Below are 115343 nucleotides of genomic sequence, written 5' to 3' on the forward strand. Positions count from 1 at the left end.
GAAGTTGAGGTGCTTTTAGCTGCTTAGATGGAAGGCGCACTTCGGTTCGAGGTTCGTTTGGATATTGATTTGACCAAAAGCCCAACGTCCGCCGTTATCTTTGCGCTCTGTCTTCTTCGCCTTTTGCTGTTTCTATGCACTTCTTTCGCGTACGGGCCGCTGGCCTGGGTCTGCTTTTTGCCGTTGCGTTAGCGCCTGCTTGTCAGCGTGCTACGTACTCAGCCAAGCCAGCATTAGCTCCTGCAACTGCCCAGCCCGTAGGCCAGGCAGTTGCTCCAGATCCTAAGATAGCGGCCCTTATCGAGCCCTATCAGCAGAAGGTAACTCAGCAAATGACGGAGGTAATAGGGACAGCACCCGTTGCCTTAACTAAAAACTCAGGCGAGTCGCCCTTGGCAAATTTTGTGTCTGATATTCAGCGGCAACGAGCCAGCGCCGCTATGGGCAAAGCCGTCGACGTAGGCGTGATAACCAATGGTGGTCTGCGTTCTAACCTGCCTGCTGGCTCTATCACTCTGGGGAATATTTTTGAGCTGATGCCCTTCGAGAATGAGCTTGTCGTACTCGACACGCCGGGCCCCATGATGCAGCAGCTCTTTGATTATTCAGCTCGCCTCAAAATGGCCATTTCAGGGGCTACTTATACTGTAGGGCCAGATGGCAAGCCGATCAATATACTAATCGGTGGCCGGCCCTTTAACCCAACGCAGACCTACACTGTTGCCATTTCCGACTATCTGGCCGGCGGCGGTGATAATATGGTGTTTTTCAAGACCATTAAGCCCCGCGGTACTGGTATTCTGCTGCGCACTTCCATTGCCGACCACGTTCGCCAGCTTACAAAAGCAGGCAAACCCGTGGAAGCCAAAGTTGAAGGCCGAGTGCGGTGATGCTAGACTCTGCACCTAGTCAGCTTTGTATTTGTTAGCTCCTCAACTCATCAGTCTGCCAAAAGCATGAATCGTCGCGACTTTCTTAAAAACTCAACATTAGGAGCTGCCAGCTTGAGCTTGCTTGGAGTGCCTGCGCTGGCTCGCGACACCAAAAGCACGCGCCTCACCATTCTGCACACCAACGATATGCACTCGCGCATCGAGCCGTTTCCGGCTGATGTGGGGCAATTTGCTGGCATGGGCGGTATGGCGCGGCGGGCTACGCTGATTCAGCAGATTCGGGCCCAAGAGCCCAACGTGCTGCTGCTCGACTCAGGTGATGTATTTCAGGGCACGCCGTACTTCAACTTTTTTGAAGGTGAGTTGGAGTTTAAGCTTATGTCGCAGATGAACTACGACGCCTGTACCCTCGGCAATCATGACTTCGACAATGGCTTGGAAGGCTTAGCCAAGCAGTTGCCCCACGCCAACTTCCCTTTCCTGATTGCCAACTATGACTTCTCGCAGACTATGCTTGCGGGACGTTTTCAGCCTTACAAAGTATTCACCAAGGCGGGTCACCGTATTGGGGTTTTCGGGCTGGGAATTGAGATGGCCGGCTTGGTCGCCGATAAAAATTTTGGCAAAACTCAGTACCTCGACCCCGTGGCCACGGCCCGCGCTACGGTGGCGCGTCTGCGCGACACCGAGCGGTGTGACTTGGTCATTTGCCTCTCCCACTTAGGTTATCAATATAAAAATGAAAAAATTGATGACTTAAAGCTGGCGGCGCAAGTGAGTGGAATCGACCTGATTCTGGGCGGACACACCCATACTTTCCTCGATGCGCCCGTGCCCGTTGATGGCCCGAACGGCCATCGGACGCTTATAAACCAAGTCGGTTGGTCAGGAATCAACCTCGGCCGTATCGACTATGAGTTTGCCCGCCAGACGCGGCGACCTTCCGTGGCAGCAGCTTCGGTAGTACCCGTGCGAACGGCCTGACAAATGCAAGCGGTTAGGCGTTTTTTTGTGTCCTGACTTTTCCACATTTTTGTCTCCCTCTAAAAAATCGAGCGCGCCCAAATCGTGCTTCGACCGTTCTACCTAACCCTGCACCCGTTGCTTTTGCCCTGTTTATTTGATGTTGAAGGATTGCCAAACCGTATGGGCCAACTGTCTTCGCATCATCAAGGCAAACATTGGTGAGCAGAGCTTCCGCACATGGTTCGAACCCATTGTGCCGGTGCAGCTTCACCATAATGTTCTGATTATTCAGGTACCCAGCCAGTTCTTTTATGAGTGGCTGGAGGAGCATTATGTGGATGTGCTGAAGAAGAGCATTTATCAGGAGCTAGGTCACGAAGGCCGCTTAGAGTACAGCATCGTCGTTGATCAGGGCAATGGGCAGTCGAAGCCTCGGACGGTGAATATTCCAACGGCTCGTAAGGCCGCGTACCCGGCTCCCGGGAATAATAGCGCCACGCAAGTAGCAGCTAGTGCCCAAACGGCTTCGGCCCGCAACGTGGCTGCCGCTGCCAACGCCCCTTCCAACCCGGATACCCTTCGCAACCCTTTCGAAGCGGCCAAGGGCATCGACAGAAACTACCTCAAGTCGCAGCTTAACCACACGTATTCTTTCGAGAACTACATTGAAGGCGACTGCAACCGTTTGGCCCGTTCGGCGGGCTTGGCGGTGGCTAACAAGCCGGGTACTACCAGTTTCAACCCGCTCATGATTTACGGCGGCGTGGGCTTGGGCAAAACGCACTTGGTGCAAGCCATCGGCAACCATATCAAGGCCACTACGCCTGATAAGTTCGTGCTATATGTGTCGGCGGAGAAGTTTACGAATCAGTTTATCGAAAGCCTGCGCAATAATGGCGTGCAGGACTTCGCCAACTTTTACCTGTTGGTGGATACGCTGATTCTGGACGACGTGCAATTCTTGTCAGGTAAGGACAAGACCCAGGAAATGTTCTTCCACATTTTCAATCACTTGCACCAGGCCGGCCGGCAGATCGTAATGACCTCCGACCGGCCCCCGCGTGACTTGAATGGGTTGGAAGACCGCTTGTTGTCCCGTTTTAAGTGGGGCCTGACCGCCGACTTGCAAAGCCCGGACTTTGAGACGCGCATGGCCATCATTCAGAATAAAATGCAGCAGGATGGCATTGACATTCCGCCGCAGGTAGTGGAGTATCTGGCGCACTCGGTGAATACCAACGTGCGCGAGCTGGAAGGCGTGCTGATTTCGCTGGTAGCCCAAAGTAGCCTCAATCGTCGCGAGATCGACTTGGAGATGGCCAAGCAGGCTTTGCGGCACATTATTGAGGAGGTAGAAGCCGAGGTAAACCTGGACTTCATTCAGAAAACCGTAGCTGAGTATTTCAGCATTCCAGTCGATTTACTGAAGGCAAAAACTCGCAAGAAAGAAGTGGTGACGGCGCGGCAGGTAGCTATGTACTTCGCTAAGGAGCACACTAGCCATTCACTTAAAAGCATCGGTCACAACTTTGGCGGCCGTGACCATAGCACTGTCATCCACTCTGTTCAAACGGTATCAGACTTGATTGATAGCGACAAAAGCTTCCGCGGCACCATTGCGGAATTACGCAAGAAATTCGCTGGTAAGTGACGAAGCGTAATATAGTAAAATGCCCCCCAGACCTGGTCTGGGGGGCATTTTACTATTATAACTTATGTATTGGGCTGGGTATCCTGTAAGGGTACTTGGTGCTGCTGAGCAAAGGCACGAACTTGGTCGCGTAGGGTGCGTTTGCGGCGGGTGCCCCTTACCTCGCGTAAGCTGAGATTATACTGATCGCCGGCCTTCAGCTTGATGCGGAGCTGCTGGGCCACAAACCCCAAGCTGGCGATGTCCTCGGCTGCGAAAGCCTGCTTGGCCCGGAATAAGCCACCCTTGTGCACGATATAGCCCGGAGTAAACTCTAAGTAGCTCTGAGTGCCAAATACCGGGGCATTATGCACCAGCACGTAGCCGAGATAAAAGAAGCTAAATACTAGGAAGACCCAGTGCAGGAAGTGCAAATCGTTTAAGCCATCATCCGAAAACATGGAAAAGATGGTGTAAGCAATCCAGAAGCAGGCAATCATAACCTGCCCCCAGAAGGGAACGCGCGAGGTATTAGCTGGTTGGAGACGAATGCGGGTAGAGGTAGTGGGCATACAGCGAGCGGGTAAGTCAGCAAAAAGCAAAGTAAACGAAAAACCGACAAGGCTAGAGCCTTTGCCGGTTTTTGCGGTTCTAATACTAGTGTAACGGAGGCCGACTAACGAGCTAGAAGGGTGGAATGCTTACTTCAGGCTTGCCGTCAGCGTCATTTCGGGTACGGCTTGGAGCAGCTGTGAAATTGGGCAGTTAAGCTTTGCGTCCTCGGCGTGCTTTTGAAAGTCTTCCGCCGAAATGCCAGTTACCTGGGCCTCGGTCGTAACGTGAATCTTAGTGACTTTGGGTTTGCCCTCTACCGTGTCCATAGTCACCTTCGACTCGGTATTAAGCTCTTGCACTTGCGCGCCCGCTTTGCTGAGTTGAATAGCCAGATACATGGTGTAGCAGCCTGCGTGAGCGGCTCCAACCAACTCCTCAGGATTGGTGCCTTGTTTACCCTCAAAACGGCTGCCTACGGAATAGGGGGCATTTAGAGCACCACTTTGGGTGGTAAGAGTGCCACTGCCTTTTTGGTCGCCGTGCCAAACGGCCTTGCCTGCATGATCTGCCATGATAAGAAAAAGTAAGGGGTAAAGGATGAACGCCTTGGTAACAACCTGGAATCGATGAGTTGGGTTATGGAAGCTGAAGGCTAGCCGTTGTACGCAGATTTGGCGTTAACAGCTTTGATTAGCGGCCTCCGAGTAATAGCTCAGCTTCAAAGGGTAAATTAATCTGGTAATTTGCCCCCAGACCAACTATGTGCCCCCTAAAATGCGTACGTATTTGTTGGTACAACGTGCCATCCTCGTTTGCGGGGTTGTTTAGCCAACTTTATATCACGTCTATGGCCCTTAAGGCCGCTTTTAGCCGTCCGCTTGCGGCAATCCTCAACCATCGGTATCAGCAGTGGTTGCGCCGTCCCGTCGCGACTCAGCAGCGCGTGCTGGAAACATTGGTTCATACAGCTCAACGTACGGCTTTTGGCCGCGACCATGACTTCAGCAGCATTAATACCGCTTCCGACTTAGCCAACCAAGTGCCCGTACGTGACTACGAGGCGCTATCGCCGTATTTTCAACGAGTGCAGGAAGGCGAGGAAGATGTGCTGTGGCCCGGCCGGCCGCTGTATCTGGCCAAAACCAGCGGTACTACTTCCGGCACCAAGTATATTCCTCTGACTAGCGACAGTATTCCCAACCACATCAACGGAGCCCGCGACGCCCTGCTTACGTATGTGCACCGCACGGCTAAAGCCCAGTTTCTGGATGGGCGCCTAATGTTTCTGTCGGGCAGTCCGGAGTTGAGCATTATCAACGGTATCCACACGGGGCGCTTATCGGGCATCGTCAACCACCACGTGCCGGCATATTTGCGGCGGAGCCAACTGCCCAGTTACACTACCAATTGCATCGAGGATTGGGAGCAGAAGCTCGACCGTATTGTGGACGAAACCATCGAGCAGCCGATGTCCCTTATTTCGGGAATTCCACCCTGGGTGCAGATGTACTTCGACCGCCTCGTGCAGCGCACCGGCCGACCTATCAAGGATATTTTTCCGCAATTTGACCTCTTCGTGTACGGAGGCGTCAACTTCGAGCCTTACCGCGCTAAGCTCTTCGAAACTATTGGCCGCCCTGTGGATAGCATCGAGCTTTTCCCCGCTTCCGAGGGCTTTCTGGCTTTTCAAGATGAGCCTGGCAATCCTGGTTTGCTGCTCTTGCTTAATGCCGGTATCTTCTTCGAGTTCATTCCCGCCGAACGCTTCTTCGAGCCTAATCCGCCCCGCCTGACCATTGCCGATGTAGAGCTAGATAAGCAGTATGCGCTGGTGCTCAACTCCAACGCCGGCCTCTGGGGCTATAGTATCGGCGATACGGTGCGTTTTGTGAGCCTTTCGCCCCACCGCGTGGTGGTAAGTGGGCGCATCAAACACTTTCTATCGGCCTTCGGCGAGCATGTTATTGGTGAGGAAGTAGAACAGACCCTCCGCGAAGTCATGACGCAGTTCCCGGAAGTAGAAGTGGTGGAGTTCACCGTCGCGCCCCGCGTGAGCACCACGCCCGATGAGCCCTCCCAGCACGAGTGGCTCATGGAATTTGCGCGCCCACCCCAAGATGCTGCCGCCTTCGCCGCCGCCCTGGATGCTGGCCTGCGCCGTCGCAATGTATACTACGACGACTTACTGGGGGGCAATATTTTGGCTTCACTTCGGCTCACGAGCTTGCCGCAGGGGGCATTTCAGCGGTATATGAAAAGCCTAGGTAAGCTTGGGGGGCAAAATAAGGTGCCACGCCTGAGCAATGACAGAACGGTGGCGGATGGGTTGACCGGGAATTGAAAAGCTTTGGGTTAAGATACTATTGTCAATGAACAAAGACTCTATTCAGATCTCTGCTAGTATTGATCATGACTATGATTGCACGTTTGATATAACTGTTTCCACGGGGTTTATTCGACAGTCACTAAGCTTTTTTGGGTATACAGATGCGTTCAAAGAATTTGGTTGGGCATTGAAGGGCTTCCCGATGAATACTACACATGAAGTGATGTTTCAACAGGGTACAGATGACGGCTACGGTCCAGGGTATTTAATGATTAAAGCTTATTGCTATGATCATCAAGGCCATACTGCTCTGCACATAATTATTGATAATAAAGAGCGCTTGCCACAAAAGTGCCGAGTCGAGTTTTCGATTTTAGCTGAAGCGGCTTCAATAAATAAATTAGGGCTTAAGCTATTTAGTTGGGAGTTTGAGCAGCAAGATACTATTGAATGGAAAGCCCAGATAAGCTAACAAAACCCCAACTTCACGTCGCCTGCCTCGCCTACGTCCAGGAGCGCATTGCCGCTGCTACCCAAGCCATGCAAGCCGCCCAAGAATCAGCCAACTCTGAAACCAAAAGCAGCGCCGGCGACAAGTACGAGACCGGCCGCGCCATGGCCCAGGAGGAGCGCAACCGCAACGCCGTACAAATCCGCGAAGCCCAGAATCTGCAAGCCGAGTTGGCACGTATCAACCCCGAGCAAGCCTGCGACACCGTGCGACCCGGCGCGCTGGTGGAAACCAGTATGGGGGACTTTTTTATTAGTATCAGCGCCGGTAAGCTCACCGTGGGGGGCAAAGATTACTTTGCCGTATCGGCGGCGGCGCCGGTGGCGGCGGCGCTGAGTGGGAAGCGGGCAGGGGAGGAAGCGGTATTTAACGGGAAAACGGTGCGGGTGCTGAGTGTCCAATAAGCAGTTATAGTAAACAGGCGGTCAGGCAAAGCACATGGCAGCATGACCGCTTATTTACTATAACTGTAGCTTACCTTTGCCGACGCACGTTACAGTTCAGCATGTCCCTCCCACCCAAACGTCTTACCCTACTCGGCTCCACGGGCTCCATTGGCACCCAGGCGCTGGACGTGGTCCGCAGCCAGCCGGGCCGGTTTCAGATTGCCGCGCTTTCAGCCCACTCCAATTCCGAGTTACTGATTCAGCAAGCTCTGGAGTTTCGGCCAGCCGCTGTGGTTATCGGCGATGAGAAGCAGTATCAAACCGTTAAAGATGCTCTGGCAGGGCAACCTATTGAAGTGCTGGCTGGCACTGCCGCCCTGGCTGACATAGCCGGCCGCGACGATACTGACATTGTGCTCACCGCTATGGTGGGCTATGCGGGCCTGCTGCCTACGGTGCGGGCTATCAAGGCTGGCAAGACCATAGCGCTGGCCAACAAGGAAACGTTAGTAGTAGCGGGCCAACTCATTACGGGCTTAGTCAAAAAGCACGGCGTGGGGTTATACCCCGTCGATTCAGAGCACTCGGCTATTTTTCAGTGCCTAGTAGGAGAGGAGCAAAACCCGATCGAAAAAATTATTCTGACAGCCTCTGGGGGGCCCTTTCGGGGGCGCACAATGCAGGAGCTAGCCAGTGTCACGAAGGCGCAGGCGCTGAAGCATCCCAACTGGGATATGGGGGCCAAAATTACCATCGATTCGGCGTCTTTGATGAACAAAGGCTTGGAGGTGATTGAAGCCAAATGGCTGTTTGGCCTGCGCGACGACCAAATTGAGGTAGTGGTGCATCCGCAGAGCATTATTCACTCCCTAGTGCAGTTTGAAGATGGGTCTCTGAAGGCCCAGCTTGGCCTGCCCGATATGAAGCTGCCAATTCAGTACGCGTTGGGCTACCCCGAGCGCCTGCCGAGCAAGTACCCGCGGTTTTCCTTTCTGGATTATCCGCAGCTAACCTTCGAGCAGCCCGATCAAAGCACCTTCCGCAACTTGCCGCTGGCCTTCGAAGCCATGCGCCGCGGCGGAAATGCCCCCTGCGTGCTCAATGCGGCCAACGAAGTTGCCGTAGCCGCTTTTCTGCGCGATGGCATCGGTTTTCTGCAAATGCCGGACCTCGTGGAAAACTGCCTATCGAAGGTTTCGTACCTTGCCGAGCCGGCGCTGGACGACTACGTGCAAACCGACCAGGAAACGCGGCGCGTGGCGCAGGAATTTTTAAAACATTAACCCAAAACTGAGTGTCATTCTTAGTATAGCGCCGCGGAACGAAGCACCTCATGCACTTCGTTGCAAGTAGCATTGAATACTTGGCCGCGTAGCAATACTGGACTTGCGCTTTTCTTCGTTCCGCCAAGCGGCTACGCTTCAGCGCAAGCCAACCGATTTTCTAAACTCTGTAACTAAATAAAGCATTGGATATTCTAATAATGGCCGGGCAGCTCATCCTGGGGCTAACAATTCTGGTGGGCGTGCACGAAATGGGGCACATGCTGTCGGCCAAGTGGTTTGGGATGCGGGTGGAGAAATTCGCCATCGGCTTCCCGCCGAAATTGTTCGGCAAAAAAATCGGCGAAACTGAATACATGATTGGCGCCGTGCCCCTGGGGGGCTTTGTCAAGATCACCGGGATGATTGACGAGTCGCTGGATACGGAAACGATGAGTCAGGAGCCGCAGCCATATGAGTTTCGGGCTAAGCCAGCTTGGCAGCGCCTGATCGTGATGCTGGGGGGCATTATTGTGAACGTGCTAACCGGTATCCTCATTTTTACTATTCTCACCACCAAGTATGGTCAGAGCTACTTGCCGGCCTCCGAAGTGCGCTACGGCATAGTACCTAGCAAGCTAGGCGAAGAAATAGGCTTCCGCAAAGGCGACAAAATCGTGAAAATCAACGGCCGCCCCTTCGAGCAGTTCGACGACGTGTACAATCCCGATGTGGTAATGGGCAACCAGAGCTACTATACCGTGGAGCGCAACGGTCAGCTGCTCGATATTAAGCTGCCCGCCGACTTCATGGACCGCCTCGCTGACAATCAGAAAGATCCAGCCCGCTTTGTGGAACCGCTGAACCCTTTTGAGGTAAGCGAAGTAGTGGCCGGCCGCGCCGCCGCCAAAGCTGGCCTGCTGCCTGGCGACCGTATTTTGCGAGTTGGCAATCAGGAAATCAACTTCTTTCCCGAACTCCAGCAAGCCCTTCGCGATAACGCCGGCAAGGCTACCGCTCTGCTGGTGCAGCGCAACGGACAGCCTATTACACTCACGGCTAATGTTGAAGAGGAAGGAACGCTCGGTTTTTTGCCTAAGTCGTTGCTGCAATACTCAACGAAGAACTATAGCTTTCTGGAAGCCATTCCCGCCGGCACCAGCCAGGCGTTTGGTATTGTGAGCAATCAGGTGCAGGCGTTTGGTAAGATTTTCCGGGGTGAGGCAAGCGCAAGTAAGTCGTTGGGCGGGCCCATGGCCATTGCCCAGACGTACGGCGGCACCTTCAACTGGATCAAGTTCTGGACCCTGACCGGCATGCTCTCAATGGTGTTGGCCTTCATGAATCTGCTGCCCATCCCGGCCCTCGACGGCGGCCACGTGATGTTCTTGACCTATGAGATGGTATCCGGTCGTAAGCCTTCCGACAAATTCCTGGAGAACTCCCAGAAAGTAGGCATGGCCTTACTGCTGAGCTTGATGGTGTTTGTTATCTTCAACGACTTGTTCAAGACGCTGTTCTAGAACTTATTTGTCTTTAGCATACCTATAAAAGAGAACGAAGTACTGCTTCGTTCTCTTTTTGTTTGAGCTTTTCAATTATATGCGTCATCTGCTGACCCTGTGTGCTTTATGCCTATTTAGCCTCGCTGCTATGGCTCATGCCTACCATGCCAGCATCATGGACGTGCAGTACAATGCACAAAAGCAGCAGTTGGAGGTAGCGCTGAAAGTCTTTACGGATGATTTTGAGAAAGCACTAAGCGTGGGGCTGCCGGTAGCTGTTGCCTTCGATAAGCTTTCTCCAGCACAGGTAAATATACTAACCACGGCACTGCTTCAACGCTCCGTGGCCTTTGGTACCAAGCCCGGCGAAGCTCTGCCACTCCGTTTTGTGGGCGTTGAAAAAGATAAAGACGCGCACTGGGTATATTTCTCTGTAAAAATGCCCCCCAAGCCTGCTAGCGCCATCTATCTGCGCCACCGCCTGCTGCTGGATACTTTCCAGGATCAGATGAACATCGTGAACCTGGAGGGCGGCGGCAAAAAGCAAAGCGCCCTGTTTCGCGCCGGCAACGATGAGCAGAAGCTAAGTTTTTAGTCTGGGTTATTTGATTGATCTAGCATAGAAGCAGTCCTGCGCTCCCTAGTTTTCGGTAGTGAATAGCTCAGCTAGTTATTTGCTACTTTCACCGCCTATGCGGTCTTTCCTAACTCTGATTCTATTAAGTGCCGGGCTTTTGGCCATTGCTGTTGGTTGTGATGCTTTGTCTGGCTCCAAAAGCGGCCGTGCCAATGCAGGGTCTGTGCAGGTATGGCTGACCAATCCGGCCCAGGTAGAGCGATTTGCCCCCCAGCCGCAATTACAGGCTAGCACAACGCTTCCGACTGATGTTCCTGTCATTTCTATCGACGAGCAGCAGCGCTTCCAAACCATGGAGGGGTTCGGCTACACGCTCACGGGCGGTAGCGCGATGTTGCTGCACAAAATGGCCCCCGCGGCCCGCGCTAAGCTTTTGCGCGAGTTGTTCGGGACCGAAGACAACGGTATTGGCATCAGCTACCTGCGCCTGAGCATCGGTGCCTCCGACCTCGATGACCGAGTATTTTCCTACAATGATTTGCCCTCCGGCGAAACCGATCCGACCTTAGCTCGCTTTAGTTTAGCCCCCGATCAGAAGCACCTGATTCCGGTGCTTAAAGAGATTCTGGCCATCAGTCCGGCTATTAAGCTGCTCGGCTCGCCCTGGTCGCCGCCCACCTGGATGAAAACCAATGGCGCCTCCAAGGGCGGCAGTCTCAAACCCGAGTGGTATAGTGCCTACGCCCGCTATTTGGTGAAGTACGTGCAAGGTTACGCGGCCGAAGGCATTCGCATTGATGCTATTACTATACAAAATGAGCCTTTACACCCTGGCAACAATCCGAGTCTGCTGATGCTGCCCGAACAGCAGGCCAGCTTCATTAAGAATAACCTGGGGCCGACCTTCAAAGCGGCAAAGCTCGATACCAAAATTATCATCTACGACCACAACGCCGACAAGCCCGAGTACCCGCTTACCGTGCTCAACGACCCAGAAGCGCGTGCTTACATTGATGGCTCGGCCTTTCACTTGTATGGGGGGCAAATTGAGGCGCTAAGCAAAGTACATGATGCTTACCCTGACAAACACCTCTACTTCACCGAGCAATGGGTAGGCTCAAAAACCAAGTTCGCCGATAACTTCGGCTGGCACATCAAGCACCTCGTTATTGGTGCCCCGCGCAATTGGGCGCGCACAGTGCTGGAGTGGAATTTGGCCGCCGACTCTGATCAAAACCCGCACACGCCCGGCGGCTGCACGGAGTGCCGGGGAGCAATTACAATCGATGGTGACTTAGTGAAGCGCGAAGACGCGTATTATATCATTGCCCACGCTAGCAAATTCGTGAGCCCTGGCTCTGTGCGCGTGGCTTCCACTGAAGTAACGAATTTGCCAAACGTGGCTTTTCGCACACCAGCCGGCAAACTGGTCGTCATTGTTTTGAACGAGGGTGCTAAGTCAAAAACATTTGGTATCCGTCGCGGCCAGGAGGTTATAAGCGCTACCCTGCCTCCTAGTGCAGCCGCAACATATGTGTGGTAACGCAGGGAAGAGTCGCTAGTAAGTAGCTACCAGCCTGCGCCCGCATCCTTGTTCTCCTCAGGTTTAATTAAACGGAACTCCACGCGTCGGTTGAATCTACTGTCTTCCTCCGTTCTTTCCTCGCGCAGGGGCTGCGTACTACCGTAGCCCATATTCTCAATGCGGTTGGGTTTGAGCTTGCCTTTTTGCTCAATGTAATTGCGAATAGCCTCCGCCCGATCCTGCGACAGCGCCATATTCACGTCGGGGTCTCCGCTGGCATCGGTGTGGCCCGAAATGCTGAGCCGGAACGTCGGATGGTCGACCATGAACAACGTAATCTGATCCAGCGTCTTGTGCATAGAAGGCCGGATTGACGACTTACCCTGATCAAACTCAATGTTGCGGAAGATGAGCGGTAAGCGGTAATCGATGGAGTTGGTCAGCAAACGCATTACCGTATCGCCTTTCAACTCAAACTGCTTTTCCACGCTGAAAAAGTCGGGGCTCTGAATCAGCATCACATAGTGTGAACCTTCAATCAAGTCGAAGTCAAATGAGCCATCGGGCCGTAGGTATTTGCTGGCTACCTCAATGCCATTATCGGTGTCAATAATGCTCACAATGCCCCCTAACGGCTTTTTGCTGACCGAATCAGCGAGCGTTCCTTCCACGTGGGTGGTGGCCAACGGCTGGGCCTCCATAGGTAGCGGAAACGAGTAGAGGTCAAGGTTCTTAAGGTCTTTCACCTCAGAGCGAGCATAGTATAAATTTTTTGATTCCCCGTCGATGGTGAAGTAGTATTCTGAGCCCTTGCCGTTTACCAGCGGCCCAATATTGCGGGGTTCCTGCCAGCGGCCCTGCACCCGGTAGCTCTTATAAATATCGAAGTCACCGTAGTTCAATAATTGCCCCCTAGAGCTGAAATACAGCACATTGTACAAAGGGTGAAAAAATGGGCTAACCTCACTTTCGCGGGTATTTACTACCGGACCGAGGTTCTGCGCTTTGTCCCATTGCCCGTTCTTTTGCTTGGCCGTATACCAGATATCCGATAGGCCAAAACCGCCCAAACGGTCGGAAGCGAAGTACAAAGTGTCTTCGCCCCGCGACAAAGTCGGCTGCGAGTCCCAAGCCGGAGAGTTTACATTAGAGCCCAAATTCTTCGGCACCGACCACTGCCCGTCCTTAAACGTAGACTGAAATAAATCGCAATTGCCGTGGCAATTTGGACACTCACAGCGAGCAAAATAAATAGTGCGTCCATCCTTGGTTATGCAGGCCGAACCCTCATTATAAGGCGAGTTGATAGGTTTGGGCAGCGGCTCAGCGTCGGTCCAATAATCTCCTTCCTTGCGCGACGTGTATAGATCTTCGTCTACCACGGGACTGGTAATACCTCGGGTTTTGCGCTTTGAGGAAAATATAAACAAACCTGCCTCGGAGTTCAGTGTCGGGCCGTAGTCTTCGGCGGGGGAGTTGATACCATCACCCATGCTCGTGTACACGCCCTTCGGTGGGTGAAACGTGACAATGTTCTTGCGATACTCCACCAAGTCGTAGTAAGTCTTGAGAGGCACGTACAAGTCTTGGGTTTTCTGCTCCAGCGAATCGTAGTAGAGTTGAATCTTAGTGATGTCGTGGCGGTGGTGCTTCAGCGCCAAGCGGTAATATGCTTTGGCGCGGGCCTCGTCGCCGGTGCGCTCACACAGCTGCGCTAAGCGCCACAGCATGGGTGTATCCTTAGCAAAATTCTCGATGCCAAACTGGTGTACATAGCTCTCCAGCAGCCGACGGGCCTGGGTCCAGTTGCGGCGCTTCTCAGCCCGGTGAATCTCCCTTAACTCCTTTTTGTTCTGATAGTATGCTATCCGATTTACGTTCGGAAAACTAGGCGTGGCATCGGGCCGTAGGCGTAGTTGAGGGGCTTTTTTTCCGCTCAGCGGCCGTACTTGTACCGGTGCGATAGCCGGCTCTTGGGCATATGCAGCCGTCGCGGCCAGAAACCAAAGCAGTAGAGCTAGACGAAACAAGCGAAGCATACGAGTTATTGAACACCAAGTGCTGCTACAATTGCCGCGCCAGACACCAAAAATAGAAGATTTTCAATGTAACTGCTAGCCTATTTCTCTGCCGGATTGGCTAGCTGCTAAACAAGGGTTGTGCCGCCTTGGCTGAACGACGCTTGCCAGTGTTAGTGGCATAGCACTTGCCAAAGCCGTACCTTCGGAGTACTGCTAGCCCTGGGGAGCTACAGCGCGCCGCTTTTCTGCCATTCTGGCACCGCTAGCCTTTCCCCAATTGAATTAATATGAGTGAAAACCGCAATTCGCGTCATTCCAAATCGTCCCTTTTGTTAATGGCCGAAGATCCTGCCGAGATGGTCTCCATCATTGCCACCGATCCTGAGCAGCCCCTTTCCGGACAAGACGCCCCCGACGTTTTGCCCCTGCTCCCGGTGCGCAATACGGTGCTGTTTCCGGGAGTGGTGTTGCCCGTTACCGTCACGCGCAAAAAGAGCATCCGCTTGGTGCGGAAAGCATACCGAGGTAATAAAATTGTGGGCGTTCTGGCCCAAAAGAATACGCAAAGCGACGACCCGGCACTGTCGGACCTGTATGAAGTGGGCACTATGGCCCGCATTCTGAAGCTGTTGGTATTGCCCGATGGCAATACGACCATCATTATTCAAGGCCAAAGCCGTTTCAAAGTTGAAGAAGAGCAGCAGGATAGCCCTTATCTGACCGCTCGTGTCAGCTACTTCCCAGAAACATTCCCTAACAAAACTTCCAAAGAAGTAAAAGGGTTGGTATCGTCGCTTAAGGATGCGGCGGCTAAAATGCTCAAGCTCAACCCTGAGATTCCGCAGGAAGCGCAGGTAGCCCTTGATAACATTGAATCCCCAGCTTTTCTAACCCATTTTCTCTCCTCGAATATCAACGTGGAAGTGGGCCTCAAGCAGAAATTGCTTGAAATAAATGACGGGGTAGAGCGAGGTACGCGACTGCTGGAAATGATGCTGAAGGAGATTCAGCTACTTGAGATTAAGCACGAAATTCAGAACAAGGTCCACACCGACATCGACCAGCAGCAGCGCGACTATTTCCTGCGCCAGCAGATTAAAGTGCTGCAAGATGAGCTTGGCTTCGATGGTCCCGACCAGGAAGTTGAAAAGCTGCGGGCACGTGCTAAGGACAAAAAATGGCCCCCAGCCGTAGCCAAGCACTTCAATAAGGAAGTGGACAAGCTCAGTCGCGTAAATCCGGCTGCGGCCGAGTACCCAATGAGCGTAAACTACGTGGAGTTTCTGCTCGATTTGCCCTGGGCTGAGTACACTAAGGATAACTTCAACTTGGGCCGCACTCGCAAAATCCTGGATCAGGATCATTATGGTCTGGAGAAAGTGAAGGACCGCATCATTGAGTACTTGGCGGTGCTTAAATTAAAGCAGGACATGAAAGCCCCGATTCTTTGCCTATACGGCCCGCCCGGCGTAGGAAAAACGTCGCTGGGACGTTCGGTGGCCAAGGCTTTGGGCCGCAAGTACGTACGCATGAGTCTAGGTGGCGTCCGCGACGAAGCCGAAATTCGGGGGCACCGCAAAACCTATGTGGGTGCCATGCCTGGCCGATTGATCACGCAGATTAAGAAGGCGGGCGCTTCCAATCCGGTTATTATTCTGGATGAAATTGACAAGGTAGGTTCCGACTTCCGCGGCGACCCACAGGCAGCGTTGCTGGAGGTGTTGGACCCGGAGCAGAACTCAACCTTCACCGACAATTACCTGGAGGTAGAGTACGACCTTTCCAAGGTGCTGTTCATTGCCACGGCCAACTCACTGGATACCATTCATCCAGCTCTGCGCGACCGGATGGAAATCATTGACCTGACGGGTTACACGCTGGAGGAGAAAACGCAGATTGCTAAAAAGCACCTCTGGCCCAAAATGCTTCTCGAAAACGGCTTGACTCCCAAAGATGTAAGCATCACGGTGCCAGCCTTGCAGCGCGTGGTTGACGATTACACCCGCGAGTCCGGTGTGCGTAGCCTGGAGCGTAAGCTGGGCGCCGTAGCTCGTAATATCGCTAAGAGTAAGGCTTTAAAAGAGAAGCACGTGGCTGTATTGGAGCCCAAAGACGTAAGTCGAATTCTTGGTGCCGCCATTTTTGACCGCGACCAGTATCAGGATAACGAAACGGCTGGCGTAGTGACGGGTTTGGCCTGGACTTCGGTGGGCGGTGATATTCTATTTATCGAGAGCTTGCTGAGCCGCGGTAGGGGCAAAGTCACGTTGTCGGGCCAGCTGGGCGATGTGATGAAGGAGTCGGCGGTTACGGCTTTGTCGTATCTGCGCAGCCGCGCCGACTCGCTCGGCATCGATTACCGCCTGTTTGACCAATACGATCTACATATTCACTTTCCCGAAGGTGCGGTGCCCAAAGATGGGCCAAGCGCGGGTATTGCCATTTTCACAAGCATTGCTTCGGTCTTTACTCAGCGCAAAATCCGCTCGCACCTTGCCATGACGGGCGAAATTACCCTGCGCGGCAAAGTGCTGCCCGTGGGGGGCATTAAAGAGAAGATCTTGGCCGCCAAGCGTGCCGGTATCCGCGACGTTATTCTCTGCGACAAGAACCGCAAGGACATTCAGGAAATATCGGCCGAGTATCTCAAGGACCTCACTATTCATTACGCTGCGCGCGTCGATGATGTACTAAACGTGGCCTTGTTAGATGAGTTGGTTGCGAATCCAATCAAGCTCATTGTGCGCGACGAGCCAGCACCAGTATTGGTAGGGCCAAGCGTAGAAGTTTCTTAGCAAAGTACGCCGGTTGATATTCTGGCTGGCCCCTAAATACGCCCTGTAGCCCATGTGTTGCTATACCTGTTGGAATATATCCCAGCATGTAAGCATCGACAGATGAGCTACGGGGCGTCTCGTTTATGCAGGGGGCTTTTCTAGATTCTAGCTGTAAATAGAAGCCGAAACGCTGTATCTTGGAACGATGATTTGTCAGGTACCTTACCGCTCACTGCTTGCTTTTATTGGTCTGGTGCTGGGTGGTTTGCTGCTCAGCCAGCCAGCCGCCGCGCAAATCGGGGGACAGCAGGCTTTTAGCTTTTTGAATTTGCCCCCCAGCGCCAAGCTGGCGGGACTAGGCGGCGTCAACGTCAGCTCACGTGATGCCGACCCGACTATGCTTTATGGCAATCCCGCTCTGCTCAATGCGGAAATGGATGGCCGCCTCGCCCTCGGCTACGTCGATTATCTCTCTGATATCAAGCAGAGCACTGCCACATATGTCTTCAATACGAAGAAGGCAGGACGCTTAGGCGTTGGTCTTACTTACCTGAACTATGGCAAGTTTGAGCAGTTCGATGCGGCTGGCACGAGCCTAGGTGAGTTCTCCGTAAATGAGTACGCGCTGGGCGTGTCGGATGCGTATACTAGCGGCAACTTTACCCTGGCCGGCACGCTCAAACTAGCGGTGTCGGGTATAGGCGGCAATCACTCTGTGGCCGCTTTGGCCGATGTTGGGGGGCTTTTTAAGCATCCCACGCAGGACTTTACAGTTGGCCTTACTGTTCGTAATGTAGGCTACCAACTGCGCCCCTACGTGGGGGCCGACCGGGAGCCGATGCCTTTAGATGTCCAAATTGGCGCTTCCTTCAAGCCTGAATATATGCCCGTGCGCCTGTCGCTGACGGCGCACCACCTCCAGCGGCTCGATATTGTGTACCTCGATCCTAATCAGCGAGGTCAGCTCAATGATGCAGGCGAGGAAATCAAACCGAAAAAGACCCTAGGCGATAAGATTGCCCGTCACTTTGTGGTGGGGGGCGAATTTATATTCAGCAAGAACTTTCAACTGCGAGCGGGCTACAACCACTTACAGCGTCGGGAACTGCGGCTGGAAAACACCTCGGCTGGCGCGGGCATGAGCTTCGGGGCGGTGCTCCGTATCAGCGAATTTCAGCTTGACTATACCCGTGCCTATTATCACGCCTCGGGCGCAGCCAATTATATTACTATAGCCCGCAACCTGGATTCTCTATTTAAGAAAAACACTAGCAACTAGCGTTCAGATAGCTTGTATTCTATATTGGTTAACGCCTACCAGCAACATTTCACTACCAATAAGTAGTAGCGGCTAACAGGTTTCCCGCTGATAATCCGTTTACTACGCGAAAAAAGGGTGCCTTAATTTTTTACTCCCTCCTTCTTTCTATGATGCCGTATACTAGTCTCGTTTACGGTTTTCGTTCTGCTTCTGTGCTCACTTCTCCACCCGTGGGTTTCACACCGACCCACCCTTAGTTTATTCCATGATCGAATCAACTTCCTTCCTGACTCCGGCCCAGATTGTGGCCGAACTTGATAAGTATATTATTGGTCAGCACGATGCCAAACGGCATGTGGCTATTGCCTTGCGTAACCGCTGGCGACGCTTACATGCTCCCATCGATATGCAGCGTGAGATAGTACCCAACAATATTCTAATGATTGGCTCTACGGGCGTAGGCAAAACTGAAATAGCCCGTCGTCTGGCCAGTATTGCCGATGCTCCTTTCACCAAAGTAGAGGCTTCTAAATTTACCGAAGTAGGCTACGTAGGCCGCGACGTGGAAAGCATGGTGCGCGACTTAGTAGAGCAATCCGTGAACATGGTTCGCATACGCCGCAAAGAAGAAGTGAAGGTGCAAGCCGCTCAGATGGTGGAGGACATTATCCTCGATGCTCTAATTCCGCCCGTTACTGGTGGGTCCAATATGTCGGTCAAGCCAGCAGCAGGTTTTGGAACCGACAGCAATGCCATGCCCGACAGTGACCACGAACTAAATGAGCGCACGCGGGAGAAATTCCGTCAGAAGATCCGGGCAGGCGAACTCGATGATCGTAAGATTGATATCAAGGTTCAGCAGAATAATACGCCCGGTATAGGAGTTGTGGGCGGACCCGGCGGCATGGATGAAGCCTCGCTGGCCGGATTGCAAGATATGCTAGGGAGCATGATGCCCAAGAAAACCCGCAAGCGCCGTGTTACGATTGCCGAGGCCCGCAAGATCCTCCTCGATGAAGAAGCCGCCAAACTCATCGATATGGATGAGGTGAAGGACGAAGCAATTCGCAACGCGGAGAATGCGGGCATCATCTTCATCGACGAAATTGACAAGGTAGCTAGTCGCAGCGGCAAGGGTGGGGGAGGCCCCGACGTAAGCCGTGAAGGCGTACAGCGCGATTTGCTGCCTATCGTGGAGGGCTCGGCCGTAAGTACCAAGTATGGCGTCATCAACACCGACCACATCCTGTTTATCGCCGCCGGTGCCTTCCACGTAGCCAAGCCCAGTGACCTGATTCCGGAGCTGCAAGGGCGCTTTCCCATCCGTGTAGAGCTACAGAGCCTTACGAAAGATGACTTCTTCCGCATTCTTAAGGACCCTAAGAACGCGCTCACCAAGCAATACGAAGCACTTTTGATGGCCGAAGAGGTGGAGTTGTCCTTTGATGATGCTGCTTTGGAGCGTGTAGCTGAGATTGCTTTTGAGGTAAATGAAGAAGTTGAAAATATTGGCGCCCGCCGACTGCATACCGTTATGAGTCGGTTGCTCAATGATATTCTGTTCGACGTGCCCGACAAGATCGGCGCCAACGCACGTATTCTCATCACCCGGGAACTGGTAGAAGAGCGCCTGCGCGACATGGTTCGCAACCGTGACTTAACGCAGTATATTCTTTGAGAATAAGAATCCTGATTTAACTACGAATTCTTTTTGACGTAACGAGAAAAGGCGGCCCCACGGAGCCGCCTTTTCCTTTATACATTGGAGCCCAAGGCATTTGGCTAAGCTCCTATCCTAACCTTTTGTTGCTGCTTACTTATGCATTACTTCATTATTACGGGGGCTAGCCGCGGCTTGGGCAAAGCCCTAGCCGAAGAAGTACTGCGCCAGCCCGATACAAGGGTTCTGGGAGTGTCGCGCCACGCTACTATTGAGCACTCGCGTTATCATCATCAGCCCCTCGACTTATCCGACATTGTAGCAGTTGAGAACAACCTGCATAAGGTATTTGCCCCCCAGCCCGACGTAACTAGTATTACCCTCATCAATAACGCCGCCGTGTTAGGCGAAATTGGGTACCTGGGTGAACATGCGAATGAGCACTTCAACTTCGTGTTCGACGTAAATGTGGTGGCGCCAGCTATGCTAATGAATACTTTTTTGAGTGCTTACAATGGTTTGGCTGTTCCTCGGAGTATCCTCAATATTAGTAGCGGCGCTGCCCAGCGCGCCGTGGATGGCTGGGGGGCATATTGTGCCTCCAAAGCAGCCCTAGATGCTCTGACTCGTACTGCTCAGAAAGAGCAGGATATTCGGGGCTCTGGCATCCGTATTCGTAGCCTCTCGCCTGGGGTACTTGACACAGCAATGCAGGAACACATTCGTTCGGCAGACCAGCAGCGCTTCAGTGAAGTTGCCTCCTTCGAGCGAATGCACGCAGAAGGGCACTTAGTCGAACCACAAGAAGCGGCTAGCAAGATCGTAGCGTGGCTGCAGCGGCCTAGCAAGACAGGAGAAGAAGTCGTATTGAGAATCAATGATCTAGCCTGAAGTTTATGTATTAGAATACTTTATTCAAATAAAAAGGCCGGCTATACTAGCCGGCCTTTTTATTTGAAACTCCTTAAGCAAGTTATTGTACGATGGTTACAATACCAGAGAAAGGAGCGTTGAGGAACGTTGGATTAAATTCGACGCGTGTACCGTCCTTCAACAGTAAGGCATACGTGAAACGGAAGCCTTCTCCAGCCCGTAATGAAGCCCGCGTGAGGGCAGTACGAGAGCCCCCTTGGGTAGCGCCAGTTGCCCGTGTCAGGCCTTGTATAACTTCGTCGATGGTCAATTCAATCGTAGCTGAAGTTGGAGGAACTGTACGAAGTAATACGGTGGGGCCACCCACGCCTACTGCTGGAGTTGCAGTACCAGTAGGTACATTGAAGCCTACGAACTGACGGTACACTTGTATGGCTTCCACTTCGTTTGGGTTGCCGCCTTGCACCTGTATATCGAAGCGAGCTGTTGCATTGCCTGTGCCTTGTACTTCGGCTAATTTGAAGGCATTCTCAGGCGATACATTGGTATAGATTTGAGGGTATTCTTTAGTGTCGGGAAATGGAAAGTCCGGATCATGCTCGCAACTCGACGTTCCTAACGCCGAAATGACTACCAGCAAAGCAAAAAGAACTTTTTTCATAGTCTTAGTGAAAAATGATGACGCTTATGCCTTTTATAAAGCAAGAGCTTATTTATCCCAGAAAACCTTATCGGTCGTTACGTTCGGCTGCGCAGGAGCATTCTGGTTCGTGAGCAGGTCGTTGTTGCGATAAGTCAGACGAACCGGAAAAGCGCCCGTCTGAACAGTGCCTGTGTATGCAGGCAAGTCAGAATACGGAATGCGCGGATACCCAGTACGACGATAATCTGTGTACACATCCGTGCCCGTGCCATAGTTGGCTATGTACTTTTCCGTCATGATGACGTTGAGTTTAGCCTCATCCCCCACTGCCGCGTCGTACCGAGCCAGCGCCGCGGTAACATAGGCAGTGATAGTAGCAGCAGGAATTTGCGGAACAGTATAAGACTGAGTCGCATCCTGCGGGTTGGTCGTCGTGATGATGGAGTTGATCTTGTTGAATGAAGCTGTTACCGCTTCGCTGAAGGCCGTCCGGGCAGCAGCTTGATTACCTAACACCATCAACTGCAACTCTGCCTCGATGAACTTGCGAGCAAAGAAGGTAATGAAGCGCTGCGGAACGTTGCCCCTAGCGGAGGCACCAGTAGCCCCAGCGGCCAAACCAGCTCCATTGTCATAACGCCCCCCGATTGGGTACAAGCCCTGAAGCGTACGGACGTTCGCATTGTTCGTGTTAGCCTGGGGGCCATTACTGCCAAACTGTACCGTGATGAAACGACCATCTTGATAATCAGCTATTGCGGATGGCGTGTTCAACGTGTACTGATTGAAGAAATAGTAAGGAATCCGCGGATCTGGAGTAGTTCCCCCGGTAGTTCTCATCAAATCATAGAAGAACCGGTTGACCCCATTCTCACGGCCGCTACCCGCGTAATCCCCCTGAAAACCGGGGTGACGGTTCTCAGGGCCACTGCCCGTACCGAAGCGAAACTCGAAATCGTCATCGGCGGTAATCAAGTTCTGCGTCAGCAGGGGCGTAACCTGCGCCCGAACATCCTGCACGAGACGCACCTGATTGTACAGCTTTAGCTTCAGCGTATTGCCCAGCCGAATCCATTTGTCGCGATTACCGCCATAAATCAGGTCATCACCACCTAAGGGCCGGCTAGCATCGGTGCGCTGCAGGTTGGCGATGCCCTCATCGATCAGACGAAACAGGTCAGCATAAATTTCCGCGTCGTCATCAAAACGGGGGGCATTAAAATTGGTGGCCGATGTTTGCGCCCCACGTAGCGCTTCTGAGTAGGGAATGTCGCCCCACACATCTACCATTTGACTGAACACATGGGCCTTTTGAATCTGAGCGACGCCCACGTGAGTCCAAGCATTGGTAGCAGTGCCCTTTTCAATAATAGCCTCGTTGTTAGACAGCGCGTTGGTATACAGACCTTGCCAAGGATTATTGAAGGTTTCACCAGTAAGACCATAGGTGCCGATACGACCATTGGTAATCTGCTGCATGATAGCAGAGGTATATTGGCTTAGGCCTAATACGTTATGACCCAAGTAAATACCCATACTTGCTTGAGTAGTTGTCATGAGCAGATCGATATTGACATCTACCGGGTTAATGGGGTCCGTATTGACATCCAAAAACTTTTCGCATCCAGCTCCTCCTGCCAGCACCGCAATCAGCGCTATGGAAACAGGAATTTTAGATATTTTCATGAGGAGTAAGTTCTAAGTTGAACAAGAAGAACAATGCCTAGAACGTCACGCGTAAGTTGACCCCATAACGCCGCGAAGACGGAGCGTTCGTAAAGTCAAAACCTTGCGCGTTACCAGCACCGTAAGAGCTGGTTTCTGGGTCAAAATTCATGTACTTAGGAAGGTTAGGCGTAATATAAAATAGGTTACGGCCTGAAAAGCTGAGGTTTGCAGCACGGAAGAACTTCGTCTTATCTAGCAGCTTGCTCGGCAAATCATAGCCAAGAGTTATTTCCCGCAGACGAATGGTCGTGGCATCGAAAACGACAAACTCCGAGGCAGCAGCACTAGCGAAAGAGCCCGTACCGAAGTACAAATCGTTATAGGAGATGGCAGTCGTATTTGGGGTAGCACTGCCGTCGCTATTCAGAATGGGTTCGAAGGTGTTGGGATTACCATATACCCCGTCAATCACCACGGTCTTTTCGCGGTCCTCCGTGTCTTTGGTTACACCGCGTAAGTAGTAGCTCTGAATCGTCTGCGACCAGATGTCGCCGCCTTGGCGGTAATCAATCACCCCTTGCAACGTCAAGCCTTTATAGGTGAAAGTGTTGGTGAAGCCCAAGGTAAAGTCTGGGTTGGGGTTCCCGATAACATCAACGGTGGGCGACACAATCATGCGGCCGGTAGCTTGGTTGATGAGAACCTTGCCAGTCTGTGGGTCACGTGCGGCTACCGAACCAACTAATAATCCGTAAGGCTGGCCAGGACGATGGATTGATTGTGGATCTGAGAAAAAGGCTCCTGTCAGACCATTTAACTGCTGCTGCACTCCTTCTGCCAGTTTCTCAACAATGTTGCGGTTGCGGGTGAAAGCGCTGAATGTGCTCCAGCGGAACCCGCCTGCATCAACTGGCACTACCGTTAGGGCAACTTCAACGCCTTTATTGGAGACTTCCCCAGCATTGGTAAGGAATGAAGTGAAGCCAGTGGCAAAGGGCAGCGTCAGGTTGATGATCTGGTCAGTAGTACGACGATCGTAGTAGGTACCACTCAGAACGATGCGGTCAGAGAAGAAATTCAAGTCAGTGCCGAACTCGACTTCCTTGGTAAATTCGGGTGTCAATTTAGGGTTGCTCACCCGTCCGCCCCGTGCTGCGCCAGCCACTCCGTTGAAGGGGAATGCTATTGAGGCAGCGTTATTGCCAAAGGTTGGGTTAACTGTGAAGACATTGTTGAGTGCGTTAATGGGGGCATCGTTACCGGCTTTAGCCCAGCTGGCACGCAGCTTACCCATGTTCAATATGTTCGACTGAATACCAAAGGCTTCGGTAAAGATTAATGAGCCGCTGAAGCTCGGATAGAAGAATGTGTTGCTGCCTGGTGAGAGTGTAGATGACCAGTCATTACGACCCGTTGCATTCAGGTAGATGAAATCCTTATATCCCAACGTAACGTCACCTAGTACACCAAACAGGCGACGTCTCTGCTGAATCGTCCCATTTTGGGCTACGTTACGAGTATTGGTAATGTCGTCGATATCAAATAGAATATAATTGGTGCCGAGTACGGAAGAGTTGTTGTAGACGCGTTGGTTAACGTTATAGCCTGTAATAGCACGTAAGCTGATGTCCTCCGTAAGGTTTTTATTGAACGTCAGCAGCGCTGTGCCTTCGAGCTCGGTATTCGTAATGTAATCTTGAATAATCTGGCCCGTACCGTTGGCACCTGCCGAGCCAGGACGAATTACGGAGCGACGCTTATCGTTGTAGGTGTTAACCCCACCAGTAAAGCTGAAGCTCAACCAATCGGTGAAGTCGTAGCCCAGATTCAAATTACCCAAAACTCGGTCAACCCGCGAATTATACGTATTGTAACGCACCGACCAGTAAGGGTTGTCTGCCCCTGGTTGTCCTGTTAGCCAGCCTAATTCTGAGCCACGAGTAACTCGGTTCTCATAAGGTAGTCCCGAGAGGTCGAGGTTACGTGGCAGGAACAGCAAACGATTTAGGAAAGAAGCGTTACCAACAGCGTTGGCAGCTCCTAGGGTTGGTCCGTTCTGGTCGCTATTCACATAGGTTACGTTGGCGCCTATCGTGAGCTTATTGAACTGACCCGAGCCCCCTGTGCTGATGCTTGTGCGGTCAAACCTCGACTCCGGAATCATACCTTCTTGGTCGGAGCGCGATAACACAGCCGAAAACTTAGCATTTTCACCCGTGCCAGCAATGCTTACCGAGTTTTCAAACAGCGTACCTGTTTGAAAGAAGTCCTTTACGTTGTTATTAAACGCTTGATAAGGATAGCGCGCACCAACAAACTCCGGGAACGCTTGGTTGAGCCGTGTTACATCAAACGGATGTGGTACGTCGACAGGCGCTTGTGTGCTTCCAAATGCTGGACCCCACGAGCCGTTCGCTTGTGAGTAGACGCCATTACCGCCTGAGCCGTATTTATTTTGAAACTCAGGTAAACCCGATATCTGGTCGGCCGAGAAAGAGGCATTATAGGACACTTGCAACCCTTTATCACCACGATTGCGGCTACCAGTTTTTGTGGTGATTACGATAGCGCCGTTTGCGGCCCGCGAGCCATACAGCGCCGTAGCGGCAATACCCTTGAGCACGTTGATGGACTCGATGTTGTTGGGGTCAATATCAACGGCACGGTTGGAATAGGGAGCACTGTTGCCAAGTGAACTAACCGATTGATCTGAGCGATTGTCGAAAGGAATGCCATCGATAACGAACAGCGGCTGATTTTCATTAAGCAGCGACGAGTTACCCCGGATGGTGATACGAGTTGATGAACCAGGAGCACCGCTGGAGCCACCAATATTGACGCCCGTCACTTTCCCCTGGAGGGTTCGCAGCACGTCCGGCTCCGATTTCTGCACCACTTGTTCACTTTGGACCTCTGAAACAGCATATCCAAGCGCACGTGATTCACGCTGAATGCCCAAGGCCGTCACCACGACTTCGCTCAGTTGCTTGGTGTCTGTACCTAAGGCTACATTTATTTGATTATCCGTACCAATTGGCTGATTGACAGTGATATAGCCAATAGAGCTGAAGGTAAGAACACCACCACTAGCCGGAACGGTTAGGGTGTAGTCGCCATCGGCGTTTGTAGAAATGCCATTGGTTGTGCCCTGAAGCAAAACCGTGACTCCAGGCAGACCTTCCCCGGATTGTCGATCAGTGACCCGTCCGGAGATAGTCCGGGTTTGAGCCGTGGCTTGCTGTAGCAAGGTGAACATGAGCAAGATGCTCATGAGTAAGATTTTTTTCATGCACCAAAGTTTTTGAAAGTGAAAGTCTCTAGTGTTGACTATGACTATAATGCTAAAATAATTAAACTTTCAATGATTATTGCTAAAGTTAGACATGGCACTTTACCCATCATCTATATGGTATTTGCATTCAATAAGTTTCAATTTTTTTATCCAATACATTAGTGTTCAGCTTGTTTGACTACAAGCAATTAGAGGTGAGTGTAAATGACACATACGATTTGTTTCCCGTTGCTTGAGCTTTTTAATAATTTTAAAAAAAGTTTGGCACGATAAAAAAGGCCCCTCAGAATGCTCTGGGGGGCCTTTTTTATCGTGTATAATAGTAAGTTTTAGATTAATGCCTTATCGCTTGATTACCAAACTGTTTGATGCTAATGCTTAAGCGGCTTAAACAGTTTCATGCTTGTTAATGATGGTTTATCTACTTATACACTCAGTCAAATATTAGCCAGATGTAACTGAACAAAAAAAAGCCCTGGCTATACAGCCAGGGCTTTCTAAAAGGACCTTATCAGACTAGTAACCAGGGTTCTGGACTAGGTTAGGATTTTGCTGAACATCAACTTGAGGAATAGGCAAAACAGCTCTTTCTGCGCCATAAGCAATACGGCTGGAGTTGCGCTTGTAACGCATCAAATCGTAATAGCGGTGACCCTCAAAAGCAAGCTCCAAACGACGCTCCAATAGAATAGCTTCAATTAGTGCTGCTTTGTCAGCAAAGCTAGCTACTGTGTAAGAAGGAGTAGTATCGGGCTTTGAACGGTTGCGCACTTGATTCAATAAAGTGATTGCTTCTGCACTTACACCTGTAGCAGTTTGAGCTAGTCCTTCTGCACGGTTCAACAGCGTCTCAGCATATCGTACAATCGGCACATAGTCAGCCGAAGTTGCAGCGTACTTGCGGGTAGAGATGAGAGGAGTGCTTGTCGAAGTTGGGATAGTGGTAGGCGTCAGCAACAGCAAACGGCGACGGTCATCCGCAGGGAACAAGTTGGTCGGTATCAAGGCATAAGGGTTGACGCTTATGTCAGCGCGACGGCCATAATGCTGTCCTAGAGCGTTGTTCGTATTCGGGTTATCTGCTACGTTCATCGCCACAGAGAAAATGGACTCTGGGTTAGAGAATGTAGCTTGAGCGAATGGAACAGCGGGAGTGGCGGCTAGTGTATGGCGGGCTCCAGTTACAACCTCACCAGCTAAGCGAGCAGCATCAGCATACTGTCCCTTGTAGAGGTAAATACGCGACAACAAAGAACGGGCTGCATCCTTAGTAGCGCGCGCAGTTTTGTCGAAGTTGCTCGTATAGGTCTCTGGTAGGCCTGCAATAGCATCTGTCAAGTCAACCTCCATTTGAGCATACACTTCCTTTACTGTAGAGCGAGGCTTCAGTTGGGTCGCGTCGAATGCTGTGGAAGCATCAGGAGCCTCAAGCTGTAGCACTACGCCAGGGTGAGATGCATCAGCCGTAAAGTTGTACGGTTGTGCAAAGAGGTTTACCAAATGAAAATATATAAGAGCCCGAATAAACTTGGCTTCGCCTATATACTGTGCTTCTAACTCTGGTGATACTCTACCTGGGTTTTTGGCTATGTTCTGTAAAAAGAAGTTAGCTCCATAAAGGCTCCGATAACCACCAGTCCAAGCCAACCTGACCGTATTATCATTGGCTAGAGCATTGAAAGTGGACATGTTGCCAAAAAAAGTGGCAGGATTGGTGTCATCGCTACGTATATCACTGTATATCAGCGCTCGACCACCCAAAAATTCGGCGTTTTGCAACTGGTCGTACATTCCGGTTGCAGTTTTCTGAATACGATCGGGATTAGCGAAAGCTTCTTCAGGAGTAAGTGCATTCGGGGGTGTTTGTTCTACAACGTCTTCACAGCTGGTGACTGTGGCGAGCAGCATGGTGCAAAAGACGAGCCGCCGTAAAGTGGAATTATATGACATGATTTTGGAAGGGAGCAAAATTAGATACTCAGGTTAAGGCCGAAAGTGAAGCTCCGAGTTGGAGGTACTGAGCGGCCATCTACACCATAGGAGATATTACCAGCATTATTGGCTGCATTCACGTTGGTGTTTACTTCAGGATCAAGGCCTTTGTACTTTGTGAATGTGTACAGGTTTTGAACAAGGGTATAAACACGCACACTATTCAAGCCTAAGCGCTTTACTAAAGGAGCTGGTAAGTTATAGCCTAAGCTTGCCTGACGTATGCGCAAGAAATCACCTTTCTCTAACCAGCGTGTCGAAGCTTGAGTAGATACTGCATCGCGCAACACTAGCTTTTGAATATCAGTTTCCTGGCCAGGAGTAGTCCAACGGTCCTTTATTTCCTCCGAGTTGTTTTGGAAGTTATTGCTTAGCAAAGCTGAACGGTAACCATTATAGATGTAGTTGCCCATGCTATACTGCAAGAATATGCCTAACTCCAAGCCTTTGAAGGCAAACGTATTATCGAAACCGCCAAAAAACTTAGCATAGCCAGTTTTGCCATCCTGGTATTTGAAGTCAGCTGCACCGATAGGAGTAGTGACATCACCATTAGCATCTAACCAACGGCCAGTAGTGAAAATAGGGCTTGCTGCTGTGCCACCACGCACAGTATAAGCAGCATCATACTGCTTTATGTTGCCATCCTTATCATAGAACTGAGCATTACCATTTTCAGGATTTACACCAGCCCATTCAGGAAGGTAATAAATGCCAAGAGGCTTCCCAACGCTTGCTCTCTGCGTAGCTGATATAATATCATTGGGAGTTGCAAGCTCAGTTACACGGTTCTTTATGATCGAGCCGTTGATAGATGACGTCCAGGTAAAGCCGTTTTCTAACTGAACGTTAGTCGTGTTCAACGTCAACTCGTAACCACGATTGTACATGGAGCCGATGTTACGGTTGATAGAAGCCAAAGGAACACCGGTGGTTAGCACTACAGGGGCTGCCAATAGAAGACCGCTAATGTCGTTGTTGAAGTAGTCAAAAACGATGTTTAAGCGGTTGTTCAATAACGAAGCATCAAATCCAACATCAAGCTTTTTTGACGTCTCCCATCCAAGGTTAGGATTACCTACTTGTGTGATGGTAAACCCGTTCACATCTGCATAAAGGCCACCACCAGCTAATGTACGAGACGCAAAATTGCCTATGCCATTAGAGTTTCCTACTAAGCCATAGCTAGCACGAACTTTCAAGTCATTTATTGCAGAAATATTCTGGAGGAACCCTTCCTCCGAGATACGCCAGCCTACCGAGCCAGCAGGGAATACACCCCGGCGGTTGGCGGCTCCGAATGCAGAGGACTCATCTGCACGCAACGAGAAGTTAGCGTAATACTTATTGCTAAAGCTGTAGTTAGCGCTGCCGTAGTATGATTTGAATCCTAGTGCCGACAACTGCCCTCCACCAGGAGCCTGCGATGAGAAAACGTTATCAATGATAGACTGAAACTTTTCATCGGAGAAGCCACCAGCAACTGTATAAATACGGCGCAGCTTTGTCTCTTGGTATTCAATACCCGCAATTAACCCTACCGTGTGGTTCTCACCGAAAGTACGATCATAGTTGGCGTAGTTTTGCCAGTTATACTGGGTACGGTCAGTGTTATAATCTTGAACTAAGCCAAGCTGGCCAGGACCAAGTATATCACGGCCTAAGCCGCCGAGAATACCACTGCTGTATTGTTCTTCAAAGTTAGTGGTATAGTCAATACCATACTTTGTTGTAAGGTATAGCCCCTTGAAGGGCTCTACTGTCAGATAACCATTACCAAGTGTACGCTGCGACTCGTTATCATTTTTGTTCAACGAAAGTGTAGCAGGAATATGGTAATAAGCGTTTGGAGCAATTGAATTGTTTGGAATGGTATTATTTCCGTTACCAAGGTTACCCAGACTATTCACGTAATACGTGCCATCAGGGTTGAATACAGGAACGTTGGGTGGAGCTGTATAACCAGAAACCGTAGCGCCAGCTAGTGCATTCTCACCGTTGATGCCTTGGTTATACGTTCTCGCATAGTTAAGGCTAACACCTGACTTCAACCATTTAGTAGGAGTCAGATCAAGGTTTAACCGTCCGGAACCGCGCCGCAGGCGGTTTTTCATGATGATACCTTTCTGATCGTTCCAGTCACCTGAACCGTAGTATTTGGCAAATTCGTTGCCACCTGATAAGGCTACTTGATAGTTTTGCTGGGTACCGGTCTGGAAAATCTCATCAATCCAGTTGGTTTCATCATCAATTCCATCACCATTCACATCAACTGGCTTCGCAATGTCGATAGGATAAGTGGTATTGACTGTACCGTTTGAGCTGCCGAAACGGCTATTATTAGCTTTCTCGTTGCTAATGGTAACGAAATCAGCTCCATTCAATACGTTTGGTCGACGAACAGCCTGCTGAACACCAAAAAACGAGTTAACCGAAACTCTATTTTGGCCAGACTTACCACGCTTAGTTGTAATAACAATTACGCCGTTAGCAGCACGTGAGCCATAGATAGCAGAGGCTGAAGCATCTTTCAATACAGTAACCGACTCAATATCATTTGGGTTGATATCAGCTAATGGATTGTAGCGAGTGCTAAGCGCATTGCCTTGATCAGAAGTGTTCAGTGGAATACCGTCAATTACGTAAAGCGGCTGCGAGCTACCAGAAATAGAGTTAGCGCCCCGTATGCGTACCGCTGCTTGATCACCCAAAGTACCGCTAGTCGTATTAATGCTTACGCCTGCCATACGCCCTTGTAGGGCCTGATCAACGCTTTGTACAGGTTGTAGAAGTAGTTTTTCTTCCTTTACCTGTGCTATTGAACCCGTAATGTCTTTAACTTCCTGCGACCCACCGTAGCCGGTTACCACTACTTCGCTAAGCGCTTTAGTGTCTGCTCCTAGTCCAATGTTGATTTGGCTGTTAGTGCCAATGGGTTGCTCTGTAGTAACAAATCCAATAGAGCTAAAAGTCAGTACGCCGCCTGAAGCTGGAACTGACAGTGTGAAGGTGCCATCTGAATTGGTCGAAACACCATTGGTGGTACCTTTTAACAAGACCGTTACCCCTGGAAGCCCTTCTCCTGTTTGGCGGTCTGTAACCCGACCAGAGATGCTTCGATCTTGTGCGCTCACCTGCTGCAACAGAGTGAACATGAGCAAAAAGCCCATTAGTAAGATTTTTTTCATGCAATAGATTGATTAAAGATGTTAAAAATGAGAGACCAAGATAAGCATAATTCAAACTTCTTAACATTATAATAACAAGTGTTTGGGCACATTAAAACAATAGAAAAGCTATATTTTTCACTATATGGGGTATATTTATAATCAAACTGTTGTTATTCAAAACCTTGACCAAGAACGTTTTACAACAATTAAGTAGTTTTTTCTAAACCTGATGATTTTATAAATTAATGTATACACTCACTAATAATTAATGAAATAAAAAAGCCCCCCAGAATTTCTGGGGGGCTTTTTATGTAAGCAGTTGGTTAGTAACCAGGATTTTGCTGGTCTCTAAGTGTAGGATTGACAGACACTTCAATCGATGGAATAGGCCATAGGAAGAAAGTGTTATTATATGCCACTGGTGCAGTGCTGCCCGTTATTGTGAGCGGAGTCCGACACGCATAGTTTGCAAGCACTGCTTGCGTGTTCGCAAGCTTACGTGGGATACCATTCGTTCTGAAATCAGGGTCAACAGCCAAGCGATGAATATCATCCCAGCGGAAACCCTCTGCGACAAACTCAATACGACGCTCATTCAAAATAGCACCGATGAGAGCTGTCGTAGTAGGAAAGGAGGCAGCAGTGTAGCGCTCTGATTCTACTGTAATCGCACGATTACGAACCGCATTCAACAGAGCCAAGGCACGAGTAGTGTTGTTTGCACGTGCTTCTGCCTCCGCTTGGTTCAGTATTACCTCTGCATAGCGAACTATTGGAGCATAATCTGAGCGTGTTAAAGCATCACGGTATTTGCGCGTGAAATAACGAGTAGTCGTAGCTTGGGTAAGCTCCGTACGTCTCAAATCTGTGCACGACCAAAAGGGCGCATTATACAGAATTGGGCTTATAGCAATCAAACCACGTCCACCGATACCTGCTGGAGGCTGGGCGTCCGAACCAAACATAGCTGGCAATGATCCGTTGACTCCAGGGTTGTCATCACTACTATTTTCAATCGAGAATATATTCTCGGCTGTAGTGGTTGCACCACCAGGGAAAGCTGCTTGAGGAGTAGGTGCTAAGGCGTAGGCTCCAATTGCGCTAGTAAAGGGAGCAGCCGTAGAAATCATTTTGTTTCCTTCTCTGATCACCTCAGCGTAGTTTCCTTGGTGCAGCCGAAGACGTTGCTTCAAGGCAATAGCAGCTCCTTTGGTAGCCCTAGTTACTTTGGCAGATCCTGCTCTAGTTGCCGGCAAGTTGTCTTCAGCAAACTGAAGGTCTTCAAGCATCTTAGTGTACACATTCGCAACTGTACCACGACCCACCGATTTTGCTTCCTCTACCTTGGCGATAGAGTTAAGAGCGGTTTCTCGGTAAGGAACACCAGGGCTACTTCCTTGGCCATCCGCATAAGGTTTAGCAAAATTAATTACCAATTCATGATAAGCTAAAGCCCGCAGGAAGCGAGCTTCCCCTTCGTACACATTTGCCTGCTCAGCAGTGATAACTCCGCTTGTGCTAGCAGTGCGTACGCCTTCAATTGTAATATTAGCTTGGTTAATCAACCCATATAGAGTTGACCACATGTTTACAACGTTCGGGCTGGCTGGGGTGATTTGGTTTGAATAGACAATACCAAAGAAGCCAGCTATATCAACTACGTCTTCTCCACGGATATCACCAAGCTCTTGTGCCGCAGCCCCAAAAGGATAGCCACGTACAGCAACGGCGGTACCATTCAAAGGATCATAGAAGCCCGATTGTGCAGCATTGTACAAACCAGTAACTGCTAAGTTAATATTAGACGTGCTTGAGAATGCTGCTTCTTCAGGCAAGCTATCTTTGGGTTGAAGGTCTGTTACCTCACAAGCGCCCAAGCCAAAAGACAGAAAAGCTGTCAGAGCAAGCAAGCGAACTCGGTGAGGAAGAAATGAAGGCAAAATATTATTCTTCATAAGAAAGCGAGATTAGAAAGCTACGTTTAAGCCCACTGTGTAAACACGTTGCTGTGGGTTGCTGTTGAAATCAACACCAACTTCTGAGTTGGCAGTGGTATTAGTAGTAGAGTTACCATTCGAATCAACTTCTGGGTCAACACCACTATACTTAGATACTGTAAACGCATTCTGTACCTGACCATAAATGCGTACTCGAGACAAGGCAGCTACACCAACAACTTGCTTAGGTAGCGTGTAACCCAGAGTCACGTTCTGCAAGCGTAAGAAATCACCTTTCTCAACGAAACGAGTTACAGAAGCGTTATTCAAGTTAACGAAGTCTGAACTGAGGCTCCGCAGCTTTGGAACGTTCGTTACCTGCCCTGGAGTAGTCCAACGATCGAGAATCTCGGTACCATTATTCAAGAACTCCTGACGAAGTAACTGCTGACGCGTTACGTTCATGATTTTATTGCCTCCAGAGAAACGGAAGAAAATCGCCAGGTCTAACCCTTTGTAGCTGAACGAGTTGTTAACACCACCAAACCAAGTTGGGTTGGTATTTCCCAAGATGAAACGATCCTGAGCAGCACTCAAAGATGATGTAGGAGTATTCAGTGCAGCATTTGCGTTGCCGAATACTATGGGGCTACCTGGATTGCTTGGATCGTAAGCATAATACTGGCTGTTATCGACGTTACCCTGTACAAAGGTTCCATCACCCTTGCGATAGATAGGGTTGCCGTTAGCTGCATTTACGCCCTGATAGTCATAGCCATACAGTGCACCAATAGATTCCCCAACACGGTTGATGTTGTAAGGAAACAAAATGTCTTCGTTGTTATTAAGTTCCAGTACTTCGTTCTTGTTAGTAGCGAAGTTGATGTTAGTCGTCCAGTTGAAGTCTTCGTTGCTGATATTTTGGGTGTTAATACCGAGCTCGAAGCCCTCATTGCGCATAGCACCAATGTTATCGAAATAACGGTTATTAGGAATACCCAATGATACTGGAGTTGGCACACCTAGAATCAAGTCGTCAATATCATTCCGATAATAATCGGCTGTCAAAGTAAACCGATCATCAAGGAAGCCAAGATCAATACCTATGTCCTTTTTGTTGGATGATTCCCAACGAAGATTTTGGTTGCCCAATTGGCCGCCAATGTTGCTGCCAATGTTAGCACCATAGCCAATACCGTTTTGAGTGCCATATTTAGCAGGACCGAATAGGTTCTGATAAGGGTAGTTGCCAATCTCAACGTTACCAACCTGTGCGTAGCTGGCCCGAATCTTCAAATCAGATACAATTGCTCCAAGAGCAGATCCTTTAAAGAAAGGCTCTTGAGAAATACGCCAGCCTACCGAACCACCTGGGAAGTAACCGCGACGATTATTTTCTGGTAGAGCTGAAATGGCGTCGTTACGAACGGTAGCACTTAACAGGTAACGATCTTTGAACGAGTAGTTGATGCGACCGAAGTAGGAGTCAAACCCAGTTTCAGCGAAGCTACCACCAACTGTTGGCGTGCCAATAGTATTGTTAATAAGTCCTTCTGAGCCAAAGAAACGGTCAGCAAGGCCGGTGCCTGTAGCCGAATACGATTGAGTACGAGTTTTCTGGTATTCTACCCCTACAACGGCTCCTATCTTGTGAACGTCACTAAAGATTTTATCGTACGAAGCTGTGTTTGACCAGTTCCAACGCTGAGTTGGAGCAAATTGCTGAAATACTAAACCTCCATTACCCAATCCGTCACCGTGACGTGGGTCATTAAACTGAAAATCGTTATTTAAGAAAAGGTCAGCTCCATACTGAGTGCGCAGACGTAGACCTTCAAATGGAACTGCTTCAGCAAATACATTACCTAGAATACGGTAATTAGTAGCTTCATACTTGTTGTTTTCAATTGCAAACAACACGTTTGGATAGTTGAAAGCAATATTCTGTGTGTTGCTGCCACGACCAATCAGAGCTGGACTCGTTGTGCTGATATAAGGTGTGCCATCTGGGTTCCGAGCTGGAATATTAGGGAATACAGATAGGGCGTTAGTTACGTTACCTGAAAGACCATTACGGCCAGTATTCAAGCCTTGGTTTTCGTTACGCGTTAAACCTAGGTTCATACCTATGTTAAGCCAGCTTGCTACCTCCTGATTCAGATTCGAACGGAAGGTTGCCCGCTTCAAAGAGTTGCCAAGAATAACTGCTTCTTGATCAGTATAGCCAACGGAGAAGTAATAGTTCGTTTTCTCTGTAGCGCCTGCAACTGATACAACGTGGTTTTGCTGAAATCCTTTGCGGAAAATCAAGTCCTGCCAGTCAGTACTTGTATTCAGAACATTACTTCCTTCTGCATAAGGAAAAGCTTGGGGAGCCTGACCAGCATTAGCAAATTTTTCGTTATTGATCTCAATGAACTGATCCGCATTCAATACATCATAACGCTTCGTAGTTTCAGCTATACCAAGCCAGTTATCGTAGCTAATAGTGGCTTTGCCTAATTTGCCTTTCTTCGTTGTGATTAGGATTACACCGTTAGCAGCACGTGAGCCATAAATAGCGGTTGAAGAGCCGTCCTTCAACACTTCGTACGATTCGATGTCGGCAGGGTTGATGTCACCGAGTGGGTTGTTAGGTGTTACACCACTTTGGTTGCCTGTGATTACTGGAATGCCATCTACAACAATCAGTGGGGAAGCACCTGAGGAAATTGAGTTCGTACCACGAATACGGATACGGGGCGCTTGGCCCAAAATGCCAGAAGGGGTAGTTACTTGTACACCCGCAGCCCGACCAGCTAATTGCTGATCAAAGCTAGGAGTAGCTAGATTAGCAATTTCCTCTCCTTTAACAGAGGAAATAGATCCAGTAACATCCCGGCGCTCCTGCGTACCATAGCCTGTTACGACTACTTCACTAAGTTGCTTGGTGTCACCGGCTAATGCTACATTCACTTGGCTATTTTGACCAATCTCTCGCTCTATTTGAATGTAGCCGATTGAGCTAAATACTAATGTCCCACCCGTGCTAGGAACGGTTAGAGTAAAGGTACCATCAGAGTTAGTTGAAATGCCGTTAGTAGATCCTTTCAATAGGACTGTTACACCGGGCAATCCTTCTCCCGTCTGTCGATCAGTGACCCGACCAGAGACATTCCGGTCCTGAGCCGTGGCTTGCTGTAGCAAGGTTAACATGAGCAAGATGCTCATGAGTAAGATTTTTTTCATGCAAAAAGGGTTTGGGTAAGTAATTAAAAGTGAAAATGAATTTCGTACCGATAAAAATAGGGATGATTTGTATAAAACAAGACCTTAAGTCAGTTTTTAAGCTGATTAAATTGAAGCACTAATTGGATGTACACACATTAAAACATTTTTAATATAATATGAATCATAAATATTATTGTAAAGTTTATGTTTAGATAGTCTGGTTATTAAGGGGTCTTTATATAGATTTTATCTCATCTCCTTTTTGGTAAGGAAGAAAAATCATTATCAGATTCAGCATCTCACTTCGCGTTTCCATTAAATCCTGTGATATTATAGTCTGAGGAGGCGAAAAAGGGTTGTTTGAATTACCGCTTGTATTATCATAAGTGCCTTCAGCTCTTATGATCGAGCCTTTAGGTATTTTAATTAACTGGCGAAACTGATAAGATTCCTGCCAACGAAAATCCCATTCGGGTATACTTACTAATGGAATCTCTTTACCTTCAGGAGTAGTTGCCCATGCTTTGAATTTTTTGCCAATCAAATGCATATGAGGCCACACATATAGCAATGACAAATCGGTACTTGTTTCAAGTTGCACTCCAAACTTCTTGACGCTATCCGCTGGAATAATTAAAGGTGGATCGATCTTACCTATGCCTCCAGAGCCAAGACTAACTCCTTGAATCACACGCTCAATAGGTGATTTGGCAAAATAAAGGTTGATCTGTGACCAGTCCAATGTGTCTGCCGCAGACGGACCATAGTGGACGGTGAGTAATATGACACCCCGTCGAGGCATCGTAAAGCCTATACCTGCTGGAAACGTTTGGCGGCTGGCACCTGGAATCCAGCCACCGTAGTAAACCATCGTTTGCATGAGAGGCTTAAACTCATGCAGGTTGGTAAGAAATTGATCTGAAATTACATAGTCTTGCCCTGAGTTGATGTCAAGCTCGGGGCCAACATACTGCACGGCAAAGTTGGCGTGGTGTAGTAGACGACGATTGCCAGGTATGAATTCAACTGCCTCAATGGCCTGGTCGGCGGCAAGCTCAAACGGTATTTTGAACATAACGAAGTTCTCCATGCCGTTGCCTTTGATGGCAAACGCCTTTTTGGGGCGGTAAACCAAATCAGGTTTCCTTTGGGGGGCATTTTTCACAGCAGCCGAAGCTGCTATTGCCTTCGGGCCACGAGGTGTGCCTCTGCTGGTCCACTGCTTGATTAGCGTTATTTCCTTTTCGCTCAATCGGCGCTCATTAGCAAACGATACATAGTGCGGATCAGCTTTCCACGGAGGCATGTATCGGCTCTGCGTAACAGACTGAATTGTACGGGCCCGGCGCGCCACATCCTCGAAAGTGAGTAGAGAGAAAGGGGCTGCACCATCAGGCTTGTGACAGGGCGCACAGTTTGCCTGGATGATTGGTGCAATATGTTGCGTGTACGTTACTAGGTTTTGCCCCCCAGCACTAACTCTAGCTACTATTATCAGCAGCATAACCTGCATCGGCAGACGTAAACGGTAGCTCAGAAATTTTTTTATAGTAGTAATTAGCTGAGGGAAGAGAAGCATTGAGAACTGCGCTATAAGCGCTACAACTTACTTGTTAGAGGTATTCAAACTGAAATTTACATATTAATACTGTATGTAGGCAACCGGGCTACCTCAGGCATAGAAGCCAAGTAGTCAAAAAGTCTAGGACGCGAATTGAATACAAACAAAAAGCCCCCCAACAACAGCTGGGGGGCTTTTTCAGCAAGACTTCTTAGTCTAAAATTTATCCCACCATAGTTTAGTGGTAATTAAGTCAGCGCCTTGCCTTGCAACTGCTGCTGCACGGCTAGCAGCATTAGTTGTCTGCTCATTGGCAGGGTAGCGGAAGCGTACTGGAATTTTGCCAGCAGCAGCAGAAGCAGGGCTGGCTGCTACTTTTAGCTGAGGATAATCCAGACGACGCCATTCCGACCATGCTTCAACACCTTGGCCGTACAGGGCAATCCATTTCTGTTCGCCTATGCTCTGCTTGAAGTTGCTAGCATTGTAGGCAACGCTAGGCTGCGCGAGGTAAGCAGTTACAGCCGCACCAGTCAAACCATGTTGATTCATAGAGGCACGGATGGCATTCTGGTATTCAGTAGCGGCATTACCCGTTACAAAGCCACGAGCAATTGCCTCAGCCTTGAGAAACAGAACTTCAGAATACGTGAGTAGTACACCCGGAGCATCGGCAGCGGTAAATGCGTCGCCTACTTTAGAAGTTGTAGAAAACGGTCCTAGAGCTGCTGCATTGGCGGTGGTAAGCCCATTTGGAACACCACGGTAGAAAGCAACTGAATCGCCGGATTCGGGATGGTTGGCATATACTCCCAAGCGCGGATCGTTCAACCGGCTCAACCGTGAGGTGATAGTACGGCTAACGCGGTGGTCATCGCGAGTCAAGCGATTGAAGTAAACAGGGTTTGTATTTGATGCACTAGCCAAGAAATTAAACTGTGCATTATCATCATTGCTACTAATCAGGGGAGTATTGGCGCTTAGTAACTCCGTAACCTGAGTGCGAGTCAAAGCTGGATTAGCATCAACAATACGCATGGCTAGGCGCAGGCGTAGAGAGTTGCCAAATTTCTGCCACTTAGCCATGTCGCCCTCATACATTACATCGCCGCTTACTGCAGAGCCACCTACCTGAATTAGACTGGTAGCTGTTTTCAAATCGGCGAGCAAGCCATTGTAAACCTCTTCCTGAGAGTCATACTTAGGCACCAGAATATTCTCCGAGAGGCGTAGGGCCTCTGAGTAGGGAATATCACCGTACAAGTCTGTAAGCACAGAGAAGAAATAGCTGCGCATGATCAGGCCAACAGCCTGCAGATTTTGATTGTTGGTTTTTTTACCCTGCTCAATCAACTCATTGAAATCCTGCAAGCCGCCAGCGTAGAAGCCGTCCCAGATGCTTTGGTAAGAGGTAGCCCGAAAGGCATACCGGTCTTCTTCCGTGTACTGAACTTTCGCCCAGTGCTGAATGACAAGCAGTCCGCCATCTTGGTTCGCCGGAATATCAAAAAGCCGGTAGATATTGGACTGTTGTGCGTTTGTTAGAATATAAGCAGGATTGCCAACCGTCGCATTGTTTGGGTTGGTATTAAGTTCGTCAAAGTCTTTCTCACAAGCGCCAAGCCCTAATATTAAGGGAAGCGCTAGTGCGAGTTTGCGATATCTAGAAATCATGGGATGTTGATTAAGGAGTAAGAGAGCCGCCTAAATGGCGGCTCTGAATTACAGCGTAAAGTTGATGTTGAAGCCGTAGCTACGAACGGAAGGAATCTGAGTGGATTCCAGACCTTGCGTGTTACCGTTGTTGAAGGAAGTTTCAGGGTCAATGCCTGGAGCCTTCGAACTGATGAGCCACAGGTTACGACCTACAAACGAGAAACCAACGCCCTTGATAAACGTTCCGCTGATTACAGAGGCAGGCAACTGATAGCCAAGACGAACTTCGCGCAACTTTACGAATGAGGCGTCAAAAACGCTGTTTTCGCGAGCAGTATACGCAAGGCCTTTGTAGTAGTCCTCAGCAGCGGCACGAACATCATTGGGGCGATAGCTACCATCTGCATTCTGCTGTACACCTTCTCCAATAATTCCTTCTTCACGACCTGGGAGTGTAGAAGTCAGCGCGCCAGCATAAGTACCCCACATGTTGGTCTCACTCTGAAGTGAGCCACCTTGGCGGGTATCGATAGTGAAGCTTAAATCAAGGCCTTTAAAGCGGAACTGGTTAGTCAGGCCCCCAATCCAGTTTGGCGTATAGTACCCCAAAACACGACGAGTAGGATCAACTAGGGGAGTACCATCTTCGCCATAAACGATTTGGCCTTTATACTGACCTTCCTGTACTCGTAGGAAAGCATCACCAAACAAAGCACCATAGCGCTCACCTCTGCGAGCCTCTACGTTTACGCCAAAGCCTGAACTACCAATGACGTAGTTCTGAATCTGACCTTCTTCGTCAAATTCCTTTACGCGGTTGCGGTTAGCCGCGAAGTTAGCCGTCAAGTTCCACTGGAATGGGCTTGTGGCCTGCAAAGGCGCAACAGTCAGAATGGCTTCAACACCTCGGTTTGTGAGAGTACCAGCGTTCAATACTGAGGCAGTATATCCTGTTGAAGCCGAAGTAAGCACAGTCAGGATTTGATCGGTACTAGAGGTCTGATAAGCTGTTAAGTCCAGTCCAATCCGATTTTCTAAGAAGCGAACTTCAATACCTGCCTCACTTGAGCGCGTGCGTTCAGGCTTCAGCTCAGGGTTGTAGAGAATATTGTAAACAGTTTGAACGGGACGACTTCCGAAAGCCGTAGCACCTGTATAGATATTCTGCAAACGATAAGGATCAGTGTCGTTACCAACTTCAGCGTAGCCTGCTCTTATCTTAGCGAATGATAGGAAAGACTCTTCAATACCGAAAGCTTCGGTTAGCACCAGAGAGGCGTCGATAGAAGGGTAGAAGAAAGAGCGATTGGCGGCTGGAAGTGTAGAAGTCCAGTCGTTACGGACGGTACCACCCAAGAAAGCGAAATTCTTATAGCCAACACGAGCTGAACCGTACAAGCTGTTGATGCGGCGGTTCTGAATCGGGTTTAGAATGGCGGCATTGTTAGAATTGCTGACCCCAAAGTTATTACCAGTCACGAGGCCTCCAGAGGCATTACCCAACGCGAATAAACCAGGAACAGCTAAGTCAGGAGCGGCAATTTGGCTTCTGTCCAACTCGTTGTCACGACGGTTAGCACCTACTAGCACATCAAGGTTGATGTCTTCTGTCAGGTTACGATTAGCAGCAGCCAGAAACTCGCTGTTGCGCTCCAGAACACGAATCCGCTCTTCAGTGTAGTCATCCTGCTCAGCGTTGCTGATGGTTTCAGCTGGCACTCGACGCTGGTTGAACTGATTGTACAAGTCATTCGTGGTGCGAGCCGTCAACGTCAGCCAATCAGTCAAGGCATAGGTCAGAGTTAAATTACCAATAACCCGGTCGCGCTGGTCATCATTGGTCGCTTCGCCCAGTACGAAGTAAGGATTGTTGTGGTAGTTCGAGTTCCAGTTGGCATTGCGACCGCCATTTTCATACAGGTTTTTCAAGTCGCGCACGTCTACTTGACGACCGTACCAAGTATAAAGCTGCTGCATTACGTTCAGCTCGTCATAGCCCTGACCTGGACGACGGCCACGGGTCTCAGAGTAGTTGATATTCGTGCTGAGCTTGAATTTGCTGGTCACATCAACTCCGCCATTCACGTTCACCGTGTTGCGGCGCAGAAAAGTGTTGTACAAGATACCTTTCTGATCAAGATTTGTGTATGACACCCGAACGCCAGCCTTCTCATTACCGCCCGATAAGGCAACGTTGTTGGTTAAAGTGCGGCCGGTTTCGAAAAAGTGCTTTCTGACATTGTCTTTACCTGAGGTAACCCATGGCGTAGCCTGACGAACACCATTGACAACTGGCGAGTTGTACTGCGGTATCAGACGCCCATCCAAACGAGGACCCCAGCTTTCATCGGTACCATCATTGGTGCCGCTACCGCCACCATCTACATATTCAAACTCCCCGCCGCTGCCTTGCCCGTACTGATCTTGAAAATCAGGCGTCTTCAGCGGGGTTTCAAATGTGGTGGTGCTATTAACACTAATACCAATACCGCGGGCTTTACGACCTGATTTGGTAGTGATAACAATTACGCCATTCGCGCCACGCGTACCATAAAGAGCTGATGCAGTAGCACCCTTTAGTACGGTCATGCTCTCAATATCGTCGGGGTTGATGTCGGAAGCGCCATTGCCATAGTCAATACCCCCACCTGAGCCGGAGTTTGAGAAGCTGGAGTTATCAATGGGCTGGCCATCGATTACGAACAAAGGTTGGTTGTTACCGGCAATAGATTTTGCCCCCCGGATCACAATACGGGAAGAGCTACCTGCTGCGCCGGTGCTGTTAGAAATCTGTACACCAGCAATTTTACCCGCCAACGAATTGACAACGTTGGTTTCGCGAGCCTGTGTGAACTCAGCCCCTTTAATGTCCTGCACTGCATAACCAAGAGACTTCTTTTGCTCTTCGCGGCCCAATGCAGTTACTACTACTTCGCCCAACTGCTTCGTGTCAGTACCTAGACTAACGTTGACTACAGAACTGGTGCCAAGGGCCTGCTCCATATTAACATAACCAATAGAGGAGAAGGTTAGAGCAGTGGCCGATGAGGGAACACTTAACGAGAAATCACCTTCTGCATTAGTAGAAGCACCTATAGTCGTGCCTTTTACTAATACCGTGACTCCGGGCAAACCCTGCCCAGAGGCGCGGTCTGTGACGCGGCCAGTAACGGTCCGATCCTGTGCGACAGCCTGCTGCAACAAGCTAGTCATGAACAGGATGACCATAAATAAGAGTTTTTTCATTATGTTTTATTTGAGTGAAAGAATGGGTTAATTGGATTAGTGAGTGAATGATTATGACAAGTATAGGTTAAATTTCTATTAAATAACTACCCTAGCTCGAGCGAAAAACCCAGATAAAAGCACACTAAGGACATTTTGCCTGTGCTACTCAAATGACAAAATGATTGAGGATATGCCTATCAAATATTGTGTAAATTGAATAGTTCATTTGCTGTATTTATAATTATTTGTGGTAATAGATATCCTATTGTCAATCTTTCTTACTGTTTCGTGTGAGCATATAATGAAACAAGTAAACTTTTGCTTAGCTTGTCGAGGAGAAAACAAAATTTCATCTATTTGCCCAATTCCTTTCACCAAACAGCTTTTTAACCTAACCCTCACCAATCTTAAACCACATGAAAAAAACTTTATTCCTCATCTTCTTACTGTTTACCGCGCTGTTGCAGCAGGTGGTAGCACAGGATAGAAGTATTTCCGGACGAGTAACTGATGCCGGGAGTGGACAAGGGCTTCCAGGAGTAACCGTATTAGTAAAAGGCACAACTGTTGGAGCATCAACTGGTAGCGATGGCACGTTCACTTTAAGCGTACCTTCTACAGCTACTACACTTGCTTTTTCATCTATTGGCTACCTCACCGTTGAACGGCCAATTGGAAGTACAAGCGTTTTCAACGTACAGCTAGCTACAGATACCCGCCAGTTGGAAGAAGTAGTAGTAACAGGCCTAGCTACCTCTATTAAGCGGTCAAACTTGGCTAACGCTGTAACTACTATTTCGGCAAAAGAACTAGTAGGCAGCACCCGTCCAGTAACTGTTGACGCCGCTCTAAATGGAAAAGTAGTAGGTGCTAACATTTCTCAAACCTCAGGCGCCCCAGGTGGCGGTGTAGCTATTCAGCTACGCGGTATCTCCTCGCTTACAGGTGGTACACAGCCTCTCTATATTATAGATGGCGTGTACGCTGTGAATGCTGAAGTTGGTAATGGTGCCGGTGCAGCCGCATTCTCTGCCGCTGCCTCGACTACTGCAGGTCGTAGCACCCAGGACAACCCAGTTAACCGCTTAGCTGACCTAAATCCTAATGATATTGAAAGCATTGAGGTGTTGAAAGGCTCCAGCGCGGCAGCCATTTATGGTACTCGTGCTAATGCTGGGGTAATTATCATCAAAACCAAGCGCGGTGTAGCTGGTCAAACCCGTGTTAGCTTCAACCAAGATTTAGGCTTTGCCCAGGCATGGAATTTATTGGGTAAGGAAGACTGGACTAATGAGAAGATTGACCTCAAGTACACTGGAGCCCGCGCTACCCTTGAAAAGCAACGTCTGGCAGATGCTCAAGCAAGCGGACAGGTATACGATTATGAAAAGCAGATTTTCGGTAATACCGCTTTTCTGCGTAATACTTCATTAAGTGTCTCAGGCGGTTCGGAAAAAACGAAGTTCTACGTAGCTGGTACCAGCACCGACGAAGGTGGTATCGTTAACCGCACGGGTTTCAAGCGTAATTCTATTCGCGCCAACCTTGACCAGAAAATTGGAGAGCGGATCGACATTGGCATCACATCCAGTTTCATTCGTTCGCAGAACCGCCGTGGATTCACGGGCAATGATAACCGTGGTGTAAGCTTAGGCTATACTTTAGGCTATCTGCCAAGCTATGCTCAGCTACAGCCTAATGAGGCAGGTATATTCCCAGACAATCCATATGGCGGTGATAACCCATTAGCTATCGTAGAGCGGGCTATAAACGAGGAAAATACCAATCGCACGGTTCAAGCTGTGAACGGTACGCTTCGCATTCTGGAGAATGAGTCATCCTCACTTCGTCTGGCTGTGCAGGGTGGTATCGACTACTCAAATAGTGATGCAATTCTAGCACTGCCCGCTGATTTACAATCTCAGCGCAACCTGCCTAACCCAGGCGCGGTGCGTGTGCTGAAGAACCAATTCTTTAACTATAACCTCCAAGGGTTCTTGGTATATGACTGGCGCTTGGGCGAAACCATCAACCTCACCTCGCAGGTTGGAACGGTACGTTTAGGTTTGGACCGTAACTTAAGCTTCAGCCAAGGACAAAATTTGGCCCCTGGCGAACCACTGACTCCAAACCGTAGCTCACTGGTAACCCAAGAAGTAGAACTTGGCTCAGAGCGTGACATTGGTCACGTGGCGCAGCAGGAGGTTAACTTTAACGATCAGATCATCGCTACCGCTGGTGTGCGCTTCGACAAATCGAGCCGCAACGGTGACCCCAACAAGTACTATGCTTTCCCTAAGGCCTCTTTGGCAGTTAACATAGCTAAATTTGGCTTCTTTGATCTGCCATCGGTGAATCTGGTGAAGCTCCGTGCAGCTTATGGTGAGACTGGTGCTCCTGGCTTCTTCGGCTCTACTTTTTCCCCCCTAGTTAATACAAGTACGGGTGGCCGCGTAGGCTTCTTGCCTTCAACGGTGGTAGGCAACCGAGAGATCGATCCAGAGCGCGCCACAGAGTTTGAAACCGGCGTAGACCTCGCCTTTCTCGACAGCCGCATCACCTTAGAGGCAACCGTTTATAATAAGGTCGCCAGAAACCTTATTAATTCGTATGTACTGGCCCCAAGTACTGGTGTGACATCTATTCGTGCTTTCCCGGTAGGTGACCTGCAAAACCGAGGTCTGGAATTGTCTCTTGGTGTTACTCCTATCCGCAGCGAAAACTTCAACTGGGTATCAACTACACAGTATTGGTTTAATCGCACGGAGGTAACCCGCATTGAGGTACCAGCCTTTAATACTGGTTTAGGTTTCGGTAGCGGCTATGGTCGCAACGTGTTCGCATTAGGTGAGTCGCCTTCACGTTGGTACGGTACGCCTACGAGTGCCGTTGACAACCCTAACAATCCTAGCTTTCTGACTCGTTATAATGAGGCTCAGCCTAAGTTTCAAATGTCCTTCCTGAACAACTTCACTCTGTTCAAGAATGTGGAAGTATCGTTCCTGCTCCACTGGCGCAAGGATAGCTATACAAGCAATCTGAGCCGTTTGCTGCAAGACGAAGGTGGTACTACCAAGGACTGGAGCCAGGATGACGACAATGATGGCGTAGTGAATGGTTTGCAGCGGCGAGGCTTAAGCGCTCGTGAGTTTATTCAAAATAGCGGTTACGTACGGCTGCGCGAGGCCAGCATCTACTATTCAGTACCAGCTAGCATACGCACTGCTTTATTCAAAGACTTTGTGCGTAACATTCGGGTAGGGGCATCAGGGAACAATTTGCTCACTTGGACTGATTATGTGGGCTATGATCCTGAAGTTTCAAACTTTGGTGCTACTTCCAATGGTGCTCAAGTGGATGTGAGCAGTTTCCCCAATACTCGGCGTGTGTTCTTTCACCTGAGCCTTGATTTTTAATCTTTACTTGCTTCAACCTACCCATGAATAATATATTGAAATTTCAAGCTCGGCCCTTACTGATGGCTGGCGCTCTGGCTACTTTGCTTAGCGCGAGCAGTTGCAGCTTTTTTGAAATTGATGAGGTAAATGACCCGAACAATGCAAGCATTGAGAGTGTGGTTGCCAATGCCAGTCAAGCCCAGCTTAATGCGCTGGCCGTTGGGGTAGAAGCTTCACTCCGTCTGGGACACGCGAACAATAGCTCGTATAACCAAATAGTAGGTACGCTGGGCCGGGAGGTAACCGTATTGAACCAAACGGAAGGCCGTTGGTATTTAGACCTGCAAGGTCGTCTGGGAAATAATACTTTGGATGTACTCGACGATGCAGCATTCTACAACGGACAGTATACCGATTTTGCACGCGTTGGTCGTGCCGCTCGCATTTTTCGCGCTTCTGCTGAGGCAACTAATGTTATCAATGCTGAGCAAAAAAGTGGTATTGCTGGTTTTACCCGTACTTATGAGGCGTTAAGCAAACTGCATCTACTCAATTTGCAGGGTGAGAATGGTATTCGGGTTGATTTGGACGATATCAGGAAGCCTGGCAAATTTGTTACCCAAGCCGAAGCTCTAATTAACATCCGTCAACAGCTCGATCAGGCTGACCAAGATCTGGCTGCAGCTGGCGCTGCTTTTGCATTTCAGCTGTCAAGTGGTTACGCTGGCTTTAATACGCCTGCTACCTTCCGGCGCTTCAATCGGGCACTGGCTGCTCGGGTGTCATTGTACCAGGCTGACTATGCTGCTACTTTAACGGCTTTAAACGCCTCCTTTTATGACCGGGCTGGTAGCCTTACGTTAGGTCCCAAAATGGTATTTAGCCCAACTACGGCTAGCGACGTAGGTAACCCGTATTTTCAGGTGCCAGATGGTGAGCCAAATAACTTGGTAACAGTACCTAGTAACTTTGTAACAGAGGCTGAAGCAGGTGATTTGCGCTTAGCAAAGGTTGCCCTACGTACTACTCCTCGCACCTTACAGGGTATAACCGGAACCTATGAAGCCCGTGTGTTTACTTCTCAAACTGCTCCCCTCGACATTATTCGCAACGAAGAGCTTATCCTTATAGCAGCTGAAGCGCGGGCTAACACTGGTGATCTGACCGGAGCTCTGGCTGACATTAATGCTATTCGGACTCGGGCTGGAGGCTTACCTGCTCTCACGGCTGGTTCGCTTACGGGGCTACCTCAGTACATCAATGAAATCTTGAAGCAGCGTCGGTATTCCTTGTTCTATGAAGGCCACCGCTGGATTGACCTGCGTCGTCTGAATCGGTTGAACCCAAATCCGGCTCCTGGCCAGACGTTAGAATATGCAGGATCTCCTTATAAGTTATTTACCCGCCTAGAGCGGCCAGCTGCTGAGAAGCAGTGGGACATTGCTAATAATCCATAACCTGTTTAGCACTGACAAAAAAGCCCCCCACGTTTGTGGGGGGCTTTTTTGTCAGTGCTAAACAGACTTTTAACTCTGCATTAGAAATCCCTTTATATACTCATCCAAGTCACCATCCAGCACATTCTGTACATCGGTGCGTTCGATGCCAGTGCGGAGGTCCTTGATGAGCTTGTATGGGTGCAAGACGTAGTTGCGAATCTGGGAGCCGAAGTCGATACGCTTCTTGCCAGCTTCTACTTTGTCACGCTCAGCGTTGCGCTTGTCAATCTCGATCTGGTAGAGACGCGACTTAAGCATACGGAGAGCGTGCTCCTTGTTCATGAGCTGGCTGCGCTCAATCTGACATTCGATGATAATGCCGGACGGAGCGTGCTTGAGGCGCACGGCAGTTTCCACCTTGTTTACATTTTGCCCCCCAGCGCCGCCGGCCCGGTACGTATCCCAGGTAATATCGGCGGGGTTGATCTGAATATTGATCGTGTCGTCGACGACTGGGTAAGCGAAGATAGAAGCGAACGAGGTATGGCGGCGGCCGCTGGAGTCGAAAGGGGAGATGCGCACCAAGCGGTGCACTCCAATCTCGCTTTTGAGGTAGCCATAAGCAAAGTTGCCGCTGATTTCTAGAGACGCCGATTTAATACCAGCACCTTCGCCTGGCTGGTAGCTTACTTGCCTTACATCAAACTTGTGCTTCTCGGCCCACATGATGTACATGCGCATGAGCATCTCGGCCCAGTCCTGGCTTTCGGTGCCCCCGGCCCCGGGGTTGATATCAATGATAGCGGAAAGCTGGTCCTCCTCGTCGGAGAGCATACGCTTGAATTCGAGTTCTTCCACAGCCTTTTGGGCCGCGTTGAACTCGCGCTGCATTTCCTCCTCGGTCGCTTCGCCTTCGCGGTAAAAGTCGAATAAGACCTCTAGGTCGGCTATGGCCTGGGCTACGTGGTCGTAGTCATCGGTCCATACTTTGATGGACTTGATTTCTTTCAGAATGACCTCGGCCTTTTTAGAATCATCCCAAAAGTTGGGGGCCGTAGTTTGCTTTTCAGTTTCTTCGATTTGTTCTTTTCGGTTATCGTAGTCAAAGATACCTCCTCAGGGCCTCAGCGCGGCCCTTCAATTCCTTAACCTGATCTTGGGTCATGAGGGAATAGAAAAATGAATAGTAAGAATGAAGTGCGCAAAGGTCCGCAAAATAAAGCGGTCAGCCTGAGAGTAGGCTGACCGCTTTCGTAACAAGCTGTCGGACAGAAGAATGTAAATCTATACGCCCACCATCCAGCCATGCGTATCGGTCTCACGACCAGTCCGGATAGCATCTAAGGCCTGAGAAACGCGCTTGGAGAAGGATGTTGAGCTGCTGGGGGGCAAATTATATTCTTGGTCGCGGTAACCAATGGTAGCAATAGGAGCGATAGTAGCCGCCGTGCCTACACCAAACGCCTCCTGCAAAGTGCCATCGGCTTGCGCCTTCAAAATCTCATCGATAGAAACCTTGCGTTCCTCAACGGGCATGTCCCAGTCGCGGGCCAGCTGAAGCACGCTACGGCGCGTAATACCATCCAAGATAGACGTGCTAGTTGCTGGCGTCACAATGCGGCCATTAATTACAAATACCACGTTCATGGTGCCAGACTCCTCTATGTAGCGGTGCTCTGAGGAGTCAGTCCAAAGCAGTTGGTGGTAGCCTTCCTTATTTGCCATTTTAGTAGGCAACATGGAAGCACCGTAGTTGCCCGCAGCCTTGGCATAGCCCGCGCCGCCTTCCGCCGAACGAACAAACTTCTCTTCGAAGCGAACACGCAGGGGTTTCGTGTAATACAAGCCAACAGGGCAAGTAAAAATCATGAAGCGATAGGAGTTGGACGGCCGCACGCCGATAAACCCGTCAGTAGCAAACATGAAGGGCCGGATATATAAGGAGCTGCCAGGAGTGTTAGGGATCCAGCCGGCATCGAGGCGTAGCAGCTGGCTCAGGCCCTGCATGAAAAGCTCTTCGGGCAACGCTGGCATACACATACGCTCAGCCGAAATATTCAGGCGGCGCAGGTTGTCGAGGGGCCGGAAGAGAGCAATTTCGCCATCAATATTTTTGTATGCTTTCATCCCCTCAAAAACGGACTGCCCGTAGTGCAGAGCAGAGTTGGCCGGGCTCACGGCCATATCGCCATAGGGCACAATTTGAGGCTCCTGCCATTCGCCATCGTGGTAATCTACCGCGAACATATGGTCGGAGAAAATCTTGCCGAATTCCAACGTGCTGGAATCAAGCTGCGACAAGCGTGAGGCAGTAGTTCGCTGAGTCCGAATGGTCAAGGTATCAAGCATAGGGTGGATACGAGAAAGGGTGGGTGGGTATGTATCAAACGACGGACTGGGGTGGGCAGTTGCCGCCATCGGGGTCCTAGGGTAAGCTATTGGGCGATTCTGTCAAATAAAAAGGCAGAACTGCCCGAAATGCAGGGAAGCGTTATCAAGATAACAAAAATTGCCCCCCAGAAAAGTTCAAAGCCGCGGGCTGGCACTCATAGCGAAGCTCAACCATACCCCGCTGTGAATGTGGTTTACAGTCGAGCTTTCCAGGTAACTTCTTCAGCGCCCAAATCATGGGCCATCTGTCGGCTTAGTACAAAGAGGTAATCAGACAAGCGGTTCAAATATATGACGACCAAATCTGCCACGTACGACTCTTCGCTAAGATGAATAACCAAGCGCTCGGCCCGCCGACACACGCAGCGCGCCACGTGGGCATACGATACGGCCACGTGGCCACCGGGCAGAATAAAGGCGCGTAGCTCGGGCAACTGCTCATTCATACGGTCCATTTCGCTTTCCAGCAGCAGCACATCCTCGTCGTGCAAATCCGGAATCTTCATCTTCGATTTCTCCGGATCGGAAGCCAGCGAAGCACCGATGGTGAACAAACGGTCTTGAATTTCCTTGAGCAAATCGCGCCGGGGGGCATTTACCTCTTGGTCGCGGACCAAGCCGATGTAGGAGTTCAACTCATCTACGGTGCCGTAGCTTTCGATGCGGAGACTGGCTTTGGAAACGCGGGTGCCGCCAATAAGTGAAGTAAGTCCCTTATCGCCGGTTTTAGTATAAATTTTCATTCTTATCAATCAACTATAGCGCTGTAAGCTATCCTCTACAAAGAGGCTGGGGGGCAAATTGTTGCCTAGCAAGTGCTACTTGTTCATTGTCAATTGGTTGTGGTGGGTGGCAATGTCGGTGTTTACCGTGTCCGACTCCACTAGTCCGTCGCGCAAGCGTACAATACGGTGGGCATAGCGAGCGATGTCCTCTTCGTGGGTCACCATAATGATGGTGTGGCCTTTGGCGTAAAGCGCCTCAAAGAGGTCCATGATTTCATGGCTCGTCTTAGTATCGAGGTTACCCGTAGGTTCATCAGCCAACAGGATACTGGGGTTGTTAACTAAGGCCCGGGCAATGGCTACGCGCTGGCGCTGTCCGCCCGAGAGCTCATTGGGGCGATGCTTGGCGCGGGTATCGAGGCCCACGCTGCGGAGTGACTCCATCGCTTTTTCTTCCCGGTCGCGCTTGTTGTAGCCGGCGTAGATAAGCGGCAAAGCTACATTATCTAGGGAGCTAGCGCGGGGCAATAGGTTAAACGTCTGGAAAACGAAGCCAATCTCCTTGTTACGTACCTCCGCCAACTGATTATCCGACATCCGGCTTACGTCCTGCCCGTTCAGAATATAGGTGCCATCAGTAGGCGTATCCAGGCAGCCTACGATGTTCATGAGCGTCGATTTGCCCGAACCAGATGGACCCATGAAGGCCACGTACTCTCCGCGCTGAATGCTGATAGTAACAGACCGCAAGGCGTGAATGCGCTCGGCTCCCATCTGATAGATCTTGGAAATGCCAGTAGTTTCAATAACAGGAGGTTGCATGAGCAAGGGGCCGGGTTAGTTCCAGGGAGCAAGATCAGCGGCTTTGGCGGCGCGCTGAGCCTCGTATTGGCTACGAAAGGTAGCATATTCCGCCGGGGCGAGCAATGTGCGTAACTTCTCCAGGGGGCCCTCGGTGTACGTCTCCAAGCCCGTCCGTATGGCCGCCAACGCATACGCTTTCAGCAAAGGCACCGACTCAGGATTGTAGTCTAAGCCTTTCAAAAGCACATCATAAGCTGTAGCATACTCCTTTCGTTGAGCGTGGAAGTCGGCGGCTGCCAGAACAGCCTCCGTAACATACGGCGCCTCTCGTACAAGCTGAGCATACATGCGCGCCGCTTCTTGGGGCTTAGCAGTTGAAGCCGTTTGAAAGTAAAGCTTATAAGGTCGATGCTGGGGGGCAAAATAAGCGCTGCCAAGCAGTTGCCGCAGCTCGTTAGGCTGCTTGGCTTGTAGGTAAAGCTTGCCGCGCAACACATTCCAGGCCGAGGAATTCAGGTTTTTAGTAGAAAGCGTCGGCGCGTAGCACTGCACACTGGCAAGCACCGCATCCGTATTGCCCGCCGCCAACACCCGTGACAATTGCGCAAGCAAAGCGGCTTGCCGAGCTGCAGGGGTAGCAATAGCTTCGGCCGCTGCCAGAAACGTTAAGGGGTTACTAGCTGACGCCGCGCCGCGCAACACAATGTACTGTGCCTTCACCGAGTCCGGCGCCGCGGCATATTGGGTGGCAAAGTCCAGATTCAGAATGGCGCGGAGGCGCTGTCCCTGACGCGCAACTTGCGGATTGGGGTCGCGGGCCGCTACGGCTGCCTGTAATTGAGCAGAGTCTGGTTGTCCGGCTAATGCGAGTGCGTAGGCGCGGGGCAAGGCCGCTTCGGTGAACCCATTGCCGACTGCCTCGGCAAAGTAAGCGGCTGCCGTGGCGTACAAGCCCTGGTCGAGCGTCCATAAGGCGCGCGTTTGTTGGTAGTAGGCTGCACTCGGAGAGTTACCAATGAGCAAAGGCAGCAATGTAGCTTGAGCGGCTACAGGGTGGCCACCGTAGTATTGAGTCAGTGCCCGCAGAAACGTTAACTGCTCCAGATACGCATCATTGCCGGGATGGCGGGCCAATTGGGTGAGAGTAGGCAGCAGCGTAGTATCGCGCGTAGCCAGACGGCCCAGACCGGCGTGATAAATGTGGGCAAATTCAACGGTGCTAAGATCAGTGGCCGAATCAGGCAATGCAGTAACCTTATCCGATGGGCGCTGATTAGTGAGCTGGGCCAGCAGCAAAGCATTGCTTTGCAAAGTAACTTCAGCAGACTGGGGAGCATTTTGCTGCACAAACTCCTGCGCGGCCTTCAACTCTTGATTTTGCACCAGAAAAGCCAGCTGATTGGCGCGCACAACTTCATTATCGGGAGCTAGGCTAGCGGCCTGAGCCTGATAAAACAGAACCGAATCGGTGAGAGCTGAGCGGGTATAGAGCTGCGCTAGGTCATTGGCTAAACGAGGGCTCTGGGGGGCATTTTTGAGAGCCTCCTGTAGTGTCTTCTGACGGTCGAAGAAGTCGGTGGGCTCGTTGAAAAGCGCAGCTAGCCGCAAGGATATTTTCTCAGAAGGTGCTCGGCTCAGCGCCCGGCGTAGGGCGTTTATCTCATTCTGGCGCTGGGAGCGAAAGCGGTATAAGCCCGCCCGGCCCAGGCTGGCGCGGTGGTTGAAGCGGTCATACACATCGCTCTCGGCATAGTAACGTTCGGCTAGTAGGGCCAAGCCATCATTGGTGGGCTGCTGCTCACTTTGCAGGCGGGTGAAGTCACCAAGGTTATTGTAAAAACCCGCCCGAACTTGGTCGATGACAAAGAAGTTGTTGCGCAACTCTACAATGCCTAGGGCTCCCAGGCCAATAATATAAACGATATAAAAGGGCAGGCGCCGTGGCTCGTATACGACCCGGTACACGCGCAGACGCTGCCGAATGAGCGGGGCAAAATTGAGCAGGACATACAGGAAAAAAGCCCCCCCGCAGGTCAGCAGCGCTAAGGCAGTAAAGTCGCGGCCCGCAGTAATGAGCGGATCATTTGCCGTTGCCATAGCATACCCAATACTACCCGCCGCCAGCGCTACCAGCACCAGATACAGATGCATCGCGCCGGGCCAGTAGCTCACCCAGGTGCCGTAAGTAAGCGCCCGGCGCCTCAGCCCCAGCCAGCCTACCAACACAGCCGGCAGCAGCAGCAAGTATGGCTCAAGGCGCAGGTTAGGCAGAATTAGAACCTCACCGTCGTTGAGATAATACAGCAGCAAAGTGCCCAAGTATAGTCCGCTGGCTAGCACAAAGGGCAGTAGCCCAAACCGACTGCTCGGATTTTCCGCTTGCGTATTCAGCCACAAAAGGCCGTGAATATTCTCGAAGCCAACCCAGAGCACCAACAAGGCAAAAGCAACTGCGCCTCCATAGGTAGCATAGCTAGTAAGGTGCAAAGCCGTAAGGTCGGCGGAAAAGTTGCTCCTTACCAGCAAGATAGTGCTGAGCGCGCCTATCAAAACCGCGAAGGTCAGCACCCGCTGCCCGAAGGTAGCAGCCGGCCAGAACGCGTGGAAGGCAAAAGCAGGCAGCGCTAGCACTACAAGCGCCAACACCAGAAAATACTGCTGTAATGAGTTGAACACGCCGAGCAAATCGGCATTGAGCGACATCAGCAGGAATATGAGCAAGGTCATGCCGCCCACGAAAGCGGGTCGGGCCAGCGTGCTTACTACTGCCAGAAAAAAAACTAGACAAATGGCCAGCAGCACCAGCCAAGCCATGGCAGCATCGGGCCGCACGTACGGCCCGGCTACGTCGTAGGTCTGCGTGACGAGGTAGCCATTAAGGCGTATGGCCAGCTCATCGAGGCCCAGGGTAAGGGGCGTCAGCGCAACCGGTACGGGCGTCAGCTGCGGCACCGTAACGATGGGCAGCGTTTGATCGGCGCCGGTGAAGTAATGAAACAAAGCCACAGCCACGGCCAGCAACGCTACCAGACCCAGGCCAAACAGAAGATAGCGCCGGCGCGGAGCGGGCGGCAGAGCAACAGGAGTAGGCACCAAGCGTTATTCCAGAACTTTTGGAACGCGGAAGTAATCCGAGTCTTTGCGCGGAGCGTTGCGCAAACCATCCTGATGATTGATGGTGTTCTGGGCCTCATCGGGGCGCAATACGTTGATTTCTTGGGACAGATGCACTAGCGGCTCAACGTCGGTGGTGTCGAGTTCGCGCAGCTGTTCTACCCAATCCAGGATTTTATTCAGGTCGCCAAGCATTTCCTGCTCTTTGGTGGCGTCAAACTCCAGGCGGGCCAAGTGGGCCAGTTGGCGCAGGGTGGCAAGGTCAGTACTCACGTCTTCAGTTATAATTAAGAAGTAGCAATTAAGAATTGGGGAGGCTAAGCTCAGAGTTACTGCTGCTTAGTGGCTCGTTTTCGGCAACAACACTCGGGAAATGCTGCTGGGGGGCTTTTTTATGGGCAACCGATTGGCTGGGGGACAAAAAAGGCCGGGGCGAAGGCGCCGGAATTCCCGCTGCCTCCGGATGGAATTCACTGGATATAATAGCAAATGCGCGCTGCTTAAGTTCCTCTACATCCGCCATCGTCATGCCCTGGGTAGGAATAGGGTCGTGGAGGACAATGCGCAGAGGCGAATAACGGACCCGTAGCTCCCCATCGAGGTCGGGCATGAAGCGGTGGTTGAGCGGCATCGAAACCGGCACGATGGGTACGCCCGCCGTAATAGCGAGCTGAAATGCGCCATCCTTAAACGGCATCATTTCCTCACCAGGCTTTTTAGAGATAGTGCCTTCGGGGAAAATAACCACCGAGCGGCCCTGCGCCAGTCCAGCCCGGGCTAGCACGATGGCGCGGCCACGGCTCACGGCACTTTCGCGGTTTACGGTGATATACACGCGTCCAAATAATGGCCCCCAGAAGGGGACTTTTGCTAAGGAACTCTTACCAATAATGTTTAAAAAACCCGGTATGGCCTTGAACAGCAAGGGAATATCAATGTAGGAGCTATGGTTAGCTACATAGACGCACGGCTGATCGGCGGGTAGTTGGTTTTTGCGCACCACTTCCACCGGCATGCCCCACATTCGGATGGAGATGATGGACCAACTCCGATTAAATGTGTGCAGATGCCGATACCAGGCTGGTCGTCGCCCCAGCACCCACTGCGCAGGATAGGTCACCACGAAGGGCATGACAAACCAAAAGGTGCTCCAGGTAGTGTATAGCCGATGTCCCAGAAAACGCATCAAGTCCCGCATAGCACAAATTTAGGAGATAGGAGTTAGAAGCTCGGTACTAGGAGCTGGCCGTGAGCATTCACAGAGACAGATTGCACTTCGCTCATTGGCTTAGAGTGATATGAATAGTACTTCAATGGCAAGACAGCCAACCGTATACAAGCGAAATTAGCTTATTTGGGGGCCAACTTAAAACCGAGTGCTTAACCCTTGGCCTTTAACGCTTCTTTTCGGCTCGCTAGTACTCGTTCGGCTTTCAAGAGGCCAGCTACGCTAATAGCATCAGTGATGCGGTCGTCCATTACCATGCGAATAGCTTCGGCTAAGGGTAGTTTCCAAACACGTAAGTCCTCGGTTTCTTCGGGTTCTACGTCGCCTTGCTCCAGGTCCTCGGCCAGAAACACGAAGCCTTCTTCATCAGTCACGGAGTTGGAGGTGTGCAGGCGCCCAATGTTAGTCCAGCGACGGGCCAGCAGGCCCGTTTCCTCGCGTAGCTCCCGCTGGGCTGATTCCAGCACATCCAACTCAATGGGCCCGCCGCCCATCGGAATTTCCCAAGAATACTCGTTGAGCGTGTAGCGGTATTGACCCACCAGCCACGTATTGCCCTCCGCATCCAGGGGTACAATGCCGATAGCCTTGTTTTTCATACTGACTACGCCATAAATACCAGGGCCGCCCGCGGGGTTCAGCACTTGGTCTTCGCGCACCGATATCCAGGGGTTTTGGTATTTGAGGTCAGTGCTGAGGACTTGCCAAGGATTATGATTGGGGTCGAAATCGGAGGGAGCGGAGTGCGACATAGGCTGGAGTGATAGAAAATAAGTAGCGGCGCAAAGGTAAGACGCCCGCTGACGCGACGCTACCAGAAGTGTCTGTCGGGGCAAAGGCAAAGTTCGGCGGGCAAGAGGTCATGTTGGTCCAAAACATTTCGATTAACGAGTTGGTTGAGAGTACCTTTACAGCGCTATTTACCTACCCGCGGGGGGAGGTTGTGGAAAGGAAGAATCTTCCCGTGGGGCGCCGGCCCGACCTAGGAGTAGGGTGAAACAATCTGGGTCATCGGCGCACAAAAAAGGCTACTGCACTGCGCGGTAGCCTTTTTTGCGTTTGGGATAAAAAATAATACCGAGGCCAGAATCGTATACCAACCCCGACGGCAAGGAGCGCGTACCAAGCAGTAACCGCCCGCTCACATCCCGGACGGCCCATAGTATTTTTATGGCTAATCAACCCAAAAAGAAAAACGAAGATCCTCAGCCCGGCGACCCTCTTTTCAATCTCAAGCATGCCCAGGCGGAAGCCGAGTTAGCCCAGAAAAATGGCGGCCTCGGACCCCTGACCAATGAGTACATTACCACTGATGAAGACGAAGCCCTCGACGAAGGCCCACGGGACAACCAAGGCTTCCGTCGCGGCGAAAACGAACCTCCTATTCTCGGCAGCAGTGCCGGCAACCACAAGTAATTAACGCTACTACCTGAGTAGCAACAAGTCTTATTAATACTTATAAAGGCTTTCCCCGCGGTGCTATTAGCCGTAGGGAAAGCCTTTTCTGCTGAAGAAAGCGCGACTTACTTTTGCTGCACTATGCTTCTTGCTACCCATACTCACCAGCCCCTCGAAGCCGGCCTCGACGAAGCCGGCCGCGGCTGCCTGGCCGGACCTGTGTTTGCTGCTGCCGTTATTTTGCCCCCCAGCTTCACCTGCGCCTTCCTCAACGACTCCAAGCAGATGACCGCTCGCCGCCGCGAAGTCGCTCGCGCCGAGATATGCGCTGGCGCCTTAGCCTGGGCCGTAGCAGAAGCCTCGCCAGATGAAATTGCCAGTATTAATATTGCTCAAGCCAGCTACTTAGCCATGCACCGGGCTGTGGCTGCCCTCGGGGTGAAGCCCACTCACTTAATAGTTGATGGCAACCGTTTTCGAGCTTATCCTGGGATTGAGCACACGTGCTTTGTGGCCGGCGACGCCCGCTACGCTAGCATCGCGGCCGCTTCGGTGCTGGCCAAAACGTATCGGGACGAGCGGATGAGAGCCTTAGCAGCCGAGTTTCCGGAGTATGGTTGGGAGCAAAACGCTGGCTACCCTACCGAACGCCACCGCGCTGCAATACGCCAACACGGCCCAACTGCCCACCACCGAATGGGCTTCCGGCTTCTTTAAATAGTATTTACCGTTTTGCAGTTACCACTTAGCGGCTATGGTCATGGGTGCTTCTTTCTTACTGTTTAATTAGCATCAACCTTTCATTTGCAGCAAGTCCAGGAATAAGCTGAACCCGTCTACAGTAGCGCCGCCTTCGCCGAATTTGTCAAAGCTTAAGGGCTTGATAATATAGCCGCTTACGGCAAGCTCGCGGGCTTTTAAGCGGTCGGCTTCGAGGTCGGAGGTGGTCATGATGAACACGTTCAAGGCCACAAACTCAGGGTCGGAGCGGAGCGTTTCGAGAAGCTCCAGGCCGTTCATGCGCGGCATATTGATATCGAGCATCACCACATTAGGCTTATCGATCTTTTCGTGGCCGTTTTCGCCGCGTAGCATATTGAGAGCTTCACGGCCGTTACGAGCTAGGTGAAGAGGCACAGCAATGTCGTGTTTGCGCAGTTCGCGCTGCACATTCATCACATCCATTTGGTCGTCTTCAACGAGAAGGATGCTGGGCGTAGTAGAGGTTTCGAGCGACATATAGTACAGAAACTAAGACGGAGGGAAGCCTTGTTTCTGGATTCCTATACGACTGGGGGGCAAATTAGGCCGTCCGGGCAACTGTGTCGGTTAGTCGCGGGGTGTCGGAGGGTGCCGTTTTGGGCCAGGTAAACGTGAAAATGGAGCCCTGACCCTCAGCAGACTGAATTTGGATGGTGCCACCCTGACGCTCTACTATCTTCTTTACAATGGCCAGCCCCACGCCCGTACTTTCCAAGGTGTCGCGGTCGGTGAGGGTTTGAAAAATTACAAAGATGCGCTCGTGGTATTCCGGGTCGATACCGGGCCCATCGTCGGCCACGGAGAAGGTGTACTGCTGGCGGTCTTCGCGGCAGCTGATGCGCACAGTACCCGTGGTAGGATGATCGTGGTACTTAAATGCATTGCTGATTAGGTTCGTGAACACTTGCTGTAACTGCACCCGATTAGTAATAAGCGTAGGCAAATACGTGGGTAGCTCAACCTGGAACCCCTCGGGCGGCGCCAGCGAATCCACAATTTCGGTGAGCAGCTCTCGCACATTTACTCGCTCCTGCGCCTGAGCCGTGCTTCCAACCCGCGCTAACTCCAAAATGCCGTTAATTAAGTTTTCCATGCGATGCACGCGGGTGCGCATCAGCAGCAAAAACTCGTGGATGTGTTCGGGCAGCTCCTTACCCATATCCTCCTCAATCCAACGAGAGGCATTTTCAATACCTCGCAAAGGAGCTTTTAAATCGTGCGAAACGACGTAGGCAAACTGATCCAGCTCTTTGTTGCGGCGCTCCAGCTGCGTAATAGTTGAGCCAATCGTGCGCGCCATTACGTTGAGCGAGGTCACTAGCTCACTCAACTCATCGTGGTCGTTATCCTGTAACTGCGTTTGATAATTGCCCCCCGCTACGCGACTTGACAGATCCAGCATCATGGCGATACGCCCCGCCAACAAACGACTGATATAGGTAGCCCACACCAAGCCCATCGTGATGGCAATAATAGTAAGCGAAATCGACAGCATACGGGTCTGCTGAATACTGTCGGTTAGCTTTTCGCGGCGCTCGGTGCGGGCTTCCAGCTCGTCGGCCTCAAAGCCTTCAAACAATGACCGAATCTGGTCCATGAGCAGCTTGCCCGTGAGCCCTTCGGCCAACATACGATGCTCCAGCCCTTCGAGCGCCACTTGATCAGGGTTGCGGCGCAAGGCCTCACGCTTCTCACTAATCATCAGGTGCGAATACGAGGCCCATTGTTGGTATAAGCGCTGCGCCCGCTCCAGCCGTTCGCGCTGTGGGCTCTCGGGGGGCATTTTCTGCCGCAAGTCCACAAAGCGGCCCAACAGGTTTCGCTCGCCCACATGGTAAGGCTCTAGCATAGCTTCATTGCCAATCAGCATATAGCCCCGAAAGCCCGTTTCCATGTCTATAATGTTGCGCAGCAGCGTTGTGGCTTCCTCCGTCCGCAGCTGCGACTCTTCCACTCGCAACGAGTTGCGCAGTACCTTGCGTGAGAGCTGATAATTAATCACGACCACGGCCGCAAACAGTACCGAGATGGCCAAAAAGCCAGCGAAGAGTTTGGTCGAAAGCTTGAGCTTCATGCGGTGCGGCAACAACATAACTTACCGGTTTTGGAGCGGGTTGCTGGTGCGCAGCTTCTGCTCCATGGTACGCAGCAGGCGCGTAATCTCATCAACGTATACTTGAATGGAAGCCAAGCCGGCTATGGCTTGCTCGCTTTTTCCCTGCTGGTGCAAATCGAGCAGACGGTTGGCTACCTGATGAATCTGCTGGTGTACTTTGTCCAGCTCACGGCTTTCGGGCAAATGGCCGTAAACTACCAGAGCCCGCTCCCGAATCCAGACACCGAGTGCGCATAGCTGAGCGTCGCGGATAGGGGCTTCGGCAGTGCCACTGCCATACAGAGCAGAACGGAGCTTTGACTTGAACAGCAGGTGCTTTACCTGCGCCATCTCAAAGTCCTGTTTTATGTCTTCGTGCATTATTTGTAGCCTATGGGCTGGCTAACAGACGTGCTAGGGGCGAGCGGACTGTGCCAGCAGGGTGCCCCGTGCAACGAGAAAAGGCAGCCTGTTGTTCGCACGTTCGGCACAATCTGAGCAATAACCCAAAGGTAGCATCCTTAGGGACGTAGCCCAGCCGGTAGAATTAGCTAGTTTTGCCCCCCAGAACCCACCCACGTATCTCACTCATTTCCCGATGGCCGAAGATCTCAAAACCGTTACCCTCAACGACGTACACCAGCAGCTAGGCGCCAAAATGGTGCCCTTTGCGGGCTACAACATGCCCGTGCGCTACTCCTCCGACCTCGATGAGCACCACACCGTGCGCCGGGCCGTAGGTATTTTCGACGTGTCGCACATGGGCGAGTTCCGGTTGCGCGGCCCCAAAGCCCTCGACTTGATTCAGCGCGTCACCAGCAACGACGCCAGCAAGCTCGTAGATGGTAAAGCCCAATACGCCTGCTTACCCAACACCGAAGGCGGCATTGTAGACGATTTGCTCGTGTATCGTTTGGCCGAAAACGACTACCTGTTAGTAGTGAATGCCTCCAACATCGAGAAGGACTGGAACTGGATCAGCCAGCACAACACGGAGGGCGTGGAGATGGAAAATATTTCGGACCAGATCAGCCTGTTTGCCGTGCAAGGCCCGAAAGCTGCCGCCGCTCTCCAGTCACTGACCGATGTTGACCTAACCAGCATTCCGTACTATTCTTTCGTGCAAGGCACGTTTGCCGGTGCGCCCAACGTCATTATTTCGGCCACAGGCTACACTGGTGCGGGCGGCTTCGAGCTGTATGTGCCTAATGAAAGCGCCCGTGAGGTGTGGGAGAAAATCATGGCCGCTGGCAAAGAATTCGGCCTGAAGCCCATCGGCCTGGGCGCCCGCGACACGCTCCGCCTCGAAATGGGCTACTGCCTCTATGGCAACGACATCGACGATGCTACTTCACCCTTAGAAGCTGGTTTGGGCTGGGTAACCAAGTTCACCAAAGACTTCACCAACGCCGACAACCTCAAAAAGCAAAAGGAGCAAGGCCTAACCCGTAAACTCGTCGGTTTCTTGATGGACAGCGGCGGCATCCCGCGCAGCCACTACGAGTTGGTGGATGAAGCCGGCAACAAAATCGGGGAAGTGACTTCAGGCACGCAGTCGCCGTCGTTGAGCAAAGGCATTGGTTTAGGTTATGTAAAAACGGAATTCAGCACACCGGGCAGCAAGGTATTTGTGCAAGTGCGCGGCAAAAACCTGCCTGCAACGGTTGTAAAGCTACCTTTTGTAAAAGGTACCGAATAGTAAAGATTTTAGAGAAGAACGTCTCTTTTATATAAGAACGTCATGCAGAGCAGAGCGAAGCATCTCGCTCGCTTCGTTGAAGTACCGTTGCAACGAAGCGAGCGAGATGCTTCGCTCTGCTCTGCATGACGTTCTGTTTTGATTAATATCCAATTGACAAGAATGCCAACTCTCGACGTCTGCTTTTCTCCTGAGCTACTGCCGCTGTATAACCTACGCGGCAAGGTGGCCGTGGTGGTTGATATTCTGCGGGCTACTTCCTCCATGGTCACGGCGCTGGCGGCAGGCGTTACGCATATCGTTCCGGTAGCAGAGCTAGCCGAATGCCGCGAATTCGCCCCCCAAGGCTACCTGACCGCCGCTGAGCGCGATGGTTTGCAAGCCGAAGGTGTCGACCTAGGTAACTCACCCTTTGGCTACCTCGATGGCAAAGTAGCCGTGCAAGGCCGCACAGTCGCCATCACGACTACCAACGGCACGCGCGCCCTGCATCTCTCCTTAGCCGCTGATACGGTGGTGCTAGGGGCCTTTTTAAATTTAGAGGCAGTAGCCACTTTCCTGCGCCAGCAGCAAAAAGACGTGCTGGTGGTCTGCGCCGGCTGGAAAGGCATGTTTAATCTGGAGGACACGATTTACGGCGGTGCGCTAGCCGAACGCCTAACCGCCGATTTCGACATTAGCAGCAGCGACGCTACGCTTGCTGCCTCGCACCTGTGGCAGCAAGCTAAGCCCGATTTGGCCGGCTACTTACTGCAATCGGCCCACGTACGGCGGCTCAATAGTCTGGAAGTGAATGAAGACATGGAGTTTTGTGTCCGTCTGGATGAGTACGATATCGTGCCCATCTGGCAAAATGGTCGTATTGTAGCCCTGTAGAACCAAGCTTTAGTAGGACTAAAATAAAGCAAGAAGCCACGCATCTTCAGACGCGTGGCTTCTTGCTTTTTGAATTCATCGTGTTTTCGCTACTTAAGCTTCTCGTTGTCGTGGTGGCGGGTAGCGTCGCGCTTGGTTTTCTTTTCCAGATTCTTCGTTAGCGCCTCGGTTAGATTCACGCCCGTTTGGTTAGCCAAGCAAATTACCACGAACAGCACATCGGCCAGTTCGTCGGCCAGCACTTTGTCTTTATCTGATTCTTTGAACGACTGTTCTCCGTACTGCCGAGCGATAATGCGGGCCACTTCGCCCACTTCTTCCGTGAGCATAGCCATATTGGTTAGCTCATTAAAATACCGCACGCCGGTCGTCTGAATCCAGCTATCGACGGTTTGTTGGGCTTGTTCGATGGTCATGAGTATAGTAAGGTTGAGAAACGTGAGATAGTGCAAGGCGAGTTTGCCACTTCACTATCTCACTAAATCAGTTTTGCGGTGAATCCAACACCAAGGTCACTGGGCCATCGTTAAGCAAACTTACCTGCATATCGGCCCCAAACTCGCCCGTAGGCACAGGCTGACCCAGCAATATCCCCACTTGCTGCACAAACTGTTGGTAGAGCAAGTCGGCCACCGCTGGTGGGGCGGCCCCCACGTAGCTGGGACGGTTACCTTTGCGGGCATCAGCAAGAAGGGTGAACTGACTTACGACCAAGATTTGCCCCCCAGTATCAAGTACGCTACGGTTCATCTTGCCTTCATCGTCGGAGAAGATGCGGAGCTGTACGATCTTGCGGGCCATCCAGTCGAGGGCGCGGGAATCGTCTTGGGGGGCAAATCCAGCTAGTAAAAGCAGGCCGTGCCCAATCTCGCCTACAGTTCGGCCTGCTACCACTACCCGGGCTTCGCGCACCCGTTGAACCACTACACGCATTGTTGAGCTTAAACAAGTGATAAATTGTGCGGTGACGCCACCACGGAAAAAGTCGTGGCACCACCGCAAGTAAACCCTTAATCTTGCCTTCTCAAATTAGGAGGCTGATCTTGGCCGCCCATCGTTACCTAGCCGTTGTCCCTTGAATCAGCGTTTGTTGCTCCTGTTTGTGGCTTTGCTGGCAGTAGCAGCGGTACGGTTGTACGGACTAGCTGAGGCTGCTTTACCCGATTATGACTCGGTCCGCAACTGGCAAATTGTGCAGGAAGTCGCGGCGGGCAACTTTACGCATTTGTTTCACCAAGGGGCGCCGCTGTTTTACTTGATTTTTGCGCCATTAATCTGGCTGGGGGGCAATTTTAAGGTCCTGCAATACACCAATGCGTTGCTGGCTGTAGCCGCCGTTGGCAGCCTGGCCTCTTTCGTAGGTCGTGAAGTCAAACTCACGGCTTGGCAAACGGCGGGGCTAGCGCTATTCATTGGTACGTCCGTTTTTCTCACCTTCTCGGGGCGCGACTTCACCATGAATGCTGGCAACCTACTGCTCTTCGCTGGACTGCTACGGGCTCACTATCAGCGTTTAGTAGCACCTAGTCGCGGCACCTTACTGCGGGCTGCTGTCTGGCTGATGCTGGGTATTAGCTTCAATTACCGTTTCCTTTTCACTGTGCCTATTCTGGCGGTGCTGGAGCTGCTGCACGCCGACGGCTTGCTGCTCCGCCGCGGCAATGCCTTGCGTGTAATAGCCATATTGGCCGCGCCTTTTGTCATAATGGGTTTGGTAGCCTGGGCAGCAGATTTGCCCTTGCAACGCCACTGGCCTGCTGTATACTACGGCCTGATAATGCGCGGGCAACCCAACCTAGCCGGCCACACGGGCATCTTCCACTTCGACCTGCTCTACTACCTCTACTTCCTGCGCGACTTCGAGTCGCCGCTAGTGCTGCTGACGCTACTGGCCGCGCCGGTGCTGTGGCGACAGGAGCTGTTTCGGGAATTGCAGCAGCCTAATTTGGTGCGCTACCTCGCGGTGTGGGGCTATTGCTTTCCAGCGGGCATGTCGCTGCTGATAAAAGCCCCCCGCGGGCTCCTACTTGCTTATGGCGTCATGTATGCGCTGGCCTTTCTGAGCATACGGCGCTTGCTGCCCGGCAAAGCACTCTGGGTAGTGATGTTAGTAGCAGTCAGCTTTGATCTGTACCGTATTCAGCGCGAAGTGTATGCTTACGCGCCCACTAATTACCCGCAGGTAGCTGCGTGGCTACGAACTCAACAAGCGGATAAGCTGCTTAGTACAGTAGGGCAGGGGGTAGCGCCATTCGTGGCTCCCATGCCCGTAACGGTGGTTACACATGAAAACCAACTGCTTGCCCTACGCCAACAAGGCTACCGTTATGTGCTATTCGATGCTTACTGGCGCGTAGCCGGGGTACAACAGTTCAACAAACTGCAGCAAGAGCCTGTTGTGGCTTCCTGGCCCGAGCCGCAGCTAACTGCGCCCTTGCTGTTTTTGGAGCATTCTGAGTACACTGGCTTAAGCTACCACGAAACCCTAGCCCGCCAGCAAGCCGCCGCCTGCGACACGTTCCAGTTACGCGTGATTAAGCTTAGGTAAGGTATCATAATGCGCTACGCAAAGCATCTAAGCATGGTAACAATCTCAAAAAGACCGTCATGCAGAGCACAGCGAAGCATCTCGCGTGCTGGTGTCAGAGTAGTAACCCAACTAAACACGCGAGATGCTTCGCTGTGCTCTGCATGACGGTCTAATAATAACCTTCACCTACACTAAGTAAGCTCTACCGCCGAATCTTCAAGCTGTCCAGGGTGCGTTGGTAGCGGCGGGCGTTGCGTAGGTGGTCGGCGTAGGTGACGGCGAAGTCGGAGTAGCCACTAAAGTCGGGGCGGGCGCAGAAGAAAAGGTAGTCATGGGCGGCGGGCTTAAGCACCGCGTTCAGGCTTTGGCGGTTGGCGGAGGTGATGGGGCCGGGGGGCAAACCCTTGCGCTTGTAGGTGTTGTAAGGTGAATCCACCAACTTGTCTTTGTTCAGAACGCGCCGCACGCCAAAGTTGCCGATAGCCCAGAGCAGCGTGGGGTCGGCTTGCAGGCGCATACCGCGGCGCAAGCGGTTCAGGTACACGCCGGCAATAATGGGCTTATCCTCGGGCTTGGCGGTTTCGCGCTGCACAATGCTGGCCAGCACATGCACCTGCACCGGCGTCAGGCCCAGCGAATCGGCACGCCGCCGCCGCTCGGCCGTCCAGAAACGACCATGTACCGCCGCGGCCGTATCCAAAAACTGCTCGGCCGAGGTATTCCACAGCAGGCGGTATGGGCCGGGCAAAAACATGGTCAACACGGTAGTTGTGTCGAGCTGGTAGCGGCGGCGTAGGAAGCTGTTGTTCTGTAGTAAAGCGCGTAGAGTGGTGGAGTCGGCCTCAATCTGGGGGGCAATTTGGCCAACCAATTGGGGTTTGTATTTGAAAGCGTTCAACTCCAAAGCCACTGTATCCTGCTGGCCGCCCAGCAGCTTGTCAAGCAATGCATCATTGCCTAGTCCTGGCTCCACCAGGTACCGACCTGGCCGCACCTGACTGGGGTATTCCCGATGCCGAGCTAGCCAAGCAAAGGTTTCCGGCTCAATCAGCAGCTCCTGCCGATGAATTGAGTCCAACACCGCCTGAAAAGAAGCGCCCGTGCGGATGTACAAATAAGCCGGCCCAAAGGGCGAAACCGCCACGTTCGGTTTCCACCACACACGCCAAGCCACGTACAGGCCTGCTCCGCCCAGTAGCAAAACCAGCAATAACAAAATGCCCCCCAGGCGGCGCCAAAGCCGAGCTGAAGAGTTTGGAGAAGAAGCTACTTTAGTCAAACCTACTGCTTATCATTCATACGCACGGCGAAGTTACCTGCGCCGTTTTTCTGCCTTCGCAACGAGGCGCTGCCATACAAAAGTATAGTCGTCGGACGCGGTTTGCCGAATTTGAAAGGCTTTTACGGCAGCCGTCGGCGCTTCGGCGAAAGCTTTGCGCACGGCCGCGGCCGCTTCACCTACGCAACCCGCCTTCTCCAGCCAGTCGTTTAACGACATAGGCGTGGAGCCCCCAGCCTGCGCAATGGCTCGTATAGCTAAGCCCGCATCAGTAAGTGCCTGCTGCCATTCTTCGGGGGACAAGTTGCGCGCGTGCGAAGGGTCACGCAGGGCTTCTACGCGGTTTTGCCACTGGCCTACGGTAGGGTCATCGTCAGGAATGGTTGTGTCAACGAGCAAAAATTGCCCCCCAGGTACTAATACACGCTCCACTTCTACCAAGAAAGCCGGCACCGACTGGAAATGGTGTGGTGCAATGCGGCACGTAACCACTGAGAAGCTTTCTGCATCAAATGGCATCGCTTCGGCTGACCCTTCCCGCCAGCTTACATTGGATATACCGCGAGCCACTTGGTTTTGCTGGGCCTGCGCAAGCATCCCCGGCGACACATCCAGCCCTACCACTGATTGCACATGGGGGGCAAAAGCCAGTGCCGTAAAGCCAGTGCCCGTCGCCACATCCAGCACTGTATCTGTGGGCTGACACTGGGCCTGCGTTAGCAGCCACTCCAACGAGGAGGCTGTCCAAGAGTTCCACTGCGCATTATAATGCGCCGCCTGGCGGTCAAACTGTTCTTTTGCGGAACGGGGGGGCATTTTAAAAGAACTAAGAGACCAAACTTATTTCAAAACTTCCAACACTGCTTATCATCAAGTATAACGTCATGCTTCGCTGTGCTCTGCATGACCGCCTAATCAATACGAGTACAGTGTTAAAAGGCTCAACTTCTACTCGCCGTGCACCAAAGCTGCCACTGCTTCGGCAAGCTGTTGCTGCTGCTGCTGCCGTTCAATCTCCACGGGTGGAGCAGAGCGCACCTCGCAGTCTGGAATAGGGCACCGCTCGCAGGTTTCGTTGACGATGCGCAGGGGAATAGCAGGATCAGAAATAAAGCGAACCGTGCGCTTCAAATTCTCGTCGCAAAGTAGACCCACCGTAACGCTCACCGCTGGCTCGGTAGCCGTGGCCGCTCGCGCCAGTGTCAGGCAGATGTACTCATTATCAGTGCCATAGTAGCGGGAACGCTGGGCACCGATAGTCATAGCTGGTGCGCCCGGTGTGGCTTGCAAGCGCATTTCGGCCAGTAGGCGTAGCGAAATCCAGCGGCGGCAGTAGTGCTCGTGCAACTCATTGCCGTGCGGATTGTGCAAGCGCGAGAGGTGTAGCTCCTTGGTCAGCTCGTAGGGAGCCGCCGCGTTGGCTTGGTCAAAGCGCAGGAAAAACAAGCTTTGAAGGCCAAAATGCCGGGGCAGCAGGTTGGTCAAGCGCTGCATAAACATCTCCGGCGACACGTTGTACTTGGTCAACAAGCCTAGCCACTTGCCCGTGTCCCAGGTCGGCATTTCAAAAAGCTGCTGTAAGTCGCGCACCAAGGTTTCCTCCTCCATGAGTAGGGCGCCGGCGAAGTAGGAAGCTCGGAAATTATTTAATACTTCCTCAAATGAGCGCACCGGAAAGCTAGTGCTTACATAAGGCCGCTCGCTCAGATTTAGGTAGTTGAAAGCTATTTCACGTCCCAATACAAACGCTTCTTGGGCATTGCTCAGGCCCGGCCGGAGCAGCAAGCGCCGGGTTTTAGGTTGAAATACAGACCGCAAGCGCCCGAGCGAGGCGTACTCATCAAGCAGCGTGCGGTCTAGGGAATAGCCGTATTTCTCGATCAGCACACGCTCCAGCTGCCGGGTATCGAAGGGCGCGGCTGCGTTCAGCTTTTGCGCTACGGTGAAGGTGCGTACGTCCTGCTCCAACTCTTCGAAGTAGTTGTCGTGCATTTCTTGGTAGGAGCGCAAGGCAGCCAGAAAAAAATGCTCCTGCCGCATCTCATAGTTGCGGCCTATTTCGAACAGTGTGCTGATGAAAGCATTCATTTTGGCCGGCGCGTCGGCAATTAGCTCCACAATGCGCATCGGATCCAGACCGAACATTTCCAGCGGAAATTCCTTGAGCAAGTCCGATTGTAACAGCTCTGAGATGGGCTCCAGCTTACGGCTAAGGGTTAAGGATGTAAGTTGATCATAGCTCACGCCTAGCACTTTGCTTAAGCTCAGAATCTTATCGGCCTTCGGGTATTTTTTGCCTTTCTCAATCTCATTAAGGTAAGAAACCGATACATCGCAGGCCCGCGCCATCTCGGCCGGTGTGAGGCCTCTTTCTTGGCGCAGCTCGCGCAGCTTCAACCCAAAAATCAAGCGTACTATCTGGCCGTGACTCAGCATATTACAGAAACTATAAAGCAAAAATGGAAGGGAGAGCAGATGTAGATAGCTTCTATTTAGTTACCAAATCACTAGTTGTCACAGCTTGTAAAGCAGGCTGTGACTTATCATTGATGCGGACTTATGTGAACAAATCTACACTTAATGAGCGATTATTAAAATTTAGCGAATTTTCGCTTGTTTAATAAAATTCGCTTTATTATGTTTGATGTATATCTTAACCTTACCATCAAACGACAAGAGCTATGACTTTCCCCGAACCCCACACACTCGTTTCTCCCCCCAAGTATTTGGCTCCAGATCGGGTGAAAGTGCTAGGTACTTATTCGCCTGAGTTTGCCAAGATCTTAACTCCCTCAGCCTTGGCTTTTGTAGCTGAGCTGCACCGCCGTTTCGACCCAACCCGGCGCGATCTGCTGGCCCGGCGAGTAGCACGTCAGCAGGAATTTGCCGCCGGTAAGCTGCCCGATTTTCTGCCCGAAACGCGCCTTATTCGTGAAAAGCCCTGGTCTGTTGCCCCCTTACCGAAAGACCTGCTCGACCGGCGTGTGGAGATAACGGGCCCTGTAGAGCGCAAGATGATCATCAACGCGCTTAATTCCGGTGCCAAGGTGTTCATGGCCGACCTAGAGGACTCCAACGCCCCTACATGGGCCAACGTCATAGAAGGCCAGCGCAACTTGCGCGATGCCGTCCGCCGCACCATTTCCCTCAGCACGCCCACTAAAGAATACCGCCTCCACGATAAAATCGCTACGCTCATCGTCCGCCCGCGAGGCTGGCATTTATTGGAAAAACACGTTTTAGTCGATGGCGAGCCTATCAGCGCTGCGCTATTCGACTTCGGGCTGTACTTTTTTCATAATGCCCACGAGCTGTTGGCCCGTGGCAGTGGCCCGTATTTTTATCTGCCAAAAATCGAAAGCCACCTGGAGGCTCGGCTGTGGAATGATGTGTTTGGAATTGCGCAATGGTCGCTCAAGATTCCGAAAGGCAGTATTAAGGCCACAGTCCTCATCGAGACGTTGCCCGCCAGCTTCGAGCTAAACGAAATATTATATGAGTTGCGCGAGCACTCGGCCGGCCTAAACTGTGGGCGCTGGGATTATATTTTCTCTTACATCAAGCGCCTAGGGCTCAACCCTAACTTCCGTTTGCCCGACCGTGCCCAAGTAACCATGACGGTGCCCTTTATGGCGGCATACTCCCAGCTAGTTATTAAAACCTGCCATCGGCGCGGCGTGCATGCCATTGGTGGTATGGCTGCCCAAATTCCGATTAAAAACGACCCAGAAGCAAACGAAGCCGCGCTAGAGAAAGTACGGCTGGATAAGGTGCGCGAGGCCAAAAACGGCCACGATGGAACCTGGGTGGCTCACCCCGGCCTTGTGCCAGTTGCTTTAGCGGTATTCGATGAGCTGATGCCCAACGCCAACCAGATAGAGCGCAAGCGCGAAGATGTGCACGTAACCGCCGCCGACTTAGTGCAAGCTCCCGAAGGCACCATCACCGAAGCCGGCCTGCGCCTGAACATCGACGTGGCCATTCAGTACCTCGAAGCCTGGCTGGGGGGCAATGGCTGCGTACCCATCTATAATCTGATGGAGGACGCCGCTACCGCCGAAATTTCCCGCGCTCAGGTGTGGCAGTGGCTGCACACGCCCGGCACCACACTCGATGACGGGCGCCCCGTAACGCTGGAACTCTACCGCAGCCTCATCACCGACCAAATGACCCGCATTCATGCGCTGGTAGGGGATGAACGCTACACCCAGGGTCACTACGAGCAAGCCGCCCGCCTCTTCGACCGCCTCGTGACGATCAAAGAATTCACCGAGTTTCTAACCCTGCCCGCTTACGAGCAACTAGCCTAAGCTATTTGGCGTGGTCCTCCTGATTCCGCGGAGCAGTTAGTAACACGACTACCGTAGAACAACCCACGCAAGAACAGGCATCAGCAACGATAATGATCCTACGACTTTGGAGTCGTAGGACCACCTGGCCTCAGCTTCCCTCTTTTCCCAACCTCATAAAAAAAGCCGCTCAATCGAGTAGCCTGGCCACGCTTTGCCCTTTCTCACCGCTACTTCTTAACCTATAAACCGCCATGAACAAGCTCGAACGCATCGCCTCCATTAGCCACGATTGGGCTACAAATCCCCGCTGGAAAGGCATTACTCGGCCCTACACCGCCGAGGAAGTAGTGAAGCTGCAAAACTCTATCAGCATAGAGTATTCCTTGGCCCGGCAGGGCGCTGAGCGGCTCTGGCGCCTCTTGCACTCCGAAGAGTACGTGGCTGGTTTGGGCGCCCTCACCGGCAACCAAGCTGTGCAGGAAGTGCAAGCCGGCCTAAACGCCATTTACCTCAGTGGCTGGCAGGTAGCCGCCGATGCCAACGGCGCCGGCCAGATGTACCCCGACCAAAGCCTATACCCCGCCGACAGCGTGCCCAACGTAGTGAAGCGCATCAATAACGCCCTGCTCCGCGCCGACCAGATCCAGAATCTGACCGGCGACGGCACTGTGCATTGGCTGGTGCCTATCGTAGCCGACGCAGAAGCAGGCTTTGGTGGCAACCTGAATGCCTTTGAGCTTATGAAAATGATGATCGAAGCCGGGGCCGCCGGGGTGCACTTTGAGGATCAACTATCATCGGCGAAGAAATGTGGACACCTGGGAGGCAAAGTATTGGTGCCTACCCAAGAAGCCATCAATAAATTGGTAGCCGCTCGCCTGGCCGCCGACGTGTTGGGCGTTCCCACGTTGGTAGTAGCCCGCACCGACGCCGATGCCGCCGACCTCATCACCAGCGACGTAGACGAGCGTGATCAGGCCTTTGTGCTCACGGAAGAAGGCCGCACCACTGAAGGTTTCTACCGCGTCCGGCCTGGCGTGGAGTCGTGCATAGCCCGCGGTCTGGCGTACGCTCCCTACGCCGATCTGCTCTGGATGGAAACCTCTCACCCTGATCTGGGTCAGGCTCGGCAGTTTGCGGAAGCTATTCATGCTCAATATCCGGGTAAGCTGCTGGCTTATAATTGCTCACCATCTTTTAATTGGGCCAGCAAGCTGAGTGTGGAGCAGATGGAAACCTTCCGGGAGGAGTTAGCAGCACTAGGCTACAAGTTTCAATTTATCACGCTGGCCGGCTTCCATGCCCTGAACACCAGCATGTTTGAATTGGCCCAAGCCTACCGTGAGCGGGGCATGGCTGGCTATTCTGAACTCCAAGAGCGGGAATTTGTCCTTCAGAAGGCTGGCTTCAAAGCCGTGAAGCACCAAGCATTTGTAGGCACCGGCTACTTCGATGCGGTGCAAAATGTGGTGTCGGGGGGCAAAACCAGCACGGTCGCGTTGGTTGGTTCGACCGAAGAGGCTCAGTTTCATGGGTAACCCTAAGCTCGGGCATATGAAATGACTGCGCCATAAGAAATGATACTATAAGCAAGAAAAAGGGCGCTAGGTAAACTACCTAGCGCCCTTTTTCTTATCTATAAGCTAACTGACTATGACTGCAGCGCCTGATCAAAAGGCTCAGCAATTAGACTGTAGTCGAGAGAATGACGCTGGGCCGTTTCGCGTAGAATGGTTTGCTGCCAAGGGCGTAATACGCGCTCAGCACCCAGCTCTACGATATCAGCTACAAGCCGGTTTGACAACACCAAGTTGGCCACATAGCCATTGATATCAGCAGTAATCAAGGTCTTTAGCTGAAGCAACAACTGCTCACGGGCATCGGCGCGGGCGGCTTTTTCGCCGCTCAGCCGCCGCCGGAAGGGGAAGCGGCGCTGCTCGCCGGTAGGAGCCGGCTCGGGTACGGGCACGAAGGTGTCGGGTGAGAGGGCAGCAAGCTGATCCAAGTAAGGGGCGCGTTTCAGCTCGGGGTGGAGACCACGAGCGGCTTTCCAGTCGCTGAGGTCGCGGGGCGTATCGCGGACCAGCTCTGAAAGACGGTCATTAGCAAACACCATGTAAGGCGGCCGATCCAATTGCTTGGCTACCTGGTCGCGCAGCAAGTACAAGTCGCGAAACAAAGGCATCTCGCCGGGCAGAATGCGGTATTTTCCCGCAATGCGCAGATAAGGACGCTCGTCGCGGGTGTAGCGCACGGTTTCCAACGCCTTATTCTCTTCGGCTGCCCAGTGGGAGCGGCCCAATGCTTCTAGCTTGGCCGCCAGGCGGTCGGCTAGCTCAAAAAGATAGATAACATCGTTGGCCGCGTACAACTTCTGTGCCTCCGTAAGGGGGCGTTTCAACCAGTTCGACTTCTGCTCGCCTTTATCTACTTCCAGACCCAACTCACTCTGAATCAGTCGACCCAGAGAAATATTGTTATCGGCTTCGGCGAGCAGCGTGTACTGCACGCTGGTATCGGTGATGTGGCGCACGTGCACGCCATAAAGCTCATCGAGCAGCAGGATATCCGACTTACAGCTATGGAAGACCTTCTCAATCGCGGGGTCGCGCAGCAGCTCCCAGATGGGCTCCAAATCCTGGGCCGGATTGGTAAGAGGAATGGGGTCAATGAGATAAACGCTTGGCCCATCGAAGATTTGGATAAGAGCGAGATTACGGCCGTAGCGGTGGCGCATATCATCAAACTCCAAATCCACGGCAATGCGCGGCGTGCGGCGCATTGCATCAGCCGCGGATTGCACGGCTGCTGGTGTGGTTATATATTGTATTTCAGGGTGTGACATGAAAAATCGAAGCGAAAATCGGAGCCCAAAAGGCAAGCACCGAGGCTGGGGGCATTTTATCAAAGGTAGGCAGGAGTGGGGGGCAAAAGCAATGCCGCCATTTGGCACGTAAGATCGACCGTAACTAGCTGGTCAGCACAGTACTTCGTTGTCTGACTTGCTCTACTTTCGCTCGGATTTCGGCTAGCCCCAAGTTGTGGACGCTGCCCAGATGCGTGGTGGCAAACTCGCGATGTGGCACGTAGCTGCCGTCGTTCACGGCCCGTCCTACCTGTTGGTAAGCCTCCCGGAAAGGCACCCCCGCTTGAATAAGCTGGTTGATGTTCTCCACCGAGAAAACACCGTCGTATTTGGCCTGGTTCAGTAAGTCGGGCTTGATTTTGAGCTGGGGCAGGGCGAAGATGAGCATGTCGAGAATGTCTACAAACTGCATCATAGGCTCGAACAGCAGCTCCTTTAGTAGCTGGAAGTCGCGGTGGTAGCCGCTAGGCAAGTTGTTAATGCAAAGTGCAATCGTGTTGGGCAATGCCTGCAAAGCGTTGCAGCGGGCCCGCACCAGCTCAAACACATCAGGATTCTTCTTGTGAGGCATAATGCTGGAGCCCGTTGTAAAAGCGGACGGCAACTCCACAAATGCCAGATCCTGGCTGTTATACAGCACAAGATCATACGCCAGCTTTGAGAGTGTAGCCCCAACACCCGCTAAGGCAAAACCCAGCGTTTTCTCGGTTTTGCCCCGCAGCATTTGCGCTCCCACCGCACTCACGGCCAACTGCCCGAAACCCATTTCCTGGGTGGTCAGCCTTCTATCAATTGGGAAGCTACTACCAAAACCAGCGCCCGAACCCAGCGGGTTTTGGTCGGCAACGGTGTGTGCAGCTTCGAACAAGGCAATATCCAGCAGCAAATGCTCAGCGTAGGCCGAAAACCATAGCCCGAAGCTGCTGGGCATGGCGGCCTGAAAATGGGTATAGCCAGGCATCAAATCGGCGTGGTGGGTTTCCGCTTTTTGCAGCAAAATATCTACCAGCACCATGATTTTGGCGGCGGCTTGCTCTGTGTAATCTTTCAGGAAAAGCTGAATAGCCGTCAGCACTTGGTCGTTGCGGGAACGGGCGGTGTGGATTTTCTTGCCGGCGTCGCCAAATTTTTCAGTGAGGTAAAACTCAATTTTAGAGTGTACGTCTTCAAAGCTTTCTTCAATCACAAAGTGGCCGGCGGCAATTTCAACTTCCAGTTCTTGTAAACCCTGCAGAAGCTGGTCTTTTTCTTCATCCGAAATCAGCCCGACTTTCGCCAGCATCACGGCTTGCGCCTTGGAGGCTAGCACGTCGAAATGAGCTAGGTATAAGTCCAACTCCCGGTCCTTGCCGACGGTAAAGCGCTCGATTTTCTCATCAACGGCAATACCCTTTTCCCAGATTTTCATATCTAAATAATTGTGCGATTGGTGTAGAGACACGTATTTGTGTCTCCTCGTGGGGGCGAGATGGTAGAATAATTCGTGGCCGATTCGTTCAACGACGAGACACAATTATGTGCCTCTACAGCTGGTTAAAAACGAAAGCCTTCCAGCAGCTCGATGTAACCTTTAATGCCGGCTCTCACCTCGCTAAGGTAGATGTATTCGTCGGGGGTGTGAGAGCGGGCAGAGTCGCCGGGGCCCACTTTCACCGTGGCAAAGGGCATCACGGCCTGATCCGAAAGCGTTGCGGAGCCGAACAGCTTGCGGCCCAAATTTGCCCCCCGCACCACCAGCGGATGCACGGGATCAATGCGCGAGGAGTTCAAATGCACGGATCGGGGAGTTACGTCAGCCTGTATGTGCGCTCGCACGATGCGCACGACTTCCTCATTAGAATACAGCTCGTTGGTGCGAACATCCACCACAAATCGACACGTGTCTGGCACTACGTTGTGCTGGGTGCCCGCCTGCACCTGTGTCACCGTCATTTTTACGGGCCCCAGCAGGTCTGACTCGTTTGGAAAACGGTAGTTACGCAGCCATAACATGTCGTCCAGGGCTTTATAGAGGGCATTTTCGCCTTCGTTGCGGGCGGCGTGGCCGGTGCGGCCGTGGGTTACACAATCCAGCACAACCAAGCCTTTTTCGGCAATGGCTAAGTCCATTTGGGTTGGCTCTCCTACAATACCTAGGTCAATTTTGCCCAGCTGAGGCAAAATGAGACGAATGCCATTCGCGCCCGACACCTCTTCCTCGGCCGTGATGGCGCAAATGAGGTTAAAGTCGGTTTCCTTCTCTTGAAAATAAAGAAAGGTAGCCAGCAAACTCACCGCCGAAGCGCCAGCGTCGTTGCTGCCCAGTCCGATTAGCTTGTCGTCTTCTAACACAGCGCCGAAAGGATCAGCAGTCCAGCTCGTACCGGGCTTTACGGTGTCGTGGTGAGAGTTGAGGAGGATGGTGGGCTTGTGGGGGGCAAATTTACTTGAAACGGCCCATACATTGTGCTGCTTCCGCTGAGGTTGCGCGCCGTGCGCTGTCAGAAACGCAAAAATCAAATCAGCCGTCTTGTCTTCTTCCCGTGAAAAGGAGGGAGTTTGAATAAGCTGAATGAGCAAGCCAATAGCCTTCTCAGAAAGCTGCTTGATTAGTCCCGGCATAAAATTGTTTTTACCGGCTCATTAATCTTCAGCGCATTCTCAATAACCACGGTAGCTACGCCAGCAGCCAGAGCGGCAAAAGCATTGTCGAGCTTAGGTAGCATCCCGGCGGCAATGACGCCGTCGGCTTTCAACTGGGTGTAAAGCGTAGTTGTGATCTGTGGAATCACGGATTGAGGGTTGTCAACGTCAGCGAGTACACCGTCTTTCTCGAAGCAGAAATGCAGCTCTACTTGGTAACGATTGGCTAGCGCGCGGGCCAGAGTACTGGCAATAGTATCAGCGTTGGTGTTGAGCAATTGGCCTTTGCCATCGTGGGTGATGGCGCAGAAAACGGGCGTCAAATTGTCCCCCAGCAGCAGTTGAAGCAGCTCTGCGTTGACGCTTTTCTCGTGCAAGTCGCCCACAAAGCCGTAGTCAATCTCGCCCACAGGGCGCTTGGTGGCCTGGATAACATTGCCATCGGCGCCGGAGAGGCCTAGGGCATTCACGCCTGCTTGCTGGAGCAAGGCCACGATTTGCTTGTTGGTTTTGCCGGCGTAGAACATGGTTACCACGTCCAGAGTGGCGGCGTCGGTGATGCGGCGGCCATTTACCATGTTGGGCAGCATGCCTAGGGTCGTCAGCAGCTCGTTGGCGCCTTTGCCGCCCCCATGCACCACAATTTTCTTACCTGCTACCTGCGCCAGCTCGCTTAGAAAGAAGCTAAGCTGGGCAGTGTCGTCAATAATTCCGCCTCCGATCTTGAAAATTTTTAGGACTTCACTCATGTAGGTAAAATGCGGCACTCAGGTCAGTAAGGGCCGAGTTTGCAGCTAGCAGGGTTGCTAGCTGGTCCGGAGCATATATAAGCTTAACACTTTTTTAAAGCCGGGCCGGTAAAGTTTCCAAAAAAAAACGTCTAGTTTTGCAACGATTTAGCGGCCTATTCGATTTAAACCGCATAAACCTACTCTGTACTACGGTACCTGTCATGATTCTTATCTCTTCTATTGCGCTTCTGCCGCGGCCCACTTTGGCCGTGCGAACAATGCCAGCTTAAGAGCTGGCTGCAATAATTCGCCTGCGTTTTTAGCGCGATAAAAACCGGCGCGGGGCCCTCTTCCAGAACCCCACTCAAGAGAACGTCCACGAATCATCCTTTGACACGAGTGTAAGCCATAGTGCGCCTTTTCTTGCCTCGCTGACAGCCTTTGCTGCCCTAGCGAGACCCAAGCTAACCACCTCTTTTTCCGGGTTTATTTTCCCGAAGCCGGTTTCGGTTGCCGCGTAGCCTTGTCCGTAAGCTCCGCCATTCTTCCTCTCACTTCGTATTACCTGCCATCAGGCACCCCAGTTATACTCCCATGATGATACGCGTAGCCAATGCCGACGACGCTCGGTACGTGGAAACACTTTGTCAATGGTACGAGGAATCGGCCAAACAGCGGGGCGTTGGCATTGCCAAGCGCAACCCCGATTACGTCGCCAAGAAAATGGTGAAGGGCGACTCCATCATCGCTTTTATCGACGACGAGCTGGCCGGTTTCTGCTACATTGAAACCTACGAGAACAACAATTTCGTGGTCAACTCGGGCCTAATTGTGAACACCGCCCTGCGCAAGGAAGGCCTGGGTCGCGCCATCAAGCACGAAGTGTTCAAGCTCTCTCGCAGTAAATACCCCGCGGCGAAGATTTTCGGCATCACTACCAGCTTGGCGGTGATGAAAATCAATACCGAGCTCGGCTACAAGCCCGTGACATTTACGGAGCTAACCCGTAGCGATGACTTCTGGAAAGGCTGCGCGAGCTGCAAGAACTACCCCATCCTCATGGAGAACGACCGCAAAATGTGCCTCTGCACCGGCATGGTCTACGACACTCTGAACGACCAATTCAGCCAGCAGACCATTGAGATTTTAAGTCAAGAAAAATAAAGTTGGTTGTCATGCAGAGCGATAGCGAAGCATCTCGCGTGCTGACGCTAGATTACTAATCTAACGGCGCGAGCGAGATGCTTCGCTACCGCTCTGCATGACGTTCTTACATAGTTAATCAAGAAATGAAAAAGGTAGTTTTAGCGTACAGCGGCGGTTTAGATACGTCATACTGCGTGGTGTACTTGACCAAGGAGTTAGGCCTGGAAGTACACACCGTCATTGTCAACTCGGGGGGCTTTTCTGCCGAAGAATTGCAGCAGATAGAGACCCGTGCCTACGAACTGGGCTCCACCAAGCACGAGGTCATCGACGTCACAACGCGCTTCTACCAAGACTGCCTGCGGTATCTGCTGTTCGGCAATATCCTGAAAAACGACACGTACCCGCTCTCCGTGAGTGCTGAGCGTATGTTCCAGTCCTTGGCCCTGGCCGAGTACGCCCGCGAGCACCAGGCCGACTACATTGCGCACGGCAGCACCGGTGCTGGCAACGACCAGGTCCGCTTCGACGTGGCTTTCTCCGTAATTGCCCCCCAGACCGAAATCATCACGCCCATCCGCGACCAGAAGCTCTCCCGCCAAGCCGAGATTGAGTATCTGCGCAGCCACGGCGTAGAAATGAGCTGGGAAAAGGCCAAATACTCCATCAACAAAGGCATCTGGGGCACTAGCGTGGGCGGCGTCGAAACCCTGACTTCCCACCAGGCTTTACCCGAAACGGCTTACCCAACCCAACTACAGCAGACCGAGCCCACCGCCATCGAAGTCACCTTCGAGAAAGGTGAGCCCGTGGCCCTAAACGGCCAAAAAATGCCCCCCGTACAGCTTATTCAGGAGCTAAACGAGCTAGCCGGCCAATACGCTATCGGCCGTGACATTCACGTGGGCGACACGATTCTTGGCATCAAAGGCCGCGTAGGCTTCGAGGCCCCGGCTCCGCTAATTCTGATCAAAGCCCACCACTTGCTGGAAAAGCATACCTCGTCGCGCTGGCAGCTACTGCATAAGGACTACATCGCTAATTGGTACGGCACGCTGCTGCACGAGGCCCAGTACCTCGACCCCGTGATGCGCGACATGGAAGCTTTCTTAGAGTCGTCGCAGGCCCGCGTGTCGGGCACGGTGTTTATCAAGCTGAAGCCGTATCAGTTTGAGCTGCAAGGCATTGATTCCAAATATGATATGATGCGCTCCAAAGTGGCGACCTACGGCGAGGAAAACGACGCCTGGGATGCCCGCGACGCGCAGGGCTTCATCAAAATATTCAGCAACCAGCTCAAAATTCACAGCAGCTTCAATGGCGAAGGTTAAGGTAGGCATCGTAGGTGGGGCCGGCTACACGGCCGGCGAGCTGATTCGCATTCTGCTGGTCCATCCTCAGGTGACGATTAGCGCGGTAGTCAGTTCTTCCAACGCGGGCAACCCAGTCTACCACGTGCACGACGACCTGGTAGGCGAAACCGATCTGCGCTTTCAAAGCGACCTGAACGGCGACGAAGAAGTAGTTTTCCTGTGCTTAGGCCACGGCAATTCCCGCAGTTTTCTAGAGAAGAACAGCGTACCTTCGGGCGCCAAAATCATTGACTTAAGCAATGATTTCCGCTTGAACATGGACAAAGATGTTGCTGAACGCAGCTTCGTGTATGGCCTGCCAGAGCTGAACAAAGCCGCTATTCAATCGGCCCAAAACGTTGCCAATCCTGGCTGCTTCGCCACGGCTATTCAGCTGGCTTTGCTACCGCTAGCGCAAGCTGGGCAGCTCACCGACGACGTGCACGTATCGGCCATCACCGGTTCTACGGGTGCTGGGCAGAGCTTGTCGGAGACAGTGCACTTCTCGTGGCGCACTAATAACGTATCCATTTACAAGCCCTTCACCCATCAGCACCTTGGTGAAATAGGGGAGAGCCTGACGCAGCTACAGCCCCAATTAGAGGGCGCCATTCACTTCATTCCTTACCGCGGCAATTTCTCGCGGGGTATCTTCGCCAGCGTGTATACGCCTTCGGATCTAAGTCAGGATGAAGCGCGGCAGCTATTCAAGGATTTCTACGCTGATGCCCCTTTTACTACGGTTTCGGACAAAGAAATTCATCTGAAGCAGGTCGTGAACACCAATAAGTGTGTGCTGCACGTGCAGAAATTCGGCAAGCAATTACTCGTCACGTCGGCTTTGGATAACCTGATAAAGGGAGCATCTGGGCAGGCGGTGCAGAACATGAACCTACTATTCGGGTACCCGGAAAATCAAGGGCTTCAGCTTAAATCAGTCGCTTTCTAATGGATTTATTCAACGTCTACCCGCTCGTTAACATCACGCCGGTAAAGGCGCTAGGAGCAACGCTTTGGGACGAAAACGGTCAGGATTACCTGGATTTTTACGGCGGTCACGCCGTTATTTCCATCGGCCATAGCCACCCGCATTACGTTCGTCGCATCAGCGAGCAGCTGAACCAGATCGGGTTTTACTCCAACTCGGTCCAAATTCCGATTCAAACCGAACTAGCTCAGAAGCTAGGCGAAGTCTCCAGCTACCCCGATTACAGCCTGTTCCTGTGTAACTCCGGTGCCGAGGCCAACGAAAATGCGCTGAAATTAGCCTCATTTCACACCGGCAAAAAGCACGTTATTGCCTTTAAAGGTGCTTTCCACGGTCGTACCTCTGGCGCGGTAGCCGCTACTGATAACGCTAAGATTGTAGCGCCGTTCAACGCGGGCCACGGCATTTCCTTCGTCGGCTACGACTTGGCTGAAGTAGAGCGCGTAATGCAGAGCGAAGATGTTTGCGCCGTCATTGTAGAGCCAATCCAGGGCGTGGGGGGTATTATTATGCCTTCTGACGAATTTCTGCAAGGCTTGGCTGCGCTCTGCAAATCGCACGGCGTCGTGCTTATTGCTGATGAAGTGCAAAGTGGCTACGGCCGTAGCGGCCGCTTCTTCGCCCACCAGCACGCCAGTATTCAGCCCGATATTATTTCGGTGGCCAAAGGCATGGGCAACGGCTTCCCCATCGGCGGCATCCTGATTTCGCCGGAGCTGAAGGCATCGTACGGTTTGCTGGGCACTACGTTCGGCGGCAACCACCTAGCTTGTGCTGCCGCGTTGGCAGTGTTAGAAGTAATTGAGCAGGAAAACCTGATAGCCCACGCCGATGAGCTGGGGGGCTATTTGCGATCTGAATTAGAAGCTAATGCTCAAGCTCAGGAAATCCGCGGCCGCGGGTTGATGGTCGGCATCAAGTACGACTTCCCCATCAAAGATCTGCGCGACAAGCTGCTGACGGAGAACCACATCTTCGTTGGCAATGCCTCCGACCCGACAGTCTTACGGTTGCTGCCCCCGCTTAATATCACGAAAGCAGAAGTAGACCGGTTTCTACAGGCACTATACACGCTAACAGAGAAATCGGTAGAAGTTATTCAACAAGCTTCTGCACTTGATTAGAGCTAAAAATTAGCTCCCTTCTTCAACTGAGGAGGGGAGCTAATTTTTAGCTCTAAGTATAATTACCAACTAGATTTCTTTTCAACTGATGAAACAAGTAAAGCTAGTCCTAGAAGACGGCACCGAAATCATGGGTACTTCCTTCGGGGCGCACACCTCGGCCGCAGGTGAAGTAGTATTCAGCACGGCCATGACGGGCTACCCCGAAAACCTGACGGACCCCTCGTTCAGGGGGCAAATCTTGGTGCTGACTTATCCGATGGTGGGTAACTATGGCGTACCTGGCGAGGAGCTGTACGAGTCGATATCCAAGATTTTTGAGTCGGATAAGATTCATATCTCCGGGCTGGTCGTCAACTACTACTCCGAGGAGCACAGCCACTGGAACGCTGCCAAAAGCCTCGGCGACTGGCTGGCGGAGTACAATATCCCCGGCATTTTCGGTGTGGACACGCGCATGCTCACTAAAAAGCTGCGCGAGAAAGGCGCCATGCTCGGTAAGATTGTAGCCGAAGACGATGTGCCGCTCCACGATCCTAACCAGGAAAACCTGGTCGCCCAGGTAAGTCCAGCCGGCGTGCAGCACTATGGCAAAGGCCAGCACAAAATCGTGCTCGTCGATTGTGGCACCAAGACCAACATCATCCGCTGCTTCCTGGAGCGCGACGTGGAGTTGATCCGCGTGCCCTGGGACTATAACTTTACCACGCTCGACTACGACGGCCTGTTCCTCAGCAATGGTCCCGGCGACCCGAAGATGTGCGAAGCTACGATCGGTCACCTTCAAACCGCTTTGCAGCAGGATAAACCCATCTTCGGCATCTGCCTGGGCTCTCAGCTCATGGGCCTGGCCGCGGGCGGTGACACGTTCAAGCTGAAGTACGGCCACCGCAGCCACAATCAGCCCGTGAAGCTCACCGGCACCCAGCGCAGCTATATCACCAGCCAGAATCACGGCTTTGCGGTAGACACCGACACGCTACCCGCCGAGTGGGAAATGCTGTTCGAAAACCTAAACGACGGTACCTGCGAAGGCATCAAGCACAAAACCAAGCCGTTCTTTTCCACCCAGTTTCACCCCGAAGCTGCTGGTGGGCCGCAGGATACGGAGTATCTGTTTGATGATTTTCTGAAAACGGTAGCGGAGTACAAAGCAGCCAAAGCGTAGTAAATGCTTAGTCATCAGTTTACAAAATCCCGGCCGGTAGTACTTCTACCATATCAGAAGGTTTGGGCTAGAGAGTTTACTGAAATGGCTGAGCGTATTCGTACTGTAACCGGTGATGCCATTTTGCGCATCGACCACATTGGCTCTACGGCTGTACCCGCTCTGTCTGCAAAGGATGTAATTGATATACAATTAACTGTGGCGAGTATTGAGAATACGGCTATTCTAATAAAGTCTTTAGAGGAAGCCGGTTTTCAACCAAGAAACTCATTTGAATACGATGAATTTCATGGTTTGCCGTCCCAATCTCCAGAGCTGCGCAAAATCTATATTCGTGAGCCACTGGGTGAACGACGCTTCCATATTCATGTGCGTGAAGCTGGCCGATTTAATACTCGATTTGCGCTGTTATTTCGAGATTACCTCTGCGCCAATGATCATGCGCGTGCGGAATACGAGCTATTAAAGTGCCGCGCTGCCAAACTGTTCCCGGACAGTATAGATGGATATCTTTTCCTGAAAGAACCGGCGTTCCATTTAATCTATTACGCTGCCGACTTATGGGCTGAAAAAATAGGCTGGGAACCTGTTGCAACGAATACTAGAGATTCTTGTGAATAGCTGACCTTAGTGAAGCCATAAGCACGCTTCGGCTGTGTTCTACCTGAGGTTATTCTCTTCTCATCCACCACTTCCTAACGCACTACTCTTATGCAAACGAAAAGTAGAAGTTTTCAGAACTGGGGAATTTTGCTGTTAGGAGCAGTAGCATTTGCAGCGTTTTACTTCATCAAGAACCTTAAGGGAGAGGACGTCTTCAAACTGGCATTAGGCAAAAAGTCCGATGTGGTGGTTGCTGCCCTGAATGGCGCTAAATCTTCTCCCAGAATACTTAGCCGTACGGGGAAGATTGTATCCAAAGATTTTAAGCTGGACAAGCTGGGCCCTAGAGAAGATTCACTTGCTTTTCGGGTCATTCTGAAAGGCGAGAAGTCCACCGCAACGATTAAAACTCAGGTAGTCAAACAGCCATCTGGCGAGTGGAAGATGATAAAGAGCGACACCACCTTTACGAACTAAGAACAAAAACACCAACCTAATCCAACGAGCCACGCGCTTTGGCGGGCTCTGCACCACTGCCTTTGAACATGACCGCACTAGCGGCCTGTTACCTCAACTCTAAGAATGGAAAAACCCAACAAAGTTCTCGTCCTCGGTTCTGGCGCCCTTAAAATCGGAGAAGCCGGAGAGTTTGATTATTCTGGCTCGCAAGCCCTGAAGGCGCTGAAAGAGGAAGGCATCCGCACCATCCTTATCAATCCCAATATTGCCACCGTGCAGACGTCGGACAACATTGCCGATGATGTGTACTTCCTGCCCGTGACGCCTTACTTCGTGGAGGAGGTTATCAAGAAGGAGCAGCCCGATGGTATTTTAGTGGCCTTTGGGGGGCAAACTGCCCTGAACTGCGCCGTGGCGTTGTTCCGCGACGGGGTGTTTGACAAATACAACGTGAAGGTCCTGGGTACGCCCGTACAGTCCATCATCGACACCGAGGATCGGGATATTTTCAAGGAGAAGCTCGAACAGATTGGGGTGTTCTGCGCGCGCAGCGTGGCTGTGACGAACATGGAAGACGCGCTGGCGGCGGCCGAGAAAATTGGCTTCCCGATTATCGTGCGGGCAGCATTTGCTCTGGGTGGCCTCGGTAGTGGGTTTGCCAATGACATGGATGAGCTGCGAGCCCTGGCCCAGAAATCCTTCACGACGTCCGACCAGATTCTGGTGGAAGAGTCGCTGAAGGGGTGGAAGGAAGTGGAGTACGAAGTGGTGCGCGACCAGTATGATAACTGCATCACGGTTTGCAACATGGAGAATTTCGACCCCATTGGTATTCACACCGGAGAGAGCATCGTCGTGGCGCCTTCGCAAACGCTAAGCAACCGCGAGTACCACAAGCTGCGTAGCATCGGCATTAAGACCATTCGCCACCTCGGCATTGTGGGCGAGTGCAACATTCAGTACGCTCTCGACCCGGTTTCGGAAGATTACCGCGTGATTGAGGTGAATGCGCGCTTGTCGCGCTCCTCGGCGCTGGCTTCTAAGGCAACAGGCTATCCGCTGGCTTTCGTGGCTGCTAAGCTGAGCTTAGGCTACTCGCTGTCAGAGCTGAAAAATAGTGTGACGCAGACGACTACAGCCTTTTTCGAACCGGCCTTGGACTATGTGGTGGTGAAGCTGCCGCGCTGGGACTTGGGTAAGTTCGAGGGCGTAAACCGGCAAATTGGCTCCGCCATGAAGAGCGTGGGCGAGGTGATGGCAATCGGCAAATCCTTCGAGGAAGCTATTCAAAAAGGCCTGCGTATGCTGGATACCGGCAAGCGTGGCTTCGTGGCAAATAGGCCCGAGGATGTCGATATTGCTACTATCGACAAGCTGCTGAGCGAGCCAAACGAGGAGCGCATCTTCGCTATTAATCTGGCGTTTGAAGCTGGCTACACATTGGAACAAGTGCACGCGCTGACCCGGATTGACCACTGGTTCTTGCAGCGTCTCTACACCATTTTTGAGCTGGGAAACAAGCTGGCGTCAGGTCGTGAAAACGGGCTGAACGGGCTCGAAACCCTTCTACTGCGCGAAGCCAAAAAAGCTGGCTTCTCGGACCAGCAAATAGCCGTGAAGCTGCTAGGCGAAGGCGACGTGAAAGCCGACGAGCTACTGGTACGTGCGCGCCGCAAGGCGCTGGGCGTGCTGCCTGTTATCAAGCAGATTGATACGCTGGCGGCCGAGTTTCCGGCGAAAACCAATTACCTCTACAGCACTTATCACGGCACCGAAAACGACCTGGAGCCCGAAATCAACAAGTCGGTGGTGGTGCTGGGCTCGGGTGTATACCGCATCGGCAGCTCCGTGGAGTTTGATTGGTGCGGTGTGCAGGCCGTGCAGACGGCCGCTGAGGAAGGCTACAAAACTATCATCATCAACTACAACCCCGAAACCGTCAGCACCGATTACGATGTCAGTGACCGGCTGTACTTCGAGGAGCTGAGCTTCGAGCGGGTGATGGATATACTTGAATTTGAGCAGCCGGGGGGCATTATTTTGTCCACTGGGGGGCAAATTCCGAACAACCTCGCTACCCGTTTGGCCGATGCGAATGCGCCCGTCCTGGGTACGGCGCCGGCTCGCATTGATGAAGCGGAGAACCGCCATAAGTTCAGCAGCATCATGGATGAGCTGGGCATTGCGCAGCCCCGCTGGAAAGAGCTGACTTCGCTGGATGCGATGTTTGAGTTCGTGAACGAGGTAGGCTACCCCGTACTGATTCGTCCGAGCTACGTGTTGTCGGGGGCATCTATGAACGTGGTTTCCAACGCGTTTGAGATGGAAGCATTTCTGCGGGCGGCTGCCGAGGTAAGCGCCGAATACCCGGTCGTGGTTTCGGAGTTTATACAGGAAGCTAAGGAAATTGAGCTGGACGCGGTGGCCGACAAGGGCGAAATCGTGAGCTATGCCATATCCGAGCACGTGGAGTTTGCCGGCGTGCACTCCGGCGACGCCACTATGTACTACCCGCCCCAGCGCGTGTACGTGGGCACGGTGCGCAAGCTCAAAGTCATTGCTGAGAAGATTGCCAAGCGCTACGAAATCAGCGGGCCATTTAACATCCAGTTCTTGGAGAAAAACCGCGAAATCCGGGTGATTGAGTGCAATATCCGCGCCTCTCGCTCCTTCCCGTTCGTATCCAAGGTCTCGGGCCACAACCTCATCCGCAAGGCCACCCAGGTGTTGCTGGGTAAGAAAGTGGAGCGCGACGCGAGTGAGTTGGTCTATGATCTGCCCTTCGTGGGCGTGAAGGCTCCGCAGTTCTCATTTACCCGCCTGCCCGGCGCTGATCCGGTACTGCGTGTGGACATGGTGAGCACCGGCGAAGTTGGCTGCCTGGGCGACACGGCCGAGGAAGCCCTTATGAAATCGATGCTGAGCGTGGGCTACAAGATTCCGCAGAAGTCGGTGCTGATCTCCAGCGGCCCTATCCTCTCTAAGATAGCGCTGCTGGAATCTGCGCGACTGTTGGTGCAAAGCGGCTACACCATTTACGCCACGCAGGGCACGCACCGCTTTTTTGCAGAAAACAACGTGCCTAGCTCCCTCGTCTTCTGGCCCGACGACCACCAAGAGCCCAACGTGCTGACTTACCTCAAGGAAAAGAAGATCGACCTAGTCATCAACATACCCAAAAACCTCTCAAAAGGCGAGTTGGACAACGACTACAAAATCCGCCGCACCGCCGTGGACTTCGGCGTGGGCTTGCTGACGAATGCGCGGCTAGCCAAGGCGTTCATTCAAGCCTTCTGCACGCTGAAGCTGGAGGATCTGAAGATCAAGAGCTGGAACGAGTATAAGGCGATGTAGAGACGCATATTTGCGTCTTGACGTTGAACATTATGCGCCACGAAGACTTGCCGGAACGCTGGAAGCTCAAGCTTCATGAATATTTGGTTGCCAAAGGAAGCACCGAGCTTAATAAGCTCGGTGCTTCCGATTTTCCACTGGACGGTGTAATACAAATCCAGTTTGAAGATGACTCAAAAGTTGAGTTTAAATACGCTTTTACTATTGAGGCACCAGGGTTTCGGGAAGTAGCTGTTTTTACTGAGCACTGCGGTTACCATCTGTTTCCGCTATATGCTGGTTTGGATTTGAAAGTCAGTGACGAATAGACATTCTGATATGAAGGCCGGATCTACATTCTGGAATAAGTTATGGATAGATATAGGAGTAGCACGTTTGCATATAGCATGGCTGTTTATTCTACTTCCTTTTGTATACCTATTGAGCGTAGGTGCTGCCAAAACCTTTAAACAGTATCGAGTTGCCACCACAGGCTTAACCACAAAAGCGTTTCTTACTTCACAGTTATACCAAGGGCTGAGAAACAATAACGGCTACTACTACCATTTTAAAGTAAAAGACAAGCTGTACACTGGCCATACCATGAATATTGTCGGATATAGTCCGGGGGATAGTATTGATATCATGTTTTTGAAGAAAATGCCGGAGGTTAATTACGATCAAAAATTCTTGCACGATAACTACTAGCTTTTTGACAGCAGTAAGCTTCCACACTTCACCCCTTAATGAAAAACTTCACCTCCTTCGCCGACGCAGGCGATTATAAAACCCTATTGCAGCAAGCCCTAGAAATCAAGGCAAATCCATACGGATACCAGCATATCGGCAAGAATAAAACGGTCGGGCTAATCTTTTTCAATCCTAGTCTGCGTACCCGTCTCAGCTCTATTAAAGCAGCTTACAACCTCGGCGCCCAAGCCTGGGTGCTCAACGCTGGTGCCGATTCTTGGACGCTGGAAATGGCCGATGGCGCGGTAATGAACGGCGGCACCCAGGAACACATCAAGGAGGCTATTGCCGTAATGAGCCAGTATTGCGATGTATTGGGCGTGCGCACCTTCCCTACGCTCAAGGACCGCGAAGCCGACTATAGTGAGGAAGTTTTCAACAAGATTTTGAAGTACGCCACTGTACCCGTTATCAGCTTGGAAAGCGCCACGCTCCACCCGCTCCAGTCGTTTGCCGACCTGATTACGGTGGCCGAGCACAAGCAAAAGGAGCGTGTAAAAGTAGTGCTGACTTGGGCTCCGCACGTGCGTGCCTTGCCCCAATGCGTACCCAACTCCTTCGCCGACTGGTTCTCGGAAGTTGATTGGGTTGATTTTGTCATCACTCACCCCAAAGGCTACGAATTAGCCCCCCAGTTCACTAAAGGCGCTCGCATTGAATACGACCAGAAGAAGGCCCTGGAAGGCGCCGATTTTGTGCAGGCTAAGAACTGGAGCAGCTACCTTGATTATGGCCAAGTTATCAGCAACGACTCTGCCTGGATGCTTACGCCTGAACACATGGCTGCCACTCACGAAGCTAAGTTTCTACACTGCTTACCTGTACGCCGCAACGTAGAAGTATCAGATGCTATTCTGGATTCGCCCAACTCGCTGGTGATTCAGGAGGCTGGCAATCGGGTGTTCTCGATGCAAACCGTGCTGCACGAGATGTTAAAGTAGCTAATCAAAGTAGCTCGAAATCAAAAAGCCCCCCAGCTGCTGCTGGGGGGCTTTTTGTTGTCTATGAAACCTGGTTTTAGATTATGCTTTATGTTATATGGCTCTGTACCATTATAAGTATGTTCTGGTTCATACAGTTATAATGGGTGGGCAGCCAGAGCATTATACTGAAGCATACAGTTCCGTATAAGTGCTATGCAAGTTGCCACCGGTTGCCTCTATCAGCGAGGTTGCTCATAATTGTAATATACTGTTCGTTAATTGAGATAATTTTTTATGAATAATATGATAATGATAATAATTAGAAAACACTAATACTTATAATTATTATACTTTTTTACTTAGGAAACAGCAAGGCTAATTGTGTGTTTCCTAAAGCAATTGGGATTGGACTGTATCTATTACTAATGAAGATGTTAAGAAAATATGTCTTATCAAAAAACGTTTAAAATGGGCCGATTAGCCAGTTTAATAGGCTAGTACATTACATTCAAATAAAAACACTAGGATTATTGGCTTATGTAATTTGGTATTAAGTTGTCATTAAAAAGCATTTATTCAGTAGATTAAACCGCGCACCTAATTCTGACGAGCTAGGGGGTAGGAGTGCGCGCAAGCCATATTTATAATTTTTTCCACTTTTAACACCTGTCCAACTGGTTGGCCAAACCAGTATTTTTTTCACTTTAACTAGGCCTAAAGCCAAATCCTAATGAAACACAAACTTTTACTCTCTCTTGTCTGGTGCTTGCTGCTGGCCACGACTGCGTGGGCGCAAACCCGGGAAGTGACTGGCCGCGTGACCGACTTCGACGGCTCGGGCCTGCCCGGTGTAACGGTGCTCGAACGCGGAACCACGAACGGTGTGAGCACCAGCGCCGATGGCACCTTTTCGCTGAGCGTGCAGCCGAATGCTACGCTGGTGATTAGCTCCATTGGCTACATCACGCAAAATATCGCGGTAGGCACGCAGTCAGTGATTAATGCCCGCCTGGGCACCAACGAAACGCTCCTGAATGAAGCCGTAGTTGTGGGTTATGGTAGCCAGTCAAAATCTGAGGTGACGGGCTCCGTAACACAGCTCAGCAGCAAGGATGTAGAAAACGTGCCGGTAGTAAGCTTTGAGCAAGCTATTCAGGGCCGCACCCCCGGTGTCACCATCAACCAAACTTCCGGTAAACTGGGAGCAGGTGTTCAAATCCGCGTACGTGGTGCCTCGTCCGTAACGGCTTCGAACCAGCCTCTGTATGTGATTGACGGTATTCCTGTTACGTCGCAGGACGTTGGTTCGGATGTAGAGCCCCTGAATCCGCTAGCTGACTTGAACCCGAATGATATTGAGTCTATTACTATTCTTAAGGACGCTGCTTCTTCCGCCATCTATGGCGCACGCGCTTCCAATGGCGTAGTGCTTGTGACTACCAAGAGTGGCCGCCAGGGACAAACTAAGGTGAATGTTGGCTACTACATCGGTACCAGCGAGACTACCAGAAGACAAAAATTCCTGAACGCCGAACAGTACAAGGAGTTGTTCACGGAAGCAGCCGAAAATGAGGGCTATGATATTGAGGAGGAACTTGCTTCTGTTGGTATCGACCTCAACTCAACGGCTGATCAAAACTGGGCTAATGAAGCCTTCCGCACTGGTAAAGTAACTCAGTATGACGCTAACGTTAGCGGAGGTGATGCCAAAACCCGCTTCTATTTGAGCACTACTTACAACGATCAAACGGGTATTATCGTCGGTAACCGTTTCCGTCGGGGCAGTGCTCGCATCAACCTGGATCACTCTATTACGGATAAGGTAAGAGTGGGCTTGAACTTGTCATTGACGCGCTCGGTAAACGATCGTCTTCCCAATGATAATGCCTTCACTAACCCAGTGCAGCTAAACGCATTGCCGCCGTTGCAACCCAAAATCGATCCTGAAACTGGTGAACTGAACAGGCGGACACTCTACACAAATAACTTGATTGATATTGATTTGGGAACAAACCGGGCAGGTACCTACCGATCATTCAGCAATGCTTATTTGTCGTTCAACCCAATCAAAAACCTGACTATTCGCACGGAGGCTGGTGCCGACTTCCTGAACCTGAATGAAGATCAATATTACCCAACCGGAACATCGAGCGGTGGTAATACAGGCTATGGCTATAGCAACCAGGTGCAGGTGATGAACTACACCACCAACAACACAGCCAACTATCTGCTGACGCTCAACGAGGCACACAGCATTGAAGCTTTGGCTGGTTTCTCTTTCCAGCGCTCTGATGCGAAAGAAACAGCTGCTGAAGGACGGGGATTCCCAAATTCAGAATTTACCCGAGTTGCCAGTGCTGCTATCAAAACGGGCGGTTCAAGCTCATCGCGGGACGAGTTCTCGTTCGTTTCGTTCTTCGGCCGCGTCAACTATGCTTACCAGGGTAAGTACCTGCTGTCGGGTAGCGTCCGTCGCGACGGCTCATCGCGCTTCGGTTCCAACAATCAGTATGGTACCTTCGGCGCTGGCTCCTTGGGCTGGGTGATCTCGGAAGAAAACTTTCTGCAGGAGAACTCTATCGTCAACTTCTTGAAAGTGCGGGCTAGCTATGGTCTGACTGGTAATGCTGAGATTGGCAACTTCCTCTCCCGTGGTCTATTCAACGCCCTTCCATATGCCGACCAAGCGGGTATCCGTCCTAGCACTGTTGTGGGCAACCCCGATTTAACGTGGGAGACTACCGCTCAAACGGACATTGGTTTGGAGTTCGGTTTCTTCGACAACCGCATTTCCGGTGAAATTGACGTGTATCAGAAAAACACGGATGATTTGCTGCTCAGCCGCTTGCTGCCTTATGTAAATGGCTATCGTAGCGTAACTGAGAACGTGGGTAAGCTTGAGAACCGCGGTCTGGAAATTTCCTTGAACACGCGCAACTTTGATAAGGAATTCAAGTGGAGCACCAACTTCAACATTTCCTTCAACCGCAACAAAATCACCGAACTGGCTGCACCTATCCAAAGCGGACAGCTAGCTAGCGTGCGCCAGGGTCAGCCAATTGGTGTATTCTGGGGTCGTAAGTATGCTGGTGTAGATCCTGCTAATGGTGATGCCTTGTATTATGCCGAAGATAACTCTACCACGACTGACATTACCCAGTCGCCCTTACAAGTTGTTGGCAATCCAAATCCTAAATACACAGGTGGTGTCACCAACACCTTCTCATTTAAAGGTTTTGACCTGAATGTGCTTGGCCAGTTTGTATATGGCAACGACATCTACAACTCAGCTGGTATTTATCAATCCGTGAACGCGGACTACTTTGATAACCAGTCTGCCGACCAATTAAGACGCTGGCAGAACCCTGGTGATATCACTGATGTTCCTCAAGCCCGCCTTTATGCCGCAAACGGAACACAGGTTTCTTCGCGCTGGATTTCGAAAGGCTCTTTCCTGCGGGTGAAAAATGTAACCCTGGGCTATACACTGCCTGCTTCGGTAGCCAAGATAGGCTTCCTGCAAACCGCTCGCGTATATGTACAAGCTCAGAATCTAGCTACCATCACCAATTACGATGGCTATGATCCAGAAGTGAACACTGCTGCATTTACTTCGCGCACTGACAACCAGCCTGCCGGTCAGAGCAACTATGTACTTGGTGTTGACTTCTACACCCCGCCGTTGGCTAAAACCTTCTTGGTCGGCCTCAATCTAGGTTTTTAATTCCTTGACGTAACTTCTGATGAAAACGATATTTTTTCGGTCGGCTGCTTTGCTAGCCCTGGGCTTAAGCCTGGGCTTGAGCTCATGCGATGACAAACTCGAAATCGATCCTTCCCAATCGATAGATGCTACTACAGCGCTTGGTAATCAAGCTAATGTAGGAAGCGCTGTAGTGGGTATGTACGCCCAACTGGGTGGGCCAACGTTGTATGGTACTGACCTGATTTTGGTGCCTGAATTCATGGCTGCTGACAATTACATTCAGTTTCAGGGCAGTTTTGCTAACTATCGCCAGTTCTTTAATAGACAAACAAACGCACAGAATAGTACCGCCGAAACTATTTGGCGTGGTGCATATGAGGCTATTAACCAAGCTAACCTGATCCTTGACGCGCTGCCGGTAGTAACGACGCCGGCTTTGAAGAGCCAGTATGAGGGAGAAGCCCGCTTTGTTCGGGGCCTTCTGTACTTCGAGCTTGTGCGTCTTTATGCTAAGCAGTACGAGCCTGGTGGTGCCAACGCACAGCTTGGAGTACCGATTAGCTTGGTGCCAGTGAAAAGCGTGGAGCAGGCTTCTGCCTTAGGAACCCGCGCTACGGTGGCGCAAGTGTACACACAAGTTTTAGCAGACTTGACTGCGGCCACTGAATTGCTGCCTGCCACCAATCCTACACGTGCTACTTCGTTCACAGCTAAGGCACTATTGGCGCGTGTATATCTACAGCAGAGCAACTTCGCACAAGCTCGCACTCTAGCCGACGACGTAATCCGGAACAGTGGCAGATCGTTGGCTCCTACGCTTTCGTCCGTATTTACTGGTCGCAATACCTCGGAAACTTTACTGGAGATTCAGCAAAACGATCAGAATAACGCTGGTACCGCTAACGCAGGTCTGGCTACCTTCTTCTCCAGCATTGGTCAGCAAGGACGTGGTGATATACGGGTGCTGCCTGCTTTTGCCGGTCTCTATGAGGCAACAGATGCTCGCGGTACGGCCTCGCTTCTGTATGAGGGTACGGGCACTAACCGGCCTGCTGGCCAATTGCGCACGGGTAAGTTCACAGCATTTGGCCAAAACATTCCGCTCATCCGCTTGGCTGAGATGTATTTGATTCGGGCAGAGACTGCATTCCGTGCTGGGGACGCGACTACCGCTCTTGCTGACGTAAACCGTGTTCGGACTCGTTCAAGTGCTACACCACTCACTGCTGATCAACTTACCTTGGCCGCCATTCTCCGCGAGCGGCAATTAGAGTTGGCATTCGAAGGCTTCCGTCTGCACGATCTGAAACGCACCGGAACCAATATTTTTGTTCCGGCCACTGGTACCAATCCTGCTAGAGAGGTAAGTATCAACGATAATATCCTTGTGCTTCCAGTCCCGCAGCGTGAGATAAATATCAACACAGGTCTAGTTCAGAACCCCGGGTACTAATCCGGATAGGAAAGTATCTAAAAAGCCCCCCAGAGAATTCTGGGGGGCTTTTTTATAAATTAAGCTTAAGCTGATTTTTACAGTCGGCGATGCCCTAGCCTTCTAGGCGTTTGCGCTAGCCCTTCTACAATACAAACTGCATCTTCTGGACTTCCTATTCAGCGGAGATCTTACTTGCTAAAGCCTATTCATCCTCGTCGTCATCATCGTCATGTAGCGCGTCGAAGTCTATTTCCTGAGCTAACGCCAATGCTTCTTCGATTACCGCATCCATCATTTCTTTAGTGTCGGCGTCGAGGGTCCGCTCAAAGAGGTGCAGAATTTCTTCGCCCTCGTCATTCACATATAAGTTGGTATACAGCCGCTCAAACAGCTTCGCGTCGCGGGTGATAACGGTATCAATGTCGGCTACGGAGCGAGCACTCAGGGCGCGGTGTAGCACGTCGAGCACGCGGCGGCTTTCCTCGTGGTCGCCTAGGTCGGTGAGCAGCTTGAGCAATGACATGGCCACCCCTAGGCGTACGCGCTCAAACCGAAAGGGGATATCGTTGCGGCTGGCGTGCTCGAAGGTGGCGTATGCGGCCGTATCGGGCTCGGTAAGGTAGTAGGCCGCGTCGGCGTCGGTGCGGAAGGCAGCGCGCAGCAGTTGTTCGTAACGGAGAGCACTCATAAAGGCAGGCAAATAAATGTGGCGTCGGTGGGCCTGAGGATGCGGCCAAAAAGCCCCCCAGCAGACAAAGACGTAACCTAAAAGGCGAAAGGTACGATTGGAGAAAAGACAGTGCGTCTTTTTAATCGGCAGTTGCATTCATCTAAAGCAACAGAAAGCCGGTTTACGAGACGTTCTTTTCCTAGTTGACAAACTCTTTAAACGCAACACCGATGACACATAAGAAAAAATGGCTCCTCTTTGCCCCGTCTGGCCTCATGTTGGTTGGCTTTGGCACCTGCCTAATTCAGTGGGCTACGAGCCTTCAGCGCAAGCAAGTACCCACTAGCGAATGGGTGGCCGCCGGTACCCTGGCGCTGGGCGTCTTCAATGCAGGATTGTGCGTTTTTGGCCGCGGCGTATCAGAGGGCGTGCTCTACGAGTTACGCGAGAAAGGCCCCTCGGCGGTTGTCACGGACGAAATTCCACAGGCAGAATCTTAGTCTAAGCGGAAGCTAAATAGAAGCCGAAGAACTACAACACCTGTGGTTCTTCGGCTTCGTGGTTTCTAGATAGCACAGCAATAGCGGTCGCAAGAGGTTGCAAACGTTAGAAACCACCACCAACCATGGCGCTTACTTAAACATTAGCTGGTGAGAGCCGTAGGCAAATTGTCGAGCTAACAAGCTTAATCGAGGGATATAGACGATTATTAATCTGTTGATTACTAATATTTAACTCTCGTCTGGCTCCGCAAACTCAGCGGCGTTGGCCCTGTTCTACTTCCTCCTATCACCTGCTGGCCGCCGCGCCGGATTTCTGGCTTCGTTTCCCAATTAACTCCCCTTCATGACAAACGATTCTCTACTCGACCAGCCCGGCGCGGCGCCGGACGACGGTTCCCGGCGCAGCTTTATGAAGCAGGCGGGGGGCATTTTGGGTCTGGCTCTCGCTCCGCCTTTCATCAGTCAGGCCGAGCGCCTCACGGCCATGTCGCGCAAGGTACAGGGCGTGTCGGAAATGCAGCTGAAGATAAACGGCACCGTGCGTACCCTGCACGCAGAACCCCGCGTGACTCTGCTCGACGCCCTACGTGAATACCTTGACCTAACCGGCTCCAAGAAAGGCTGCGACCTAGGCCAGTGCGGCGCCTGCACAGTGCTGGTAGATGGTCGCCGAATTAACTCTTGCCTCACGCTGGCCGTGATGAACCAGGGCAAAGAAATCACGACTATAGAGGGTTTAAGCAAAGGAGACGATCTGCATCCCATGCAGGCCGCTTTCATCAAACACGATGGTTTTCAGTGTGGTTACTGTACCCCAGGGCAAATACTATCAGGCGTGGCCTGCGTGAATGAAGGCCATGCTACTTCCGACTCGCAATGCCGGGAGTGGATGAGCGGTAACCTCTGCCGCTGCGGCGCTTATCCCAACATTGTGGCTGCAGTGCGGGAAGTACAGCAGAAAGGAGGCGGCAAAGCATGAACAATTTCGCCTATCAGCAGGTCGGGAAGGCTAAAGACGCCACCGCCATTCTGCGCGAGGACAAGCAAACGGCTTTCATTGCCGGCGGTACTACGCTGCTAGATTTGATGAAAACCAACATCGAGCAGCACTCGCAGCTCGTAGATATTAACATGTTGCCTTTCACCGGCATTACGCTAAACAGTGCTCCAGGTGCTGGACTGCGCATTGGTGCTCTGGAGCGCATGAGTGACGTAGGGGAAAACCCATTAGTATTGGAGCAATGTCCGGCTATTTCGGAGTCGCTGCTGCTGGCGGCCTCACCCCAGCTGCGCAACATGGCCAGTATAGGGGGCAATTTGTTGCAGCGCACCCGCTGCGGCTATTTCCGCGATGTGGCTTTCGCATGCAATAAGCGTATTCCCGGCTCTGGCTGCCCCGCCCAAAAAGGCGACAACCACAACCTCGCCATCCTCGGCGTGAGCGAGAGCTGCATTGCTAACAGTAATCCTGGCGACCTAGCCGTAGCCCTTGTGGCTTTCGATGCAGTGTTGACCTTAGAAAACGCTAAAGGCAAGCAGCGCCGCGTACCATTGACTAACTTCTACCTGCTGCCTGGCAATACGCCCCACAAGGAAACCGTGCTGGAACCCGGCGAGCTAATCGTGGCTGTAACCGTGCCTGCCGCGGCCCATGCTCGTCGCTCCATGTATCTAAAAGTGCGCGAACGGGCTTCTTATGCGTATGCACTGGCGTCAGCTGCGGTGGGCCTGGATGTGCAAGGGGGGCAAATTCGCTCCGCTCGCGTGGCGCTGGGTGGGGTAGGAGCCCAGCCTTGGCGCTCCCTCGAAGCTGAGAAAGTGCTGACGGGCGCTCCGGCCACGGAAACCACATTTCGGGCGGCCGCTGCGGCTGCCTTGCAAGGCGCCCAGCCTCGCGAACACAACGGCTACAAAGTGGAATTAGCCCAAAATACTCTTGTGCGCGCTCTCCTCGACCTAGCCGCCAAAGCCTAAGCCTCCCAGTTATGAACGAACCAAATTTCTTTGAATCGCCCGGCGCAGGTGGCAGTGTAGGTAAGCCATTGGACCGGGTTGATGGCCGCGATAAAGTAACAGGCAAGGCGCGCTACTCTGCTGAATTTCCATTGCCCGGCCTTACTTACGGCGTGCTAAAAACCAGCGACGTTGCCAAGGGTAAGATAACGAGAATCGATACCGCCGCAGCCGCCAAAGAGCCAGGTGTTATTGCCGTACTCACGCATTTGAACCTGCCGAAGCTGGCCCAGACGCCAAACACGCCGGAGGGCAAAAAGGCTATTGGCGCGCCCATGGGCTTCATGCCGCTCACCGGCGATGAGATTCACTACGCTGGCCAGCCAGTGGCGCTCATTGTGGCCGATACCTTCGAGCGGGCCACGCACGCGGCCTCCCTAGTGCGAGTCAGCTACCAGACTGCGCCAACAATTTCCTCTTTCCTCGACCCCAAGGCGGAGATTTTTGACCCACTAAAAGTGCAGGATGGCAAGACGCCGGGCCACACTCGCCGCGGCGACCCGCAGGCGGCACTGGCAGCTTCGGCGGTGCAGCTGAAAGCCACCTACAACCACGCCATTAATCATCACAACCCGATGGAACCAGGCTCGACCACGGCCCATTGGGAAGCCGCCGACCGGCTGACGGTGTATGAATCGACCCAGGGCGTGACGCGCACGCAAACCGCTCTGTCACAGATGCTGGGGTTGCCGCGGGAGCAGGTGCGCGTGGTGACGAAATATATCGGCGGCGGCTTTGGCTGTAAAGGCTCGTGCTGGCCGCATACGCCCCTGACGGTGCAGGCAGCCAAAGCCGTAGGCCGGCCCGTGAAGTTGGTGCTCACGCGCCCTCAGATGTTTACTTCAATGGGCCACCGGGAGGACCAAACCCAAACCCTGACGCTGGGCGCAACTAAGGAAGGCAAACTCACGGCGCTTATTCACGAGAAAACCTCCACAACTTCGCCTTGGGACAACTACGCGGAGCCGAACAGCCGGATTATCAACCTGCTGTATGCCTGTCCCAACTTTGAGGCAAAATATCAATTAGCCCGCGCCAACGTGATGACGTCCACGTTTACGCGCGCGCCGGGTGAAGCGCCCGGTTCGTTTGCCATTGAGTGCTCCATGGATGATTTAGCGTATCAGCTGGGCATTGATCCGGTGCAGATTCGCTTGTTGAACTATGCCGAAAAAGATCCGACGAACGGCAAGCCGTGGTCGAGTAAATCGCTGAAGCAGTGCTACGCCCGCGGCGCGGAGCTGTTTGGTTGGAGCAAGCGCAACCCTAAAAATGGCGTCACCCGCGACGGGCGTTACCTGGTAGGTATGGGCATGGCCACAGCTAGCTACCCTGTACACAACTCCCAAGGCACGGCCCGCATTCGCCTCTACGCCGACGGCCACGCCATCGTGCAAAGCGGCGCCACTGACCTAGGCACCGGCACTTACACCGTCATGACTCAAGTTGCGGCCGACTCGTTGGGCTTGCCCGTCGAGAAGATTCGGTTTGAACTGGGCGATACGCGCCTGCCTACGGCTCCCAACTCGGGCGGCTCGGTGGCGGCGGGTACGGTGGCTTCGTCTATTTATATGGCCGCGCAGGAAGTGTCGCAGAAGCTGGTTAAGCTGGCCATTCAAGACAAAAGGTCGCCGCTGTACCGCGCTAAGCCGGAGGAAGTGTTGGCTGAAAAAGGCCATTTGTCGCTCAAGAAGGATAAGACTAAAGGTGAAGACTTCGCTGTGCTGATGAAGCGCATTGAGCTAACCGACATTGAGGGCACAGGCAACGGCAAGTACGGCGCTGGCTATGAATCAGGCATGGCGGCTAGTCCTGCTGATTCGGGGCATAAAGACGATTCAGCGGGGCACTCTATGCACTCTTTCGGGGCTCACTTCTGTGAGGTGCGTGTTGATCCGGAACTGGGCACGGTGCGCGTGTCGCGCTGGGTGAGCGTGCACGCCGCGGGTCGTATTCTGAACGCCAAGACGGCGCGTAGTCAGATTATCGGCGGCAGTATTTTCGGTATTGGCTCGGCCCTGATGGAAAGCACCCACCGCGACGACCAATCGGCCCGCTACACCAACGCCACCCTCGCCGACTACCACATCCCCGTAAACGCCGACATTCCGGATATGACCGTGGAGTTTATCGAGGAAAATGACCCGTATATCAATGCCATGGGCGTGAAGGGCATCGGCGAAATATCGATGGTGGGAGTAGCCGCCGCCGTGGCCAATGCCGTATTCCACGCTACCGGCAAGCGTGTACGCGACCTGCCCATGACGCCTGACAAAATTCTGGGCGCAGGCGTGGTTTCTTAACTGCCAGGAGTATGTAGAGATAAAAGGCAGCACAAAAAAGCCCCCCAGAACCAGTTCTGGGGGGCTTTTTTCTAAATAGAGCATAATATTACTCCATTTCTTCCTGATTGATAGGAGGGAGGCCAGCCAATTCGCGGCGGCGCTCCTCATCATTTTCCATGTCATTCAGCTCAATGTTAAGCGCATCGCCGGATATCTGAATTTCGCGCAGCGACATAGCCAGCGACACCAACAGCGCCAGCAGACTCGCGCCAAACACAAATTGCCCAGCCTGCACAAAGCCCGCAAACAGTAAAAACATACACAGCACGCACCCAAACATACTGGCAATGCCCACGGCCTGCATATTTCGCACAATCACGAGGCGCTGGCGCAGATTCTGAATCTGGAGCATCAGATGAGTGCTGTGGGTGGTTTGGTACTGTGATTTGAGCGTACGCACCCGGTTGGCCAAGGCCATAAAGCGGTTGGTGTAAGCCAAAAGCAGCAGCGACAAAGCCGGAAAAAGCAAGGCCGGTGTGGTGAGCGTGATTTCCATAAGATGTCAAAGCATTTGCTTAAGTGTAGTGCCACAACACCAAAGTCGTGACACTACATGACCTACAGCACCTTCACCACTAGTTGCGAGGCGTGTTCAGGCGAGTGGTAGAGGCGGTGCGTAGCTTTCTGGAAGTCCTGCTCCTTGGCCTCGTAGATGTTCGGCACGAAGGTCTGCGGATTGCGGTCTACGAGCGGAAACCAGGTGCTTTGTACCTGCACCATCAGGCGGTGACCTTTGCGGAACGTATGGCAAAGGTCTTGGAGAGCGAAGGGTACGGAAGTGACTTGATTGGGCGTGAAGGCTTTGGGCTGTGAGAAACTCTCGCGGAAACGGCCGCGCATTACTTCGGAGCGCACCATCTGCTGATAGCCACCCATTTTTACATTGGGGAGCGTTTTGGGGTTGTCGGGCGTGTCGTTGGGGTACACGTCGATGATTTTGACGACCCAGTCGGCGTCGGTGCCGGAGGTGGCTACTTGCAGCAGCGCTTGGATAGGGCCAGCTAGGGTGAGGTCTTCGGTGAGCACGTCGGTTTGGTAGGTGAGCACATCGGGGCGGCGGCTGGCGAAGCGCTGGTCGTCGGTCATGTACTCGCGGGTCATGCCGGTGGCGGTGGCTTCGGTGAAGGGCACGGGCTTGGCGGGGTCGCTGGTGTATTCGTCAAAAAGCTCCCCAGCGGCAGTAGCGGTAGGTTTGCTGAACGAAATTTGCCCCCCAGGCTGGAAAAATAAGGTCCGGTCCTGCGCTTGCTTGGGCGGCCAGGCATCGAAGGTGCGCCAACGGTTCGCGCCACTCTCGAAGATATAGGCTTCGGGTAGCTTGGGGTCCGTTGGCTTGTCAGCCTTCAAATGAGCCCGGAAAAATGGCGCCTCGATACTATCTTGATAAAAAAGTGACGGCGCTGGGCCATAGGCTACGTTGCCCACCATTTCGCCCGTGCCGCGGGCCCAACCACCGTGTACCCACGGCCCCATCACGATGCGGTTGGAAAGCTTAGGGTTCTGCTTTTCGATGGTTTTGTAGGTCTGAATGGCGCCAAAGAGATTTTCAGCATCGTTGAAGCCGCCCACGGTAAGTACAGCGGTATTCGTATTCAGGTCTTTCAGATGAGGACGCAGATTGCGGGCCTGCCAGAATTCGTCGTAATTAGGGTGAGCCATGAGGTCATTCCAGAAGGCGACGTTGTTCTTGAAGTACAGCTCATTGGCATTCTTCAGCGGGCCCATGCGCAGAAAGAAGTCGTAACCATCGGGGGTGCCGTGCTGAAACGACGGGTTGCGGTTGGGCGTCGGCTGGGGACGGGGCTGGCCGAAGCTAGCCAGAAAATTGAAGGCGTGGGGCAGGAAAAAGGCGCCATTGTGGTGAAAGTCGTCCCAAAACCAGTCGGCAATGGGCGCCTGCGGGGATGAGGCCTTCAGCGCCGGGTGGCGACTGGTGAGGCCCACCGACGTGTAGAAACCCGGATACGAAATGCCCCATTGGCCCACGCGCCCATTGTTGCGGGGGCCTTTCTTGACCAACCACTCAATGGTATCAAACGTGTCGGTGCCCTCGTCGATGTCCTGCTTGCCGCGCGGCTTGTCCTTGGCCGGGCGCATATTCACGAACTCGCCCTCCGACATATATGCCCCTCGCACGTCTTGGTACACGAAAATGTAGCCTTCGCGCATCATCGTCGGCGATGGGCCAAGCGCGATCTTATACTTCTCAGGGCCATAAGGGCCAGCTGAATAAGGCGTCCGGTTTATGAGCACCGGATAGCGCTTGGTGGCCGCATCGGTGGGAGCGTAGATGACGGTGTGGAGCTTGCGGCCGTCGCGCATGGGTACTAGCTGCTCGGTTTTGGTGTAATGCTGGCGCACGTATACCGAGTCGGCGTTGATTTTCTGCGCGTGGGCGGCGGTGCTCAGCAGCACAGCAGCGGTCAGCAGGCGAAAGAATAGTGGTAGCTTCATGGACAAGGGAAAAGTGGACAGTCGGCGGAAAGAATACGACGAAAGTAACAGAGAACTGAGAGCTTAGAAGGTAGAAGTGAGAACTTAGCGCTTAATTTATCAACCCAAACCGATTGGGCGCTTGGTCTGCGGCTTGAGTTGCCGCTGGCAAGCTCCGTCTTCCAGGCTCGGTATTCTTAGCCTGTGCTTTTACTGGTCATTTTACACTCCATGAAGAAACCCGCTTTCGGGCAGATGAAAGTTTGCCTCAGCTCGTTCCACACCTCCTTCTTATTTCTGCTTTTGCTACTGGTTTCGCACCTGATAGCTGCTCAGGCCCCAGCCGCTTCTCTTAACCCAGGCGCGGGCACATTGCTCACGCCCGGCCAATTCCTGGGATACCCGCTGGGGGCCAATTTTACGCCTCACTCTGAGCTACTGCGCTACGTGGAGCACGTGGTGCAGCACTCGGGCGGACGGATGCGCCTGCAACCCTACGGCCGCACCTACGAGAATCGCCTCTTGGAAGTAGTGCAGGTCGCTACGCCCGAGAACCTGAGTCGTCTGGACGACATCCGGCGCAACAACCTGCGGCGGGCCGGCCTGGAAAGTGGCGCGGCAAAGGCATCTGACCCAGCTATCGTGTGGCTGAGCTACAATATCCACGGCAACGAAGCGGTGTCGTCGGAGGCTATGATGCAGGTGCTTTACGACTTGGCTAACCCCCAGAACCAGCAGACCCAGCAGTGGCTCCAGAATACGGTGGTGCTGCTTGACCCTTGCGTGAACCCCGACGGCCGCGAGCGGTACGCCCAGTGGTACAACCGCGTGCGCAACCGCACGCCCAATGCTTCGCCTTATGCCTGGGAGCACCACGAACCTTGGCCTGGGGGGCGTTTTAACCACTATTACTTCGACCTGAACCGCGACTGGGCTTGGCAAACTCAGCAGGAAAGTCAGCAGCGGGTGGCGCTGTACAGCCAATGGCTACCTCAGGTGCATGCCGATTTCCACGAGATGGGCGTTGATAATCCCTACTACTTTTCGCCCGCCGCTAAGCCTTTTCACGCCGATATCACGCCGTTTCAGCGCGAGTTCCAAAACACAATTGGCGAGTACAACCGCAAAGTGTTCGACCAAAACAATTGGCTCTACTTCACCCGCGAAACCTACGACCTGTTTTATCCCAGCTACGGCGACACCTACCCCTCCTTCAACGGCGCCATCGGCATGACCTACGAGCAGGGCGGTTCGGGCCGGGCGGGGGTGCAGATTACTAAATCCGACGGCGATACGCTCACGCTCAGCCAACGTATCTCCCACCATCACGCGGCTAGCTTAGCCACCATTCAGGCTGCCGCCGAGCGCCACGACCCGCTAGTGCGTGAGTTTGAGAAATACTATACCACCGCCCGCACCAAGCCCGGCGGCGAGTACAAAACATACATAATGGCCGCTACCAACGACCCCGGCCAGCTCGAAAGTCTCCGTAAATACCTCGATCGGCAGCAGATCCGCTATGGCTACGCGCCGCGCAAGGTGCGCACCAAGGGCTTCAACTACGCCACGGGCAAAAACGAAAGCGTGGAGGTGCAGCCCCAGGATATAGTGGTGAGCATGTATCAGCCCAAGTCAACGCTGGTAAAGGTGCTGTTTGAGCCCCGTCCGGCGCTAGAAGATTCCTTGACCTACGACATTACCGCTTGGGCTTTGCCCTACGCCTACGGCCTGCAAGCGTTTGCCCTGAAGGAGCAGTTGAAAATCACGGAAGCAGCACCGTCGAAGCCGGCCGTGCGCAGCACCGCTGCCGCGACGGGCACGCCCTACGCCTACGTATCGCGCTGGACTAACCTGCAGGACTTGCGTTTTCTCAGCCAATTGTTGCAGCATAATATAAAGGTGCGGGTGGCAGAACTGCCATTTGAAGCCGAAGGCCAGAAGTACCAAGCCGGCACGCTGGTCATTACGCGCACCGGCAATGAGAAGCTAGGCCCGCGTTTCGACCAACTGGTGCGCGCCCAGGCCGACTCGATGGGCGTAACGGTGCAGGCCGTGCGCTCGGGCTTTTCCACGACTGGGGCCGATTTTGGGTCCAGCTCAGTGCGCTACGTAAAGCAACCAACTGTAGGCTTAGTGGCCGGTGAAGGCATTTCGCCCACGGCTTTTGGGGAAATCTGGCACTTCTTTGAGCAGCAGATTGGCTACCCCGTCACGGTGTTAGGCACGGATTATCTGAACAGTATTCCCCTGCAAAAATTCGACGTGCTTATTCTGCCCGATGGCGACTACGCCGACATCTACCCCGAGAGAAGCCTCGAAAACCTGAAAGCTTGGGTGCGGGCTGGCGGCAAACTCATTGCCATGGAAGGTGCCGCCGCTTACCTGGCTAATCGCAAGGACTTTCTGCTCAAAACCAAGCCAGCTGACACCGCAGCTTCCAAAAAGGCTAACGCCAATCCGTATGCGCCGCTGCGCCGTTATGCCGATTCTGAGCGTCGCCAGATAGAGGAGCGCGTGCAGGGCAGCATTTTCCGGGTGCAGCTCGACAATACGCACCCACTGGCGTTTGGCTACGGCTCAACATATTACGCCTTGGTGCGCGATACGCTCAGTTATCGCTATTTGGGCGAAGGCGGCTGGAACGTGGGTGTACTGAAGAAAAACGACTACGCTGCCGGCTTCACTGGTCGCCGTGCCCGCCAAAAGCTCACGGATACCTTCGTGCTGGGCACCCAGAACATGGGACGCGGCCAAGTAGTGTATTTGGCCGATAACCCGTTGTTTCGGGGGTTCTGGCAAGGCGGTAAGCTGCTATTTGGTAATGCCTTGTTTTTTGTGGGACAGTAGTTATCCGACAACCAATCAATACAAAAAAGCCCCCCAGAAACTTCTGGGGGGCTTTTTACTGCACAAAAACTAAAAAATACTAATCAACAATGTCTTCTACTTTGTTGCCGACTTTCTTAGCGCCTTTCTTCGTCGCTTTGGCGGTCTTCTTGGCGCCTTTTTCGACGGCATTACCGGTTTTCTTGCCAGCGCGCTTCACATCCTGAGTGGTGTTGTAGCGCTTCTGACCTACTTCGGTACGGCCAGTGCGAGTGGTGGTTTCTGCCTTTACGGTACCGTTGTCGCGTACGTCAACTTCAGTTTTCGTGGTGTTGCCGGTAGCTTTATCGCCAGTAGTAGTAGTGGTCGACTGCGCGAAGGCAGCTGAAGAGAAAGCTGTTGCGAAGAACAGCAAAAGAGCCTTTTTCATGGTGGATTTCATATAAGGGGAAGAAGACAACTATGTCTTACGGGGCCTTATACGGCATGCACACTAATAAGGATAACTTGGGGAATTTTATCTTCCTAATAAGCCAAACACAGGCCTCAGGGCAATAGCAAAGAACTGTCGCCATAGCTCAAAAACCGATAATTGTGCGCTAAAGCATGGTCGTATACTCGACGCCAATCAGGACCAATAAGGGCTGATACTAAGAGCAAGAGGGTGCTTTCGGGCTGGTGAAAATTGGTAATTAACCCACTTATTACTTTAAACTGATAGCCCGGCGCAATAAGTAGCTGCGTGGTAGTCCGTAGAAACGTACTTCCTGAGGCCTCCATGTAGTGCAGTAATGCCTGTAGTGCGTCGGTCATTGCTACAGCTGGCGCGTCTTCGTATGGCTGCCACTGCGACACATGCAGCTCAGTCGTAGGAGTGGACGCAAGCTGCTGAGCTAGCTTAGCGCCCAGCCAATACATACTTTCTAGGGTGCGTAAGCTGGTAGTCCCCACCGCAATAATTGGCTGCGGCGCATGAGCGAGTAGCTGACGCAATACCGCTGCTTCTACTACAAAAGGCTCACCATGCATAGCATGACCAGCCATGTGCTCCGCCTTAACGGGCTGAAACGTGCCCGCGCCCACGTGCAGAGTTACACGGGCCGTGTAGAAGCCTCGTTGTTGAAGATCTGCCAGTACGGCGTCGGAGAAGTGCAGGCCGGCTGTGGGCGCGGCTACGGCACCTTCGTGGGCCGCGTACACGGTCTGGTAACGCACGGCGTCCACGTCGGTGTCTTCACGGTTGAGGTAGGGCGGCAGGGGCAGATGACCCGCGTAGCGCAGCACTTCTGCAAATGGCAATGATTCCGGCTCCCAGCTAAATTGAATCAGTGAATAGCCTTCGCCCGCTTCCAAGCGTTCGGCGGTAAGCGTGGCCGGTTGGTTGTCTACAAAAAAGCTAAGCTGAACCGGACCGCTTTTCCAGCGCTTGCCATTGCCGACCAAGCATTTCCAAACGCAACTGCTAGTTTGTTGCATAGCTGGCTCTATGGCTCGGTGCGGCGCCACAGGCTCTAAACAAAACAGTTCGATGACACCGCCAGTAGGCTTCTGGCAAAACAAGCGCGCCCGCACGACCTTGGTGTCGTTGAAGACTAGAAGGGCGCCAGGTGGCAATTCGGTTGGCAGATCAAGAAAGCGTTGATCCGCAATTTGCCCCCTACGGTACACTAGTAGGCGCGACTGGTCGCGGTTGGGTAAGGGCTCCGGTGCAATACGACCGGGGGGCAATTCATAAGTGAAATCCTGAATGGAAAGCTGACGCGGGTCGGGAAAAGCAGACATGGCTGCAAAGGTACGCAAGCAGCCGACGGCAGGGGGCAAATTTCCGAAGCCCGAACCTCTTATTTGGCCCGACGAAAAAACATTAAATGCTGCTGGGGCAGGCTTTCCACGCTCTCGATAAACTCCAGCCCAATGGCCGCCATTTCCTTGCGAGCCTGATCGATGCTCATCTTGTGAATGCGCTTAATGGACACGTTCACATCCTCAGCTCGGTACTCGACCAGTGCTAGGCGCCCCGTGGGGGTAAGGCTGTTGCGAATGGCGCGCATCATCTCGCGCGGGTGGTCAAACTCGTGATAAGCATCCACGATAAGCACCAGATCAACGCTGTTGGGGGGCAAATTGGGGTTGCGGTTAGTACTAAGGACGGGCTCTACATTAGGTGCCTTATTGCGCGCCTTATTCTCTTTCAAGTAGGCAATCATCTCCGGCTGAATATCCACGGCCAGCACTTTTCCCTGAGGCACCAACTGGCTCATCTGGAAAGTAAAATAGCCGGTACCCGCCCCAATGTCTGCCACTACGTCGGTAGGCTTGAGCTTAAGTTCGCGCAGCAGTATATCGGTGCCCTCCTCTTGCTGCCGGTCGTCGCGCTCCAACCAGCCTGCTCCCTCGTGTCCCATTACGTGGGCAATCTGGCGGCCCATGTAGTACTTGCCAATCCCATTAGGGTCGGCGGGGGGCTTTATTTCATAGCCACTGGTATCAATTGGTACACTCAGGCGATGCTCAGCGTGCGCCGCAATGGAAGTCTCAGTAGGGGGCTGCGTGCAGGATACTTGAACTAGCAACGTGAGCAACACGGCAACCCACGAAGTAATCAACGAGACGAAGTGCATAGGTATTAGAAAGGAAGCTATAGATGAGCAAACAGCCAGCAGGCCTGAAGCGTTCGGAAACAAAGCTGGCCCATCAATAACTAGCTCGTCAATACTGGTAAAGCAATAATAACGTCGGTAACCGGGAAAAAAATATATTCAAAAACACGCTTTTTCCTGCCCATTTCTACCTTTGACCCGTACAAAACAACGTTTCTATTCTTTTAACCACATTTTTTAACCTATGAAACACCTGTCCGGACTCTGGCACAAGCTAACGGTAGTCGTTGCTGTAGTCGCCTCTTTAAGCAGCTGCAACCGCGCTGAATACGCCATGTTGCCCAAAACAACTTCGTATCATGGTACAGAACGTGTGGTCGCCCGACCACAACCGAAGTCGACTTCTGTTGCTGAAAGTGTAGCAGCCCCAGTCGCTGAAACCCCGGCATCAACTACTGAACCAGCAACAGTAGCTCCTACCACAGTGGCTTCTGCTCCGTCGGCAGTTCCAGAAGCCGCAGTGTCTGCTCCCAAAGCCACGAAGCCAGCAACTGTTGCCGCACGCAAGACTCCCAATTTTATGGAAAATGCGATGCTAAAGAAGGTAACTAAGAAAGCAGAAAAAATAGCTGATAAAATATTGGTGAAGCAGAACAAGGAAATAGCTGGCACTAGCGATGCAAACGCCATTACTGGTTACTTACGCACCGGTATCATTTTGTTATTGGTTGGTTTATTAATTACCATCATTCCAGGCGACATTTTTAAGCTAATAGGTGGTATCGTTTCAATAATTGGTATCATATTCATTGTTCTATGGCTTCTTGATAATTTGTAAGCCTTAGTAAACAGCAACAGCCAAAGAAAAGCCCCAACTACTGCAGTAGTCGGGGCTTTTCTTTGGCTGTTCAAAATAGATAATTTACTTAACCTCTACATCGGGTCCACATCGGCTACGAGACGGGCCTGCTTGAACTCCTTCTGGTCTTTCACCACGTTCATTGCAGCTAATACCTCGGCTTTGGCTTGCTTAAGTACCGTGTGCTCCCGATCAATCTTAATGGTGATTTCCTGCAAATAAAAATTGCGAATGCGGAAGATATACGGCGCCTCCGGCCCCAGCACAGCCTCTCGCCCTAATCGCTCAACCAGTTCCTGAGTGAGCAAAATAGCAGCTTGCTCAGCCAACAGCTGATCAACGTGTTTAACCGTGAGCCGAATTACGCGCATGAAGGGCGGGAACCCATACTCGCGGCGCTGCCCAATTTCGTACTCGTAAAACTCAAGATAGTCGTTGCGAATTACCTTGTCGAAGATAACCTGGGTAGGGTCGGCCGTCTGAATAATAACCTTCCCTTTCTTGCCCTTACGCCCAGCCCGGCCGCTGACTTGCACGAACATCTGAAAAGCCCGCTCGTGCGCCCGAAAATCGGGGTAGTGAATAATACTATCGGCGTTGATAATGCCTACTAGGCTTACATTAGCGAAGTCAAGCCCTTTGGTAACCATCTGTGTACCCACCAGCACATTCGTCACTTGGTTCTCGAAGTCGGCAATAATCTGCTGGTACGAGTTCTTAGCGCGGGTCGTATCCAAGTCCATGCGCTGCACATTGGCGGCGGGTAGCATGATTTTGAGGTCGTCTTCGATTTTCTCCGTACCAAAACCGACAGTTTTCAGCGCTCTAGAGCCGCAAGCGGGACATTCCACCAGCATGCGGTCGTTGTAGCCGCAGTAGTGGCAGCGCAGCTCGTGGCTATGCTTGTGGTAGCTCAGACTCACGGCGCAGTTCTTACACTTCGGAATCCAGCCGCAATCAAGGCAATTGATGAATGGAGAGTAGCCGCGCCGGTTCTGGAAGAGAATGACTTGTTCTTTCAGCCCTAGCTTACGCTCAATCTCGCTCAGCAGCTCCGGCGTGAAGTGATTATGCATCTTCTTCGCATCGCGCTGCTTGCGCGTGTCTACCAACTCAATTTCGGGCAGGCCAGCTTCGCCAAAGCGCTTTGTAAGCTGCACTAAACCCCAGCGCCCGGCCCGCGTTTGGTAGTAGGTTTCCACGGCCGGCGTGGCCGAGCCAAGCAGCGTTTTTGCCCCCTGGAAGTTAGCCATCATCAGCGCCACCTCACGGGCATTATAGCGCGGCGCCGGCTCATACTGCTTATAGCTCGACTCGTGCTCCTCGTCCACGATAATGAGCGCCAGATTATCGAAAGGTAGAAATACCGCCGAGCGCACACCCACCACTACCTGAAACCGGCCAGAGAGCACCCCATTCCATACTTCTACGCGCTCATTATCCGAAAACTTAGAGTGATACACCCCCAGGCGTGTCCCAAATACGCGCATTAAACGAGTTACAATCTGGGCAGTAAGCGCAATTTCGGGCAGCAGATACAGCACTTGCCCGCCGCCTTCCAGAGCATTGCGGATGAGGTCGATATAGATTTCGGTTTTGCCTGCGCCCGTTACGCCGTGTAAGAGCACGATGTCGCGCTGAGCAAACTGAGTTAATACTTCGTCGCGGGCGGTGGTTTGGGCTTCGCTGAGCGTAAAATGCAGCTTAGCCTCGGGCTCATCATCGAGCGGAAAACGCGACACAATTACATCAAACTGCTCTAGTACGCCATTTTTAATGAGCGTATTCACTGCCGAGGGCGAAAGGTGCGGACTGCTGGTAAGCGCGCTTTTCTCTATGCCTCTATGGTTGGCGTGAATATTCTGGTACACCGGTACGCGCTGCAAGTAGCGCATCAGCACATCGAGCTGCTTAGGCCGCCCAGCCAATTGACTAAACAGCGTTTCCAAGGCGCTTTCCTCAATAAAATGGTGCGCCAGTCGTACCTTCTTCACCACTTTAGGCGAGTACTTATCCGCCAGATGCTCAAAAAGGAAGATGATATCCTTCTGCATCAAAGACTTGATGACCTTGTGGAAGTTGCTGTTGCCGAGCAAATCACCCACTTCGGTAAACGTCATCGACTTGCCGTCTTCGGTACTTAAAGCCGTCAGAATCTGCTGCTCCTGCTCCGAAATAGGGTAGGGGCTGCCCTCGGCTACATAGGCCGGGTGCAGCTGTATGCGCGACTCTGAGCTAAGCTTCAACGCCGACGGTAGCGCCGCGTTTATCACCTCGCCCAGCGTGCACATATAATAATCAGATATCCAGCGAAACAACTTCAACTGCGGCTGGGTCACGACGGGCGCGTCGTCAATAAACTCAAGAATGTACTTGGCCTGATACTGGGCAGGCGGGGTTTCGTGCACGGCTGCTACAATGCAGCTAAGCGTTTTTTTGGCTCCGAACTGCACAATTACTCGTCCCCCAATCACGACTTCGTCGTTCATCTCGTAGGGCACGCGGTAGGTGTACAGCTTGGGCAGGGGCAAGGGCAGAATCACGTCAGCAAACAGCGTGACGCGGTCGGTAGCCGCCGGCTCCGGCGAAACAAAATCAAAGGTGAGGCTCAACGTAAAGAATAGGCAAGGTCGGAAGGTAAAGATAACAGGAGATGCGGCGCAGACCTGCGTCAGGTCGCATTCATTCGCCGGAATTTCACCGTCGGGTTCTCTCAGTACCTAAGCTTTAATGCCCTCAAATGTTGGACAAATTTCACTATTCAATTTTTTCTATAATTGTGCAAGTGCTTCAGATACAGAGTGTACTGGCTGCTGGCAAGCTCGGTTAAAGCATACATAGATAGTGGTGCGCCCTCCCAGCGCCGAGCGCTGCTGTAGTAGTGGTAGCTCATCGGTATGCTGCTCCGTTCCGGCCAGCACAGCATAGGGCAAGAAGTGTTGGGAGAGCTCGCGCCGGAAGTGTTCAGCGTCCGGCCCGACGATAGCAATTTCGGCCGCGGGCTGCAGAAGCGCGGCGTATAGGCTGGCCCAATTGGTGAGATGCTGCGGCTCTTTAACTACCAATTCCTGGACTTGGGCTAGCATTGTTGCTGCTAAATCGCCTTGGGGGACATTTTCGAGGTGTAAACTGAGGCGGTGCAGATTGTGGGCCATGACGGAGTTGGAAGCCGGAATCACATTGTCGAACAACTCCTTTTTCCGGGCAATCAGGGCCTCACTACTGACGTCGGTGTAGAAAAATAGGTTTTCGTTAGGGTCGAAGAAGTTTTGCTGTACGTAGCTGGTCAGCGTTTCCGCCTCACGCAGCCATTGAACATCAAACGTAGCCTCGTACAGATTAATATAGGCTTGTATAACAAGCGCGTAGTCTTCCAAAAAGCCAGCAATGGTGGCGCGCCCATCTTTGTAATTGCGCCATAAACGAGGTCCTTGCCGCAGGTTGCGCTGAATAAATTGAGCGTTTTGCAGAGCTAATTCCAAGAATTGATCGTCGCCGAAAGCGCGGTAGGCATCGATGAGGCCATTAAGCATCAGCGCATTCCAGCCCGTAAGTATTTTGTCATCGAGGCCGGGGCGCACGCGTTGGGCCCTTACCGCCATAATCTTCTCTTGCCAGCCCTTTATCAATAGGGCTAACGTCTGGGGGGCAATTTCGTGCTCGGCTGCAAACCTGGCGTCCGATTGCCGGCGATGCAGAATATTCTGCCCATGTTCCCAATTCCCAAGAGCCGTGCAGTTGTAGTAGGCCGAAAAGAGAGGCTCTTCATCACCCAGAAAAGTGCGTAGCTCGTCCTTCGTAAAGACATAGAACTTGCCTTCTTCGCCTTCACTATCGGCATCCAGCGATGAGTAAAACCCGCCTTCTGGGCTGGTTAGCTCTCGGCGCACAAAATCAACCGTTTCGTACACCACTGTCCGATACAACTCTTCCTGCGTCACCTGATAAGCCTCCGCATACAAGCTGACCAGCTGCCCATTGTCGTAGAGCATTTTCTCGAAGTGAGGCGCTAACCATTCCTCATCCACGGAGTAACGAGCAAAGCCACCTCCCACTTGGTCATAAATGCCCCCCAGCGCCATTTCGCGTAGAGTAAGATTGATTTGCTCGAGCACGACAGGGTTGCTCGTAATAGAGTAAGCTCGCAGGAGAAAACGCCAAATACTAGGCATCGGAAACTTGGGTGCCCGGTTCATGCCCCCCCACTTCAAGTCAAATTTGCCCCCCAGATTCTGTATTAGAGCCTCAAGCTGCTCAACTGACACCAAAGCGGTTGAAGCGGTCAGGCCATACTTTTCTAAGTCGCTCGCTTGCAAAATGGCAGCAAACTGCTCCGCCGAAGCATCTAGCTCGGCCCGGTTCTCACCCTGATATGCTTGCCCAATACTAGAAAGCAGTTGCACCCAGTTGCGGGGTGGAAAGTAGGTGCCGCCGTAAAAAGGCTTTGCCTCTGGGGTCAGAAACACGTTTAGGGGCCACCCTCCCGACACGCCCATAGCCTGCACAGCATCCATATACACTTGATCCACATCGGGGCGCTCTTCGCGGTCTACTTTAATACAGATGAAGTGCGCGTTCATCACCTCCGCAATGCGCGGATTCTCGAACGACTCGCGCTCCATCACATGGCACCAATGACAAGCCGCGTAGCCAATACTGACTAGAATCGGCTTCTGCTCTGTCTGGGCTTTTGCCAAAGCTTCCTCACCCCAAGGATACCAGTTAACAGGATTGTGCGCGTGTTGCAGCAAGTAAGGGCTGGTTTCACGGCTGAGCCGATTGGTGAAAGCTGGCGTTTGGGAGCTAGACATATACCTGGGAGAGTAAAAAGTCATGAAACAGGAAACCCGACTATAAAAGCCGGGTTTCCTGTTTACGATTCAGAGGCCGATTGGTCGGCCGGAGCAGCGGGCTTTTTACGCGCGGGCCGCGCACGGCGCTGAGTAGGCTTCTTAGAAGCGTCCGTGTCTGCTGGCGGAGGCGTATCGCCTTCTGCTGTGCTTGCTACAGGGGGCGGCGTAGCAGCAGCCTCACCAGAATTCTTTGTCGCTTTGGAGCGGCCGGAGCGGGCAGTTTTGGGTTTGTCGCTTCCTTTAATAGCAGTCGATTTGGCCGGTTTACGGGCTGTTTTGGCCGCTTTCACTTGCGCTGCCGTCCGTCGCTTCGAACGCGTAGGGGCTGCTACCGCTTCTGCTTCAGTGGGTGGCTCTTCGTTAACGGTAACCATTGAAGCCTCGTTGGGAGGCAAATCTGCACCTGTGTGTGCTTCTTCGGGCAGATCAACTATTACATCAGTATAAACGTCGGCTTGCGGCTCCACATCGGAGGAAGGCACTGTCTCATTGGTCACGGGCTCTTCGAGGCTGGAATCGACAGGTGGGTCAGTTGCGGCATCAGCAAGGGTAGCAGCCAACTGAGCCGCTTTTTTACGGCCGCTGCGCTTAGCTCCGCCCCGCGAACGGCGCTTCTTTTTAAAAGGAGCTACGGGTGGCGTGTCGTCAGCTACGTCAGCCGCAACCTCAGCATCATTGGTTGGTTCTTCTACAACGGCTACATCTGCGGCAACAGAGGGTAGGGGTTCAGTAGTAACCGCCACTGTGGTGTTCGCGGATTGGGAGGCATTTTCAGCCTGACCAATATCTATCCGCTCCTCATCATCCTCGTCGGACTCTTCCACGGGTGTGGGCTTCGACTGAATTGGTACTGGCAGGCTATGTAACTGTTTCTGCACTTCCCGCATTTCAGGCCGCACATCTACCTGGCTGCTTAAGCGCTGCAAACGAGCTAGAGTAGCCTCTAAGAATTGCCGATGCTCGGGAGCGGCTGGGTGCAGGGGTCGGTGTGCCATAGCTTGCCGCACGGCGTCCCATTCCTTTCGGAAGCGCCCAAAGTCACTGTTGAAGTACTCACGAGCAAACCGTTCCCACACATAATCCTCCGCTACGGGCGAAGGATGCAGCATATCAGCCGCGTAGAATCGATAATCCCGCAAATCATCCATCAACAGCTCGTAGGCCGGGAAATAAGTTACATCCGGCAGCAGCTCACTTAAATAATGGCAAGCTATCCGTAGCACCGATTTGCTGACGGCATTCAAGGGCAAGGTGTCCTTCAAATGCCGCACAGGACTCACCGTCAGCACAAAGCGCAGCTTAGGATTACTCCGCCGCAGAAAGGCATGCGTTTCCGCTATAGCATTTATGATTTCATCAGGCGTCAGCAGCTCTTTCTCGAATTGATCGGCTGGCACTTTGTGGCAATTGCTTACAAACTCGTGCGTCTCGCGCAGCCGATAGGCATATGCTGTACCTAGCGTAAGCATCACTACGTCGGCTGTCTGAATAAACTCGCCGGTCCGCTGCACCACCTCCTGAATGTGCTGAAGTAAAATTACTGGCGAGTCGGCTCCCACCGAAGCGTGTAAATCGTAGCTCTGCCAACGTCCGCGGGCAGCTACTAAGTGTTGTTGCCAATCAGTTTCTTCGCCAGCCGCTGCCCGCAGTAACTTGCACGCCGACAACGGATTGAAGACAGTACCAAAGGGATTGGTTAGTGTTCTAACCTTATAATTACTAAGGCGGTTGCCCAATACATCCGAGAAACAAGACCCTACTGTCAGCACACGAGCCGCGAGCGATAAGGGTTGAGGGTGGGGTGTAAGCGGTATTTCAGTACGAAACATCAGGATAATATACGACCAGGAAAGGGCCAACGGGCGAGCAACCTACTCAACTCTTAGCTTTTAGTCAAAGCGACAAGTTAGGGTACAAGTT

Annotated in this window: 84 protein-coding genes; 42 read left to right on the forward strand and 42 right to left on the reverse strand. The window is 52.2% G+C overall.

All coding sequences use genetic code 11. The features are described from left to right. Positions 1 to 134: 134 nt before the first annotated feature. From ACW9KT_RS05315 to dnaA, 3 genes are all read left to right on the forward strand, one after another. Entirely contained in the window at positions 135 to 890 is a 756-nt protein-coding gene (locus ACW9KT_RS05315) for a 5'-nucleotidase C-terminal domain-containing protein (RefSeq protein ID WP_457078326.1), read from the forward strand. Between the two features lie 66 nt (positions 891 to 956). After that, positions 957 to 1877, forward strand: a complete 921-nt coding sequence (locus ACW9KT_RS05320) for a bifunctional metallophosphatase/5'-nucleotidase (protein ID WP_457078327.1) — start codon at positions 957 to 959, stop codon at positions 1875 to 1877. 139 nt (positions 1878 to 2016) lie between these two features. Then, a complete protein-coding gene (gene dnaA, locus ACW9KT_RS05325) occupies positions 2017 to 3510 on the forward strand; it encodes a chromosomal replication initiator protein DnaA (RefSeq protein WP_457078328.1) in 1494 nt (497 codons plus the stop codon). A 62-nt stretch (positions 3511 to 3572) separates the two neighbouring features. Here the strand turns inward: dnaA and ACW9KT_RS05330 are convergent, their stop codons facing one another. Continuing rightward, positions 3573 to 4061 (reverse strand): hypothetical protein, encoded by a 489-nt coding sequence (locus ACW9KT_RS05330; protein WP_457078329.1) that lies wholly within the window; start codon positions 4059 to 4061, stop codon positions 3573 to 3575. 129 nt (positions 4062 to 4190) lie between these two features. Then, on the reverse strand, positions 4191 to 4616 hold the full coding sequence (locus ACW9KT_RS05335) for an OsmC family peroxiredoxin (RefSeq protein ID WP_457078330.1): 426 nt from the start codon (positions 4614 to 4616) through the stop codon (positions 4191 to 4193). Positions 4617 to 4891: 275 nt separating this feature from the next. Between ACW9KT_RS05335 and ACW9KT_RS05340 the strand changes: the two genes are divergently transcribed. The 7 genes from ACW9KT_RS05340 to ACW9KT_RS05370 all read left to right on the forward strand — a co-directional run bounded on the left by ACW9KT_RS05340 (position 4892) and on the right by ACW9KT_RS05370 (position 12154). Continuing rightward, positions 4892 to 6385: a GH3 family domain-containing protein gene (locus ACW9KT_RS05340; RefSeq protein ID WP_457078331.1), complete on the forward strand. Its 1494-nt coding sequence runs from the start codon at positions 4892 to 4894 to the stop codon at positions 6383 to 6385. A gap of 28 nt (positions 6386 to 6413) precedes the next feature. Beyond that, on the forward strand, positions 6414 to 6842 hold the full coding sequence (locus tag ACW9KT_RS05345) for a hypothetical protein (RefSeq protein ID WP_457078332.1): 429 nt from the start codon (positions 6414 to 6416) through the stop codon (positions 6840 to 6842). Further along, a complete protein-coding gene (locus ACW9KT_RS05350; RefSeq protein WP_457078333.1) occupies positions 6821 to 7285 on the forward strand; it encodes a 3-oxoacyl-ACP synthase in 465 nt (154 codons plus the stop codon). Before ACW9KT_RS05345 ends, ACW9KT_RS05350 begins: the two co-directional genes overlap by 22 nt. 101 nt (positions 7286 to 7386) lie before the next feature. After that, the gene (locus tag ACW9KT_RS05355; RefSeq protein ID WP_457078334.1) at positions 7387 to 8550 is read left to right on the forward strand and encodes a 1-deoxy-D-xylulose-5-phosphate reductoisomerase; all 1164 of its coding nucleotides are present in this window, start codon (positions 7387 to 7389) and stop codon (positions 8548 to 8550) included. A gap of 185 nt (positions 8551 to 8735) precedes the next feature. Beyond that, on the forward strand, positions 8736 to 10052 hold the full coding sequence (gene rseP / locus ACW9KT_RS05360) for an RIP metalloprotease RseP (protein ID WP_457078335.1): 1317 nt from the start codon (positions 8736 to 8738) through the stop codon (positions 10050 to 10052). Positions 10053 to 10182: 130 nt separating this feature from the next. After that, a complete protein-coding gene (locus ACW9KT_RS05365) occupies positions 10183 to 10629 on the forward strand; it encodes a DUF6702 family protein (protein ID WP_457078336.1) in 447 nt (148 codons plus the stop codon). Between the two features lie 97 nt (positions 10630 to 10726). Continuing rightward, positions 10727 to 12154, forward strand: coding sequence for a glycoside hydrolase family 30 protein (locus ACW9KT_RS05370; RefSeq protein ID WP_457078337.1), 1428 nt, complete (start codon positions 10727 to 10729; stop codon positions 12152 to 12154). 26 nt (positions 12155 to 12180) lie between these two features. Here ACW9KT_RS05370 and ACW9KT_RS05375 read toward each other — a convergent pair whose 3' ends face one another. Beyond that, entirely contained in the window at positions 12181 to 14175 is a 1995-nt protein-coding gene (locus tag ACW9KT_RS05375) for an OmpA family protein (RefSeq protein WP_457078338.1), read from the reverse strand. Positions 14176 to 14444: 269 nt separating this feature from the next. Between ACW9KT_RS05375 and lon the strand changes: the two genes are divergently transcribed. The 4 genes from lon (at position 14445) to ACW9KT_RS05395 (ending at position 20746) form a co-directional block, all read left to right on the forward strand. Then, the gene (gene lon, locus ACW9KT_RS05380; RefSeq protein ID WP_457078339.1) at positions 14445 to 16952 is read left to right on the forward strand and encodes an endopeptidase La; all 2508 of its coding nucleotides are present in this window, start codon (positions 14445 to 14447) and stop codon (positions 16950 to 16952) included. 187 nt (positions 16953 to 17139) lie between these two features. Beyond that, complete coding sequence (gene porQ, locus ACW9KT_RS05385; protein WP_457078340.1) at positions 17140 to 18213, forward strand: type IX secretion system protein PorQ; 1074 nt, start codon at positions 17140 to 17142, stop codon at positions 18211 to 18213. Between the two features lie 247 nt (positions 18214 to 18460). Further along, positions 18461 to 19873 (forward strand): ATP-dependent protease ATPase subunit HslU, encoded by a 1413-nt coding sequence (hslU, locus tag ACW9KT_RS05390; protein WP_457078341.1) that lies wholly within the window; start codon positions 18461 to 18463, stop codon positions 19871 to 19873. 141 nt (positions 19874 to 20014) lie between these two features. Then, positions 20015 to 20746: an SDR family NAD(P)-dependent oxidoreductase gene (locus tag ACW9KT_RS05395; protein ID WP_457078342.1), complete on the forward strand. Its 732-nt coding sequence runs from the start codon at positions 20015 to 20017 to the stop codon at positions 20744 to 20746. A gap of 82 nt (positions 20747 to 20828) precedes the next feature. On the opposite strand, the gene ACW9KT_RS05400 is transcribed toward ACW9KT_RS05395, so the two are convergent. From ACW9KT_RS05400 to ACW9KT_RS05445, 10 genes are all read right to left on the reverse strand, one after another. Then, a complete protein-coding gene (locus ACW9KT_RS05400) occupies positions 20829 to 21389 on the reverse strand; it encodes a hypothetical protein (protein WP_457078343.1) in 561 nt (186 codons plus the stop codon). A 48-nt stretch (positions 21390 to 21437) separates the two neighbouring features. Continuing rightward, the gene (locus ACW9KT_RS05405; RefSeq protein ID WP_457078344.1) at positions 21438 to 23057 is read right to left on the reverse strand and encodes a SusD/RagB family nutrient-binding outer membrane lipoprotein; all 1620 of its coding nucleotides are present in this window, start codon (positions 23055 to 23057) and stop codon (positions 21438 to 21440) included. A 37-nt stretch (positions 23058 to 23094) separates the two neighbouring features. Next, complete coding sequence (locus tag ACW9KT_RS05410) at positions 23095 to 26328, reverse strand: SusC/RagA family TonB-linked outer membrane protein (RefSeq protein ID WP_457078345.1); 3234 nt, start codon at positions 26326 to 26328, stop codon at positions 23095 to 23097. Between the two features lie 519 nt (positions 26329 to 26847). Beyond that, positions 26848 to 28239: a RagB/SusD family nutrient uptake outer membrane protein gene (locus ACW9KT_RS05415; protein ID WP_457078346.1), complete on the reverse strand. Its 1392-nt coding sequence runs from the start codon at positions 28237 to 28239 to the stop codon at positions 26848 to 26850. Between the two features lie 62 nt (positions 28240 to 28301). Then, entirely contained in the window at positions 28302 to 31511 is a 3210-nt protein-coding gene (locus ACW9KT_RS05420; RefSeq protein ID WP_457078347.1) for a SusC/RagA family TonB-linked outer membrane protein, read from the reverse strand. A gap of 305 nt (positions 31512 to 31816) precedes the next feature. Then, positions 31817 to 33448, reverse strand: a complete 1632-nt coding sequence (locus tag ACW9KT_RS05425) for a RagB/SusD family nutrient uptake outer membrane protein (RefSeq protein WP_457078348.1) — start codon at positions 33446 to 33448, stop codon at positions 31817 to 31819. A gap of 12 nt (positions 33449 to 33460) precedes the next feature. After that, positions 33461 to 36658, reverse strand: a complete 3198-nt coding sequence (locus ACW9KT_RS05430) for a SusC/RagA family TonB-linked outer membrane protein (protein ID WP_457078349.1) — start codon at positions 36656 to 36658, stop codon at positions 33461 to 33463. 217 nt (positions 36659 to 36875) lie between these two features. After that, a complete protein-coding gene (locus ACW9KT_RS05435) occupies positions 36876 to 38219 on the reverse strand; it encodes a c-type cytochrome (protein WP_457078350.1) in 1344 nt (447 codons plus the stop codon). 198 nt (positions 38220 to 38417) lie between these two features. After that, positions 38418 to 39875 carry a SusD/RagB family nutrient-binding outer membrane lipoprotein gene (locus tag ACW9KT_RS05440; RefSeq protein WP_457078351.1) on the reverse strand — a complete coding sequence of 486 codons (1458 nt, stop codon included), beginning with the start codon at positions 39873 to 39875 and terminating at the stop codon, positions 38418 to 38420. 48 nt (positions 39876 to 39923) lie between these two features. After that, entirely contained in the window at positions 39924 to 43103 is a 3180-nt protein-coding gene (locus ACW9KT_RS05445; protein WP_457078352.1) for a SusC/RagA family TonB-linked outer membrane protein, read from the reverse strand. 398 nt (positions 43104 to 43501) lie between these two features. Between ACW9KT_RS05445 and ACW9KT_RS05450 the strand changes: the two genes are divergently transcribed. Both ACW9KT_RS05450 and ACW9KT_RS05455 read left to right on the forward strand, forming a co-directional pair. Then, complete coding sequence (locus tag ACW9KT_RS05450; protein ID WP_457078353.1) at positions 43502 to 46501, forward strand: SusC/RagA family TonB-linked outer membrane protein; 3000 nt, start codon at positions 43502 to 43504, stop codon at positions 46499 to 46501. Between the two features lie 23 nt (positions 46502 to 46524). Continuing rightward, positions 46525 to 47940, forward strand: a complete 1416-nt coding sequence (locus ACW9KT_RS05455) for a RagB/SusD family nutrient uptake outer membrane protein (RefSeq protein WP_457078354.1) — start codon at positions 46525 to 46527, stop codon at positions 47938 to 47940. Positions 47941 to 48009: 69 nt separating this feature from the next. Here the strand turns inward: ACW9KT_RS05455 and prfB are convergent. The 8 genes from prfB to ACW9KT_RS05495 all read right to left on the reverse strand — a co-directional run bounded on the left by prfB (position 48010) and on the right by ACW9KT_RS05495 (position 56936). Continuing rightward, a protein-coding gene (gene prfB / locus ACW9KT_RS05460; RefSeq protein ID WP_457078355.1) for a peptide chain release factor 2 occupies positions 48010 to 49087 on the reverse strand; the annotation gives its coding sequence in 2 pieces (ribosomal slippage) (positions 48010 to 49035 and positions 49037 to 49087; 1077 coding nt in all). A 119-nt stretch (positions 49088 to 49206) separates the two neighbouring features. Further along, positions 49207 to 50271: a branched-chain amino acid aminotransferase gene (locus ACW9KT_RS05465; RefSeq protein WP_457078356.1), complete on the reverse strand. Its 1065-nt coding sequence runs from the start codon at positions 50269 to 50271 to the stop codon at positions 49207 to 49209. 236 nt (positions 50272 to 50507) lie between these two features. Further along, on the reverse strand, positions 50508 to 51056 hold the full coding sequence (locus tag ACW9KT_RS05470) for a cob(I)yrinic acid a,c-diamide adenosyltransferase (RefSeq protein WP_457078357.1): 549 nt from the start codon (positions 51054 to 51056) through the stop codon (positions 50508 to 50510). A 75-nt stretch (positions 51057 to 51131) separates the two neighbouring features. Then, positions 51132 to 51860, reverse strand: coding sequence for an ABC transporter ATP-binding protein (locus ACW9KT_RS05475; RefSeq protein ID WP_457078358.1), 729 nt, complete (start codon positions 51858 to 51860; stop codon positions 51132 to 51134). A gap of 15 nt (positions 51861 to 51875) precedes the next feature. Beyond that, positions 51876 to 54935 carry a hypothetical protein gene (locus tag ACW9KT_RS05480; RefSeq protein ID WP_457078359.1) on the reverse strand — a complete coding sequence of 1020 codons (3060 nt, stop codon included), beginning with the start codon at positions 54933 to 54935 and terminating at the stop codon, positions 51876 to 51878. Positions 54936 to 54941: 6 nt separating this feature from the next. Next, the gene (gene gatC / locus ACW9KT_RS05485) at positions 54942 to 55229 is read right to left on the reverse strand and encodes an Asp-tRNA(Asn)/Glu-tRNA(Gln) amidotransferase subunit GatC (protein ID WP_457078360.1); all 288 of its coding nucleotides are present in this window, start codon (positions 55227 to 55229) and stop codon (positions 54942 to 54944) included. Positions 55230 to 55257: 28 nt separating this feature from the next. Then, the gene (locus ACW9KT_RS05490) at positions 55258 to 56154 is read right to left on the reverse strand and encodes a lysophospholipid acyltransferase family protein (RefSeq protein ID WP_457078361.1); all 897 of its coding nucleotides are present in this window, start codon (positions 56152 to 56154) and stop codon (positions 55258 to 55260) included. 182 nt (positions 56155 to 56336) lie between these two features. Beyond that, positions 56337 to 56936: an NUDIX domain-containing protein gene (locus ACW9KT_RS05495; protein ID WP_457078362.1), complete on the reverse strand. Its 600-nt coding sequence runs from the start codon at positions 56934 to 56936 to the stop codon at positions 56337 to 56339. A gap of 418 nt (positions 56937 to 57354) precedes the next feature. Between ACW9KT_RS05495 and ACW9KT_RS05500 the strand changes: the two genes are divergently transcribed. Beyond that, complete coding sequence (locus ACW9KT_RS05500) at positions 57355 to 57600, forward strand: hypothetical protein (RefSeq protein ID WP_457078363.1); 246 nt, start codon at positions 57355 to 57357, stop codon at positions 57598 to 57600. 123 nt (positions 57601 to 57723) lie between these two features. Continuing rightward, positions 57724 to 58299 carry a ribonuclease HII gene (locus ACW9KT_RS05505; protein ID WP_457078364.1) on the forward strand — a complete coding sequence of 192 codons (576 nt, stop codon included), beginning with the start codon at positions 57724 to 57726 and terminating at the stop codon, positions 58297 to 58299. A 75-nt stretch (positions 58300 to 58374) separates the two neighbouring features. Here ACW9KT_RS05505 and ACW9KT_RS05510 read toward each other — a convergent pair whose 3' ends face one another. From ACW9KT_RS05510 to ACW9KT_RS05520, 3 genes are all read right to left on the reverse strand, one after another. Next, the gene (locus ACW9KT_RS05510; RefSeq protein ID WP_457078365.1) at positions 58375 to 58821 is read right to left on the reverse strand and encodes a response regulator; all 447 of its coding nucleotides are present in this window, start codon (positions 58819 to 58821) and stop codon (positions 58375 to 58377) included. Between the two features lie 64 nt (positions 58822 to 58885). Beyond that, positions 58886 to 60436, reverse strand: coding sequence for a sensor histidine kinase (locus ACW9KT_RS05515; RefSeq protein WP_457078366.1), 1551 nt, complete (start codon positions 60434 to 60436; stop codon positions 58886 to 58888). A gap of 3 nt (positions 60437 to 60439) precedes the next feature. Then, entirely contained in the window at positions 60440 to 60820 is a 381-nt protein-coding gene (locus tag ACW9KT_RS05520; RefSeq protein ID WP_457078367.1) for a CZB domain-containing protein, read from the reverse strand. A 217-nt stretch (positions 60821 to 61037) separates the two neighbouring features. On the opposite strand from ACW9KT_RS05520, the gene gcvT reads away from it, so the two are divergent. Further along, positions 61038 to 62138 (forward strand): glycine cleavage system aminomethyltransferase GcvT, encoded by a 1101-nt coding sequence (gene gcvT, locus ACW9KT_RS05525; RefSeq protein WP_457078368.1) that lies wholly within the window; start codon positions 61038 to 61040, stop codon positions 62136 to 62138. A gap of 162 nt (positions 62139 to 62300) precedes the next feature. After that, positions 62301 to 63014, forward strand: coding sequence for a 2-phosphosulfolactate phosphatase (locus tag ACW9KT_RS05530; RefSeq protein WP_457078369.1), 714 nt, complete (start codon positions 62301 to 62303; stop codon positions 63012 to 63014). A gap of 89 nt (positions 63015 to 63103) precedes the next feature. On the opposite strand, the gene ACW9KT_RS05535 is transcribed toward ACW9KT_RS05530, so the two are convergent. Further along, entirely contained in the window at positions 63104 to 63430 is a 327-nt protein-coding gene (locus ACW9KT_RS05535) for a nucleotide pyrophosphohydrolase (protein WP_457078370.1), read from the reverse strand. Between the two features lie 67 nt (positions 63431 to 63497). Continuing rightward, on the reverse strand, positions 63498 to 63947 hold the full coding sequence (dtd, locus tag ACW9KT_RS05540) for a D-aminoacyl-tRNA deacylase (protein WP_457078371.1): 450 nt from the start codon (positions 63945 to 63947) through the stop codon (positions 63498 to 63500). A 142-nt stretch (positions 63948 to 64089) separates the two neighbouring features. Between dtd and ACW9KT_RS05545 the strand changes: the two genes are divergently transcribed. Then, positions 64090 to 65562, forward strand: coding sequence for a hypothetical protein (locus ACW9KT_RS05545; protein WP_457078372.1), 1473 nt, complete (start codon positions 64090 to 64092; stop codon positions 65560 to 65562). Between the two features lie 184 nt (positions 65563 to 65746). Here ACW9KT_RS05545 and mltG read toward each other — a convergent pair whose 3' ends face one another. From mltG to ACW9KT_RS05560, 3 genes are all read right to left on the reverse strand, one after another. After that, a complete protein-coding gene (gene mltG / locus ACW9KT_RS05550) occupies positions 65747 to 66823 on the reverse strand; it encodes an endolytic transglycosylase MltG (RefSeq protein ID WP_457078373.1) in 1077 nt (358 codons plus the stop codon). Between the two features lie 33 nt (positions 66824 to 66856). Next, entirely contained in the window at positions 66857 to 67639 is a 783-nt protein-coding gene (locus ACW9KT_RS05555) for a class I SAM-dependent methyltransferase (RefSeq protein ID WP_457078374.1), read from the reverse strand. 132 nt (positions 67640 to 67771) lie between these two features. Beyond that, a complete protein-coding gene (locus ACW9KT_RS05560) occupies positions 67772 to 69259 on the reverse strand; it encodes a helix-turn-helix domain-containing protein (RefSeq protein ID WP_457078375.1) in 1488 nt (495 codons plus the stop codon). A 245-nt stretch (positions 69260 to 69504) separates the two neighbouring features. Between ACW9KT_RS05560 and aceB the strand changes: the two genes are divergently transcribed. Both aceB and aceA read left to right on the forward strand, forming a co-directional pair. Further along, positions 69505 to 71133 (forward strand): malate synthase A, encoded by a 1629-nt coding sequence (aceB, locus tag ACW9KT_RS05565; RefSeq protein WP_457078376.1) that lies wholly within the window; start codon positions 69505 to 69507, stop codon positions 71131 to 71133. 233 nt (positions 71134 to 71366) lie between these two features. Continuing rightward, entirely contained in the window at positions 71367 to 72653 is a 1287-nt protein-coding gene (gene aceA / locus ACW9KT_RS05570) for an isocitrate lyase (RefSeq protein ID WP_457078377.1), read from the forward strand. Between the two features lie 113 nt (positions 72654 to 72766). Here aceA and ACW9KT_RS05575 read toward each other — a convergent pair whose 3' ends face one another. The 4 genes from ACW9KT_RS05575 to argB all read right to left on the reverse strand — a co-directional run bounded on the left by ACW9KT_RS05575 (position 72767) and on the right by argB (position 77352). After that, positions 72767 to 73960 carry a ribonuclease D gene (locus ACW9KT_RS05575; RefSeq protein ID WP_457078378.1) on the reverse strand — a complete coding sequence of 398 codons (1194 nt, stop codon included), beginning with the start codon at positions 73958 to 73960 and terminating at the stop codon, positions 72767 to 72769. A gap of 124 nt (positions 73961 to 74084) precedes the next feature. After that, positions 74085 to 75389 (reverse strand): argininosuccinate lyase, encoded by a 1305-nt coding sequence (argH, locus tag ACW9KT_RS05580; RefSeq protein ID WP_457078379.1) that lies wholly within the window; start codon positions 75387 to 75389, stop codon positions 74085 to 74087. 125 nt (positions 75390 to 75514) lie between these two features. After that, entirely contained in the window at positions 75515 to 76582 is a 1068-nt protein-coding gene (locus ACW9KT_RS05585) for a M20 family metallo-hydrolase (protein WP_457078380.1), read from the reverse strand. Further along, entirely contained in the window at positions 76570 to 77352 is a 783-nt protein-coding gene (gene argB / locus ACW9KT_RS05590) for an acetylglutamate kinase (protein WP_457078381.1), read from the reverse strand. Before argB ends, ACW9KT_RS05585 begins: the two co-directional genes overlap by 13 nt. Before the next feature lie 576 nt (positions 77353 to 77928). Between argB and ACW9KT_RS05595 the strand changes: the two genes are divergently transcribed. The 13 genes from ACW9KT_RS05595 to ACW9KT_RS05655 all read left to right on the forward strand — a co-directional run bounded on the left by ACW9KT_RS05595 (position 77929) and on the right by ACW9KT_RS05655 (position 94339). Next, complete coding sequence (locus ACW9KT_RS05595) at positions 77929 to 78498, forward strand: GNAT family N-acetyltransferase (protein ID WP_457078382.1); 570 nt, start codon at positions 77929 to 77931, stop codon at positions 78496 to 78498. 125 nt (positions 78499 to 78623) lie between these two features. Then, entirely contained in the window at positions 78624 to 79811 is a 1188-nt protein-coding gene (gene argG / locus ACW9KT_RS05600; RefSeq protein ID WP_457078383.1) for an argininosuccinate synthase, read from the forward strand. Further along, positions 79798 to 80781, forward strand: a complete 984-nt coding sequence (gene argC / locus ACW9KT_RS05605; protein ID WP_457078384.1) for an N-acetyl-gamma-glutamyl-phosphate reductase — start codon at positions 79798 to 79800, stop codon at positions 80779 to 80781. The genes argG and argC overlap by 14 nt, the downstream gene beginning before the upstream one ends. Further along, positions 80781 to 81944, forward strand: a complete 1164-nt coding sequence (locus ACW9KT_RS05610) for an aspartate aminotransferase family protein (protein ID WP_457078385.1) — start codon at positions 80781 to 80783, stop codon at positions 81942 to 81944. The genes argC and ACW9KT_RS05610 overlap by 1 nt, the downstream gene beginning before the upstream one ends. An 88-nt stretch (positions 81945 to 82032) precedes the next feature. Continuing rightward, entirely contained in the window at positions 82033 to 83112 is a 1080-nt protein-coding gene (gene carA, locus ACW9KT_RS05615; protein ID WP_457078386.1) for a glutamine-hydrolyzing carbamoyl-phosphate synthase small subunit, read from the forward strand. Between the two features lie 3 nt (positions 83113 to 83115). After that, positions 83116 to 83733, forward strand: a complete 618-nt coding sequence (locus tag ACW9KT_RS05620; protein WP_457078387.1) for a GrpB family protein — start codon at positions 83116 to 83118, stop codon at positions 83731 to 83733. 90 nt (positions 83734 to 83823) lie between these two features. Next, complete coding sequence (locus tag ACW9KT_RS05625) at positions 83824 to 84192, forward strand: hypothetical protein (protein ID WP_457078388.1); 369 nt, start codon at positions 83824 to 83826, stop codon at positions 84190 to 84192. Positions 84193 to 84297: 105 nt separating this feature from the next. Further along, positions 84298 to 87528: a carbamoyl-phosphate synthase (glutamine-hydrolyzing) large subunit gene (carB, locus tag ACW9KT_RS05630; RefSeq protein ID WP_457078389.1), complete on the forward strand. Its 3231-nt coding sequence runs from the start codon at positions 84298 to 84300 to the stop codon at positions 87526 to 87528. A gap of 32 nt (positions 87529 to 87560) precedes the next feature. Then, positions 87561 to 87836, forward strand: a complete 276-nt coding sequence (locus tag ACW9KT_RS05635) for a hypothetical protein (protein WP_457078390.1) — start codon at positions 87561 to 87563, stop codon at positions 87834 to 87836. 10 nt (positions 87837 to 87846) lie between these two features. Then, positions 87847 to 88215 carry a hypothetical protein gene (locus tag ACW9KT_RS05640; RefSeq protein WP_457078391.1) on the forward strand — a complete coding sequence of 123 codons (369 nt, stop codon included), beginning with the start codon at positions 87847 to 87849 and terminating at the stop codon, positions 88213 to 88215. 38 nt (positions 88216 to 88253) lie between these two features. Then, positions 88254 to 89198: an N-acetylornithine carbamoyltransferase gene (locus ACW9KT_RS05645; protein WP_457078392.1), complete on the forward strand. Its 945-nt coding sequence runs from the start codon at positions 88254 to 88256 to the stop codon at positions 89196 to 89198. Positions 89199 to 89910: 712 nt separating this feature from the next. Then, positions 89911 to 92904 (forward strand): SusC/RagA family TonB-linked outer membrane protein, encoded by a 2994-nt coding sequence (locus ACW9KT_RS05650; RefSeq protein ID WP_457078393.1) that lies wholly within the window; start codon positions 89911 to 89913, stop codon positions 92902 to 92904. Positions 92905 to 92923: 19 nt separating this feature from the next. Further along, positions 92924 to 94339, forward strand: coding sequence for a RagB/SusD family nutrient uptake outer membrane protein (locus tag ACW9KT_RS05655; RefSeq protein ID WP_457078394.1), 1416 nt, complete (start codon positions 92924 to 92926; stop codon positions 94337 to 94339). A 184-nt stretch (positions 94340 to 94523) separates the two neighbouring features. Here ACW9KT_RS05655 and ACW9KT_RS05660 read toward each other — a convergent pair whose 3' ends face one another. Beyond that, positions 94524 to 95009: a hypothetical protein gene (locus ACW9KT_RS05660; protein ID WP_457078395.1), complete on the reverse strand. Its 486-nt coding sequence runs from the start codon at positions 95007 to 95009 to the stop codon at positions 94524 to 94526. Positions 95010 to 95221: 212 nt separating this feature from the next. On the opposite strand from ACW9KT_RS05660, the gene ACW9KT_RS05665 reads away from it, so the two are divergent. The 4 genes from ACW9KT_RS05665 to ACW9KT_RS05680 all read left to right on the forward strand — a co-directional run bounded on the left by ACW9KT_RS05665 (position 95222) and on the right by ACW9KT_RS05680 (position 99810). Next, the gene (locus ACW9KT_RS05665) at positions 95222 to 95491 is read left to right on the forward strand and encodes a hypothetical protein (protein WP_457078396.1); all 270 of its coding nucleotides are present in this window, start codon (positions 95222 to 95224) and stop codon (positions 95489 to 95491) included. A gap of 346 nt (positions 95492 to 95837) precedes the next feature. Continuing rightward, on the forward strand, positions 95838 to 96473 hold the full coding sequence (locus ACW9KT_RS05670; protein ID WP_457078397.1) for a (2Fe-2S)-binding protein: 636 nt from the start codon (positions 95838 to 95840) through the stop codon (positions 96471 to 96473). After that, positions 96470 to 97468 carry an FAD binding domain-containing protein gene (locus ACW9KT_RS05675; RefSeq protein WP_457078398.1) on the forward strand — a complete coding sequence of 333 codons (999 nt, stop codon included), beginning with the start codon at positions 96470 to 96472 and terminating at the stop codon, positions 97466 to 97468. Before ACW9KT_RS05670 ends, ACW9KT_RS05675 begins: the two co-directional genes overlap by 4 nt. Positions 97469 to 97479: 11 nt before the next feature. Continuing rightward, positions 97480 to 99810 carry a xanthine dehydrogenase family protein molybdopterin-binding subunit gene (locus tag ACW9KT_RS05680; RefSeq protein ID WP_457078399.1) on the forward strand — a complete coding sequence of 777 codons (2331 nt, stop codon included), beginning with the start codon at positions 97480 to 97482 and terminating at the stop codon, positions 99808 to 99810. Between the two features lie 88 nt (positions 99811 to 99898). Here the strand turns inward: ACW9KT_RS05680 and ACW9KT_RS05685 are convergent, their stop codons facing one another. Together ACW9KT_RS05685 and ACW9KT_RS05690 are read right to left on the reverse strand one after the other, a co-directional pair. Then, entirely contained in the window at positions 99899 to 100348 is a 450-nt protein-coding gene (locus tag ACW9KT_RS05685; RefSeq protein WP_457078400.1) for a DUF2721 domain-containing protein, read from the reverse strand. Positions 100349 to 100410: 62 nt separating this feature from the next. Then, positions 100411 to 102306 carry a CocE/NonD family hydrolase gene (locus tag ACW9KT_RS05690; RefSeq protein WP_457078401.1) on the reverse strand — a complete coding sequence of 632 codons (1896 nt, stop codon included), beginning with the start codon at positions 102304 to 102306 and terminating at the stop codon, positions 100411 to 100413. A gap of 210 nt (positions 102307 to 102516) precedes the next feature. On the opposite strand from ACW9KT_RS05690, the gene ACW9KT_RS05695 reads away from it, so the two are divergent. Then, the gene (locus ACW9KT_RS05695; RefSeq protein ID WP_457078402.1) at positions 102517 to 105132 is read left to right on the forward strand and encodes a M14 family metallopeptidase; all 2616 of its coding nucleotides are present in this window, start codon (positions 102517 to 102519) and stop codon (positions 105130 to 105132) included. Positions 105133 to 105211: 79 nt separating this feature from the next. Here ACW9KT_RS05695 and ACW9KT_RS05700 read toward each other — a convergent pair whose 3' ends face one another. The 3 genes from ACW9KT_RS05700 to ACW9KT_RS05710 all read right to left on the reverse strand — a co-directional run bounded on the left by ACW9KT_RS05700 (position 105212) and on the right by ACW9KT_RS05710 (position 107732). Continuing rightward, a complete protein-coding gene (locus ACW9KT_RS05700; protein ID WP_457078403.1) occupies positions 105212 to 105541 on the reverse strand; it encodes a hypothetical protein in 330 nt (109 codons plus the stop codon). 116 nt (positions 105542 to 105657) lie between these two features. Continuing rightward, positions 105658 to 106893, reverse strand: a complete 1236-nt coding sequence (locus tag ACW9KT_RS05705; RefSeq protein ID WP_457078404.1) for an S-adenosylmethionine:tRNA ribosyltransferase-isomerase — start codon at positions 106891 to 106893, stop codon at positions 105658 to 105660. 59 nt (positions 106894 to 106952) lie between these two features. Then, entirely contained in the window at positions 106953 to 107732 is a 780-nt protein-coding gene (locus ACW9KT_RS05710) for a class I SAM-dependent methyltransferase (RefSeq protein ID WP_457078405.1), read from the reverse strand. Between the two features lie 223 nt (positions 107733 to 107955). Between ACW9KT_RS05710 and ACW9KT_RS05715 the strand changes: the two genes are divergently transcribed. Next, complete coding sequence (locus ACW9KT_RS05715; protein WP_457078406.1) at positions 107956 to 108549, forward strand: hypothetical protein; 594 nt, start codon at positions 107956 to 107958, stop codon at positions 108547 to 108549. A 95-nt stretch (positions 108550 to 108644) separates the two neighbouring features. Here the strand turns inward: ACW9KT_RS05715 and priA are convergent, their stop codons facing one another. From priA to ACW9KT_RS05730, 3 genes are all read right to left on the reverse strand, one after another. Then, complete coding sequence (priA, locus tag ACW9KT_RS05720) at positions 108645 to 111182, reverse strand: replication restart helicase PriA (protein WP_457078407.1); 2538 nt, start codon at positions 111180 to 111182, stop codon at positions 108645 to 108647. Positions 111183 to 111341: 159 nt separating this feature from the next. Then, positions 111342 to 113381, reverse strand: a complete 2040-nt coding sequence (locus ACW9KT_RS05725; RefSeq protein ID WP_457078408.1) for a thioredoxin domain-containing protein — start codon at positions 113379 to 113381, stop codon at positions 111342 to 111344. Positions 113382 to 113443: 62 nt separating this feature from the next. Then, positions 113444 to 115252, reverse strand: a complete 1809-nt coding sequence (locus tag ACW9KT_RS05730; RefSeq protein WP_457078409.1) for a GSCFA domain-containing protein — start codon at positions 115250 to 115252, stop codon at positions 113444 to 113446. Between the last annotated feature and the right edge of the window lie 91 nt (positions 115253 to 115343).

This window comes from Hymenobacter sp. HD11105, from assembly GCF_054051685.1.

Bases quoted from the DNA above. Each gene is read 5' to 3' on its own strand.
- ACW9KT_RS05690 (WP_457078401.1), bottom strand. From the start codon at position 102,306: ATGAAGCTACCACTATTCTTTCGCCTGCTGACCGCTGCTGTGCTGCTG.
- ACW9KT_RS05490 (WP_457078361.1), bottom strand. From the start codon at position 56,154: ATGCGGGACTTGATGCGTTTTCTGGGACATCGGCTATACACTACCTGG.
- ACW9KT_RS05345 (WP_457078332.1), top strand. From the start codon at position 6,414: ATGAACAAAGACTCTATTCAGATCTCTGCTAGTATTGATCATGACTAT.
- ACW9KT_RS05400 (WP_457078343.1), bottom strand. From the start codon at position 21,389: ATGAAAAAAGTTCTTTTTGCTTTGCTGGTAGTCATTTCGGCGTTAGGA.
- ACW9KT_RS05505 (WP_457078364.1), top strand. From the start codon at position 57,724: ATGCTTCTTGCTACCCATACTCACCAGCCCCTCGAAGCCGGCCTCGAC.
- ACW9KT_RS05350 (WP_457078333.1), top strand. From the start codon at position 6,821: ATGGAAAGCCCAGATAAGCTAACAAAACCCCAACTTCACGTCGCCTGC.
- gcvT (WP_457078368.1), top strand. From the start codon at position 61,038: ATGGCCGAAGATCTCAAAACCGTTACCCTCAACGACGTACACCAGCAG.
- aceB (WP_457078376.1), top strand. From the start codon at position 69,505: ATGACTTTCCCCGAACCCCACACACTCGTTTCTCCCCCCAAGTATTTG.
- ACW9KT_RS05635 (WP_457078390.1), top strand. From the start codon at position 87,561: ATGCGCCACGAAGACTTGCCGGAACGCTGGAAGCTCAAGCTTCATGAA.
- ACW9KT_RS05640 (WP_457078391.1), top strand. From the start codon at position 87,847: ATGAAGGCCGGATCTACATTCTGGAATAAGTTATGGATAGATATAGGA.
- ACW9KT_RS05530 (WP_457078369.1), top strand. From the start codon at position 62,301: ATGCCAACTCTCGACGTCTGCTTTTCTCCTGAGCTACTGCCGCTGTAT.
- ACW9KT_RS05405 (WP_457078344.1), bottom strand. From the start codon at position 23,057: ATGAAAATATCTAAAATTCCTGTTTCCATAGCGCTGATTGCGGTGCTG.
- ACW9KT_RS05560 (WP_457078375.1), bottom strand. From the start codon at position 69,259: ATGCTGAGTCACGGCCAGATAGTACGCTTGATTTTTGGGTTGAAGCTG.
- argB (WP_457078381.1), bottom strand. From the start codon at position 77,352: ATGAGTGAAGTCCTAAAAATTTTCAAGATCGGAGGCGGAATTATTGAC.
- argH (WP_457078379.1), bottom strand. From the start codon at position 75,389: ATGAAAATCTGGGAAAAGGGTATTGCCGTTGATGAGAAAATCGAGCGC.
- ACW9KT_RS05495 (WP_457078362.1), bottom strand. From the start codon at position 56,936: ATGTCGCACTCCGCTCCCTCCGATTTCGACCCCAATCATAATCCTTGG.
- ACW9KT_RS05455 (WP_457078354.1), top strand. From the start codon at position 46,525: ATGAATAATATATTGAAATTTCAAGCTCGGCCCTTACTGATGGCTGGC.
- ACW9KT_RS05335 (WP_457078330.1), bottom strand. From the start codon at position 4,616: ATGGCAGATCATGCAGGCAAGGCCGTTTGGCACGGCGACCAAAAAGGC.
- argG (WP_457078383.1), top strand. From the start codon at position 78,624: ATGAAAAAGGTAGTTTTAGCGTACAGCGGCGGTTTAGATACGTCATAC.
- hslU (WP_457078341.1), top strand. From the start codon at position 18,461: ATGATCGAATCAACTTCCTTCCTGACTCCGGCCCAGATTGTGGCCGAA.
- ACW9KT_RS05435 (WP_457078350.1), bottom strand. From the start codon at position 38,219: ATGCTTCTCTTCCCTCAGCTAATTACTACTATAAAAAAATTTCTGAGC.
- ACW9KT_RS05555 (WP_457078374.1), bottom strand. From the start codon at position 67,639: ATGCCCCCCCGTTCCGCAAAAGAACAGTTTGACCGCCAGGCGGCGCAT.
- ACW9KT_RS05730 (WP_457078409.1), bottom strand. From the start codon at position 115,252: ATGTTTCGTACTGAAATACCGCTTACACCCCACCCTCAACCCTTATCG.
- ACW9KT_RS05370 (WP_457078337.1), top strand. From the start codon at position 10,727: ATGCGGTCTTTCCTAACTCTGATTCTATTAAGTGCCGGGCTTTTGGCC.
- dnaA (WP_457078328.1), top strand. From the start codon at position 2,017: ATGTTGAAGGATTGCCAAACCGTATGGGCCAACTGTCTTCGCATCATC.
- ACW9KT_RS05715 (WP_457078406.1), top strand. From the start codon at position 107,956: ATGAAACACCTGTCCGGACTCTGGCACAAGCTAACGGTAGTCGTTGCT.
- ACW9KT_RS05625 (WP_457078388.1), top strand. From the start codon at position 83,824: ATGCAAACGAAAAGTAGAAGTTTTCAGAACTGGGGAATTTTGCTGTTA.
- ACW9KT_RS05620 (WP_457078387.1), top strand. From the start codon at position 83,116: ATGCTTAGTCATCAGTTTACAAAATCCCGGCCGGTAGTACTTCTACCA.
- ACW9KT_RS05705 (WP_457078404.1), bottom strand. From the start codon at position 106,893: ATGTCTGCTTTTCCCGACCCGCGTCAGCTTTCCATTCAGGATTTCACT.
- ACW9KT_RS05320 (WP_457078327.1), top strand. From the start codon at position 957: ATGAATCGTCGCGACTTTCTTAAAAACTCAACATTAGGAGCTGCCAGC.
- ACW9KT_RS05695 (WP_457078402.1), top strand. From the start codon at position 102,517: ATGAAGAAACCCGCTTTCGGGCAGATGAAAGTTTGCCTCAGCTCGTTC.
- ACW9KT_RS05315 (WP_457078326.1), top strand. From the start codon at position 135: ATGCACTTCTTTCGCGTACGGGCCGCTGGCCTGGGTCTGCTTTTTGCC.
- ACW9KT_RS05725 (WP_457078408.1), bottom strand. From the start codon at position 113,381: ATGTCTAGCTCCCAAACGCCAGCTTTCACCAATCGGCTCAGCCGTGAA.
- ACW9KT_RS05425 (WP_457078348.1), bottom strand. From the start codon at position 33,448: ATGAAGAATAATATTTTGCCTTCATTTCTTCCTCACCGAGTTCGCTTG.
- ACW9KT_RS05645 (WP_457078392.1), top strand. From the start codon at position 88,254: ATGAAAAACTTCACCTCCTTCGCCGACGCAGGCGATTATAAAACCCTA.
- ACW9KT_RS05675 (WP_457078398.1), top strand. From the start codon at position 96,470: ATGAACAATTTCGCCTATCAGCAGGTCGGGAAGGCTAAAGACGCCACC.
- ACW9KT_RS05410 (WP_457078345.1), bottom strand. From the start codon at position 26,328: ATGAAAAAAATCTTACTCATGAGCATCTTGCTCATGTTCACCTTGCTA.
- ACW9KT_RS05665 (WP_457078396.1), top strand. From the start codon at position 95,222: ATGACACATAAGAAAAAATGGCTCCTCTTTGCCCCGTCTGGCCTCATG.
- ACW9KT_RS05420 (WP_457078347.1), bottom strand. From the start codon at position 31,511: ATGAAAAAAATCTTACTAATGGGCTTTTTGCTCATGTTCACTCTGTTG.
- ACW9KT_RS05670 (WP_457078397.1), top strand. From the start codon at position 95,838: ATGACAAACGATTCTCTACTCGACCAGCCCGGCGCGGCGCCGGACGAC.
- ACW9KT_RS05475 (WP_457078358.1), bottom strand. From the start codon at position 51,860: ATGCAACCTCCTGTTATTGAAACTACTGGCATTTCCAAGATCTATCAG.
- ACW9KT_RS05465 (WP_457078356.1), bottom strand. From the start codon at position 50,271: ATGCTTGATACCTTGACCATTCGGACTCAGCGAACTACTGCCTCACGC.
- ACW9KT_RS05355 (WP_457078334.1), top strand. From the start codon at position 7,387: ATGTCCCTCCCACCCAAACGTCTTACCCTACTCGGCTCCACGGGCTCC.
- ACW9KT_RS05340 (WP_457078331.1), top strand. From the start codon at position 4,892: ATGGCCCTTAAGGCCGCTTTTAGCCGTCCGCTTGCGGCAATCCTCAAC.
- ACW9KT_RS05655 (WP_457078394.1), top strand. From the start codon at position 92,924: ATGAAAACGATATTTTTTCGGTCGGCTGCTTTGCTAGCCCTGGGCTTA.
- ACW9KT_RS05365 (WP_457078336.1), top strand. From the start codon at position 10,183: ATGGCTCATGCCTACCATGCCAGCATCATGGACGTGCAGTACAATGCA.
- carB (WP_457078389.1), top strand. From the start codon at position 84,298: ATGGAAAAACCCAACAAAGTTCTCGTCCTCGGTTCTGGCGCCCTTAAA.
- ACW9KT_RS05415 (WP_457078346.1), bottom strand. From the start codon at position 28,239: ATGCTGCTCGCCACAGTCACCAGCTGTGAAGACGTTGTAGAACAAACA.
- ACW9KT_RS05395 (WP_457078342.1), top strand. From the start codon at position 20,015: ATGCATTACTTCATTATTACGGGGGCTAGCCGCGGCTTGGGCAAAGCC.
- ACW9KT_RS05440 (WP_457078351.1), bottom strand. From the start codon at position 39,875: ATGATTTCTAGATATCGCAAACTCGCACTAGCGCTTCCCTTAATATTA.
- porQ (WP_457078340.1), top strand. From the start codon at position 17,140: ATGATTTGTCAGGTACCTTACCGCTCACTGCTTGCTTTTATTGGTCTG.
- ACW9KT_RS05375 (WP_457078338.1), bottom strand. From the start codon at position 14,175: ATGCTTCGCTTGTTTCGTCTAGCTCTACTGCTTTGGTTTCTGGCCGCG.
- ACW9KT_RS05680 (WP_457078399.1), top strand. From the start codon at position 97,480: ATGAACGAACCAAATTTCTTTGAATCGCCCGGCGCAGGTGGCAGTGTA.
- ACW9KT_RS05685 (WP_457078400.1), bottom strand. From the start codon at position 100,348: ATGGAAATCACGCTCACCACACCGGCCTTGCTTTTTCCGGCTTTGTCG.
- ACW9KT_RS05585 (WP_457078380.1), bottom strand. From the start codon at position 76,582: ATGCCGGGACTAATCAAGCAGCTTTCTGAGAAGGCTATTGGCTTGCTC.
- ACW9KT_RS05445 (WP_457078352.1), bottom strand. From the start codon at position 43,103: ATGAAAAAACTCTTATTTATGGTCATCCTGTTCATGACTAGCTTGTTG.
- dtd (WP_457078371.1), bottom strand. From the start codon at position 63,947: ATGCGTGTAGTGGTTCAACGGGTGCGCGAAGCCCGGGTAGTGGTAGCA.
- ACW9KT_RS05660 (WP_457078395.1), bottom strand. From the start codon at position 95,009: ATGAGTGCTCTCCGTTACGAACAACTGCTGCGCGCTGCCTTCCGCACC.
- ACW9KT_RS05470 (WP_457078357.1), bottom strand. From the start codon at position 51,056: ATGAAAATTTATACTAAAACCGGCGATAAGGGACTTACTTCACTTATT.
- ACW9KT_RS05710 (WP_457078405.1), bottom strand. From the start codon at position 107,732: ATGCACTTCGTCTCGTTGATTACTTCGTGGGTTGCCGTGTTGCTCACG.
- aceA (WP_457078377.1), top strand. From the start codon at position 71,367: ATGAACAAGCTCGAACGCATCGCCTCCATTAGCCACGATTGGGCTACA.
- ACW9KT_RS05500 (WP_457078363.1), top strand. From the start codon at position 57,355: ATGGCTAATCAACCCAAAAAGAAAAACGAAGATCCTCAGCCCGGCGAC.
- ACW9KT_RS05610 (WP_457078385.1), top strand. From the start codon at position 80,781: ATGGATTTATTCAACGTCTACCCGCTCGTTAACATCACGCCGGTAAAG.
- ACW9KT_RS05575 (WP_457078378.1), bottom strand. From the start codon at position 73,960: ATGTCACACCCTGAAATACAATATATAACCACACCAGCAGCCGTGCAA.
- ACW9KT_RS05700 (WP_457078403.1), bottom strand. From the start codon at position 105,541: ATGAAAAAGGCTCTTTTGCTGTTCTTCGCAACAGCTTTCTCTTCAGCT.
- ACW9KT_RS05450 (WP_457078353.1), top strand. From the start codon at position 43,502: ATGAAAAAAACTTTATTCCTCATCTTCTTACTGTTTACCGCGCTGTTG.
- ACW9KT_RS05330 (WP_457078329.1), bottom strand. From the start codon at position 4,061: ATGCCCACTACCTCTACCCGCATTCGTCTCCAACCAGCTAATACCTCG.
- lon (WP_457078339.1), top strand. From the start codon at position 14,445: ATGAGTGAAAACCGCAATTCGCGTCATTCCAAATCGTCCCTTTTGTTA.
- ACW9KT_RS05515 (WP_457078366.1), bottom strand. From the start codon at position 60,436: ATGTTGTTGCCGCACCGCATGAAGCTCAAGCTTTCGACCAAACTCTTC.
- ACW9KT_RS05535 (WP_457078370.1), bottom strand. From the start codon at position 63,430: ATGACCATCGAACAAGCCCAACAAACCGTCGATAGCTGGATTCAGACG.
- carA (WP_457078386.1), top strand. From the start codon at position 82,033: ATGAAACAAGTAAAGCTAGTCCTAGAAGACGGCACCGAAATCATGGGT.
- ACW9KT_RS05430 (WP_457078349.1), bottom strand. From the start codon at position 36,658: ATGAAAAAAATCTTACTCATGAGCATCTTGCTCATGTTAACCTTGCTA.
- ACW9KT_RS05595 (WP_457078382.1), top strand. From the start codon at position 77,929: ATGATGATACGCGTAGCCAATGCCGACGACGCTCGGTACGTGGAAACA.
- ACW9KT_RS05650 (WP_457078393.1), top strand. From the start codon at position 89,911: ATGAAACACAAACTTTTACTCTCTCTTGTCTGGTGCTTGCTGCTGGCC.
- ACW9KT_RS05510 (WP_457078365.1), bottom strand. From the start codon at position 58,821: ATGTCGCTCGAAACCTCTACTACGCCCAGCATCCTTCTCGTTGAAGAC.
- ACW9KT_RS05520 (WP_457078367.1), bottom strand. From the start codon at position 60,820: ATGCACGAAGACATAAAACAGGACTTTGAGATGGCGCAGGTAAAGCAC.
- argC (WP_457078384.1), top strand. From the start codon at position 79,798: ATGGCGAAGGTTAAGGTAGGCATCGTAGGTGGGGCCGGCTACACGGCC.